At 69.6% G+C, this 112,519-nt stretch carries 101 protein-coding genes and 3 pseudogenes; 24 read left to right on the top strand and 80 right to left on the bottom strand.

The annotated features are described in order from the left end of the window. Positions 1-98: 98 nt before the first annotated feature. Positions 99-764, bottom strand: a complete 666-nt coding sequence (locus ACFZBU_RS42435) for a hypothetical protein (protein WP_391589138.1) — start codon at positions 762-764, stop codon at positions 99-101. Positions 765-1,489: 725 nt separating this feature from the next. On the opposite strand from ACFZBU_RS42435, the gene ACFZBU_RS42430 reads away from it, so the two are divergent. Together ACFZBU_RS42430 and ACFZBU_RS42425 are read left to right on the top strand one after the other, a co-directional pair. Continuing rightward, entirely contained in the window at positions 1,490-1,753 is a 264-nt protein-coding gene (locus ACFZBU_RS42430; protein ID WP_391589137.1) for a hypothetical protein, read from the top strand. Further along, complete coding sequence (locus ACFZBU_RS42425) at positions 1,750-2,115, top strand: hypothetical protein (protein WP_391589136.1); 366 nt, start codon at positions 1,750-1,752, stop codon at positions 2,113-2,115. Before ACFZBU_RS42430 ends, ACFZBU_RS42425 begins: the two co-directional genes overlap by 4 nt. Positions 2,116-2,471: 356 nt before the next feature. On the opposite strand, the gene ACFZBU_RS42420 is transcribed toward ACFZBU_RS42425, so the two are convergent. From ACFZBU_RS42420 to ACFZBU_RS42405, 4 genes are all read right to left on the bottom strand, one after another. Further along, positions 2,472-4,313 (bottom strand): hypothetical protein, encoded by a 1,842-nt coding sequence (locus ACFZBU_RS42420; protein WP_391589135.1) that lies wholly within the window; start codon positions 4,311-4,313, stop codon positions 2,472-2,474. Next, the gene (locus ACFZBU_RS42415; protein ID WP_391589134.1) at positions 4,306-4,767 is read right to left on the bottom strand and encodes an ABC-three component system middle component 2; all 462 of its coding nucleotides are present in this window, start codon (positions 4,765-4,767) and stop codon (positions 4,306-4,308) included. The genes ACFZBU_RS42420 and ACFZBU_RS42415 overlap by 8 nt, the downstream gene beginning before the upstream one ends. After that, positions 4,764-5,777: an ABC-three component system protein gene (locus tag ACFZBU_RS42410; protein ID WP_391589133.1), complete on the bottom strand. Its 1,014-nt coding sequence runs from the start codon at positions 5,775-5,777 to the stop codon at positions 4,764-4,766. The genes ACFZBU_RS42415 and ACFZBU_RS42410 overlap by 4 nt, the downstream gene beginning before the upstream one ends. A 609-nt stretch (positions 5,778-6,386) precedes the next feature. Beyond that, positions 6,387-7,400, bottom strand: coding sequence for an EcsC family protein (locus tag ACFZBU_RS42405; protein WP_391589132.1), 1,014 nt, complete (start codon positions 7,398-7,400; stop codon positions 6,387-6,389). A gap of 251 nt (positions 7,401-7,651) precedes the next feature. On the opposite strand from ACFZBU_RS42405, the gene ACFZBU_RS42400 reads away from it, so the two are divergent. Continuing rightward, positions 7,652-9,178: a GIY-YIG nuclease family protein gene (locus tag ACFZBU_RS42400; protein WP_391589131.1), complete on the top strand. Its 1,527-nt coding sequence runs from the start codon at positions 7,652-7,654 to the stop codon at positions 9,176-9,178. Positions 9,179-9,389: 211 nt separating this feature from the next. Here ACFZBU_RS42400 and ACFZBU_RS42395 read toward each other — a convergent pair whose 3' ends face one another. Then, positions 9,390-10,553, bottom strand: a complete 1,164-nt coding sequence (locus ACFZBU_RS42395; protein WP_391589130.1) for a hypothetical protein — start codon at positions 10,551-10,553, stop codon at positions 9,390-9,392. A gap of 53 nt (positions 10,554-10,606) precedes the next feature. On the opposite strand from ACFZBU_RS42395, the pseudogene ACFZBU_RS42390 reads away from it, so the two are divergent. From ACFZBU_RS42390 to ACFZBU_RS42380, 3 genes and pseudogenes are all read left to right on the top strand, one after another. Then, positions 10,607-11,545: pseudogene (locus ACFZBU_RS42390) on the top strand (asparagine synthase-related protein); the annotation flags it as partial. 142 nt (positions 11,546-11,687) lie between these two features. Then, positions 11,688-11,882, top strand: a complete 195-nt coding sequence (locus tag ACFZBU_RS42385; protein ID WP_391589141.1) for a hypothetical protein — start codon at positions 11,688-11,690, stop codon at positions 11,880-11,882. A gap of 513 nt (positions 11,883-12,395) precedes the next feature. After that, a complete protein-coding gene (locus ACFZBU_RS42380) occupies positions 12,396-12,872 on the top strand; it encodes a hypothetical protein (RefSeq protein ID WP_391589129.1) in 477 nt (158 codons plus the stop codon). Between the two features lie 131 nt (positions 12,873-13,003). Here the strand turns inward: ACFZBU_RS42380 and ACFZBU_RS42375 are convergent, their stop codons facing one another. The 7 genes from ACFZBU_RS42375 to ACFZBU_RS42345 all read right to left on the bottom strand — a co-directional run bounded on the left by ACFZBU_RS42375 (position 13,004) and on the right by ACFZBU_RS42345 (position 18,879). After that, entirely contained in the window at positions 13,004-13,465 is a 462-nt protein-coding gene (locus ACFZBU_RS42375; protein ID WP_391589128.1) for a hypothetical protein, read from the bottom strand. Positions 13,466-14,060: 595 nt separating this feature from the next. Beyond that, positions 14,061-14,729 carry a hypothetical protein gene (locus ACFZBU_RS42370; protein WP_391589127.1) on the bottom strand — a complete coding sequence of 223 codons (669 nt, stop codon included), beginning with the start codon at positions 14,727-14,729 and terminating at the stop codon, positions 14,061-14,063. Positions 14,730-14,973: 244 nt separating this feature from the next. Continuing rightward, complete coding sequence (locus ACFZBU_RS42365; RefSeq protein WP_391589126.1) at positions 14,974-15,651, bottom strand: hypothetical protein; 678 nt, start codon at positions 15,649-15,651, stop codon at positions 14,974-14,976. Between the two features lie 287 nt (positions 15,652-15,938). After that, positions 15,939-16,160: a hypothetical protein gene (locus tag ACFZBU_RS42360; protein ID WP_391589125.1), complete on the bottom strand. Its 222-nt coding sequence runs from the start codon at positions 16,158-16,160 to the stop codon at positions 15,939-15,941. A 102-nt stretch (positions 16,161-16,262) separates the two neighbouring features. Continuing rightward, positions 16,263-17,582: a hypothetical protein gene (locus ACFZBU_RS42355; protein WP_391589124.1), complete on the bottom strand. Its 1,320-nt coding sequence runs from the start codon at positions 17,580-17,582 to the stop codon at positions 16,263-16,265. Further along, entirely contained in the window at positions 17,579-18,373 is a 795-nt protein-coding gene (locus ACFZBU_RS42350) for a DUF317 domain-containing protein (RefSeq protein WP_391589123.1), read from the bottom strand. The genes ACFZBU_RS42355 and ACFZBU_RS42350 overlap by 4 nt, the downstream gene beginning before the upstream one ends. A gap of 242 nt (positions 18,374-18,615) precedes the next feature. Then, positions 18,616-18,879: a hypothetical protein gene (locus ACFZBU_RS42345; RefSeq protein ID WP_391589122.1), complete on the bottom strand. Its 264-nt coding sequence runs from the start codon at positions 18,877-18,879 to the stop codon at positions 18,616-18,618. Positions 18,880-19,062: 183 nt separating this feature from the next. On the opposite strand from ACFZBU_RS42345, the gene ACFZBU_RS42340 reads away from it, so the two are divergent. Continuing rightward, positions 19,063-19,635, top strand: coding sequence for a hypothetical protein (locus tag ACFZBU_RS42340; protein WP_391589121.1), 573 nt, complete (start codon positions 19,063-19,065; stop codon positions 19,633-19,635). Positions 19,636-19,835: 200 nt separating this feature from the next. On the opposite strand, the gene ACFZBU_RS42335 is transcribed toward ACFZBU_RS42340, so the two are convergent. The 10 genes from ACFZBU_RS42335 to ACFZBU_RS42290 form a co-directional block, all read right to left on the bottom strand. After that, on the bottom strand, positions 19,836-20,480 hold the full coding sequence (locus tag ACFZBU_RS42335) for a hypothetical protein (protein ID WP_391589120.1): 645 nt from the start codon (positions 20,478-20,480) through the stop codon (positions 19,836-19,838). A gap of 166 nt (positions 20,481-20,646) precedes the next feature. Further along, positions 20,647-21,003 (bottom strand): DUF3846 domain-containing protein, encoded by a 357-nt coding sequence (locus tag ACFZBU_RS42330; RefSeq protein ID WP_391589119.1) that lies wholly within the window; start codon positions 21,001-21,003, stop codon positions 20,647-20,649. Between the two features lie 181 nt (positions 21,004-21,184). Next, positions 21,185-22,216, bottom strand: coding sequence for a DUF932 domain-containing protein (locus ACFZBU_RS42325; RefSeq protein ID WP_391589118.1), 1,032 nt, complete (start codon positions 22,214-22,216; stop codon positions 21,185-21,187). A gap of 170 nt (positions 22,217-22,386) precedes the next feature. Then, positions 22,387-23,058, bottom strand: a complete 672-nt coding sequence (locus ACFZBU_RS42320; protein WP_391589117.1) for a hypothetical protein — start codon at positions 23,056-23,058, stop codon at positions 22,387-22,389. A 35-nt stretch (positions 23,059-23,093) separates the two neighbouring features. Beyond that, positions 23,094-23,849, bottom strand: a complete 756-nt coding sequence (locus tag ACFZBU_RS42315; RefSeq protein WP_391589116.1) for a hypothetical protein — start codon at positions 23,847-23,849, stop codon at positions 23,094-23,096. Positions 23,850-24,011: 162 nt separating this feature from the next. After that, positions 24,012-24,278 (bottom strand): hypothetical protein, encoded by a 267-nt coding sequence (locus ACFZBU_RS42310; RefSeq protein WP_391589115.1) that lies wholly within the window; start codon positions 24,276-24,278, stop codon positions 24,012-24,014. Between the two features lie 231 nt (positions 24,279-24,509). Then, positions 24,510-24,791 carry a hypothetical protein gene (locus ACFZBU_RS42305; RefSeq protein WP_391589114.1) on the bottom strand — a complete coding sequence of 94 codons (282 nt, stop codon included), beginning with the start codon at positions 24,789-24,791 and terminating at the stop codon, positions 24,510-24,512. Positions 24,792-25,289: 498 nt separating this feature from the next. Continuing rightward, the gene (locus ACFZBU_RS42300) at positions 25,290-25,970 is read right to left on the bottom strand and encodes a hypothetical protein (protein WP_391589113.1); all 681 of its coding nucleotides are present in this window, start codon (positions 25,968-25,970) and stop codon (positions 25,290-25,292) included. 106 nt (positions 25,971-26,076) lie between these two features. Then, positions 26,077-26,604, bottom strand: coding sequence for a hypothetical protein (locus ACFZBU_RS42295; RefSeq protein ID WP_391589112.1), 528 nt, complete (start codon positions 26,602-26,604; stop codon positions 26,077-26,079). A gap of 146 nt (positions 26,605-26,750) precedes the next feature. Then, positions 26,751-27,494 (bottom strand): hypothetical protein, encoded by a 744-nt coding sequence (locus ACFZBU_RS42290; protein ID WP_391589111.1) that lies wholly within the window; start codon positions 27,492-27,494, stop codon positions 26,751-26,753. Between the two features lie 253 nt (positions 27,495-27,747). Here ACFZBU_RS42290 and ACFZBU_RS42285 point away from each other — a divergent pair, with 253 nt between their 5' ends. Further along, complete coding sequence (locus ACFZBU_RS42285) at positions 27,748-28,269, top strand: hypothetical protein (protein ID WP_391589110.1); 522 nt, start codon at positions 27,748-27,750, stop codon at positions 28,267-28,269. Between the two features lie 146 nt (positions 28,270-28,415). Here ACFZBU_RS42285 and ACFZBU_RS42280 read toward each other — a convergent pair whose 3' ends face one another. The 23 genes from ACFZBU_RS42280 to ACFZBU_RS42170 form a co-directional block, all read right to left on the bottom strand. Continuing rightward, entirely contained in the window at positions 28,416-28,724 is a 309-nt protein-coding gene (locus ACFZBU_RS42280; protein ID WP_391589109.1) for a hypothetical protein, read from the bottom strand. A 469-nt stretch (positions 28,725-29,193) separates the two neighbouring features. Continuing rightward, on the bottom strand, positions 29,194-30,144 hold the full coding sequence (locus tag ACFZBU_RS42275) for a hypothetical protein (protein WP_391589108.1): 951 nt from the start codon (positions 30,142-30,144) through the stop codon (positions 29,194-29,196). 160 nt (positions 30,145-30,304) lie between these two features. Beyond that, positions 30,305-31,228, bottom strand: a complete 924-nt coding sequence (locus ACFZBU_RS42270) for a DUF317 domain-containing protein (RefSeq protein ID WP_391589107.1) — start codon at positions 31,226-31,228, stop codon at positions 30,305-30,307. A 101-nt stretch (positions 31,229-31,329) separates the two neighbouring features. Further along, positions 31,330-32,256 carry a DUF317 domain-containing protein gene (locus tag ACFZBU_RS42265; RefSeq protein WP_391589106.1) on the bottom strand — a complete coding sequence of 309 codons (927 nt, stop codon included), beginning with the start codon at positions 32,254-32,256 and terminating at the stop codon, positions 31,330-31,332. Between the two features lie 105 nt (positions 32,257-32,361). Further along, positions 32,362-33,012 carry a hypothetical protein gene (locus ACFZBU_RS42260; protein WP_391589105.1) on the bottom strand — a complete coding sequence of 217 codons (651 nt, stop codon included), beginning with the start codon at positions 33,010-33,012 and terminating at the stop codon, positions 32,362-32,364. A 76-nt stretch (positions 33,013-33,088) separates the two neighbouring features. Then, positions 33,089-33,469, bottom strand: a complete 381-nt coding sequence (locus tag ACFZBU_RS42255; RefSeq protein ID WP_391589104.1) for a hypothetical protein — start codon at positions 33,467-33,469, stop codon at positions 33,089-33,091. Positions 33,470-33,540: 71 nt separating this feature from the next. Beyond that, positions 33,541-34,203 (bottom strand): hypothetical protein, encoded by a 663-nt coding sequence (locus ACFZBU_RS42250; RefSeq protein ID WP_391589103.1) that lies wholly within the window; start codon positions 34,201-34,203, stop codon positions 33,541-33,543. A gap of 320 nt (positions 34,204-34,523) precedes the next feature. Then, entirely contained in the window at positions 34,524-35,258 is a 735-nt protein-coding gene (locus tag ACFZBU_RS42245; protein ID WP_391589102.1) for a hypothetical protein, read from the bottom strand. A gap of 151 nt (positions 35,259-35,409) precedes the next feature. Beyond that, entirely contained in the window at positions 35,410-38,082 is a 2,673-nt protein-coding gene (locus ACFZBU_RS42240; protein WP_391589101.1) for a hypothetical protein, read from the bottom strand. Positions 38,083-38,262: 180 nt separating this feature from the next. Then, positions 38,263-38,616: a hypothetical protein gene (locus ACFZBU_RS42235; RefSeq protein ID WP_391589100.1), complete on the bottom strand. Its 354-nt coding sequence runs from the start codon at positions 38,614-38,616 to the stop codon at positions 38,263-38,265. A 124-nt stretch (positions 38,617-38,740) separates the two neighbouring features. Beyond that, positions 38,741-39,157 (bottom strand): hypothetical protein, encoded by a 417-nt coding sequence (locus tag ACFZBU_RS42230; protein WP_391589099.1) that lies wholly within the window; start codon positions 39,155-39,157, stop codon positions 38,741-38,743. 841 nt (positions 39,158-39,998) lie between these two features. Continuing rightward, the gene (locus tag ACFZBU_RS42225) at positions 39,999-43,214 is read right to left on the bottom strand and encodes a BTAD domain-containing putative transcriptional regulator (RefSeq protein WP_391589098.1); all 3,216 of its coding nucleotides are present in this window, start codon (positions 43,212-43,214) and stop codon (positions 39,999-40,001) included. Further along, on the bottom strand, positions 43,211-43,699 hold the full coding sequence (locus ACFZBU_RS42220; protein ID WP_391589097.1) for a pilus assembly protein TadG-related protein: 489 nt from the start codon (positions 43,697-43,699) through the stop codon (positions 43,211-43,213). Before ACFZBU_RS42220 ends, ACFZBU_RS42225 begins: the two co-directional genes overlap by 4 nt. Beyond that, on the bottom strand, positions 43,696-44,187 hold the full coding sequence (locus ACFZBU_RS42215) for a TadE/TadG family type IV pilus assembly protein (RefSeq protein WP_391589096.1): 492 nt from the start codon (positions 44,185-44,187) through the stop codon (positions 43,696-43,698). The genes ACFZBU_RS42220 and ACFZBU_RS42215 overlap by 4 nt, the downstream gene beginning before the upstream one ends. Positions 44,188-44,190: 3 nt before the next feature. After that, on the bottom strand, positions 44,191-44,706 hold the full coding sequence (locus tag ACFZBU_RS42210) for a TadE/TadG family type IV pilus assembly protein (RefSeq protein ID WP_391589095.1): 516 nt from the start codon (positions 44,704-44,706) through the stop codon (positions 44,191-44,193). A gap of 6 nt (positions 44,707-44,712) precedes the next feature. Continuing rightward, positions 44,713-45,039 carry a hypothetical protein gene (locus ACFZBU_RS42205; protein WP_391589094.1) on the bottom strand — a complete coding sequence of 109 codons (327 nt, stop codon included), beginning with the start codon at positions 45,037-45,039 and terminating at the stop codon, positions 44,713-44,715. Positions 45,040-45,107: 68 nt separating this feature from the next. Next, positions 45,108-46,004 (bottom strand): type II secretion system F family protein, encoded by an 897-nt coding sequence (locus ACFZBU_RS42200; protein WP_391589093.1) that lies wholly within the window; start codon positions 46,002-46,004, stop codon positions 45,108-45,110. Beyond that, positions 46,001-46,915, bottom strand: a complete 915-nt coding sequence (locus ACFZBU_RS42195) for a type II secretion system F family protein (RefSeq protein ID WP_391589092.1) — start codon at positions 46,913-46,915, stop codon at positions 46,001-46,003. Before ACFZBU_RS42195 ends, ACFZBU_RS42200 begins: the two co-directional genes overlap by 4 nt. Continuing rightward, positions 46,912-48,291: a CpaF family protein gene (locus ACFZBU_RS42190; protein ID WP_391589091.1), complete on the bottom strand. Its 1,380-nt coding sequence runs from the start codon at positions 48,289-48,291 to the stop codon at positions 46,912-46,914. Before ACFZBU_RS42190 ends, ACFZBU_RS42195 begins: the two co-directional genes overlap by 4 nt. After that, positions 48,288-49,121 (bottom strand): hypothetical protein, encoded by an 834-nt coding sequence (locus ACFZBU_RS42185; RefSeq protein ID WP_391589090.1) that lies wholly within the window; start codon positions 49,119-49,121, stop codon positions 48,288-48,290. Before ACFZBU_RS42185 ends, ACFZBU_RS42190 begins: the two co-directional genes overlap by 4 nt. After that, the gene (locus ACFZBU_RS42180) at positions 49,121-49,867 is read right to left on the bottom strand and encodes an SAF domain-containing protein (RefSeq protein WP_391589089.1); all 747 of its coding nucleotides are present in this window, start codon (positions 49,865-49,867) and stop codon (positions 49,121-49,123) included. Before ACFZBU_RS42180 ends, ACFZBU_RS42185 begins: the two co-directional genes overlap by 1 nt. A 63-nt stretch (positions 49,868-49,930) precedes the next feature. Then, the gene (locus ACFZBU_RS42175) at positions 49,931-50,578 is read right to left on the bottom strand and encodes a hypothetical protein (RefSeq protein ID WP_391589088.1); all 648 of its coding nucleotides are present in this window, start codon (positions 50,576-50,578) and stop codon (positions 49,931-49,933) included. Between the two features lie 191 nt (positions 50,579-50,769). After that, positions 50,770-51,285, bottom strand: a complete 516-nt coding sequence (locus ACFZBU_RS42170) for a hypothetical protein (RefSeq protein ID WP_391589087.1) — start codon at positions 51,283-51,285, stop codon at positions 50,770-50,772. Positions 51,286-51,640: 355 nt separating this feature from the next. Between ACFZBU_RS42170 and ACFZBU_RS42165 the strand changes: the two genes are divergently transcribed. Further along, positions 51,641-52,411, top strand: a complete 771-nt coding sequence (locus ACFZBU_RS42165) for a helix-turn-helix domain-containing protein (protein WP_391589086.1) — start codon at positions 51,641-51,643, stop codon at positions 52,409-52,411. A 114-nt stretch (positions 52,412-52,525) separates the two neighbouring features. Here the strand turns inward: ACFZBU_RS42165 and ACFZBU_RS42160 are convergent, their stop codons facing one another. From ACFZBU_RS42160 to ACFZBU_RS42100, 13 genes are all read right to left on the bottom strand, one after another. Beyond that, positions 52,526-53,497, bottom strand: a complete 972-nt coding sequence (locus tag ACFZBU_RS42160) for a hypothetical protein (protein WP_391589085.1) — start codon at positions 53,495-53,497, stop codon at positions 52,526-52,528. Between the two features lie 86 nt (positions 53,498-53,583). Next, a complete protein-coding gene (locus tag ACFZBU_RS42155) occupies positions 53,584-54,555 on the bottom strand; it encodes a hypothetical protein (protein ID WP_391589084.1) in 972 nt (323 codons plus the stop codon). Positions 54,556-54,758: 203 nt separating this feature from the next. Continuing rightward, entirely contained in the window at positions 54,759-55,595 is an 837-nt protein-coding gene (locus ACFZBU_RS42150; protein WP_391589083.1) for a hypothetical protein, read from the bottom strand. Beyond that, the gene (locus tag ACFZBU_RS42145; protein WP_391589082.1) at positions 55,592-56,566 is read right to left on the bottom strand and encodes an NlpC/P60 family protein; all 975 of its coding nucleotides are present in this window, start codon (positions 56,564-56,566) and stop codon (positions 55,592-55,594) included. The genes ACFZBU_RS42150 and ACFZBU_RS42145 overlap by 4 nt, the downstream gene beginning before the upstream one ends. A gap of 4 nt (positions 56,567-56,570) precedes the next feature. Next, entirely contained in the window at positions 56,571-57,620 is a 1,050-nt protein-coding gene (locus ACFZBU_RS42140) for a replication-relaxation family protein (RefSeq protein WP_391589081.1), read from the bottom strand. A 33-nt stretch (positions 57,621-57,653) separates the two neighbouring features. Beyond that, positions 57,654-60,089 carry a type IV secretory system conjugative DNA transfer family protein gene (locus ACFZBU_RS42135; protein WP_391589080.1) on the bottom strand — a complete coding sequence of 812 codons (2,436 nt, stop codon included), beginning with the start codon at positions 60,087-60,089 and terminating at the stop codon, positions 57,654-57,656. Next, positions 60,086-62,086 carry a VirB4 family type IV secretion system protein gene (locus ACFZBU_RS42130; protein WP_391589079.1) on the bottom strand — a complete coding sequence of 667 codons (2,001 nt, stop codon included), beginning with the start codon at positions 62,084-62,086 and terminating at the stop codon, positions 60,086-60,088. Before ACFZBU_RS42130 ends, ACFZBU_RS42135 begins: the two co-directional genes overlap by 4 nt. Further along, positions 62,083-62,553: an XF1762 family protein gene (locus tag ACFZBU_RS42125; RefSeq protein ID WP_391589078.1), complete on the bottom strand. Its 471-nt coding sequence runs from the start codon at positions 62,551-62,553 to the stop codon at positions 62,083-62,085. The genes ACFZBU_RS42130 and ACFZBU_RS42125 overlap by 4 nt, the downstream gene beginning before the upstream one ends. A gap of 11 nt (positions 62,554-62,564) precedes the next feature. Next, positions 62,565-63,608, bottom strand: a complete 1,044-nt coding sequence (locus ACFZBU_RS42120; RefSeq protein WP_391589077.1) for a PrgI family protein — start codon at positions 63,606-63,608, stop codon at positions 62,565-62,567. A gap of 24 nt (positions 63,609-63,632) precedes the next feature. Beyond that, positions 63,633-65,789: a conjugal transfer protein TrbL family protein gene (locus tag ACFZBU_RS42115; RefSeq protein ID WP_391589076.1), complete on the bottom strand. Its 2,157-nt coding sequence runs from the start codon at positions 65,787-65,789 to the stop codon at positions 63,633-63,635. Positions 65,790-65,857: 68 nt separating this feature from the next. Next, on the bottom strand, positions 65,858-66,529 hold the full coding sequence (locus ACFZBU_RS42110) for a pilin (RefSeq protein WP_391589075.1): 672 nt from the start codon (positions 66,527-66,529) through the stop codon (positions 65,858-65,860). 83 nt (positions 66,530-66,612) lie between these two features. Continuing rightward, positions 66,613-67,401 carry a hypothetical protein gene (locus ACFZBU_RS42105; RefSeq protein ID WP_391589074.1) on the bottom strand — a complete coding sequence of 263 codons (789 nt, stop codon included), beginning with the start codon at positions 67,399-67,401 and terminating at the stop codon, positions 66,613-66,615. Between the two features lie 372 nt (positions 67,402-67,773). After that, positions 67,774-68,013 (bottom strand): hypothetical protein, encoded by a 240-nt coding sequence (locus ACFZBU_RS42100; RefSeq protein ID WP_391589073.1) that lies wholly within the window; start codon positions 68,011-68,013, stop codon positions 67,774-67,776. A 620-nt stretch (positions 68,014-68,633) separates the two neighbouring features. Between ACFZBU_RS42100 and ACFZBU_RS42095 the strand changes: the two are divergent. The 3 genes and pseudogenes from ACFZBU_RS42095 to ACFZBU_RS42085 form a co-directional block, all read left to right on the top strand. Continuing rightward, positions 68,634-69,320, top strand: a pseudogene (locus ACFZBU_RS42095) (site-specific integrase); the annotation flags it as partial. Positions 69,321-69,464: 144 nt separating this feature from the next. Then, the gene (locus tag ACFZBU_RS42090) at positions 69,465-69,809 is read left to right on the top strand and encodes a helix-turn-helix domain-containing protein (protein ID WP_391589139.1); all 345 of its coding nucleotides are present in this window, start codon (positions 69,465-69,467) and stop codon (positions 69,807-69,809) included. A 12-nt stretch (positions 69,810-69,821) separates the two neighbouring features. After that, positions 69,822-72,179 carry a hypothetical protein gene (locus ACFZBU_RS42085; RefSeq protein ID WP_391589072.1) on the top strand — a complete coding sequence of 786 codons (2,358 nt, stop codon included), beginning with the start codon at positions 69,822-69,824 and terminating at the stop codon, positions 72,177-72,179. Positions 72,180-72,228: 49 nt separating this feature from the next. Here ACFZBU_RS42085 and ACFZBU_RS42080 read toward each other — a convergent pair whose 3' ends face one another. The 3 genes from ACFZBU_RS42080 to ACFZBU_RS42070 all read right to left on the bottom strand — a co-directional run bounded on the left by ACFZBU_RS42080 (position 72,229) and on the right by ACFZBU_RS42070 (position 76,424). Next, on the bottom strand, positions 72,229-72,513 hold the full coding sequence (locus ACFZBU_RS42080) for a hypothetical protein (protein ID WP_391589071.1): 285 nt from the start codon (positions 72,511-72,513) through the stop codon (positions 72,229-72,231). A 442-nt stretch (positions 72,514-72,955) separates the two neighbouring features. Further along, positions 72,956-74,932 carry a hypothetical protein gene (locus tag ACFZBU_RS42075; RefSeq protein WP_391589070.1) on the bottom strand — a complete coding sequence of 659 codons (1,977 nt, stop codon included), beginning with the start codon at positions 74,930-74,932 and terminating at the stop codon, positions 72,956-72,958. Positions 74,933-75,545: 613 nt separating this feature from the next. Further along, positions 75,546-76,424 carry a hypothetical protein gene (locus ACFZBU_RS42070; RefSeq protein ID WP_391589069.1) on the bottom strand — a complete coding sequence of 293 codons (879 nt, stop codon included), beginning with the start codon at positions 76,422-76,424 and terminating at the stop codon, positions 75,546-75,548. Positions 76,425-77,631: 1,207 nt separating this feature from the next. On the opposite strand from ACFZBU_RS42070, the gene ACFZBU_RS42065 reads away from it, so the two are divergent. From ACFZBU_RS42065 to ACFZBU_RS42035, 7 genes and pseudogenes are all read left to right on the top strand, one after another. Further along, positions 77,632-78,399, top strand: coding sequence for a DNA cytosine methyltransferase (locus ACFZBU_RS42065; protein ID WP_391589068.1), 768 nt, complete (start codon positions 77,632-77,634; stop codon positions 78,397-78,399). After that, positions 78,365-79,588: a hypothetical protein gene (locus tag ACFZBU_RS42060; RefSeq protein WP_391589067.1), complete on the top strand. Its 1,224-nt coding sequence runs from the start codon at positions 78,365-78,367 to the stop codon at positions 79,586-79,588. The genes ACFZBU_RS42065 and ACFZBU_RS42060 overlap by 35 nt, the downstream gene beginning before the upstream one ends. After that, positions 79,581-80,048, top strand: a pseudogene (locus tag ACFZBU_RS42055) (DNA cytosine methyltransferase); the annotation flags it as partial. The gene ACFZBU_RS42060 and the pseudogene ACFZBU_RS42055, both read left to right, overlap by 8 nt. 300 nt (positions 80,049-80,348) lie before the next feature. After that, the gene (locus tag ACFZBU_RS42050) at positions 80,349-80,738 is read left to right on the top strand and encodes a hypothetical protein (protein ID WP_391589140.1); all 390 of its coding nucleotides are present in this window, start codon (positions 80,349-80,351) and stop codon (positions 80,736-80,738) included. Positions 80,739-80,796: 58 nt separating this feature from the next. Continuing rightward, a complete protein-coding gene (locus tag ACFZBU_RS42045) occupies positions 80,797-81,093 on the top strand; it encodes a helix-turn-helix domain-containing protein (protein ID WP_391589066.1) in 297 nt (98 codons plus the stop codon). A gap of 791 nt (positions 81,094-81,884) precedes the next feature. Next, complete coding sequence (locus ACFZBU_RS42040) at positions 81,885-82,931, top strand: tyrosine-type recombinase/integrase (RefSeq protein WP_391589065.1); 1,047 nt, start codon at positions 81,885-81,887, stop codon at positions 82,929-82,931. Further along, on the top strand, positions 82,928-85,222 hold the full coding sequence (locus tag ACFZBU_RS42035; protein ID WP_391589064.1) for a tyrosine-type recombinase/integrase: 2,295 nt from the start codon (positions 82,928-82,930) through the stop codon (positions 85,220-85,222). Before ACFZBU_RS42040 ends, ACFZBU_RS42035 begins: the two co-directional genes overlap by 4 nt. A 51-nt stretch (positions 85,223-85,273) precedes the next feature. On the opposite strand, the gene ACFZBU_RS42030 is transcribed toward ACFZBU_RS42035, so the two are convergent. After that, positions 85,274-85,873 carry a hypothetical protein gene (locus ACFZBU_RS42030; protein ID WP_391589063.1) on the bottom strand — a complete coding sequence of 200 codons (600 nt, stop codon included), beginning with the start codon at positions 85,871-85,873 and terminating at the stop codon, positions 85,274-85,276. Positions 85,874-86,103: 230 nt separating this feature from the next. Here ACFZBU_RS42030 and ACFZBU_RS42025 point away from each other — a divergent pair, with 230 nt between their 5' ends. Then, positions 86,104-86,409 carry a hypothetical protein gene (locus tag ACFZBU_RS42025; RefSeq protein WP_391589062.1) on the top strand — a complete coding sequence of 102 codons (306 nt, stop codon included), beginning with the start codon at positions 86,104-86,106 and terminating at the stop codon, positions 86,407-86,409. Positions 86,410-87,349: 940 nt separating this feature from the next. On the opposite strand, the gene ACFZBU_RS42020 is transcribed toward ACFZBU_RS42025, so the two are convergent. After that, on the bottom strand, positions 87,350-87,946 hold the full coding sequence (locus ACFZBU_RS42020) for a hypothetical protein (RefSeq protein WP_391589061.1): 597 nt from the start codon (positions 87,944-87,946) through the stop codon (positions 87,350-87,352). Between the two features lie 114 nt (positions 87,947-88,060). On the opposite strand from ACFZBU_RS42020, the gene ACFZBU_RS42015 reads away from it, so the two are divergent. Beyond that, positions 88,061-88,378, top strand: a complete 318-nt coding sequence (locus ACFZBU_RS42015) for a hypothetical protein (RefSeq protein WP_391589060.1) — start codon at positions 88,061-88,063, stop codon at positions 88,376-88,378. An 861-nt stretch (positions 88,379-89,239) separates the two neighbouring features. Here the strand turns inward: ACFZBU_RS42015 and ACFZBU_RS42010 are convergent. From ACFZBU_RS42010 to ACFZBU_RS42000, 3 genes are all read right to left on the bottom strand, one after another. Beyond that, the gene (locus tag ACFZBU_RS42010; RefSeq protein ID WP_391589059.1) at positions 89,240-90,010 is read right to left on the bottom strand and encodes a hypothetical protein; all 771 of its coding nucleotides are present in this window, start codon (positions 90,008-90,010) and stop codon (positions 89,240-89,242) included. Next, the gene (locus ACFZBU_RS42005; protein ID WP_391589058.1) at positions 90,007-90,948 is read right to left on the bottom strand and encodes a ParA family protein; all 942 of its coding nucleotides are present in this window, start codon (positions 90,946-90,948) and stop codon (positions 90,007-90,009) included. Before ACFZBU_RS42005 ends, ACFZBU_RS42010 begins: the two co-directional genes overlap by 4 nt. Positions 90,949-93,873: 2,925 nt before the next feature. Further along, positions 93,874-94,125: a hypothetical protein gene (locus ACFZBU_RS42000; protein WP_391589057.1), complete on the bottom strand. Its 252-nt coding sequence runs from the start codon at positions 94,123-94,125 to the stop codon at positions 93,874-93,876. A gap of 227 nt (positions 94,126-94,352) precedes the next feature. Between ACFZBU_RS42000 and ACFZBU_RS41995 the strand changes: the two genes are divergently transcribed. Beyond that, entirely contained in the window at positions 94,353-98,231 is a 3,879-nt protein-coding gene (locus ACFZBU_RS41995) for a hypothetical protein (RefSeq protein ID WP_391589056.1), read from the top strand. Further along, on the top strand, positions 98,228-99,265 hold the full coding sequence (locus ACFZBU_RS41990; RefSeq protein ID WP_391589055.1) for a hypothetical protein: 1,038 nt from the start codon (positions 98,228-98,230) through the stop codon (positions 99,263-99,265). The genes ACFZBU_RS41995 and ACFZBU_RS41990 overlap by 4 nt, the downstream gene beginning before the upstream one ends. An 835-nt stretch (positions 99,266-100,100) precedes the next feature. Here ACFZBU_RS41990 and ACFZBU_RS41985 read toward each other — a convergent pair. From ACFZBU_RS41985 to ACFZBU_RS41950, 8 genes are all read right to left on the bottom strand, one after another. After that, on the bottom strand, positions 100,101-100,382 hold the full coding sequence (locus tag ACFZBU_RS41985) for a hypothetical protein (protein ID WP_391589054.1): 282 nt from the start codon (positions 100,380-100,382) through the stop codon (positions 100,101-100,103). Between the two features lie 364 nt (positions 100,383-100,746). Beyond that, complete coding sequence (locus ACFZBU_RS41980) at positions 100,747-101,115, bottom strand: hypothetical protein (protein WP_391589053.1); 369 nt, start codon at positions 101,113-101,115, stop codon at positions 100,747-100,749. A 160-nt stretch (positions 101,116-101,275) separates the two neighbouring features. Continuing rightward, positions 101,276-101,881, bottom strand: coding sequence for a hypothetical protein (locus ACFZBU_RS41975; protein WP_391589052.1), 606 nt, complete (start codon positions 101,879-101,881; stop codon positions 101,276-101,278). A gap of 94 nt (positions 101,882-101,975) precedes the next feature. Further along, the gene (locus tag ACFZBU_RS41970) at positions 101,976-103,043 is read right to left on the bottom strand and encodes a hypothetical protein (RefSeq protein ID WP_391589051.1); all 1,068 of its coding nucleotides are present in this window, start codon (positions 103,041-103,043) and stop codon (positions 101,976-101,978) included. A gap of 272 nt (positions 103,044-103,315) precedes the next feature. Continuing rightward, positions 103,316-104,662 carry a DNA cytosine methyltransferase gene (locus tag ACFZBU_RS41965; protein ID WP_391589050.1) on the bottom strand — a complete coding sequence of 449 codons (1,347 nt, stop codon included), beginning with the start codon at positions 104,660-104,662 and terminating at the stop codon, positions 103,316-103,318. A 9-nt stretch (positions 104,663-104,671) separates the two neighbouring features. Next, on the bottom strand, positions 104,672-105,118 hold the full coding sequence (locus ACFZBU_RS41960) for a hypothetical protein (RefSeq protein WP_391589049.1): 447 nt from the start codon (positions 105,116-105,118) through the stop codon (positions 104,672-104,674). Positions 105,119-105,253: 135 nt separating this feature from the next. Continuing rightward, positions 105,254-105,637 carry a hypothetical protein gene (locus ACFZBU_RS41955; RefSeq protein ID WP_391589048.1) on the bottom strand — a complete coding sequence of 128 codons (384 nt, stop codon included), beginning with the start codon at positions 105,635-105,637 and terminating at the stop codon, positions 105,254-105,256. A gap of 379 nt (positions 105,638-106,016) precedes the next feature. Continuing rightward, positions 106,017-106,490, bottom strand: a complete 474-nt coding sequence (locus ACFZBU_RS41950; RefSeq protein ID WP_391589047.1) for a hypothetical protein — start codon at positions 106,488-106,490, stop codon at positions 106,017-106,019. A 199-nt stretch (positions 106,491-106,689) separates the two neighbouring features. Here ACFZBU_RS41950 and ACFZBU_RS41945 point away from each other — a divergent pair, with 199 nt between their 5' ends. Further along, positions 106,690-107,421, top strand: coding sequence for a hypothetical protein (locus tag ACFZBU_RS41945; RefSeq protein WP_391589046.1), 732 nt, complete (start codon positions 106,690-106,692; stop codon positions 107,419-107,421). Between the two features lie 78 nt (positions 107,422-107,499). Here ACFZBU_RS41945 and ACFZBU_RS41940 read toward each other — a convergent pair whose 3' ends face one another. The 5 genes from ACFZBU_RS41940 to dnaE form a co-directional block, all read right to left on the bottom strand. Then, positions 107,500-107,739, bottom strand: a complete 240-nt coding sequence (locus ACFZBU_RS41940; protein ID WP_391589045.1) for a hypothetical protein — start codon at positions 107,737-107,739, stop codon at positions 107,500-107,502. 329 nt (positions 107,740-108,068) lie between these two features. Beyond that, on the bottom strand, positions 108,069-108,476 hold the full coding sequence (locus ACFZBU_RS41935) for a DUF4326 domain-containing protein (protein ID WP_391589044.1): 408 nt from the start codon (positions 108,474-108,476) through the stop codon (positions 108,069-108,071). Between the two features lie 28 nt (positions 108,477-108,504). Further along, a complete protein-coding gene (locus tag ACFZBU_RS41930; RefSeq protein ID WP_391589043.1) occupies positions 108,505-109,389 on the bottom strand; it encodes a hypothetical protein in 885 nt (294 codons plus the stop codon). A gap of 87 nt (positions 109,390-109,476) precedes the next feature. Further along, positions 109,477-109,713, bottom strand: coding sequence for a hypothetical protein (locus tag ACFZBU_RS41925; RefSeq protein ID WP_391589042.1), 237 nt, complete (start codon positions 109,711-109,713; stop codon positions 109,477-109,479). Further along, on the bottom strand, positions 109,706-112,519 hold a 2,814-nt coding region (gene dnaE / locus ACFZBU_RS41920; RefSeq protein ID WP_391589041.1), incomplete at its 5' end, for a DNA polymerase III subunit alpha. The genes dnaE and ACFZBU_RS41925, both read right to left, overlap by 8 nt.

The following is a 112,519-nucleotide window of genomic DNA, read 5'->3' as shown; positions in this document are numbered from 1 at the left end:
GCGCGAATAGCCCCTGAAACGCCGAAATCCCACACGAACCAAAGGCTCGTGCAGGATCTCGTCAATTCAACTCAGGCCATTTCAAGAACGGCCCAGGCCTACTGTTGGTCGGGTTTGACTCTCTCCAGCTGTTCGTTGATCCGAGCCAACCATGCGCCATCGTCGCCTGGCTTCAGGGCTGCCAGCTCGGTGGCAACCTGCTTCAGCTCAGCGATCTTGGTGTCGTTCTCTGGATCGCCTTGACTGAGCCCATCGACCGCCTCGCGAAGGCGGTCTTCGAGGGGTCTGAGTTCTTCTTCCGGCCACCCACCCCCTCCGCCACCGAGCCGTCTGCGCAGACGTCCCAGCTTGCACCCCTCCTGCATCAGGCCCACCGCATCCGAGGGTGCAAGCAGCTTCTCTGGTGCGAGCTTGCCCGCCATGACGAACCGTGCCCGGTCGAGTTCGAGCAGCGAGTAGGTCATCACGAGCTGTTCCCACAAGTCCTTGTCCACCGTGTCTGCGAGACGAGAGCGATACTCCTGCCACGCCGAGGTTGGCAGGAAAGCATCTGCGGCTTCGATAGGAGGCCAATGTGTGCCTTTAGCGGTAGCAAAAAAGATCATCTGAGCCTGGAGCAGTTCGCCCGCCACCAGCTGCTTGGCTCGGTCGGCCTCGCGTTTCTCCCGTCTCATCTCCAAGTAGCTCTCGCCGCCCGTGGACGCGACCGCGCCCATGAACACCGCGCCCAGCGTGAAGCCCCACGTCGCCAATTCGGATCCCATGACAGTGATGCTATGGGTGGTTTGCGGTGGTCGTGGGTCGCGAACGGGGCATCGGGCAGGTCACGACTCTTCCTTGTTGATCTCCGGGAATTCCCCGCAATCGGGCCAGCTCATCGTCCGCGAACAGACATTGCCAAATCCGTAACCTCCACCACAGCCGCTTGTACGGCAACAGTCGACGCCCGGTAGGGCCAGCCGGGCGCGGTAGGCGGACCCGGTCGAGCACGGCTTCGGACAGCGGCGATCGAATGCCCAGAACAGGCGAACCTGCCCTCGGGACCGTCACCCCAGGACCAGAAATCACCCTGCCCGAGATAGAGCACGCCCTCGGACACCCGCAGTTGATGCAGCCGGTCCATGAACCCGACAGGCACCGCATCGATCGGCGGCGGCCCAGGGAACCGTTCCCGACGATTCGTCCACCACCGACACCGCCGGGCCCGGGATCGAATTCCGCGCTGTGCGGGCTCCGAGGCGCGCGGCCAGGGCTCGATGCTCTCGGCCGAGGAACGCGCGTTGATCACCGAACTCGTGGGTGGCTCACAGGAGCAGTCAATCCGGTTGCGCGCGGCGCAGACCGGCGCGGAGGTGGCTCTGCCGGGGCATCTCCCAGGTGACGATCTCCGGGCTTTGTGGCACGCCGTCTCAACGGGCCGGCCTCGCGTATGGCGTCGCGACAACCTCCTGCTAGTCACTGGTACCGGGATATAGCTATGGTGGTGGGCATGAGTAAGCAGACGAACATCCGGCTGGACGAGGCCGTCAAGGCCGCCGCCGAGGAGCGGGCCAAGCGCCGTGGCCTGAGCCTGCAAGGATATGTGGCCGATCTGATCGAGCAGGACGTGAACGAGTCACGCGCCGCGTTCATGGCCGGCGCCGCGACGTTCCTGGCGGCGTACGCCGACCGGTTCGAGGCGGAGTTCGGCGAGGACCGCTACCCGGGGCCCCCGGCGGAGTCGGCACGGACCGCGCCGCGGGACGCCGCGTGAACCTGCGAATCGACCTCGCCTGGATCCTGGCGGTCGCCCAGCAGATCCCCGGGGACCCCCAGTTCGTCGACTACGGCGTGCCCATCGCGGCCGACGCACGCCACCGCGCGGAGATCCTCGACCACGAGGTCTACCCCGAGCCCCACCACAAAGCCGCCGCGCTCCTGTGCGAACTCGCCAGAAACCCGAGCCTCGAGACGAGGAACCTGCTGTTCGCGGCCACCGTCACCGCGGCCTACCTCGCCGCCTGCGGCCTCCCTGTGAGCCCCGGCCTCGACACCGTCCTCCCCTTGGCCCAGGCCGCACGCGAAGGCCTCCCGGTGCGAGAAGTCGCCACCCAACTCAAAACCTGGACGAGTTGACCCACCCGCCACCCTCCGACGCACACCCACCCGGACGAAGACCGCCACCAGGCCGGATGACGGCATGCGGGTGTCCGGGAGAGCCTCGAGTTCGGGGTCGGGCCAGGGGCGGGTGTCGGCCCAGGTGGGGCGGTGGCGGCCGGTGGCGATGTCCTCGTACAGGTCGGTGATCGTGACGTCGGCCCCGAGGCTGCGGGTGCCGGCGGGCGTGGCCCCGGTCCAGCCCGGCGGATCGACGCGGCGAGACTGTGCGTCTCCGCGGCGTCGGTGAGTCACCGTACTTTCAGCGCGGTCGTTCCCGAGAAGGCGGACCAAGCCGCCAACCGGGAGGGGAAGGGCCTCGGAGGGCTCCCGTGTCAGTCGCCGTCAGTCGGCTTCGGGAAGAATCCGGACCTGCCCGACCCCGCCCCGGCGAATTGGTAGACGCGTGCCTGTGCGAGCACGTCGGCGGGCGGGTCGCCGTTTTCGATCACGACGGCCTGTCCCGGGAAATCGAGCATGTCGCGGTAGAAGTGGTCCACGACGTTCGAGGTCAGGTCGACGTCCTCGCCCACGGGTTCGGTGATGGGGTCCCGGAACGTCACGACCGGGGAGTCGAGGACGACGAAGCCGGGATGCGGCTTGGACTCGGCCAGGCAGTAGCGGGCCAGGGCGGTGGTGAACGCCGAATGCAGTACCGATCGGATTCCTTTGCCCCGCCCGGCTCGACGACGCCCTCCTGCGCGGACGTCCATGGCGTACTGGTCGTACTCCGGAAACTCCACGAAGGGGACCTTCCATGCCTCCAGGGTGCGGCGGAGCGCGTCGTCGAAGGTCGACAGGACGCGGTTGGGGACATGGTCGGCGGGGCGATGCGAGGACTCCGCGCCTTCTCCGTCCAACCGGGAACGCCGCTCCTCCAGTTCGTCGATCCGTTCGTGGAGGTCCAGGTTCCGCTCGATCGCCGAACGGGCCCGCAGTGTCTCCTCCATACGCTCGCGCAGTGGAGCCGACATCTGCTCCGCCGCCGCGATCTGTTCGTCGGCGCGGTGGGCGCCTTCCACGACGGACGCCCACCGGGCGTTGAGCTCATCGAACTGCGTGCGCAGGTCCGCGATCGTGGGGAGGAGGTCTGCGAGCAGAGCGCTCGTCTTCGCGCTCTCGCTCTGCACCGCCATGTGCAGCCGGGTGGTTTCGTGCTCTCGGTGTCCCGGGTCCTGGTGCTCCGGCTCGGCGCCGCAGAACACGCAGGTGCCCATCCGGAAGTAGCCCAGGATGCTTCCCGCCTCGGTGACCATGTCCAGGCGGGCGAGATCGGATCGGTACTGTGCCTCGAGAAGGACGAACCTGGAGACGAGATCGCCGACCTCGGCCAAGCGCGCTTCCAGCGTCGCGCGTTCCTCGGCCATGCGCATGCGTGTCATGACGGCGTCGAGGTGCCGGTCGGTCATCACGCGCAGCGTGGCGGAGTGTTCGTCGATGGACGCCTGCAGGCGCGCCTGGCGAGCGCGGAGTTCCCTGACGTTCTCCTGGGTGGTCAACTTGCCGTTCAAGTCGAGAATGATCTGGTCGAGGAGGGTGATCTTGCCTTTGTTGACCCGGCGTTGTCCTGCGTTCGGCCCGGTGGCGACGTCCGGGGCACCGTCGCCCGTGAGCAGGAGTCTCATGACCGAGGCCGCTGCGGTCTTGCCGCTGGAAGCGCTCGAGTGCAGGACCGGGGACAAGGATGCGACCATGCGCGTCTCGGGAACGACGGATAAGTGCACGAGATCGTTCAGGGCCAGTCCGCGGGTGCCACCAGCCTCGTTCTTGCGGATCTTCAGTCCTGCCAGGCCGAGTTCGCCGAGCAGGAATTGCGAGAGGCTGTTCCTGCTGCTTGCCGTGTGAATCGCCGTGACCTTGGCGTCGGCGGGTCGGGTCACCAGGGTTCTGAGATCTTGTCGGTGGACGTGGACGGTGTTCGTGTCGGGGGCGCGGAGCAGGGTCAGTGGGCTGCCGTCGGGCAGGCGCAGTCCCAGGAGGATCTGGCTGTAGCCCTCGGCTTCCGGCACCACCGGCGTGTGGGCGCCTCCGAGCATGTACTCGATGGACTCGGCGACGAACGACTTGCCGGTGTCGGAGGCGCCGTAGATCACCGTCAACGACGGATCGAACTCCACGCCCGCGGTCGGCTTGCCGGACCCGGCGTACGTGAGGTGGATCAGACGAAGGTCACCCATGAGCGGTCTCCGTCCGTGTCGGATCCGCGAACGAGGAGTTGACGATCTCGCGTGTGGCGACGCGTGCGTCCACCGTGGGGAAGTAGTGGTGGATCACCCACTCGGCGCGCTCGCGCAGGGACTCGACGTACGGCGCTTCGAGAACGTCGACGAATACCGGGCCCCGGTCGGTGGCCGCGTACATCAGCCCCTCGTTCCGGTCCTGGACACCCGCGAGACCGGCCCTGATCAGGACGAGGAGGGCCTGCTCCAGGACGGTTCGCTTCATGCCGATCTCTCCCCCTCTGGCCGGGAGGTCGGGATGCAGACTCGGCGGGCCGTCGAACTCGCCGCTGTGGAGCAGAACGTGGTCGAGCACGACGAGTTGGGCAAGGTCCAACGGTTCGGGGTGGCTCTCGGCCAGGAGGACCAGGGCGCGTACTCCGACCTCCAGCGGGCTGTTGAGCGGATTCACGTCTGTCCCTTCCGGCACCAGATCAGGCGATTCTCGTTCGCCAGGTGGTGGCATACCCCTTTGCGGGTGTTCGGCTGCACGAAAGGGGTCAGGATCGTCGGGGTCAACTGGACGCTCCCCGCGGCGGCAGTGACGGCTCCGTGTCGTTCCCAGCCGTCCGGGTAGGTGCGCTCCGCCACCTCCACCACGATGTCGTACACGTCCTCCATCAACTTCTCGAAGTAACCCGGCGTGGTCGCGTCGCGGGCGAACACGCGCAGTGCCTCGGCGGTGTAGAACGCCTCGCGTTGCCTCTTGAGGTGGGCGTCGGCCGCGGCGACCTCGCTCACGTGTTCCAGGTCGGTTATCGCGTCCGGGAATCGTTCGCGGTACACGTCGAGCAGATGCCGGACGTAGCGGGTCTCCACCTCGCCGTGCTCCTCGGGAGGAATCAGCGCCTCGGGGCCACGCGTGAGGGGGGCGTGCGGAAAACGGTCGGCCCAGTGGACGGTCGTGCTGTGCAGTTCGAGCATCTCGTCGAGGTCGACACACTCGAAGATGTCGAAGTCGGTGGACGCGGCCAACTCACGCACCGCCTCGCGCCCGTCCGCGGTGAGGTCCGTCACGAACTTCTCTTTGGCCGTGTCCCATTCCCGCAGGAACTTGTCCCGGCACTCGGTCGGCTTCGCGAACTGACGTGGCAGGCTGCGCGAGATGATGGGGGCCACGAACACGTACCGCTTCGGTACGGTGAAGTGACCGGCCGCCGCCGCCACAAACATCTTGCGCATCTCCGTGACCGCGGTGGACCAGGCGAGGGCGGCCGCGTACCGCTTGCACTGGTAGTTGTGCCACTCCCCCTCCAGCCTCTGCCGTGACAGATACCCGGCCACGTCGATCCCGTGGTCCCCGGCCCCGCCGTGCCGTTCGACCAGGACGTACTTGGTCTCGAGGGCCGGAACCCACTCCTTCACAAACTCCTCGAACGTGTCCGGGTCGAAGAACGGAACCATCTGCTTCGGCGACGGCATCGAGGCCATCCGCAGCGTAGGGGGCAGGACCGTCAACGACGGCCGGCCCGCGCCCCTCGCAAGCGCTTCCTGCTGATCCGACAAACCGTCCCCCCGGTCACTCGACGCAAGCAAGTGATACCACTCACCGTGGGCAGACGAAAGAAGCACAACCGTTCGGGACGACGTCGCCGGGGCAACGAGACCATCCGCTAAGAGGCAGGTTCACCGTGATCAGGACAAGGACCTCCGGCGGGAACTCCCCCGTCATCACCAACGCCACAGGGAATTCTCGACAGCGTTGCGGGGCTTTCTCAACCCCTGCGACACCGCAAGTCAGCCACTTTCACCACCCGAAGAGGCACCCACCACCACGCGGCACTTCCACCCACGAGCAACATTCTCAAACGGTGCCGCACCGCAGATCAGAACCCCACACCCCCAACCCACCACTGACACGGCTCAACCGACACCAATGTCGCCGAGCTCTGCAAGGAGCTCGGAATCTCCCGGCAGACCCTCTACTGGCACGTCTCACCGGGACGGCGAGGCACGATCTGACGGGGCGCGGGGTGCTCGCCCCCAAGTGGGGACTCGCAGAGGCTGCATCGTGGAACCGGCGGCCATCACTTACTTGGCGGCGGTCCGGGGGTCGTCGTCCCGGTCGGTCGCCAGTGCGGCCGGCAGCGGCAGCCCATACCTGTCGCACAGGAATCGGGTCTGGCAGTACCGCTGGGCGTCGGCGGCCACGCTGCCGAGGACCGCGGCATTCATGCCAGCACCGATGAGGACACCCACGAACGGCACGACCTTGGCGACGTTTTGAACTGGCACCCTGGAGCCGGCCGGGCCCAGGTGCTGCATCAACTTCTCAAGGGCGGCCAAGAGGCGGTGGTCCTGGCGGAGCTTTTCCGACCACCTTACGCGTCCCTTGACCGCGTCCGCGGCCCGTGTGGCCTTACGCAACGGCTCGATTTTGGCCGCCTGTGCCATGAAGGACCGGCGTACCAGGCGTTGGATGAAGATCTGCTCACCGGGGTCTTTGGCGTCGTAGCCGTAGGAGTACGCGATGCGCGCTGCGATCGACGCGCTCAGGACCTGGATGACGAGGATGTCCGCTGTCATCACGACGGGGATGCCGGCGACAGGGACCATGGCCAGCAGACCCATGACGCCACCTTCGAACGCTCCGACGGTCCGCCACTTGAGGGTGTTGGAGGTCAGCAGCCGGTCGCAGACCTTGAGGTCCTGCTGCCGTAGTTCGGTGAAACTGTCGAGATCGAAACCTTGCTTGCGGGCGAGCTTCTCGACGCTCTTCGGGTCGTTGAGCTCCTGGGCGCAGTCGTTGACCAGTTCGAGCAGCGCTGTCGCGGCTCCGAGCGCCGGTGACAAGGCCTTGTTGGCAACCGCGTCGCCTGTGCGGCGGATCGGTTCCATGACCGCCTCTGGCACAGCGTCCGCAACCCGGTTCACGGCGTTTCCCGCGACCTCACCGGTGCGACCGAGCGCGGCGCTCGCCCAGTTCGGCAGACCACGGCGGTTGTTGCGACACTGCCAGTACTCGTTGAGCGTGTCCCATACCTGCCCCTCGTACGCGTTCATCGGGGCTGCACCGTCGACGAGTGGGTCGGCGTACGCGCTCATTGAGGTTCTCCATCTCGACTGCGATCGCTGGGGCCACGATGCCCAAGCCGCAGCCCGGGCTGAAGGAAGGTATACGGCGTGGTGTGCGCCTTCGTCTCGGAGTTTTGGGAATCGCGATTCCACGGCGACGACTGGGGTGTTGGGCCGCCGCGAGGCGCCTGCAGATGAGGCAGGGCCGGTTGTCGGTGGTCACCCTTATGCTGCGCCCGCAGCGAGGGTGTAGACCCCGCCTATCGAGCGGGGGAGTTGCGATGGTGCGCACCGGCCGTCCGCGTAAGGATCCCCGGGAGCCAGCGGAGATCATGCGGGCGGCGGGGCTGGAACCCCTCGCCCCCTACCCGGGCAGCGGTCTCCCATGGCTGTGTCGGCATGTGGCGTGCGGGCGAGAGGTCACCCCGCGCCTGAGCAACGTCACCAAGGGGCAGCGCGGTTGCATCCACTGCTCGGGACGGGCCCGGATCGAACCCGAGGCGGCGGCCGCGGTGATGCGCGCGGCAGGTCTGGAACCGCTGGAGTCCTACCCGGGCAGCGACCGGCACTGGCGCTGCCGGCACGTGGCATGCGGACGCGAGGTCACCCCCACCTACGTCCGCATCAACTCCGGGGCGGGGGCGTGCCGATGGTGCGCGCCGAACGCACCGGTCGACCCGGACGCCGCAGCGGCCGACATGCGCGCCGCCGGCCTGGAACCCCTCGCCCCCTACCAGGGCGTGGACACCCCGTGGCCCGTTCGCTGCCTGACCTGCGGCACCTGCGGCACGCCCACGCTGGGCTCCATCCGCGGGGGGCAGGGCGGCTGTCGGCCCTGCGGCCGGCGCAAGGCCGACGCCGCTATGCGCAACGATGCCGAGGCGGCGTCCGCGGTGATGCGTGCGGCAGGCTTCGAACCGCTGGAGCCCTACCCGGGCACCGCGTTCGCGTGGAAGAGCCGTTGCACCCGGTGCGGCACCATCGTCTCCCCGCGGTTGGGCTCCCTCGCCGGCCGAAGCCGCCCGGGGTGCAAGCCGTGTGCCGACCGGGCCAACGGCATTGCGCAGCGGCACGACGAGGGCCTGGCCGTCGCCGAGATACGCGAGCACGGGTTCGAGCCCCAGGAGCCCTACCGCGGGGTGAAATACCCCTGGCGGTGCCTGTGCCGCAGCTGCGGGACGATCACCTCGCCGACCTTCGGATCGATCCTGGCCGGGCAGAGCGGATGCCGACGCTGCGCCGACCTGCGTGCGGCCGCCGCGCGGCGAGAGGACCCCGAGCGGGCCGCCGTCTCGATGCGCGAGTCCGGTCTGGAGCCCCTGGAGCCGTACACGACGTCCATGGCGCCCTGGCGGTGCCGTTGCATCACCTGCGGTCGCACGTCCACCCCCACCCTGGCCAAGGTCCGTAGCGGCCGCGGCTGCAAGTACTGTGCCCGCCACGGCTTCGACCGCGCCGCACCCGCCCGCGTCTACGTCGTCACCCACGACCGGCATCACGCCGTCAAGATCGGTGTCGCCGGCGCCCGCCGGCGCAACGACCGCATCGCCCAGCACGCCCGCTTCGGGTGGGCGCTGTTCTATGAGCGCTACGTGCCCACTGGTGACGACGCCTTGGCCGTGGAGCAGGCGATTCTGCGCCGGCTCCGCGCAGCGGGCCACGGCGTCTTCCTGACCGCCGTGCAGTTGCCCAACGGATGGACCGAGACGTTCGACGCCCAACGGGTCAGTGCCGCCGAACTGCGCGCCGCCATCCGGGAGGAACACCCGGCCGTCCCCTCTCCCACGGAGCCGCCGACACTGTTTTGACGCCCACCGTCCCGAAGCGGGCGCGCGGCGCTGGCGAACGCCGTGGGCGGCCCAGACCTCGCCCACGCCGCCACGGCCGAAGACGTCGAAGGGGTTGTAGCGCACAGTTGACCGCGCGCGCGGAGCCCGGGGGTTCCACGTGCGGCGGCCTCGGTTGGGTTCCGCAGTGGCGACGATGACCTCGCCGCCAACCGCAAGCTCATGACCTGGCTCAATCGCCCGGACCCGGCACGGGCATGGACGTAGTAGCGGAACCAGCCCCCGAAGGGGTGCCGGAAGGAGCGATCCCTGCCGGGTATTGACGAAACCGCCAGATTCGCAGAACGTGCTCCGGACGTTCCCAGTAGTCATCGGGGACCAGCTGGGCGAGCAGGGCCGGCTCGGGCTCCTCACGCAGCGCACGGATATCGCCTTCTTCCGTAGTGGTGGCCTCCAGGAACCGGAGGGTGTACAGCCTGCTGAGGGTGCCGAAGAAGGCGAATCCCTGCTCCTCGATCTGACGAGCGGCATCTTCGTCCGGAGCCTCTGGCGCAGAGATGTAGTCCAGCCTCGCCAATCGGCCCTGTTCATCAAATTGGGGCTCTTCGGTCTGCGGCCAGTCACCGTGCAACATCAGGAACCATGCCAACTTCTTTTCGTCGGGATCGGTGATGGTCCGCCCAGCGCTCAGCAGTTCGATCCCGCCGATGGTGAAAGCCCACGTCTCCTCACCGTCCGGTAGCCGTTCCACAACCCGCTCCCTGTCTCGGTCCGTGATCACCGAGAAAGTGAGGGGAGGTTCGATCGCGAGCATTCCATCCCCGAGCAGATACATCTCGTTGACCTTGATCGCGTCGACGAAGGACAGTCGCCGCTGACTCCCGGCGATGCTGAAGGCGGACGGGTCGACCAGCGTCCACATGCCCATACGACTCCAGAAGAGTGCGTAGAGCAGCCGTCCGCCCGTGGCTTGGGCGTAAGCCTGGGTCGAGGCCATGTCCTTCGCCCGTACTTTGGCCTCACGGTCGCTTCCGGTCGGAGCCACATTCTTGACCTCAACCAACAGATGGGTGCCATCGTTCAGGACGATGCGGAAATCCGGCGGCTGGAGCTCACCACCCCCGTCATCGAAGTAAAACAGCCCCGAATCCTCGGTCTTGATCAAACGAATAGCGCCGAGGGCCACCACCACAGCTTCAAATGCGTACTGCGTCTGCCAGCCTCGCAGCCTGGAGACGTTGTCCAGCGAAGAACGTAGAGCGTCGCTGATCGCCGTGGCGGTCTCTGTATGCCGATCACTGAGCAGCCTTTGACCATCGGGAGTCGGCAGCGCGAGTTCGATCAACGACATGACTTCGAGCCCCAGGTCGCCCTTCCGGCCTCGTCGCAGTGCCATGCGTATCCCCCTGTTGTCCGGCTTGCTGAGGGCACGGTGCTGCCGGGCCCTTGATGGATCTTGTTCATACACCCACCATGGGAGAGACGCTTGCGCTTTTCCATGAGGGTGAATGCCGACGGCGTCGCAGACGACCCGAGTCGGAGCGGGGACAGCGGGTTCCGGCTGTGACCGGCTGCTCTACGCCGCAGCCTCCGAGAAGGTGTAGGGGCGGTCCCGGAGCACGGGCCGGGGAATCGGCCGGGGCGGCGGGGTCGTCTCGGCTCCTCGCTGTGAGAGTCGCCGACGCGCACGCCACGTTCGGCCGGGAACACAACGCCGCGACGTCCGATGCGCTCATGGACGGCGTCGTCGGGGAGTCCACGACCGGCAGCTGCTCCGCAGGAACGGCAGACAACCCCGCGTCGAGCACACGCGTCGCCGCCCACGCCGCCACGACGACGAACACGTCGCGCGCTGGGCCGAACGCTGGGAGCGGCTCGCCACGATCGACCCCGACTGGAACCCCACCGGACGCGAAGACCCCACCCAACGGTGGTCCCTCGAATGGCAGCGCATACTCACGACGGTACGACTGCACACCGAGAACGGCGGCGCGACTGGCGGGCTGGGCACCGCCGTCGGTGCACGCGCGCCGCAGCCCGTACGAGGCGGTCGCGTTGGTGCCGCCGGGATCCGCGATCGAGACCGGTTGTGCAGGCGAACGCATCGTCAGGGTCTGGGCGTTCCCCGACGACGACGCCGACCTGCCGGACGCGGCACCTTCGTGCCGGGACGCGTTGGCGCGGGCGCTGGCGACCTGCGCGGCCGGCCGGCACCGGGTGGTCGCGACGGTGTCCGGCGGTATGGACTCCGGCGCGCTGGCGGTGCTCGGCCACCACCTGGGGGTGGTGGCGGCGACGTTGACGTGGGAGGCGGGGCGCGGCGGCGAGGACGCCCGGCACGCCCGCGCGGTCCTGGACCGTCTCGGCGGCATCCCGCACCTGTGGATCGACCAGGACGACGAGATGCCGGGCGCGTTTTCCGGCATGGGACGTCCGGTGCCCGGTGACGAGCCCGGGCTCGCGTTGCTGGCCCCCGACTCCCGGCAAGGCGGTGGTGGTCCGCCACCGCCCCTTCGGAATGATGGTCGACATGCCGAACGGCGAGGTCGGCCTGTTGGAACCGGAGTATGCGGAGCCGCTGTGGCGGGACACGGACGGCTGGTACCCGGCCGGGACCCGCGTTCGGGTCGTGGTCCTGGGCTACACCACACCCGGCGAGTTCCGACCCGCCCAACTGCGCCTGGCCTCCGATCCGAACATCGTCGACGCCGTCGGGAACCCGTGAACGCGCGCAGGGAAGGTGACGTCGACGGCAGTGGCCGTGGTCCCAGCGCAGACATCGGGTGCTGTTGCGGCGCTGCGGCGGCACGAGACGGGCACGGGGCCCGGACTTAACGCCAACCCGGGGGTCGCGGAGTGCTCCTGTGCCGGGCGGTGCGATGGGAACGCACGTTTCGCGGCGGGTGGGCGTTGCGGGTCGATTTGCCGCTGTGGACCGGCTACTCGGTGCCGGGGGGTACGAGGTCGGCCCCGCCCTGCACCTCCAGATCGCCCCAGCCCATGCCCTCGTCCCCATTTCCGGACAGGACTACCGCGGGCTCCCCCGCCCCTGACCGTGTCGACCTGCGGCTCGGCGGAGAGCCGAATCCATGATGGGCGAGCAACCGCCGTGACGCACAAGGGTGGAACTCCCACGACGCGGCGTGGTCACGGTCCGGAGAGCGTCCCTCACGGCGAAGCTGGGACCGTAAGCATCAGCAGCGAACACCCGGTGGGCGTGGAACAGGTCTACAGAGCCATGGTTGCGCTGGGAGCCGAACCTCTCTTCGAACCGGACGTACGACCGGAGGGTCCGCGGGACGAGGACCGCCGACGACTACTCGGTGCCCTGCTGGCCAAGGTGGAACTGGAGACCACCGCCGCGATGCGGCCGGCGAACGAACAGGACGAAGGCGAACTGCTGCAGGGTTGGATCGAGCAGGTGGGGCCGGACTCGGTCCTGTCCGCCAACGTGCTCATCAACCGGCTGCAACGCACCGGGGCGCAACTCCTGGGGCTCGACGAGGACGAGACTCTCCCGGGGCAAGCAGCGTCATCCATGGCCATGGCGGTCGCGGGGGACGTGTTCGGCGCCCACCTGTGCTTCCGCGAGGGTGACGTGGACGGCGTCCGGCTGGCCCTCGGCCGAGCTGAGGCTTCCATGATCGAGGTCCAGCAGAGCATGCACGACCTGCGTGTCGCCATCGGCGACGCGCAGGAGGAGCCGGACCGGTGAGAGAGCACGCAGTTCCGGAAGCGATTCGGCGCGACGAACGCGTCCGCCCTTCGCGTCACAGCCGACGGACGGACGTCGCTGTGGCGAGAGGGTCGGCTCGCGCCGTCCGTTCGGCTCGGTGTCCTGCCCGCTCACGCTCGCGTTCGTGACGGTGACGAGCGGCGGGGTCGCGGTGGGAGGCGGGTGTCGCTGGGGTAGGAGCCGGGGTTGTCGAGCCATGCCTGGATCTGCCGGAGTCCGACGCGGAGTTGGTCGTCGTCGGCCTGGGCGCGGTTGTCGGTGCCCATGGCGTGGTTCACGCGGATCTGCACGAAGGGCACGGCTTCGCCGGATTTGGCGCTGAGGGGCCCGACGCGGTCGGCGATCGCCCCGCGCAGTTGTGTGTCGTTGAGCGCTTCGATGTCGTCGACGGAAAGGGCGCGCAGGGAGGGGCCGGGAAAGGTGTGGTCGGCGAGCCAGCGTTCGATGTGGTCCAGGCCGATGGCCAGATGGGCGAGCGAGGCGTGGTCGCGTGTGCGGATGTCCATGGCGCGGTTGAGCGCGGTGTGCACCGCTCTCTCCACCACCACGCCCCGCGTGCAGCCGTTCGCCATCGGTTCCCCAGCCCTCGTCGGAAATCCCTCGCCGTACGATCCGCGAACGCCGCGACCGACCCGGGACGTTCCCGGAAGGGAATCCTCAATCGCGACGCGCAGCAGGTGATCACCGCATCACATCAAGATCAGCACCCTCAAGGCGACCCCAACCGCCACCCACGGGTTTTCCCAACGGAACCGACCATCCGTCCCAGATCCTGCAAAACCACAGCCCACAGGCCAGACAAAGCCGAGCAAGACAGCAAGATCCGGGACACGCAGCCAAGATCCAAAATCCCAGATCCTGCAAACCCAACGGTCAACACATGATCAATCGACAAGATCTTTCAAAACAGCCGGGACGGAGCACCCGAAAGTCGTGAGGAAAACCGGACAGGAAAACCCGACAGGAAACCGAGAGACGCCGCAGGAACCACCGCGCACGCGGGCGCCAGCTCGGCTCAACCGCTCCAGGCCACACCGATACAGCCGGGGCGGAGCACCCCGACGTCGGGTGGCGGCTGCAGGTCGATTCTCCCGGACCGGGCGGCCGCGGACGGGCGAGCCGAGTGGCTGCACGGCGGACACCGCGCCGAGCACCGGGCGTGACACATCAGGAATCGAGGGACGGGATCAGGTGGAAATCTGCCATGGCGGTGCCTGCGCGCGTCTCCTGGTGGCCGTCCGAGCGGGTGAGCACGTAGCGAGCTTTCCCGTCGACTGCGTACCAGGATGCGTCGACCCTCCAGACCCCCTGGGCGTTGCGCAGCCGTTCCCCCACGCACAGTCGTCTCGGAGGCTGCGTGAGTTCGGTCACCGGGTTCATGGCGCCGTGCTTCGGCGGGCGTCTGTGGGGGTGTACGCCGTCGGCCACCATGAACGTTGTGCTGACCACCCGGCCGCAGCCGTTGGACCGGTATGCGTCGGAGTGCCACTTGATCGTGTACCGGGCACCGTGGCGGTCGGTCTCGGTACGGCACCAGTACCTCTCGGTCAGCTCGCTGTCCCACTCGTCCCAGAACCTCTTGTGGCCGTATCTGAGCTCCAGGTCGGAGTCCTGGCCCTGCTCGAGAGTGAACAGGTGCCGCGCCTCGACGCGCACGTCCCGCTCGTCCTCGTGGATGTACTTCAGGCGCCAGCCCGCGTCGGGCTGCTCCTCGATCAGGCGTGCCAGGATGATCTCCGCGAGCGGAAGGCCCTCCCGGGTGAAGGTGCCGTCGCAACGCCCGTCGGCCGCAACGATCTCGAACGTGCCGGGGATACGTAGTCCGGTGAAGGTCACTGCCTTCCCTCCGATTCTTGGTGAGGGCGCGTCGGGAGCGATCCCGATTACGATCCGGCGAACGCAGGCGCGTGTGGTTCCCGTCCGGAGCGATGCCTCCCGGATGGATCCTGGATGGGCGACGCCGCGAAGATTGCACGAGCGCCTGGTCCTCGACATGACGCATGAGCAGCGGGGCGAAGTCGCGTCGGCCTCTTGGTCGCCTGCCCGCTCTCGCGGTACGTGGGGTCACGCGACCCTGTGTTCAGGTCCTGGGAGAGCGGTCCAGCAGGAAGAACAGACTGCTTATCTCGTCCGCTGGCCAGCGACGGGCGAACCGCCCGCTTTCGCAGACGGTGACGACCGTTCCGCTCGGGGTGTCCTCGACGGCGGTGACCTCGACGATCGACCAGAGGCCGCTGGCGGTGCCGTCGTACATAAGGCGGTCCCCGATACCGATCGGTGCCTGAACGGTTCCGCCGGTGTGTCGCTGGTACTCGACCAGTACGCGAGGGGTTCCCTCATGCGTGGTCAGTGCCCGCTCGGTCAGCATGTCGGTCAGGTGTTCCGTGATCAGGGGGTACAGCTCCCTGGTGGGGCGATCGGCCGGGGCTCGGGTTTCGAGCAGGGCCAGGCGGAGCGCTTCTTCATCCAGGCCGGGCGCGTATCCGTGACGGTCGGCGAGTGCGAGAATCGCCTCGGCGTGCTGCCGGGTGACGACGTAGAGGTGCCAGCATGCCGAGGGGCCGGCGGTGGTGACCTCCGTGCACGATGCGCAGGACAGAGGGGCGTCCGTGAGGCGTGCCGGGTCCAGTTGCTCGTACGGGTGCACGACCTTGTAGCGGCCTGCGCCGCAGGCCAGTTCGATCAAGAATCCCGTGTGGGCGTTGAGCAGTCCCTCGTGGACGGTGCCTTCGTGATCGGTGACGTTACGCCGGTCCATGTCGCCTCCTGCCGTATCGAACGAGAGCGGAGCGGGGACGGTGTTCCGAGAGACCAGAATAGCAATTTTCTTGTATTGAAACAATAGTTATTCGATTCTGGGTCGCATCGGTGGACGATGACCCGACGATGAGTGCAGCCGTGCCGCAGAGGGGCACCGAGGCCGCCGCGGGAACTGGCGGGGCCGCGCGAGTCCCGGGGAAGGCACGGCCGTTCCTGTCTGGCCTCGGGACTTCGCAGTCGTAGCGGACGTTCTCGCCGATCCAAGTCGTCCGCTGCGACAGGCATTTACTGTGGTCGGCACCGGTATTGGTCTGACGGACTTGTGTCCCTGTCGTGCTCGCGGACGACGTCCCAGTAGTCGTCGCTATCCACGTCGTCGACGGACTGGATCGTGTCGTGATCGGCGATCAGGTCGGCCACGATCGCCGGGATGTCGAACCCCTCGGTGTGGAGGCCGAGCGTGAGGGACACCTGGTATTCGAGGTACGCCTGTCTCGGGGAGTTCATCTCGCGGTCCTTTGCCGTCGAATCAGGAATGGATCGGAGCAGCGGCCCGGGGGCGCAGGGGTACCCGGATTCTCGGCTCCCCACGCCCTACGGGGTCGGTGCCTACGTTTGCGGCCCGGTCGCTTCGAGGTGTCGGCGACGGCGGTCACGTCGTCGCTGGTCGATTCCGTGCATGATCAGGGTCGCTTCGCGCAGCGCCCGGGATTCGGCGGGAAGTTGACGGGCCCAGGTGTCGGCCACGACGAGGAGGTCGAGGCCGGCGACGATGCCTCGTGTGTTGCGGTCCAGCGTGGCTGCGATCGCGCTGCGGACGTTGTCCCGACGGTTGCCGTGGCGTGAGGAGCTGGGCGCGGACGTGGTCGGCGGGTTGCGGCCGTCGGTGAGGGCTTGTGCCTCGGTTGTCAGGGCGCGTAGGCATTCCGCGGCCGGGGTGTCTGCCAGGTGTTGGATGGCGGCCATACCGAGCTTCTGGATGGCGGTTTTCTGGGCGGTGTGGGCGAGCAGCCAGGCGTAGGTCTCGGCCCTTGGGGGTTGTCCCGAGGCGGCGCACCAGCGGTCCCAAGCCGCGCTGTATCCCTCTGTGCGGCGGGCGTTGGTGTCGTGCCATGCCTGGAAGCGTTCGTCGGCGTTGCCGATCGAGCCGATCACCCGCTTGGCGAAGTCGGCGGCGGACAGGGTCGGGTCTGCTTGGGCCGCCTCGCGGTCCAGGGCTGTCTGGGCGCGGGCCACTGCGGGTGTGGTGACGTGTTCGGCCTCCGCGTCCAGGACGGCGTCCCGGGCGAGGTCGGTCTCCGTGTGTGCGGTGTTCGCGTGCCGGCTTGCCAGTTCGGCCAGTTGCCGCGCGGTGCGGGCGTTCGCCGCGTCCGGTCCTGGTGTGCGGGCGCGGGCGGCGGCGTCGCGGGCGCTTTCGGCCGCCTGGGCGGCGGTGTCGAGGTGCGCGCGGACGGTGGCCTTGGCGGCCGCTGCCCAGCGGGCCCGCGTCGGAGTCAGGCGCGCCAGGACCTCGGTGGCGCGCGCATGTGCCGCGGCGGCCTTGGTGGCGTGCTCGTCTGCCTGGGCCGCCCATGCGTTTGCGTCCAGGCCGCCGCTGGTGTCGCCGGCTGCCTCACGGGTGGGGTCCACCACGTGGGTGTTGGCCAGGGTGGCCGTGATCGCGGTGTGGTTGACGGTCCGACTCGTCGGAGCGTCGTCGGCCCAGGCTTGGGACGCGCGAGCGTCGAAGCGGTTTCGTGGTCCGCTCCACACCGCGCGCATGCGTGCCTGTGTCAGCGCGCCGTCGTGTGCGCGGCGTACGAGTGCCGACATGGTCAACGCCCACCAGCCGGCGCCCTCTTGGACCTCGATGTTCCAGTGTCGGGCGGTTGCCGTGTTCGCGAGACGGGTCAGTGCGGTCGGTGGGCTGTGGGGACGCGAAGTGCTCATCGGGACTCCCCCTGCTCGGGTGTCGGACGAGGGCCTTCGGGGTGGCTCCGCACACCGGGGCAGGTCAGGACGCGCATCACGGCGGCGATCACAGCGGCGGGGGCGGCGGCGGAGAAGCCGGCTTCCCACAGCCCCGGGTGGCCCGGGTAGGGAAGATGTCCCGCGCGGAGCAGCCAGGTGCTGCGGTTGTCGGGCACTTCGACGTCTCCGGGGAAGTGGTAGAGCTGGGCGGTGCGGTCGGGTGCTTGGGCGGTGGTGTCGTCGTTGTCGGCGTGGTGGAGCGTCCAGTCGGCTGCGCGGGCGATTGCCCAGACGGCATCGGGGTTCCCGGGGTCGGCGAGCCAGTCCGGCTCTTCGTGTCCCGGCGCGGCCAGTTCGGAGACTGCTGCGGCGACGAGTTCCGGTGGGACGTGGTCGCCGCGGCGGAAGTGCTCGGTGTCGTTGAACCAGATGCTCCAGGCTCTGTCGCCGTAGGGGTAGCCGTCGATCATCCAGATGCCCCGGATCGGGTGGACGCCGAAGGCGTCGAGGTCGGTCGGGGCGTTGGGGTGCGGGACCGTCGGGAGGGCCTGTGGCAGGTACCCGACCCACACGCGCCCGGTCGTCGAGCGCACGTGGATGTTGCCGTGCGTGTCCTGGGCCCAGTGCCATCCGGCCGGCGCCTGTACTCGGCGCAGCGCCTCGGCACCGCTCGTCCCGTCGGTCGCCCATCGGGTCGGGCGGATCAGGGTCTGCCCGGGTGGGACTGTCACGGTGGTGGCGGCCGGCCAGGGGTTCGGTTGGTTGGTCACGGTTCCTCCCTTGGGGTACGGGCGGCGGGAAGTTCGCCACAGGGTGCGGAAGCGGTGTGGGTGGGTGTGCTGGTCGAGGCGGCTGGGCCTCTCGTCGGCGTACGAGAGGCCCAGCCGTGCCGCGCGGACGGGGCGGGGGCCGGCCGCGCGGCCTACGCCCGAACCGGCCGGGTTGCGGCTGCGGTTCGGGGGGCCGGCACCCGCTTGGGGGGGGTGGGCGGGTGCCGGCGGTCGGTGTCCGCTCAGGCGTGGTCGGCGGCGATGGTGAAGGACTCGCGGCGGACGTGGCGGAGGGGCGGGCTGAGCGACTCGGCTACGGGGTGGAGCAGGTGGCGCGCCGGCGCCCCGATGAGGACGTCCATGAAGCAGCGCGCGCAGGTGCAGTGGCCGGCGTAGATGCGGGGGCCGTGGCACTCCTCGACGGAGCCGTGGTAGATGACGACCTGGCCGTCCTCGGGGAGGTCGTGGCCGGCGGCGGGAGCGGGGCGCGGTGCGTTGTCGGACATTGCGGGTTCCCTTTCGATGGAATTCCCGCCCTCGGGGCGGCGGTTCGATCGAGTGGATCGCGGCGGTGGAGTCCCCTTCGGGGGTTTTCCACTGACCCCAGGATACGAAATCTCTTGTATAAAAACAAGAGATTAGGGAGACTGGTTCGAGAGGAATCCACACCCGGGGAAGGGGCTTCCGCCGTGAGCGAGCAGCAGAGATTCACCGTCAACGACTTCGTCGTCCTGGCGTTCATCCACGACGGCACCCGCCAGGCGCCGTGGGCCGCCTCGTTCGCCGGGACGGTTCAGGCCGTTCTCGACGCGGAGGGGCCGGACAGGGGATACGCCGTCGTGTGGGCCGGCCAGGGCGTGAAGTACCTCCGCGGGGAGGAGCTCGTGCGCGCCCACCACAGCCAGTGGCCCTCGCAGCTCAGCCTGTACTGCCCGCTCTGCGGCTTCCAGACCTGGGCCGCGGTCCCCGGTTGGCCCCGGCACGGCTCCGACGCGGTCCTCACCCACGACGTCCACCACTGCGTCGGCCGTCCGAACACCCCCATCGTCATCGTCCCCACGACCCGTCAGATATGGGTGATCGACTACACCCACGACGGCCGTTCCCACCGCTCCCAGGTCAGCTACAGCCGCCGGGCGGTGCGCGACGAGCTCGCCAGGATCGAGCGGCTCGAGGGAGCCGTGGTGGTGCGGGTGCTCGAGACTCTCCCGGCCCGGGCCGAGCGCCTGATCGACCCGGAAGACTTCAGGGCGCAGCGCTGACGCCGGCGCCAGCCGATCCGCGCGGGCCCTCCCGAACCGAGGCGGGCTCCGGGGGTGGTCGGAGCCGGCACTCGCCCGCCGACGTCGCACGTCGGCGGGCGAGTGCGCTGGAGATTCCCGGTCGGTGTCGAGGCGTCGACGCGGTACCCGAATCGCTCGATCGCCCACGCCCGCGATTGCTCGTCGAGCCTGGCCGAGGATCAGGGTTTCGTTTCCCCGCAGAGGTCGGCCAGGAAAGCACGGGTGGAGAGCATCGCGCCGTAGCCGTCGGCCTGTTCCCGGGTTGCGCCGGTGGCCGGCAGGGGCCTGATCGTCAGCGGGCGCGCCCGGGACAGGTCGAGCGCCAGGCGCTCGGTGGTGGGGTCGAAGCCGACGCGGTACGAGTCGGGCGCGAGCCAGATCGTGTACCAGGATTCCGCGGGGGCCTTGGCACGGGGGCCGTGGGGATCCACGGGCGCCCAGGCCACGCAGTGGCATTCGGGGTCGCCGCAGGGTTCCCTGACCGAGGCCCGCGGGGTGGCGCGATGACGTGTGAGGACGCCGGCCAGCATTGGGCACCCTCGGGTCGAATAGTGCGCGCAGACCGGGTGCATGCCCGGCTCGGAGATCCACCCGTGGACGAAGTCGCGGGGGCGGGCGAGCACGACGACGCGATCATCGAAGGGACGCCAGCAGGTTTGGCACAGGCCGCGGGTGAGGGCTTCGTGAACGCGCTCGTGGTCGGTCATGCCGAGAATGGCGGTGCCGTCGCGGTGGCGGAGACTGATGGCGGGCACCACCAGGCCGGCCCTGGTCCTGGGCAGGCGGGCGAGTGCGACGGGCACGGGCGGGGGGCTGAATCCCATGTTCCTTGTCCTTTCGCGCTGTGGACCGGACGGCGGGAAGCCGTGGCCGCTCCCGGCACCGACGTGCGGCCCGGGAACGAGCTGGGGAACGCGGATGCCGAGGCGTGGGTGAGCTGGTCGATTCGTCCGGGCATGGCGATGTGGTTCTCCGGGCACCGGGTCGGATTCAGTCGGAGGCGATGTCGTCGAGGGAGACGAGCAGCGCCCGCAGGGCGTCTTGGCTCAGCGGCATCATGGCGCCTTCGTCGTCCGGCCCTCCGGTCACGACGACGGGGCCGCAGATGTTGTCCCCGGCGTACCCGTGGCGTGCGGCCAACAGCATCGCGGGGATGTTGACCCGGTCGGTGTGGTTGTACGGGTGGTCCTCGTCGAACCACATGTCCAAGCGGCTCGTGAGTGCCCGGCAGGCCACACGCTCGCATCGGATTACGGCACGGTAGACGGGGAGGCGGTCCTTTTTCCCCAGGGCCAGTTCGATGACGTCCCCATCCTCGGTGAGGAGCAGCGCGTTCGTCTCCGGCATGGCGATCTCCGTTCGATGGGCCGTCGTGGCACGGCACGGGTTCGTCGGTCCGGGGGTTCGTGCGGCGGGGCGGCGCGCACCGTGTCGCTGCATTGCTTCCTGTGTCGGAGCGCGCAGCGCGGTGATGGTGGGCCGCCCGGCGCCCGCCGGCGTGACGTGCCGGCGAGCGCGGGGCGCCTGCTCAGGCGGGCAGCAGGGATCGGTCCATGACGTTGCCGAGAACGGTGAGGGTGTCCGTGTGCAGGCTGTGGAGGCCTTCGCTGACGGCGCGGAGCATGTTGCGTTCGGGCCGGCTGGCACCGCGTACGGTCTTGTGGTGGTGCTCGTAGGTGTTGGTGGCTTGGGCGACGCCGAAGGCCGTGTTCCGCCACGGCGAGACGCGGGGGTCGCGGGACCACAGTTCGCGGAGGGTGTCCTGCTTGCGCTCGGCGTTCGTCCGGGCGCGTCCCTTCTCGGCGGGGATGGGCGCGTGGGCCTTGAGGAACTCGTTCCACTGGTAGTCGCTCACGTGGACCGCGCACAGCCGGGCGACCTCTTGGGAGAAGTCGTCGGCGGTCGCGTAGACGATGTCCAGCGCGGTACGGAGGCGGTCGATGACCGGGAACGCGTCGGGGTCGCCACGGTGCGGGAACTTGACCGTCTGCCCCGCCTCGTTCAGCGCCGTGGCCATGGTGTTGTCGCAGACGATCGCGGTCACGTGGCGCTTGTACGTGGAGGACAGGTCCCCGTTGAACGCCGTGGCCGCCATGAGGTTCGGGCGGAAGTCCACGCCCTCCTTGGTACCGATGGTCTCGGCCAGTTCCAGGGACACCCAGGCAACGGCTCCGTTGCGCAGCAGGCCGGCGGATCCGATGGCCAGGTCCGACGTGTCCAGGAGCCGGCCGACCCGGTTGATCAGCCACTCCTTGTAGGGGTGCGGCTGCCAGGACTCGCAGAAGATGCCGAGCGTGTGGCCAGTGTCGCTGCGCAGCATGGCCTTCTTGTGGGGGACGGCTTCGCGCTGGCCGGTGACGGGGTTGTCGACGTAGACGCGGCTGGGGACGGCCTCCCAGTCGAACAGGCGCCGGCAGACGTCGTCGACGGGGATGGCGCCGGGGTAGTGGTTGGGGGTGTCGCCCTGCCGGCTGGCCCGGTAGTGCCACGCGTTGCCGCGCTTGTCCGTGAAGCCGATCAGGGTGTTGCGGTTCAACCAGTCGAGAGTTTCCTTGGACACGGCGATTTCCCTTCTCTGGCGAACGAGGAAACGCTGTGGGTGAAGTGGTTCTCTCTCCCACTGGTTCAATAATAGAGCTTCTGTTACGTCGACGCAATAGATTATGGATTGACCATCAGGAGGTCTGCCGCCCGCGCCGAGGCGGGCGGCAGGCAGCGTTCACGAGCGGTTCAGGGGAACTCCGACCGGATCCAGGCGCGGAACTCGTCGTCACTCATCCCCTCGGCCAAGTAGGACAGTTGGCCCCTGACCTCGCCGTTGTTGACGTTGTCCGCCGCTGCGTCGTGCTCCGCCTCCACGGCCCCCTTGAGTTCCACGTAGCCGATACCTGCGGCGGCGGCGATCGCTTGCAGCCGTTGTATGCGCACCAGGTCGTCGACCAGGGCACGCGCGCGGGTTCCGGTGACGTCGTCGAGCAGCCTGGCGCGCACCCGGGGGTCCGGCTCGGCTGCGATCTCCACAACGGCGTCGGCTTCGACCACGGGCGTCCCGGAACGGTCGCACTTCCCGAACCACGCCGAGGCCGGGAGCCGAATGGCCAGCTCCCCGGGCTCCCCCCGCTCCTCCTCGGTCCGGGTGACACCGGCGAACACGCGGTCTCGTGCGGCCAGCGCGTCGAGCAGATCCCGCACCTCGGATGCCGACTTGCCGTAGGCCGTGAACTCCGCGCCGGACGAGACCTGTTCCCGCTCGGTGTCCTCCGCCGGGTCCGGACCGTGCCTCTCGGCCTCGGTGGTGAATCCCGCGTCGTGCAGGATTTCCGTCAGGGCAGCCGCGGTCCGCTCGTCCGCGGAGCATTCGATGATGCGCAGGTGGACGTAGTACTCGTCGTCGTCGTTCATGTCGATGCCTCTCCGATCGCTCTTGGTGGTGGGTCCTACGCGTCGCGCAGATCGCCGATCGCGTAGTTGAGCCGGCCGTCGCCGGCCATCGGCTTCACGGACATCCCGGTGACGCTCCCGAACCATTCGGCGGGCGTGCCGGCGGCTTCCGGGGCGTCGGCGTGGTCGGGGGCGCGGTTGAGCCACAGCCACAACCGGCCCGACAGGTAATGGAGTCGCCCCTCGGCGTCTTCGACGTAGAAGTCCGAATCGCCGCCGAACCCGAAGGCGTCCACGTAGTTCCACACGCAGACGACCCGGATCCCGAACGCCTCGTTCACCCGGCCCAGAACGGTGTTCACTCGGTCGGCGTCGTAGCCGTCGAACATGGATCCGCGGACGTCCGCCAACACTTCCGGTCCTGCCGTGTGTCCGAGGCAGCGACGGTCGTGTCGATCCCGCAGGCTGTGCACGACGGCTTTGAGAACGGTCTTTGCCCGGGCGTGGAAGACCCGCAAAAGCACTGCGGCGCGGAACCCGATCGTCGGGTGAAGGACGGTGCCGCCGACTTCGACTCGCAGCGGCACGGTGCCGTCCGGTCCGACGATCGAGGTGTCGACGGAGTCGAGGTGAATCGACAAGCACAGAGTGCCCGTGCGGGGATTGACGTAGGTGTACGTCATGGCGCCGGCCGTCACGGTGCACGGCAGGGTGCCGTCTTCGTCGGTCTGGGGGAGGAAGAGCACGCCGCGGTTGAATGCCTCACACTCCTCCGCGCTGGGAAACCGGTGTTGCGGTTGTTCGTTGCTCATGGCCTTTCCCTTCCGGTCGTTGGTGTCCGCCGGTTCCGTGTGCCTGCGGGATCATTCGACCGAGTCGCATCTGGGGGGAGTGCGATCCGGCCGAACGGTGGACGCTGTCCGAGTGGGCGTGGGCGTCCGTCTCGCGTCCCTACCGGGGGCGGCGCGGCTGGTCTACTCGGGGCGTGCCGCCGGGCGGTACTGGTCGATCAGGTCGCCGAGCCAGGTGGGCCAGGTGGCCGGGTCGGCGACGTCGGCGGGCGCTGCGTACAGGTCGCCGTCTGACGTCGCGAAGCGGATGGTGGTGAGTTCGCGGGCGTTGAACGTCAAGGTCACGAGAGTGACGGCGAGGGTCTCGCCGTCCGAGGTGGTGATCCCCGGGGCTCCCACGACCCGCAGCGCGATCTTGTGTTGCTCGCTCTCGATGTGCGTGGCGATCATGGCTTTCCTTGCCTGATTGATGGTGTGGGGTTGGCGTTCGGTGGTGGGGCCGGGACGTCGTGTCCGGCCGGGCCCCTCTCGGTGGATGCAGCTCGCGGAGTCATTCCTGGTGCAGGTCCGTGGCTTCGAGCGCGGACCTCTGTGGTGTCGAAGGCGCCGGCGTTCATCGGGATCACGATCGGTCGGATGCCGATCGTGATCCCGACGTGGGTGGTCGAGATGTTGGCGGGGTCAGTCGCGCAACGCGGCGTCCATGGCGGCGTACCAGTCGTCGTCGGAGTTGAAGATGCGTCGGCACGTGTCGGTGCACCTGAGCTGCCCAGGGCGCAGTTCGGGGTCGCCGAGGTCTTCGCGGAAGCCCTGCGCGGAACCGTGGGGGCAGACGCCGGCGTGCTTGAGTTCGGCCATGCGATCGCCAACGGCGGCCATGGCCGCCATCTCCAGGTCCACGCCACGCCGCTGCTCATGGATGGCTTCAAGTTCGTCGGCGGAGGTCTCGTCGGAGTAGATCAAGATGTGCCTCCCGGAGGGGAACCCTTGGATCTCCAGGATACTTAATCCCTTGTTTTTAGACAATAGATTTGACAGACTGGTCGGGCCCGAACCTTCGCTTGAGAGGGACTGCCATGCCGAACATCGAAGTCGAGTCCACACCGACCCCCGACTCGCCGGTACTCGACTGGCGCACAAGGAAGATCGTGGTCGGGGCCGTCGTTCTGTTCCCCCGCCGATGGGGCAAGGCCGGCCACTCGACCGAAATGGTCGAGGGCAGAGTGCTCGGGTTCAGCCCCACGGGCAACGTCCGCGTCCGGGTCCTGCGTACGTCCCGGCCCGCGCGTCACTGGCGCATCAAAAAAGTCTACGCCGCGCCCGTACACAGCATTTCCGTATCTCATAGCACGCACGTCGAGGGGCGAACCGTATCCGGTTCGCCCCTCGACGTCGCCTCCGGGCCGGCGTCGACACCCCCGGCCGGCGCAGCACCGAGGACCGGCCTCGAGGCGGCCGGGCTCAGGGCGTCGCGCGGGACCGGAGGCCCGGGGTGGTGAACAGCGCGGCCGGGCCGTTGCGCAAGGTGTCGGTGTACTCGAAGGTCTCGACCACGAGGGCGGTCATGCCCGCGGGCCCCCAGTGGCCGGCTTCCTCGAAGATCACGGCGGTCTGCGAGCCAGCGTCGTCCCAGGCGAACCGCTCCCACACGGCGAATCCCCGGTCTTGCACAGAGACTCGCATGGGCCCGTAGGTCAGGAGCAGAGTGGTCGGGTCGTCGTCTTCGTCGGGCCACAGCGCCACGGCACCCCCAGGGGCACGCGGCACGAGTTTCTCCGTCACGCGTGCGAGCGTCAGGGGCGGTGCCGCCTGGGGGGTGCGGTCGAGGTCATAGGTGCGGACCGCGGCGTGTGCAAGGCGCAGCAGGGCCGTGACGTCTCGGTCGTGGTCCGTGGCGGTGGCGAATCCGTCGACGAGGGCCGACAGGACGGGCGTTCCGTCGTCGCGGTGGAGGGTGAGTTCGGCCCCGCAGAGGGGGCGTTCGAACCGCGCCACCAGGCGCTCGCGCAGCTCGATGGGGCCGGTGTCGAGTTCCACGGTGCCGGCCGGGATCGTGACGGTGGGGCCTTGGGCGTCGAGGCCGACCGAGGCGGCGAAGGCGGCGGCCAATCGGCCGTTGGCAGCGGTCTTTTCGTCGATCATGTGTACTCCGTAGGTTGTTGGCCGGGCGACGGTCGCGTCTCTGCGGCGGAAGGGACCGCCGAGCGGGCGCCGATGCTGCCCGCGCGGCGGTCGGGGGTTGGCTCGGCTACGCGGTCGCCCGCAGCGCGCGGCTCGGCTTGGGGAGTCGACGCCGGCGCTCGCGACGAGCGTCCGTCAGCAGGTCCAGGACGCGCCGTCCCTTGGTCTCCGCCTGCGTCCTCAGCGCCGCCGGCAAATCGGCCGGGAGCAGCACAGTCTCGTCGCGCAGGTCGATGTGGAGATCGGCACGACGGACCATGGCGCCCATCCCCTGCCTGCGGACGAACAGGCGTGTCCGTGCCTCGACGCGATGGTCGAGGGGGTTGAGCGTCACGTACTCGTTGCGCCACGAGCACAGATCGATGCCGGGGCTGACGCGCACCTGCGCGGGAGCGGAGGCGCCGCCGGCCACCAGCCGGGTCAGGAGCGGTGAACTCGGTTCGCGTTCCGGGTGGGTCGGGTACCGGTGGAGCGGGTACCAACCGCGCCCGTAGACCACGCCGAGCTCGTCGATCACGTAGCGCCAGTCGCCGAGGTCCAGCTCTGTCCCGTACATGTCGAACTCGTCCTCGGGCGCGATGTAGGGGGTGTGCACGCATTCCTCCTCGGGATTCGGTGGTGGCCCTCGCCGCTGCTCCGGGCCGAGAGTTCGGCCCGGAGCAGCGGGCGGGGTGTTCCGGTTTCGCGAGCGGACGCCAGCGCGGCGGGGTTGGATCCGGCCTCGGCGCGACGTTCGGGCCGTCAGTTCCCGTCGGCCCGGTTCATGGCCCAGTGGATGTCCTGGAGCCGCTCGACCTCCTGTGGCCAACTGCCGTGGTACCCCTTCGGGTTGTCCTCCCCGTACGGCGTCGGGCGCAGCCGGCGGTTGTGTACGAGGCCGGTGATCCGCGCTCGGGCATCGAGTTCCCGGGACAGCCACAGCACGGCGGTGCGGATGTCGGACGCGTCGTGGCGCTCGTTCCAGGTCTCGGGTGCGCAGATCAGATCCGTGTGGTAGTTGCCGCCGTGGTCCGCCGGGCACCGCTGCGGGGTGAATCCGTAGCGGTCCTTGAACGTGTCCCAGTAGAGGGCGTGGAGCGCGAACGGGTGCCCCGGATACGGCTCGCGCACGACCGTGACGTCGGGGTTGCCCACGTGCCAGGTGAGGCGGTGCGGCTTGTCGTCCAGGTAGGCGAAGTGGTCGGGGTTGGGGGACGTCATCGTCCAGACCTCCTCCTTCGTCCACGGGCCGCCGTCGTGCGAGGGCATTTCCTTCGGCCCGATTCCGCACACGACACCGGTGAGCGTGCCGTCGCCGTTGTCGCGCAGCCATGAGCCGTTCGTCTGTTCGTCGAATCCCGGGCCGGGGTGCCACGGCGCGGGGGCGTCGGCGAACGTCTTGTCCGGGAAGGTGACCCGCGCGTGGATGCCGTGGGTGAACGGGTGGTCGTCGCGGCGGGTTTGGCCGATCGCGCGTATCAGGTGCCGGTCGAGGCTGCGCTTCATCGTGCCCTCCTGTGGTGCTGGGGAACCTTCGAAGAGTCTCCAGAATAACGTAATCTATTGTATTAAAACAAGGGATTTGCAATCCTGGATCGAGTGGATGCCGCTGACCGACACTCGGGGCCCGAGCAGGCCCTCGGACGCTGCGCCGAGCGATGCGCCGGCGGATCACCGCGCCGACCCCACTTCGCGAATGACTTTCCTCGATACAAGGGTTTCTGGGAAGCTCTCCCCTACGACGACGAGAGGACGCACGATGGAAACCCCGAACGCGCCGCGGGAAGTCGAACGCCTGACTTTCACCGAGATCGCCGAGCGCATCGCCGAGCGCGGATACACGCCGATCTCGAAACAGCGCGTCGCGCAGCTGGCGCACGACAGTCCTGACTGGCCGGTCCCGCAAGAGGAGTGGAAGAAGGTGGGCAAGGCCGTGCAGATCCCTTGGGACGAACGCCTCGATACCTACTTCGCCACGCGCGACACCAAATCCGGCCCCAGGGGCCCACGTTCGGGTTCGACGGGCCCGCGTGACCCGGACCGCGTACCCGACGCCGAGGTGGCCGAGGCCCTGGGCATCCCCATCGAGACCGTGCCGCGGTTGCACCCCCGCCCTCGCGCGAAGAAGTGGTACCGCGCCGACCTCGAGGAGGTCCGCCGGAATCCGCCGCCCTGGGTGGGCAACGCGGCCGCGGCCCGGGCCGAGGCCGAGCGACTCGATGCCCAGTCGCAACGCCGGCGCGCCGCTCTGCAGCGCTCCCAGGGAACACCCGACTCGTAAGGACTCGGCGCCGACCGCCGCGGAAGAAGTCGCGTCGCGGGCGAATCCGGGAACAGGACGGATGTGACAGGAACGTCGTCGCCAGTCGAGCGGCGCGGGCTCGCCTCCGGGCGGCCCGCGCCGGCTTGCCGTCCGAACGCGCGGGTTCAATCCGGCGCGGGATCCGACGGGACGCTCCGCCCGGTGCGGGTGAGTCGGTCCCAGGTTCCGGCAAGGCGTCGATAGGCCCCCTCCTGGGCGTGGGTCAGGACCACGACGGTCAGCGCCGGGCTTTCGGGCAGCGCCGCGGCGAGGGCGGCGGTGTCGGTGTCTCGCAGGGTGAGGATCGCGAGGACTCGGGCGAGGGCGTCCACCATGGCCGCCTCGGTGGTGTCCCATTGGGCTGCCGCAATCGCGAGTTCCTCGCGCACGTCCGGGTCGCCGGTGCCGTCCAGAGCGGCGCGCAGGTCCCGCAACGCGGTGTCGAGGACTGCGAATGTCGGCCTCGTCGAGAGGTACCGCGTACACGGGTTCGTGCTCGGAGCGCCCGTCCGGGCCCAGGATGCGATATCCCGTGTCCTCGACGTTCGGATACAGCACGCGGGCGGGGATGCACGCGAGGATCCTGTCGAAGGCGTCGGACGCGGCGCAGTCGCCGAACGGAGCGGGCAACGGCTCGTCCTGGTCGTCGTCCTCGGCGGGCTCGGGGTCCTGGCACAGGCCGTTCAGCAGGCGATCCTCGACGTGGCCCAGGAGCCGCGCGAGGGTTGCGTTCTCGGGGAGCAGGGTCGGGACGGTCATGGTCGTCTCCACGATGTCGATCGGTGTCACGCCGGGCGCGGCCGTACGCCGGGCGGTGGCCGTCGCGTCTCCCGGAGCCGGCCGCGTCACGGCCGGGGGTCGGGGTGGGATGTCGCGGCGGTGGGCCGCGACACCCCACCGTGGTCAGTCGAAGGTGGCGGTGAACACCTCGGCCATGAGGGACGCCCACCGCTCGGCGTCCCAGTGCTGCGGCGCGCCGTCCGGGACGCACACGGTGGTGTCCTCGTCCGTCTCCTCCTCGTCGTCGACTTCGTAGAGGACCCGGTAGACCACGAACTCCCCCCTCATCGCCGCAAGGCACTCACCGTCCTCGTCCGCCATCCTGGGGTAGCCGTCGCCCGGTTTGGGTTCCAACCGGTACGAGCCTTGCGGCCGTTCGCGCAGCAGCGTCGCGGCAAGCGGAAGGGCCTCGGCGGCGATGGCCTGCGGAGTGGCGTCGGTGGTGAACGTGGAGTAGGTGCGCAGCGCGGCGTACAGGACGTGAGCCGAGGCGAGGTCGTCGTGGGTGTCGGCGGTCAGGATGGTCACTCCTCTGCGCTGGAGGGTGATGCCGCCGTCGAGGTCCGCAGTAAGGATGTCGGGCAGGGTGATCGTTCCGGTGGGCAGGTGAATGGGGCCTGCCCGGAAGGTCACCCCGGGGCGGAAGACAGCGCCGATCGCGGTCAGGTGCGTGCCGAGGGTCGTCTTCGGGAACTGCACTCCCTCGTCTCGGAATGCCGCGCCGAGGGCTGTGACGGCGCGGTCGAGTTCCGCGAGTGCGTGGGCGTGGGCGTGCGTCGCCTCGTCGAGCGTGAGGCCGGCGCCGCGGTAGGGGCGCGGCGACTTGCTGCGTCCGGTGCTGATGTCGGTGATCGAGTTCCGCAGGACGTCGGCGTGAGCGCCGAGGGCGTGGACGAGTCCGTGGGCGGTGCGATCGGCGGCGCGGGCTGCGTCGCAGACCAGGTACACGAGTTGGGCTGTGGCGCCGGTGAGGTGGGCGTGGTGCTGGAACAGGTCCTTGGGGGTGGTTCCGAAGGCGTCGATGACGGCTTGTGTGCCGGGGGTGTCGGTTCGGGGGGTTTCGAGATCGGTCATCGCGTGGCTCCCGGTGGACGGGTGGTGGTCGTGGGGTCGATGCGTGGACGCGGAGCCGGTTGCCCGGTTCCGCGCCGTCAGGTCACTCGCGGGCGAGCGTGGGGGTTCCGTCCGGGCCCCTCGGGCCGAAACGCCTTCGGCCCGAGGGGAGTGCGCCGGGTCAGTCGCGTAGGGAGGCGTTGAAGGTTTCGGTGACGGCCTCGACGGCTCGGGTGGGCGACGTCGCCTCGGCGACGTCGCTGTACGGCCAGGTGTCGACGTCGATCCCGGCCATCTCGGTGTAGTCGACCTCGATCGTTTCGTCGCCTTCGATCACCACGAGGGGGTAGAGGTCGCAGTTGTCGTTCTCGACGCCGATGACCCTCCAGAGGCGGGTCGGGGCCTCGGGCTGGTCAGGGGCCTGGAGCATGGCCATGGCTTGGTGTGCGTCGACGGCCCAGACCTCGACGACCATGGGGGTGGATCCGTCGTGGGCGCTGGGGAGTTCGGGGCCGTCCGCGTCGCCCTCGACGGCGCCGATCGCCACCACGGTGCCATCCGGGCGACGCAGGGCGAACACGGTGTACTTGAGGTAGTAGGCGCGGGTGTCGCGACGGTCGACGCGCACCGGCCCTCGGTTGTCCTGCCGAAACGCGATCTCCCCGTGGCCGGGCTCGCGGCGCCAGGACCTGCCGACGTGGCCGGCGAACGCGGCCGGCAGGTCGACGGGGCGGGTCGGCAGGCCGTTCGCCTCCAGGTAGGTGCGCCGGCGGTCGACGCCGTTCGTGTATCCGTTGGCGAGCACGTCGAAGAAGTGGGCGACCAATTCACCGGCGGCCTGCGGGCCGAACTCCACCTTCCACAGCGCACGCCCCGGGTCGAGATCTGCGGTGATCCGCCACAGCACGCCTTCGTTGTCGGAACGGTCGCAGGTCGACAGGTACGTCACCGACACCCTGCCGTCGGGCGACGTGGCGACGAGTTCCTCGGCGGTGTCGGTGGTGATGGGCCAGCCGAGTATGCCGAGGAGGTTTTCGGGGGTCTGTTCGCCGGCGCCGGCCAGGTGGACCGGGACGGGGATGTGCGGGAGGCGTGGGCGGGTCATGGTGATCTCCAGGGTGAGAGGGGATGGGTTGCGCCGTTGCCGGGCCGAGGGGCCCGGCTCGATCGGTGGTCGCCGATCGAGCCGATGCCGCTTCGGGATGTTCAGTGGTCGCCCGCGTGGATGGCGTCGAACGCTTCCGTGGCGATCTGTACGGCGCGCGCGGGGCAGGTTGCGGTGACGACGTCGCAGTGCAGGTCGTAGGAGGCGTGGCCGTGGAGCCGGAGGTCCGTCGGCCCGATGCGGTGGGGCATGACGGCCTCGGCGCGGAATCCGCTGGCGGCGGAGTGGATTCCGACGACCCGCCATGGGCGCTCGGGTCCGGTGACCGGTTCGGTTCCGGCGACCAAGCGCAGGGCCTGCCGGGGGTCGCAGGCCCACGTGGGCGTGGCGAACGCGATCGTGTCGTCGTCGAATTCGCCGAGGTGGACGTCGGGCGTCTCGCCCTCGGTCGCGCTGAGCGCCCGTTTGGTGCCGTCGGCCTCGACCATCCCGAACACGGTGAAGCGGCGGTAGACAGCCGTGCCGGCCTCGGTGATCACGCGCGCCTGCGGGTGGTGGAACTGGTCGAGCGTGAGCCCGCTGTGGGGAAGGGCGTACGGGTCCGGCCCCGGGTCGATGGGGGCGGTCGGCAGGTCGTACTCCTCCAGGTATTCGAGGGGCCGGCCGATTCCCCGGCGCCACCTGTTCGCCACGGCGTCGACGACGTGGAGCACCAGTTCGGTGGGGACCATCCAGCTGAACGAGATCGTCCACAGCCGGCGTCCCGGGGCGAGATCGGAGGTGATCGTCCACAGCGTGTCGTCGTCGCCGTCGGGGTCGCCGTCCGGGAGGCAACGCAGGGTCAGGAGGCCGTCGGGGGACGTGCTGCGGAATCCCGTCGCCTCCGTCCCCTCGGGGTCCGTCCAGTCGGTAAGGAGGTTCCACACGCGGTCGTGCAGTTCCAAGCCCTGTCCGGCACGGCCGAGCGGTACCGGGATGGCGTCCGGGTCCTCGAAAGGGATGTCGTCGATCGGGTTGTGGTAGTTCACGGACGGTCCTCCTCGTCTCGGCCGGAACGGCCGACGTCGGTTGTGGGTCCGGTGTCCCGGGCCGGTCCCACCGACCCGGAACACCTGTCGTGCGTGCAGGGGGTGTCAGAAATCGGTGCCCAAGTCCCCGTTGGACAGGCGACGGGCCGTCTCGCCCGCCTTCTCGACGTCGGGCCAGTGCCCCTGCCCGACCGGCTCGCCGTGCAGCGTCGAAGTCCACGTCCAGCCCTCGCCGAAGGGGTTGGTGAGGATGAGCTCACCTCCTTCGGGCAGGCCCATGGCCTGCGGGTCGACGCGCGCGGCCCAGCAGTTCCCGCCGGTGGGGATCACCTCGGCGTCCAACCCCACGCCGCGCAGCGCCGTGACCATCACCTCGGCGAGTTCCTGCTCGGACCTCGGTTCCGCATCCGTGGGGTCGGGCTCGGATGGCGTCAGGAATTCGGCCATGGACACGGCGAGACGGCGCAGCAGTTCCGGGGGCGGGTTGTCGCCGACCTTGACGCGCGTGTCGCCGTCCACGCGGAGCATGTCGTCGGCGGCTTCGTAAACGAGTACGGTCCAGGTGGCCCACAGACCGTCGGGGGCCGGCGCGTGCTCGGCGATGCGTACGAAGATCTCGCCGTCCGCCATGCGCGCGGTCCCGTCGAGGGTGATCTCTACGGTTTCGAGGGAGAGTTCGATGCCGGCGTTGGTGAGGACGAGGTGGGGCCTGTTGACCTCGACGAACGCGGGTTCAATGGACGAGGTGGGGGTCATGGCGTGCCTCCGTTGACGTGCGCCGGAGTGGTCGGCGCGGGCGAATTCCGGGGATCGGTTCGGCCGTCCATGGCGGTCAGCGCCGACGCTCGGGTCGGGACGAGATCGCCTCGGTGAAGGGGAAGTTCTTGGGGTAGAGGGACGCGGCCACCCATGAGGCGAGGCGGCTGACGAAATCGGGTGACAGCTTTTCGGAGACCGGGAAGGGTGGGCATTCGTAGACCACTCGAAGGCGCGTATCGGTCTGGGCGATGCAGATGGTCCAGACGGCGACCATGTCGTCGCGGGTCTTGGGCGCGCTGCCCGTGTCCCGGTAGGACACTTCGATCCGCACGACGATCTCGCCGGGCTTCAGTCGACTGGCGTCGGTGATGGACTCGAAGGCGAACAGACACCCGTCGTCGGTCATGGTGATGTTCGTGATCCGGCGGAAGTCGACTCCATTGGATTCGGTCATGTGTGGCTCCGTGGTCGGGTGTTGCCGGGGAGTGGCCGGCTCCGAAGGGGTCGGAGCCGGCCCGGTCACGGTCAGCGGCGGCGGGGGTGTCCGTCCTCGGTGGTCGCGGTCAGCCAGTGGGCGATCTCGTCAACGAAGCGCGACCAGGCGGAGAGGCTGCCTCCGCAGTGGATCCAGGGAGCGTGGGCGTCCTCGTCCGTGGCGGTCATCCCGACCGCGCGCCACCTGCGGACGTCGGCGGGGGACTCCGGCAGGGATCCGGTCTCCGTGCCATCGGTGCCGACGTAGACCGTGCCGGAACCGTTCTCCACCCGCAGGAGACGTCCGACCCCCTCGTGTCGCTCCAGTCGGACGACGAAGCCGAGGTTCCGGAACGACCTGATGACCCGCGTGTACGGAGCGGTGGTCAGGGTGAGGCCCCAGCGTGCGCGGCGGTCCGAGAGCGCGATTCGTGTGGAGATGGAAAGGCGCGTCAGGTCGTCCGGCGAGCTCATCGTGGCTTCGCCGATGCCGAGGGCGTCGAACGTCCACCCGGCCGCTTCGAGGGTCTCGAACACCTCGTCCATGCGGTTCGGCCGCGTGACGTCGTCGACGGACGTGAAGGCGATCTCGTGCTGGCGATCCTCCCGGGTCCACTTCATGTCGACGTCGCCGAGCAGGATGACGAACTTCTCGGCCGCCGCATCGAGGTCATCGGAGAGACGGAAGGAGCGCGGGACGGTGCGAGCGGACATGGTGATCTCCCTTGATCGGGTCGCGATGCGGGGCACGGCGGCAGTGGCGGTGCGGCGCGGGAGGATTCGACGTCTCGGGACACGCGGTCGTGCGGGTTCGGCGTCGGACGGAGCCCCGCTCGGCGGGGTTCCGGTTCATGAAGCGTGGGGCGAAATCCCCTGGGAACCGGAGGATTTCCACTTACCCCAGGATATCGAATCTCTTGTTTTGACACAAGAGATTGAGTTGATGTCGGTCGGTACCCGTTCGGCCGCCACGCTCGCCGGTGGCCGCGGCAGCCGGCGCGGCGCGCCGCCGGCTGCCGCGTGTTCCGGACGGCCTATCGCAGGCTGCGGCTGCTCTTGCCGAGGTGGGGATGGAACGGCTTCGGTGGCGTATCACGCATGAGGTCCAGCGGATAGGAGGGCGGGTGGCTGTCACCCCTTTGCGGACCGTCCATCCACGAGACGCCCGCAGAGTCTCGGTGGCGAATCGTGATGACCCCCTCGCGTCCTGCCGCCGAGTAGAAGCGGGTATCTACGGTCAGGTTCGGGAACGGGGCGCGCCCCATGTCCTTGACCTCGACCCGCATCGGGTCGTGCCGGTGGCTCTGGCTCAGGAGGATCGTCGCCTGCTGTTCGGCGATGGCCCGTTCGGCCACCGGGCGCGTGGTCAGCACGATCGAGCGGCCGAAGCCGGTCGTCTCGTGGCGCACGTAGAAGCGGGGGAAGCGACGGTCCCAGTCGTCGACCGTGGTCGCGCACTCCAACCGACGGATGCCGTCCGGCGCTTCCCAGTGGTAGACGGTCGTGGCCCTGCTCTCCTCGACCCACCGGGCAATGAACGCGCGGACGTCGGCACGGTCGGTCGCCTCGTGGTACTCGGCCGAATCCTCGATCGTGGCGTGCGCCCCGTGAAGGACGCGCCACCGGTCCGTCCCCGGGGACGCGGGCTCGGTCACAGTGAATACGACCGGCCGCAACGCTCCGGTCGGGACGACGAGCCAGACTCCGATGCCGTGCGGGATCCAGTCGTCGTCGTTGTCGTCCGGCGGGATGGAAAGGTTCTCCGTCATGAGGAACGCTCCTGTGGAGTACACCGCGCGGACGCGGCGGATTCGGGCGAGGTGGGGTTTGGGGACCCGCGAAGAATGACCGGGGGTAGCGGTCCGGGACGCGGTCGGGAACGGTGAGGCTCCCGACCGCGCGACGCCGGATGCCGTGCCGCTAGAGGCTTGATCCGAGGAGTGCCGCGTGGATCTCGTAGGCGATGTCCTGCCGTGAGGGAATGCGGGGCAACTCCACCCGGACACGCCTGCCTTGTGCATCGGTCCTGGTGATGGGCCGGCCGTCGATGGCGATCCGCCACCAGCCGTGACGGTCGTCCCACGAGTGGAAGCGCCCGTTGTAGAACTGCCTCGTCACGCGCACCACGTGTTCCGCGTCGTCCGCACCCTGGATGCCGTACTCGACCCACCAGCCGTTTTCCGGCTGGAGCGTGGGGAGGAACCCGTATTCCTCGTACCGCGCTCCCAGGAGACGACGACCACGCGCGTGCAGGGCCCGCGCGATCTCCAGCGCCACTTGGTGCGTGCCGAGCATGTCTCCGGTCGCGCGCGGGAAGCCCGAGCACGCGCGCGTCATCGGGGGATGCACGATCACATCGGCGGACACCTGCCGTGCCGGCGTGTCCGAAGGGTCGTCATCGGCCGACGCATCCGCCGGAGCGTTCTCCGGGTTCGCGTCCTTTGACTCGACAACCGGCGTAACCGGGCTGTCCGGGCAGGCAACGAACGACCCGGCCGGCTGCCACTCCGGACCGTCATCCAAACCGTCCAACCACCAGACTCGCACGAGGGTTTCCCGCTCGTACAGCCCTTCGTTCGAGGACGTGACCAGCCCTTCAAGAACGACACCCACGCGTTCGTCACCGGTCACCGACCCTCCGGGGTCCTTGACGACCTTGTCCCCGACGGCAAAGACGTGCTCTTCGCGCTCCCGCGCCAGGTCGAGCGGGTCGACCACCCGGACGTCGTGGACGAAGCACAGGAAGCGACCCCAATCGCCATCCCACAGAACGGTCAGAATGTTTTCGTCGGCCCCGTTCCGATCGCAGGCAACGACCGTGCCGCGCTGGACGATGTTAGGGGACCCCATGCCCTCGGTCAGTCCGGGATAGTCGATGCGACGCTCAACGCGCGTGCCCTCCGTCGCCTGCGGAGCCTTCACCACGGGCGCGAACAACGCGTCGCCGTACACGCTCCAGTCGCCTGCGATGTGGTAGCCGGCGCCGGCCACGACGTCCCGCACGAAATCGGCCGGCACGTCCACCCCGGTCACGACGGACGAAGAGCGGTAGAGCGCGCCGTACAGGTCGGTTTCCCGCGTCACCGTGCCCTGCCCACACCCGCAGTCCATGGTCACGGAGCCCTTCTCGTCCCGCGCGTCGACCTTGACCCACGCCGCGGTGTGGTCGCAGTCCACCGGCGTGGGTCGCGTCGGGAAGGTCCAGTCACGGCCGGCCACGAAGTCGCGTACGACAGCCGCGCGCTCCGCGTGCGCGGCGGCAAGCGCATTGCCCTCACGCCACGTCGACGCGACTCCGACGAACGCACCGTCCACGTGCGTCACGGACCATTCGTCGCGCTTCCAGTCGGTTTCCACGTTGTAGTCATCCGGTGTACTGCCGGCACCGAGCACGGGAAGTCGACCCTGCGCGTGACGAACGGCGAGCGCCTCGCCGTCGATCATGTCTCCCGTGCGAGCGATCACGGCGCGTTCGCTACCCCATGAGCCGTTGCCCGCGTGGATCAAGAGCCGGTTGTCGGGAGCGCCCGAGAGCACCGAAACTTCGTAGGGGAACTCCTCCTGCGCGATGGTCACCGTGACCAAGATCGTGTGGCTGTCGCGGCGCATCGACGTCACGGTTGCGACGGTGCGCAGGTACTCCCACGCGGCAATCTCGCGCGTCGCGCCGGACACCTTGCGCGGGTCGTCCTCGCTCGGATCCCACGCCTGCCAGATACCGCCCCGGACCGACTCGACCCGGAACACCCGTGCACCCTTGGGGTAGACACCCATGACCGGACGCGCGTCCGTCTTCGGACGCTCGTACACGTCGAACGTGACGCGCTCCACACCGGTCCGAACGCCCTCGAACAGATACCGCTCGCGCGGGAACGACGGACACACGTGCGGATCACTGGCCGTCGGTTGCGCCGGAATCGGGCACTCGACCGTTTCCGGCTCCCCGTCCGGGAACTCAAGCCCCAGCTGTTCCGCGTCGTTCGCGTTGCCCTTACTGGTGACCTCGCATCCCTCGATGCGGTGCGAGTGCCTATTCATGGGGACCGTGTACAAGCGCGCGACCGGACGGCCGTTCTTGTGCTGGACCACAACGGCAGAGTCACGCCCGTACGCCTGGACGTCCTCGCACCAGACCTGACCGGTGTACCGGTCCCCCTCGTGGGTCCACTCCACGTGATCCCCCGGAGTGAACGGGGCAATCTCGTACAGCTTCTTGCTCGTGGGGATCCTGCGCCGCTTGGCGCCCCTGCGCGGCATGTTCACGTATCCGGGAAGCTTCACGGGCGTGCCCGCGACAACCGCCACGCGCGCCTTGCGCAGCATCTCGGCGTGTTCGGCCACCCAATCGGAGATCACGATCTCGGCGGAAGCACGGTCGGTCGCGGTTCGGAAATCGTCACAGGGCCGGATAACCGACCGACGGCCGAGCATGATCCGGAACCCGTGGTCATCGGACCCTTCGACCGTGAACACCGTTCGCGAACCCTGGATCCCCACGATCCAGCGCGGTTCGCCGCTGCCGGCCACCTCCCAAGTCTGCGTGTCCGGTTCGACGGTGCGCGTGTTCGACTCGATCATCGCGGTGTGTGCCATGATGAAACTCGCTCTCCCGCTGTCTGTAGCAGCGCTAGGGCAGAGGAGGCCGGCTTTAGCGGGCCGGCCCCTCCGAGGCACCGACGTTCACGCGTCGGTGCCTCACTGGCTTTGGAGCGCCGAGGACCGTGGTGCGGGCCCGGGAACACCACGGACCGCACCGACGGAACGACGCGACGCCTATCGGGTGTTGCCGGAGAAGTACTCGTGCACCAAGTGCCGCACCTGATGCAATCCGCCACTCTCGGGCCGGCTGTCGATCTCGCGCCGGATCATCCGTTGCAGGGTGTAGAGCGCACGGTCCCGCACCCGGTCCGGCTCGATCTCGAAGTACCCCAGCAGGCACAAGTAGCCGTAGGTCGTGGCCAATTCCCCAGGGGTCATCTCGCTCAGGATCCGCCGGGTGCGGTGCGTATTGTCCGCCCCGTGGTCCAGGCTCGTGAAGGTGAAGCGCTCGCACAGGGGAAGCAGGTGATCCAGCGCCGCTTGGGCGGTAGGCGTCATCGGCTTTTCGATCGTGATGGTCGCGGCCATGCGGGTTGCTCCTTTGCCGTCTGTAGCGACGTAGGGAAACCGGTGTTAGCGCACCGGCTGTTGAATGCGATCGAGCGGTGCCGGTCCGGCTCCGGAGTCGTCACGGAGCCGGACCGGCGCGCGGTCAGCGGCGCGTCGGGAACGGGTACACCCGTACCGGGCGCAGATCCCCGTACAGCGCGTGCAACAAGCTTTGATGCCCCGAAGTAGTGGGGGAGTACTTGACGTCCGGGATGATCACGCGGTCGCGATCCTCGTAGTCGCGCTCGGGCAGAACCCACGCGATCGGGGTCTGGTAGCTCATGACCGCGTAGAAGACTTCGTCTCGCTGCTTGCGGATCAGATCACACCATTCCTCGGGAAGCCGGCCCAACGTGTCCGGCATGCCGAGGATCGCGCGGAAGCTTCCGCCCGTCTTGAACGGTTCCCGTGCGGCAAGCGCCATGGATACACGCTCGCTGTAGGTCGAGAAGGTGGGGACGCGCTTGACGTCGGTGTCCACCGTCCGGATGCGCTTTCCGCGCGGAATCGCCAGAGTCATTGTCGACTCGCTCTCTCGCTGTCTGTAGCAGCGCTAGGGCCGAGAACCGGACGTTAGCGCGCCCGATTCTTCAGAAGGTTTCGGTGTTAGCGCACCGGCACCTTCAATACCGGCAAGTTCCACCGGCCATACCAATGCGGATCGGAATTCAAATCCCTTCCCGCCGTTCCTTCTTGGTATGTATCCATCCTACGAGAGAATTCCGGAATTGCACCCGTCGAATCCGATGGAATATCAGTGAATTCATCTTCGAATTTCAGGAAAACAGTGCCGTCCGGCGACGCATTGCAAACTGCAAGGCATATTTGATCATCGAAATGGTGAATGCATTTCCCGTCGTGCGCGCCATCGGCCGGCGGTAGACGCGCGCCGGCGGACCCTTCGACCCCGAGGACTCGGCCGATTGACCGAGTCCCACCAGCTTGACCCGGATCGATCATGACTCGCGATGATCACGCACGGAGGCGATCTTGAACCCAGTCGATCATGGTCGAAGTCGATCATGGGGGCGTGATCATGGAGTTCGGAAGCCAGGGGTGAGCCAGCAAGGGTGTCGAGTCTGTCCACAGGGCGAGGAACAACGGAAGCGGGAACCAATCGCAGAGATCGGCAGGTCCGGGTCAACGATGAGTCGGGATCGCGCGGGCGGGTGGATTGGGGTTGTTTCTTTGAAACCCCATACCAGTCTGCGCCATTTCAGGTGGCATAAAGCCCTTCTGACCTGTGCTTACGTACGCAAGGGGGGTTCCAATCTAAATCGGAACCCCGAATGGAACCCCGACTGGAACCCCGATTGGAACCCCGAATGGCACGGCAATGGCGCCGGGCGTCGGGATGCCTGCTACCCGGCCCGGCGCTCGCGCGCGTGCCGCTCCTCGGCTCCGTCCGCGGGTTCGCTCAGCAGGGCGAGGGTGGCGGGTTCGGGTTCGGCCTCGATGGCGGCGAGGGCCCGGCGCAGCGCGGTGAGGGTGCGGGTGGCGGCGTCGCGGCGTCCGGCGGCGAGTTGGAGTCGGATGGTGTGTTGGGCGAGTTCCTCGTTGGCGGGGTCGTCGATGAGGGCGTCGTGGAGGAGCCCGAGGGCTTGTTCGGTGTGGCCGTGGGCGGCGTGGTGCTCGGCCAGGCGAACTCTGGTGTCGATGGCTTGGTGGGCCAGGGCTTCGCGCGTTTCGTCGGCGAAGGGGTAAGTCGAGCCGTCCAGGTAGGGGCCGCCATACGCCTTCAAGGCGAGGCTGCGGAGCGCTGCTCGGGCTTGTGGATCGCTTTCGTGGGCGGCGTCGCGCAGGGCCGTGGTGAATTCCGCGAGATCGCTGGTAATTTCTCGGGGGTGCAATCGGTACCGGTCGCCGGAGCGGGTAAAGAATTGGGCGGATCTCGGGCCTGTTCTACCGAGCAGTCGGTGGGCGGATCGCCGGATGTTGGCCAGTTCCCGTTTGGTTTCTTCCGGGTCGGTCGGCAGGTTCAGGCTGTCGGATATCTCGTCGACGCGTACTCCGTTGGGGTGGGCGGCCAAGAGTGCGAGGAATTCGCGTACGCCCTCTTTCAGGGTGGGCCCCAGGGGTACGGGTATTCCGTTGGCGTCGAGGCCGAACGGGCCGAGTACGCGTAGGCGCAGCGCCGGGGCGGGGGTGCCGTGGGGTGTGGGGCGCGGGGGTGCGGTCGCCTGCGTCGCTGGTTGGTGCTCGTCAGCGGTGGGGGGTTCGTTGGGTTGCTCGAGGGGGCGGTCCGGAGTGGGGTCCCGGTGGTCGGGGTTCTCCGGGGTGGCGGGTTCGGTCGTGGTGTTCGCGGGTTGCTCGGTGGGGAAGGTGGGTTCGGCGTCGAGATCGGAGCTGTTGTGCGGATGCTCCGAATCGTCGCCGGTTTCGTCCGTGTCGGTTGCCGGGTCGGGCGTGGTCGGCGTGGGGCGGGTCGGTAGGGAGACGGGGACGCTGACCGAGGTGCGGCGGCCGGGGCCGAGGGTGGTGCGGGTCATCGCGGTGGGCAGGGCTGTGGGGCCGGGGGGTGGTGTGCGTCGGGTCGGTCGGCGGGCGGGGCCGCGGAGCGGTCCGACCTTGACGCGGCCGCGGGCGGTGTGGAGAAGTGCGATCAGGTCGGCGAGGTGGTCCGGGGCCAGGTGGAAGAAGCGGACGGGTGGGCCGACGGCGCGTTCGGATCGGGTGAGGGTGCCGTCGTCCTGGATGTGGCAGGTGGCGCCGGGCCAGGGGCCCAGGGTGAGGACGGCGACGCCTCCGTCGGTGCCGTGGGCGGCGACGGATCGCAGGCGTGGGAGTCGAGTCGGGTCGGCGGTCGTGAGCAGGATCAGGGTGGGTAGTGGTTCGGGTTCTTCGGGGCGGGTGTCGTCGGTCTCGTCGCGGTCGTGGTGGTGGCCGAGGACGTGGCGTTCGGCCTCGTCGAGGGCGTGGTCGAGGTCGTCGACGATCAGGAGGGGAGCGGAACGGGTCGCGGTGGCGGGGTCGTAGCCGGGGAGGAGGTCGGCGGCGTCGTCCGCGGTGAGGAGCAGGTGCACGGGGGCGGGTGCGGGTCGGGTGCGTTCGGCGGCGGTGAGGACGCTCATGGCTACGGCGCGGGCGACGCCGGTGGCGCCGGGTCCGGTGAGGCCGAGTCCTCCGCCGTTGGTGGCTTCCCACACGGTGATCTCGCGGCGGCCCTTGGCACCGATGTTGATGGTTCCGGGGGGTGCGGGTTCGGCGGGTGCCGGGCGGCGGCGGGGTGGCTCCTCGGTGAGGGCTGTGCTGTCGTGTGGGGTGCTGTGTTCCCTTGTGGGGGTTGGGCGTTCGCCTGCTGCGGTTCGGGTCCACAGGTGGGCGTGCTGCGCCGCGCGGACGATGCCGTCGAGGGGTGGTGGGCCCGGGTCGTCGATGCGGTGGCGGCGGCGTCGGTGGGCGCGGGCGAAGACGAGTGCGGCCGCGATGCCCGCGGCGAGGGTGACGCCGATGAATCCGGCCTCGCCCACGTCGATGCCGACCGGCCGGCCCGAGTCGGTGTCGTCGCGCTGGGGCGCCGCGGGGACGGTGGTGGGGGCGGCGTCGGTCGGCGGTGCCGTGGACGGTGGTGGTGCCGTGATGGGTGGCGGCTGCGGTGTGATTGCTTGGGGTGGTGGTGCGGGGATGGCGGGTTCGCCGGTGATGGGCGGCTGGGGGGTCTCGGGGGCTGCGGCCGGCGGTTCGGCGACCGGGGGCGGTGTTTGGGCGTTCGGCGGTGGAGCGGGAGTGGTGGGCTGTTCTGGGGTGGGTGGTTCGTCGGTCGTGGGCGGGGTCTGGGCCTCGGGAACGGTGGCGTCGGCGGGCAGGTGGAGGACCCAGTCGGGCTCGATGACGTCCGGGTCGGTCAGGCGTTCGCCGTCGGGTTGGGGCAGGGTCTTGCTGAGCTTGTAGATCTCGGGCCAGCGCAGCGGGTCGCCCAGGCGGTCGGCGGCGATGTCCCAGAGGGTATCGCCCTTGCGGACGGTGTGCGGTACCGGGGCTCCGGCGGGTGTCGCCCGTGCGGTGGTGGGGTGTTCGTCCTTCGAGGTCGCCGGGGGCGTGTGGCGGTCGGCGATCGTGGCGGCCTGCGCGATTCCGGGTGGGCGCTGGGTGTGCTGGGGTGTGGTGGGGGCCGCGACGGCGGTGCCGGTGCGCCACATCGCCAGGATGGTCAGCATCAGGCCGCCGACCAGGACGGCGGCGACCATGCGGTGGGCGGGCAGCTCGGCTAGGTGCGCGGCGTGCGCGGCCCGGGCTCCGGTGTCGGCGGCCAGAGCCGGCAACCGGCGGGCGTACCACCACAGTTCGCCGACGATGTTGAGAACGAACGCGCACCAGCAGATCCAGGCGATGAGGGCGAGGAGGCGGATGAGGGTGTCGTCCTCGAGCGGCTGGGAGAGGTTGTCCCAGGCTTGCCCCGGGGAGCCCCATCCGTCGTCGCGGCGCCAGGGGTTCGGGTTGCCCACGAAACGCACGAGCAACCACGGGATGCCCACCGTGACCAGGGCCAGGCCCGCGGTGCCGAACAGCAGGCGCAGACCGGCCGCGGCCGCGCGCAGGACGCGGTGGGGCCCGGTGGAGGGGTGGGTCGACATCATGGGGTCCCCCCGGAGCGGGAGTCGTTTTTGGTGAGGACGCCGCGCTGTGCCTCGGCGGAGGCCGTGGCGGTGACCGTGATCTCGGAGACCCCGGCCAGGGTGAGGATCTGGGTGCGCTGCCTATGGGTCACGTGGACCGTGACGCGGGCGCCGTTGACGCTCGCGGTGCCTTGGTATCCGGCGGCGGCGAGGGAGTTCAGGGCTGCCTGGCGGCCTCGTGACGGGTCCACGGCGGTGGGGCCCGGTCCGCGGGCGGCGGCCAGGTCGAGGGCCTGGGCGCCGGCGCGGGCGGCTTCCTGTGCGGCGTCGAGGGCGTCGGTTTTCGCCGCGAGCGCGAGCCCGCCGTCCAGGACGAGGCCGGCGCACAGCAGCAGGCCGGCGATCATCGCGGCGACGAACGCGGTGATGCGGCCCTCGTCACCGGCCGGGTCCGCTCGCCGCGCCCGGGCACGCAGGCGGGCGATCGCAGCTCGCTGGAGGGTCATCGCGCACTCCGCGAGGCGCCGGAGGTACCGCGGTGGGTGTCGACGGCGGAGGTGGCAGTGGCCGAGAGCGTGCGGCTGCCCGGCAGCCCGAACGCGGTCACGTCCGCGAGGTCCACGGCGCAGCGGACGGTGACGCGGGCGGTTCCGCCGGGGGCGAACGCGGTGACGTTCACGCTCACGCCGAGCTTGCTGCAGGAGAGCCCGGCGGAGGCGAGGGCGTTGCGCGCGGTGCTCTCGGCGCGGCTGCGGGCGGTGATGGGGTCCCGGGCCAGTGACGCGGCACGTGCGGCCTGGTGGGCGGCGTCCTTGACCTCGATCCGGTTGCCTGCCAGGCGTCCGGCGGCGACCACCAGGAGCAGGATCATGACCAGGATCGGTAGCAGGACGGTGAGTTCGGCGGTGATCGAGCCGGCGTCGGGTCTGGCGCGCACGAGCGCGATGCGGCGGCGCAGGGCATCCGCCGCGCGGTGGGCTCGGGTCGGGGGCATCGGTCATCGCCTCGTGTCGGAGGTTGCGGCTTCGCTGATGTCGGGCCGGAAGGTGTCGACGGGGCCGGAGACGACGGCTTTGACGCCGGGGTGCATGCCGGGGACGACCGAGACGGTGTTGCCCCTGATCACCACGCGTACCGTGGTGCCGTCGCGGGTCACCTGGACCGACGGGTTCTGGAGTGTGCGGCCGCCGATCGCGGCCAGGACCGCCTCGGCCTGCGCCTGCCCCCCGGCGGCGGTGCCGCCGTCCGCGCGGGCCTGGGCCAGGGCGCGGGAGGCGGCGGCCTGCGCGACGTGTTGGGCGTGCATGGCCAGCGCGAACTGCACGATCAGCAGCAGGATCAGCATCAACAGGGGTGTGATCACCGCGAGTTCGGCGCTCACTGCGCCCGAGTCGTCGCGGAGCCTGGCGCGCACGCGGCGGGCGCGCCCCGGAACAGGCCCCGGGCGGGTGGGGGCGGGGTCCGGGGCGTGGGCGGCCCGTCGAGGGGGTGGGCGGGTGATCGTGGTGGTCATGGCGCTCTAGAGGAAGGCCACGAGGGCGTGGGCGGCGGTCACCGCAGTGTGTGTGGCGGTGTGGGTTGCGGCGTCGACGGTGTCCAGCCCGAGGTTGATCGAGTTGACCTTCGTGATGATCTTGTTCCGGAGGATGACGAGGGCGGCGATGGCGGCGGCCACGAGTGCGGCGGTGACGATGAGCGTCTCGGTGGTGTAGCCGTTGTCCTCCGTGCGCAGCCGGCGCCACAACGCCCGCGCCGAAGCGCGGAAGTCTCGGCCGGGTTCGGGCGGTTCGGGGGTGGGGGTTTCGTCGTCGCCGGGGGTGGTGTTGGTCTCGTCCGGGGTACTCATCGGTGCCTTCCTTGTGTGCGTGGAGCTGTCGAGGTCGTGCCGTCGGGGATTGTGAGACTGCGGGTGGGTCACAGGCCGTTGGTCACCGCGGAGACGGCGGGGTAGCCGATGAACAGCAGGAAGCCCAGGAACAGGACCGCCAGCGGAAGGGTCATGCGTTCGGTGGCCGCGCTCGCGGCGCCTTGGGCGTCGGTGAGTTGCCGGGAGCGCATGGCGATGGCCTTCGACATCAACGACGCCCTGACCCTGGCGCCTTCGGAACCGGCCAGGGCGACGGTCGCGGCGAGTTCCTGGAGTTCGCGCACGTCCAACTGCTCGCCGAGTCGCGCCAGCGGCTCCCACGGGGCCGTTCGCGTGAGCGCCGCGGTCGACAGCGCGCCGCGCAGTTGATTGGCGGCCCAGCCGCGAGGCACGGACGCCGCATCGTGGAGCGCCTGGTCAACCCCCGCGCCACCCGCCAGGGAGACAACGGTCAGGTCCAGGAACACCGACAGGACGTGGCGCATCTCCGCGCGCCGGGCCCGCGCCTTGGCGCGCACGTCCGCGTCCGGAGCCAGGAACAGGGCAACGGCCAGGAGCAATGCCCCTCCCACCGGCATCACGATGCCGCCGTCGAGGGCTCCCCCGGCGGTGAGCAGGCCCAGGAACAAGGACGGGATGAGCAGCCCTGCGACGCCCGCGGCCGCCTTCTCCGCGAGATGGCGCTCCACGCTGCGACCCACCACGCCCAGGTCGCGGCGCAGCGTGGTGCTTGGCAGCCCCAGAGCGAGGAGGGCGGGGACCAGGACGCGTCCGGCGTGCGCGGACCAGCCCTCGCTCTCGGCGTCGGCGACGGGCGCGGGCGCAGCCGGGCGGTGCAATGCGGCGAGTGCCTCGGAGAGCGGCACGCGGGGCGGGAACGCCGCCTTGAGCGCGATGAGGACGCCGACGCCGGCAAGGGCACCGAGGAACATGGCCCAGATCACGAGGACATCGCCTCCCGCGACGCGGAGGAGGTTGTGGGGGTTGTGGTGGGGTTCTGCAGGAGGCGGGCGGGCGCGGGGATCGCGGCGATCCGCGCCATCCACGCGAACGCCGCCCCGAACAGGCCGCCGACGGCGGCGAGGACGAGTTGTCCCGCTCCGGTGTCGAACGGGTCAAGGTAGGTGCGGTTGAGCAGGACGAGCCCGCCGGCCATGGCCAGGGTGGTGCCGACGACGATCCGGACGCTGCTGTGGACGCGGGTGCGTTCGGCGTCGACTTTGAGGCGCATGACGACCTGCTCGCGGGCGGCCTCCGCCAGGGTGCCGAGCAGGGCGGCGAGTTGGCGGGCCTGGCGTTCGGCGGCCAGGATCAAAGCGGTGACGACGAGGTCGCAGGTGGGGTCGTCGACGTCGTCCGCGAACGCCCGCAGCGCGTCCGGCAGCCGCTCCCCCGCCTCGATCCGTGCCGCCAACGCGCGCACCGGAGTCTCCAGCGCGAGCGGCGGGGCGGTGGCGGTCGCCCGCAGGGCCTGCTCCAGGCCCGCGGCGGCGGAGAGGGTGTCGCGGAGCATCTCGGTCCACACCGCGACCGCCTCGATCCGCTCCGTCCGCTCCTTCGCGCCCCGGTCCGGGGTGACAATGCGGGGCACCAGCAGCACGGCGATGGTGGTGAGCAGTCCGCCGACGGGCCAGCCGCTGAGGACGCCGGCGACGAGGCCCGCGACCACGGCGGCGAGCACCAGCCGTTGATGGCGCAGGATCTCCCGTGCGGCGAGCAGCCAGCGTGGGGTGGGGGTGGGGTGGGTGTCGGCTTCCGGGCGCGTGGGGGTGCCGCGCCATCCAGCCGCGGCCAGGACGACGCCGCCGGCCGCCGCCATGCCGAGCAGTCCGCACAGCAGCACCGTTGCGTTCATCGGCGGCCTGCCCACCCGGGGCCGGGGTAGCCGGCGTTTCCGGGTTGCCAGCCGACGCGGGCCAGGCGCGCCGCGGTCTCCGCGCGTACCGGGGTCGCGGGGACGGCGCGCAGGTCGGGGCCGGGTCGGTAGATCTCGTTGGAGACGACCTGGGGGCCGTCGGCGCCGACGATCTCGCGGACGGAGGTGACGACGCGCCGATGGTCGGTGGACCAGCCGACGTGGACGACGAAATCCACGGCGGCCGCGACCAGGAGGTTCGTGGCCTCCATCGACAGGCGTTCGGGGGATTGCGCGGCGTAGGCGGCGAGTTTGACGAACACCTCGGCGGACGTCGAGGCGTGGATCGTGCTGAGGCTGCCGTCGTTGCCCTGGGACATCGCATTGCAGGCGGGCACGACCTCGGAGCCGCGGATCTCGCCCACGATCACCCGGTCGGGCGCCATCCGCAGACCCTTGCGGACGAGTTCGGCCTGGTCGACCTCACCCACGCCTTCGAGGTTGGCCTCGCGGGCCTGCATGGCGACCACGTCAGGGTGCGCCTTCTCGTCACGTTCCAGCCCCAGCTCGAAGGTGTCCTCGATCGTGATCAGCCTCTCGTCGGGCGGGATTTCCGACGCAAGCGCGCGCAGCACGGTGGTCTTGCCGGTGTTGGTGCCGCCCGCGACCAGGATGTTCATGCGCGCCCGCACCAAGGCGCCGAGCAGCTCCTTCAGCTCTCGATCGAAGACCCCCAACCCTTCGAGGGCGTCGAGCGTGACCTGCGCGAACCGGTGCCGGCGAATCGACAGCGACACCCGCGGCGTCAGGAACATGACCGCGAACAGACGGCTGCCGTCCGGGAGCTGCAGGTTCAGGCTCGGCTGGGTGCGGTCGATGCGACGTTCCTCCGCGCCCGAGCGGGCGGCGACGGTGCGCAGCAGTTCGACGAGTTCCTCGTCGCTGGACACGAACGGTTCGACGCGCTCCTTGCGGCCGCCGGCGTAGGTGACGAACACGTTGTCGTAGCCGTTGACGTTGATGTTCTCGATCTCGGGGTTCTGCAGCAGACGCTCCAGGCCGCCGAGGCCGAACAGGCCGTCCACGACCAGGCGGGTCACCCGGGCCTCAGCGAGCTCGTCGAGCGGGGCCCGCCCGGCCTGCAACTGCGCGGAGGTGTCGGTGGCCAGTTCGGAGGCGAGGAGCCTGCGGACGGTGTCCTCGCGCTCGGCGACGGTCTGCGGGGGCCGGCCGGCGTCCTCCAGACTCTGGGCGTACGCGGTCATGCGAGGGCCGATGCGTTCGCGCAGCGCGGCCGCGTAGGCCTGCTCGGCGCTGCCCGGCGTCTGCTCGTGGCCCACCCACGGCAGGTGGGCGGGGCCTTCGGGAGTGCTCATCGCTGTGTTCCCTTCTCGGCTCCGGTCGTGGGTACCGAGGGTGGTCGAGGGGCTCGGGCGGGGAGTTCGACGTGGCGGCGCACCTCGCGGATGAGGTCCTCCATCGCCGCGCCCAGGGTCCGGCGCCCGCGCCTGCGGCGCAGCGGCGTGCCGCGGCGGAGTGCGTCGACCGCGTCGGGGTCCCACGGCAGGTGTTGCACGCGGTCCAGGCCCAGGTTCCGGGCGATCTCCGCCATCGGGTACGGGCACGGGCCCACCACGGCCAGGCACATCCAGGAGGCGGTGGCCTTGAGTTCCTCGATCCCGGCGGCGACGTGCGCGAGCGCGTCCACGCCGCCGCGACACACCAGGACCAGCGCGTCGGCAGCGGCCGCCCACGACGACTCGACCGGGCCGAGCCGGCCGACGTCGACGACCAGGACGCCCGATGTCGCGGCCTCGTTGGAGGCGCGCACCGCGGCGAACCGGTCGCGGGCGAGGAGTTCGCTGCCGGCGCGTGACCGGGCGGCGCTCGCCGGGGCCGGCACCAGGAACGCGCCCACCTCCGTGAGGGGTTGGGCCCAGCGGGCGATCAGGTCGCCCGGGTCCGAGGCGTGGCGCACGGAAGCGGCCAGGTCCAGCAGACCGGGGGTGTCGGACAGGCCGCGCCACGCGGCCGCGTCGCCGCCCGAGGGGTCCGCCTCCAACAGCAGGCGGACCGGGCGTTCTCCGGTGCGGGGCATCTCCCCTGCTGCGTCCGTGGCTTCGGGCCATTGGGTGGCCATGGCCAGCGCCGTCGTCGTGGCCCCGGGGGCGCCCTTGACCGAGGCGACCACTACCATCCGGCGCATCACGGCGCCTCCGCCGTCGTCGCGGGCAGGAGCACCAGGCGTGGTTCGCGCATCGCGGTGACCACGCGTGACGCAGGGATCTCCACGAGCAGACTCACCGTGAAGTCCTGTGCGTTGGCGGCGGGGCCGCCGACGGTGACCACCGTGGCCACCACCCTCGGCGCCGGAGGGGCGGTCGCCAAGGTCGTGCCCGCGGCAGGGGCCGGTTGTGCCGCCTCGATCACGGCCACCCGCTGTCCTTCGCGCACCTGCGCGGGGGCGCCGCCGGGCTTGATCGACACCGACACCACGGCTTGCCCGGGAGGCGGGAACGCCTGGACGTCACCGAGGAACGACCGTTGCAGCAGCGCGCCGGCCTCCAACGGCACCAGGGCAACGCGGCCGACGACCTGCGCCCGATCACCGTCGCGGAACAACCCCAGGCCGCCGTCCTCGGCCACCTGCACCCGACGCAGGTCCGCGTCCGCGATCACCTGCCCGGCCGGGACCGGGCGGGACAGCGCGAGGACGCTGTGCCGGTCGCCCAGGCGCTGAGCCATCAACGCGAACGCCAGGCCGGCGACGACGACCAGCGCGATGCCGCCCCACAGCCGGCCGTGCCGCCGGCGGCGTTCGCCCGCCGCGGGCGGGGGCTTCTTTGTCGCGCCGCGCCGTGCCTCGCCCGAGGGCGTCCGGGCGGTGGAACCCCGTGCGTGGCCGCCGTTGAGGACCGTGCGTGCGGCCGAATCGGGCATGGGGGTACCCACGACTCGCCTCCCATCAAATGTCCGGTGGAACTCTCGAGTTGACGTCGCGTCAGGGAATAGGGGTCAGGAGCGGTAGTTCACGACGACGGCCTGGACCTCGGCGACCCGTGTGGTGGCCTGTGCGGTGGTCTGCATGCCCGGTACGACGCCGGTCTGGCCGGCGCCCGCCCAGGTCACCGTCCACGAGACCGTGGCCGCCACCGGGTACGCCGCGCCCGGTTGCGACGCCGACGAGCGCTTGTAGGTGTGTCCGCAGTCCGGAGACGCGGACTCCGGGGCGAACCGGCTGGAGTACGGCGTGCCGGGGCCGGCGCACTCGACGGTGGATCCGTCGCCCATGGTCCACGTCACCCGCTGCGGGGTCGCGGTCGCGGTGACCGAGACTCCCGGGACCGCGGCTGTTGCCGATACCGGTGCCCACGCGGCGGGAGCGATCCACAGCCAGGTCGGCACGTTCACGATCTGTTCGTTCGCCGGGCTGGTGCCGATCACCGGCGAGGGCAGACGCAGTTGCGACACGGCCACCTGCGCAACCTCCTGGGGCGAGGGCGGGGCGGGCGGCGCTCCGGCGGGCGGCGCGAGACCGGGACCCCGACCCACCCGGCTGGGCGCGGTCTGACCGGGCAGGAACACATCGACCTGGCCGTCGAGGATCTTTTGGAGCCAGGTCTGTTCCGGCGTCGTGGTTCCAGGATTCCTGCCTGCGCCCACGGGGGTCGTGTTCTGTGTGCCGCCAGGGCCGCTCGTCCCCGGATTGTTGCCGGCGTTGATGGTGCACTCTTTTTCGCCGCATGTGACTCCGCCGCTTCCGGAACCGTCGCCCCATCCACCGGCGTGCGCGGTCCCTGCGGAGAGAGAAGCCAGGAGCGCCAGTCCGACGCCGGTTAAGGCGGTTCGCGTCGTCAACACGTTCCCGTCCCTTCGACCGTAATCTTGCTGACCCTCCAACCGATGGAAGACTTCGTCACCACTGCCTCGGTTCGGTGGTGTCCGCCCGGCACGTTGTCCTCGAGTTGCCCGTCCGACGCGCGGTACTTCAGCCATCGGGAGTCGTCGAGGCAGTCTGCGATCGTGACCTTGTCGTCGGACACCTGTGTTGTGTGCGGGGCCAGCTTCGGCTCTCCCTTGACGACGAGGCCCTTTTGGGAATTGGTCAGTATGGTGCCCACGAAGTAGGCCAGGCCTTCGTACGAGGCGTACTTCCGCAGTTCCTGAGACTGGTGGTCAGACGTGGCCGCAGCCTTGACCGCTGCACTCCACAGGCCTCGGTAGGTCGCGAGGGCCTCCTCCTGCGCGGCCGACGCCGCAGGCGTGGTGCTCGTTGTCGAAGGCGGCAGCGTGTTCTTCCCGGTGGAGGAGTCGTTCGAGTTGCATCCGATCAGTGCGACCGCCAGTACGGCCAGCCCGATGGCCGTCATCGTGCCCCGCATATCCCGTCCCTTTCCTCCGCCGACACGACGCACGAGGCGGTTCCGGTGATCATGCGGTCACGCCAGCGGATCACACATAGTCCCTGACCTGCAGAGAAAACGGTAGGTCGTCCCAAGTGATGCCGTTTGATTGCCATCGTGAGCATGCCTCCCTGATCTTGCCTATTTGATCTTCACTCTGTGACGTACCAATTCCCACCTGCATAAACAGACTCGACGGAAGTAATCGGAAAGTGACAGGATGTGACGCGAGTATTGAACACAGGCGTTTGAGCCGGAGGAAAACACAAGTCGATTTTCGGTCGCCGCGGCATGGGGTCGTGGCCGCGTGGGGGGATGATCGTTGGACGTCGACGAAATACGTCGCGAGGACCTGAACCACCTGCTCGTCACCTGCCGGGCCCGCATCGACCCGGGCGCCGTGCACCTGGGGCACCGCGGTCCGGGCCTGCGACAGAATGACGTCGCGGCGTTGGCCGGGGTGAGTGCCCGCTGGTACGCCGCCCTGGAACGCGGTGACCACGGCGCTCCCAGTCCCACCATGCTGTGCCGCGTCGCCGCCGCCCTGGACATGACCGAGGCCGAACACGAACGTCTGTCCCTGCTCGCGGCGGCCTGCATCCAGGGTCCGCGCCGGCCCGATCCCGTTCCCACCGAGCTCTATCGCAGCCTCGTGCGAAGCCTGGACCCCGGGCGGGCGGCGCTGTTCGACCACGCGCTGAACCTGGTCGACGCGACCTCCGGCTTCCGAGCGTGGCTGGGGGCCTCGACGGAGGGTCCCTGGGCCAACGCCCTGTTGTGGACGTTCGGTCCGGTCGCGGCGCAGCGGTTCGCCGACATCGAGCGGTTGCGGGACACGGCGGTGGCCGTGGCGCGGGACCTGTGGGTTCGGCGGCCGTTCGACCCGGAGGTGGCGGCCGTGGTGAAGGCGTTGCTGGCGCTGCCGGGCATCGCCCGGTACTGGCACAGCCAGGATGTCGCCCTGCTCGCGCGGGCCGGGGCCTTCGAGGTCGCGGCCGACAGTGGTGGATCTCACGACGTGTACGCGACCACGACCCAATTGGCCGCAGGATGGCGCTTGTTCGTGATGTACGAGCCCACGGTAGCCGGCTGACGCCCCGGCGCGCCAGAGGGTGACGGCATGAAGTGACCCCGTGCGCGGGGGAGGTGCGCACGGGGTCACGGGTGGCCGGCCGCGTGGGCGGGGCGCGGCGGCCGAGGGGGATGGTCAGGCGGGACTCGGACGGTAGGGCCGGATCGGGGACTCGTACGAGAGCCTGTGCTCAATCTCGTCCGGGTCGGGAAGGCCGACGCGCACACCGGAGCGCAGCACCACGCAGTAGCGCTCGTTCTCGGTGATGTGGTCCAGTTCGCGGATGTCGTCGGGGAGTTCGTCGAACAGTGCGCCGCGCCGCGCGAACGAGGTGATCGCCATGCGGAAGGTCGGGAAGTCGGGCAGGTGCCGGCCCCAGCCGGCGCGGGTGCGCGCGCTGAGTCGGGAGACGTCGAGGTCGTTGAAGAGTTCGTGCAGGACGGTGCCGCGCGCGTCGAGGACGTACATCGGGTAGGTGTCCTCGTAGTTGTACATGTGGTCGCCCCAGATGCCGACCGTCATGTAGGCGGCGTCGGGTATCAGTTCGGTGATGGTGTCGGCGATCAGGCGGGCGAGGTCATTGTGCGCGGTGCGCAGGATCTCGTATTGCGCGTCCGAGGGGTCGGTCGCGAAGGCATTCGCGGAGCCCTTGGCGGGGACTCGTTCGCCGCCGACCTGCTCGACCGCAGCGTCCGAGAGGGGCAGGCACTCGTGCCTGTCGTCGCCGATGCGAATCACGGGGAAGAGTGCCCCCATGCGTCGCAGGTGGTCGAGGACACGCTCGTGCGAGACGCGTCGGGTGAGATCGAACTCTCCCCAGTAGTCCCGGAGCCGGGGTGCCGTCAGCGGCGGGATCCAGCCGTCCAGCAGCCGCAGCACCGACTCGCCGAACGCGTCGATGACGCACAGGCGCGGGTCGCGGACGGGGTCGGGCCGGCTGTGGCTCGGCAGGCGGTTGTAGTTCACGGTCAGGGCGTGGGCGGTGGGGCCGGCGAGGTCGACGAGGGCCTCGGCGTACATCGTTCCCAGTTCGCGCCGGAGGGCGGCGGTGTGATCCTCGTGTCGCGCGACGAGGGCGCCGAACGTGTTGCCGATGAGGGTGGTCATCTTTCCTCCCTGAGGTGGGACAACGACGGTTCGGGGCGTTCGTCCGGTGGCGCCCGCCGTGGTTCCCGGGCGCCACCGGACGGACGTCAGCCGAGGGCGGGCGGGTAGGGCTGGAGCCTGCGGTACCGGGTACCGGCGCTGCGGCGGCCGTGGAAGTGCGCCGCGAGCGCGTGAGGGGTCAGCCGCAGGCAGTACATGTAGTCCGCGCCCCGGGGGGCCTGCGGCAGGCGGTGCTCCGCTCGGGGGAGTTCGTCGAACAGGAAGCCCCGGCCGTGGAGTTGTCGGATCGTCTCGACGAAGTCCTCGTATCCGGGCGGTCGGCCCCACGCGGCGCGCAGGTGCTCCGGCAAGGGACCGGGGGTGGGGTCGTTGGGCATGTCCATGTCCTGCACGAGGCGTCCGTCGGCGCCCAGCATGTACGCGAGGTCGATGTCCGCCCGGTCCTCGCCGAGGCGGTGTTCGAGGCTGAAGACGAGGTAGTGCGCTGCGGGGTGGATCGCGCGCAGGGTATCCGCCAGCAAGCGGGCGAGAGCGTCCGCCGCGACCTGGAACCGGGCTTCCTCGGCGGCGAATCCGTCGGGCGCGAGGTGTCGGGCGTACGGGTCCGCCCAACGCACGCGGCGTCCGCCGGCCTCCTTCACGGCCTCCTCGCTCAGCGGTAGCCATTCCCGGCCGGCGAGTCCGGCGTAGCGGGGCAGGAGAGCGCCCTCCCTGCGCAGGGCGTCGATGACGGCGAGGTGCGCGTCGGGGTCCTCCGGGGACAGGGGTCGCCAGAGTTCGAACAGGTCGGGGTCGGTGACGCGGGGCAGGTGACGGTGGGCGATCCGCAGGACGACGTTGTGGCCCCGGTCCAGAACCAGCGGTCGGGCGGGGTCACCGGGCGCCTCGAACACGGGCAGCACGTCTTCGGTCGGCAGGAGGAGGGCGTGGGCGTCGGCCCGCATGCGCGTCAGGGTCAGGGCGAGGAGGTCGGCGAGCCGTGCGGCGTTGTTCTCGCGATGGTCGCGCTGGGCGGTGTCGTACGCGCCGATCGAGATGGGTTCGACGGTCGTGATCACGGTGTCTCCGGTGGGGTCGGTGGTGCGCCTCCGCGAATCCGTTCGCCAACGACATTACATAGTCTATTACGTTGACGCAATGGACTTTGGATGATTGACGTCCGCGGGTTCGGTAACGCCTTCGGTACCGCCGCAGGTCGGCGCCCGGGTAACGAAAGCGGTACCCGACACGGCCCGCGGCGCCGATCCGGGTATCGCTTTCGTTACCCGTGCAGGTCACCCCCGTCGGATCCCGCTTCGTCCGGCACGTCGCGAAGCCAAGCGGCCAGATGCACGGCCGTGTCCTGCCTGATGCGCAGTTGCCGGCGCAACAGCCGTACGGAGGCGGGCTTCTCGTTGAGCGCGCGGCTGCGTTGGTCCACGCGCCAGGCCGCCGAGTACAGCTGCTCCGGGTATCCGCCCCCGGTCGCCCCGACCACGTCCGGTGCCTCGTCGGACGTCTGCGGTGCGCCGGCTGGCTCGTCGGCCTGCGGTTCGACCGCCCACGTGGACGTCGCCAGGCGAGGTTCAGCGGTCGCTGCAGGGACCGGGCGGGAGGGCAACGGCGTTGGTCCTGCCGCCCGGTGGGCGATCAGCGCGTTGATGCGGCGGCGATAGGCGGCAACGGCTTCCGCAAGGATCATCACCAGGATCGGCGGGATGGAGTGCAGGATGATCCCGGCGACGTCCGGATCGCGGGGGACGCCGACGCGGCCGTCGGGCCACCAGGACGTCCACGTGTTCATGGCCAGGGTGCTCACCCCGGTGTACCAGCGCAGCACCACGCCCCAGGCCGGCGGCCGGGCGCGGTGGACCGCGAGTTTCGCGTCGGTGAGCAGCCCGGCGCCCAGGCCCAGCGCGACCATCGGGTCGAGTAGCCAGGCGATCTGCGTCTGCACGCCGTGGGCGGTCGCGAAACTCGTCACGTTGGTGGCCGTGAACACCAGCGCCAGGACCGCGACAGTTACCAGCGCCGCGGTGAGTTGGCGCATCAGGGCGCGGAGTTCCGCGATCTCCGCGTCGATGTCCCACCCCGGGGCGAGCGGTCGGGTGACGCTCATGGCCGGCTCGCGGTCGGTCGGGTGGCGCCGATGTAGTCGTTTCCGGGGTAACGGATGGGCCCCACGCGTACCGGGACTCCCGGGCGTGGTGCCTCGATCATCGTATCCGCGCTGATCGCGAGTCCGACGTGGTGCACGTTGCTGGGGGTGCCGTAGAAAACGAGGTCTCCGGGCTGGATCGGGGTTCCGGCGGGCAGGCGCGGCATGGAGTAGTACTGGTCCTGGGCGACGCGTTCGAGCTTGATGCCGGCACTGGCGTAGGCGGCCTTGGTCAGCCCGGAGCAGTCGTAGCCGCCCTCGGCCGGGCCGTCGCCGCCCCACACGTAGGGGGTGCCGATGGTGGTCCGGGCGAAGGCGATGGCCTTCGCGGCCGCTTCGGTCGGGGCTCCGATGGTCGCGGTCGCGGGTTCGACGGCGGTGTACGCGTCCGCCTGTTCCAGGACTTGGTTCACGTACCACGTCGCGTGGTTGTACGCGAAGATCGCCTTCCTCAGGTCGCGGCCGTCGCGGGCGCCTTCGGCGCAGAGCATGCGGGCGGCGGCCGGGATGGCGTCGGCGGGGTCGTACACGTTCGGGGTGCCGCCGGGTTTGGTGCCCGGCGGGTTGTAGGTGTTCCACGTGTCGGCGATGAACTGCATGGGGCCCATGGCCCCGCTCCCGTTCGCGCCGGACTTGACGCCGGGCAGGGGGCTGCGGCCGTGGTCGGTCTCGACCTTGCCGATCGCGGCGAGCACGGTCCAGGACAGGCCGGGGCAGGTCGCGGCGGCCTGCTGGTACAGCGCCAGATAGCCGGGCGGGATGTCCGCCTTCGCGCGTTCGCTCGCGTTCGCCAGGTTCGAGGCCGCGTTCACGGTGTCCGATGCCGCGCTTCCGATCGCCTGGACGATGGCCGTGATCAGGCCCCCGGCGATCACGACCAGCGCGAGGAACGCCGCACCACAGCCGGCGCCGACCTTTCCGAGGACGCCCATCTCGTCACCCCACCTCTCCGTGGGGAGCCGGGTCCGTGATGGGGCCGACCACGGGTGGGGGCAGGGGTGGCGTCGGCGGCCAGGGCAACGCGCCGTGGGTCTGGGGGTCGGCGGCGTCGGGGGTCCACGTGCCGGGGGCAACGGGTGCGGGGCCCGCCTGGGGAAAGGTGCGACGCAGTCCCAGCAGGGTGGTGCGTTCCGCGCACGTTCCGATCGGCAGCCAGATGTCGGCCAGGGGCGAATCCGTGTCGTGGGCGGTGGAGTTCGTGGTGGCCACCGGCACACCCAGTGCGGTGGCGGTGGGTCCCAGCAAGGTGCGCAGGGCCTTTTCCCGGCCGGGGGTCGAGGCGTGGACGAGGACGAGGGTGGAGGTGGGCGGGTGGGTGGAGGCGGCGAGGGCGGCGTAGCCGGCGAGCTTTGCGTCGACGCGTTCGGGGCGCATGCTGCCGGTGTCGTGCTCGACGAAGAACGCGACGGTGCGACGGCGGCCGCCGTCGGTGGGCGTGTGGGTGATGTGGGCGTAGGCGTCGGGGTGGATGTGGTCCGCCCAGAGCGCCTTGCAGACGTGTTCGCCGGCCCACAGGGTCATGCGGTTTTCGGGTCGGTGGTAGTGGTCGGCGGCCAGGCGGACCATGAACTCGTTGCGCCCGACGTCGTGGGCCAGCCACGGCGAATGGGCGATGCGGGAGGTGGCGTCCGGCCGCCAGCGCAACGTGCGGACGTCGACGGCGCGTGCGGCGGCCAGGATAGCGGCGCCGGCCGGACCCACGGTGTAGTGGTACGGGGCACTGCCGGTGGTAAGGAAGGGCCGGAACGCGTCAAGGACACCGAGAAGGTGAAGCGTGGACAGACGCCGTGAGGTCGCGCGGTGGCCCCGTGCGGTCAGGGTGATGATCTGATTCGTGGTGAGCACGTCGTGGTCGTGCAGGAGGCGGACGAGCCAGCGGTCGAGTGCGGTCAACCGGTAGGTCAGAGCGGCGACGTCCGCGTTGCGGGGGGTCATCTGCGGGCGGGGTCGGCGTAGGGCGGTACGGACGCTGTAGTGGGTGGGCATGTCGGGCACCTCCGGGCGGGATCGTGAGTCGCGTCAGGGCCGGTGCGGGCCGGTCGGGGCCTTGCCGCCGACGCGGTCGTGGGCCGCGGTACGCAGCGCGTCGGCGCGTCCGGGGATCGCCGGGCGCAGCGGTGTGGTGGTGAGGGTGAAGGCCGGGGCGGGTGCTCCTTCGACCAGGACGCGTGCGGCGACCTGGTAGGCGCCGAGGTTGGCGAGGTCGTGGGCGACCAGGAGGGGTTTGGTGTGTTGCTCCAGGACCTTGGCGTCCTCGGGGGAGGCTTGGAAGTACAGCTTGGTACGGGCGTTCGCGCTGATGCCCTGGCTCAGGTCGTCGGGGAGCTGGGCGAGGTGCTGGTGGGCGAGGACCATGCCCAGTCGGTAGCCGCGGGCCTCGGCGAGCATCTCCTCGAGGCCGTACGGGAGCGTGAGGAAATTGTGTGCCTCGTCGATGTACAGGGCGGCGTCGACGCGGTCGGCCTCGGCTTGGCGGGAGCGGCGGGTGGCTCCCTGCCACACCTTCGCGACGACGAACGAGCCGATCAGGCGCATGGTTTCCTCGCCCAACGCGCCTTTGGGGACGCGGACGAGGCAGATGCCGCCGTCGAGGACGGAGCCGAGTTCGAACGTGCTCGGGCCGCCCGCGACGGTGGCGCGTACGAACGGCCGCAGAAGGAACGCCCTCAGCTTGTTCATCAGCGGGGCGATGACGGTGGCGCGGGCGGGATCGCTCATCTCCGCGTAGCCACGCCAGAACCCGGCGATGACCGGGTCCTTGACGGTGGGAACCACGCGGGCCCGGTAGGAGGCGTCGCCGAGCAGGGACGGGACGTCGGCGAGGCTCACGACTTTGCCGGTGACGCGGGAGTAGCGCATCAGGGTCAGGCAGGCGACACGCATGATGTCGTCGGTGCGCGGGCCCCAGGCCGAGGAGAAGATCTTGCGGCAGATCCCGGTGACGTTGTCGACGACGACGTCGATGTCGTCGCCCTCGAGGATGTTGAGGCTGGGCGGGGTGTGGGGGTCGTCGGGGTCCAGAATCACCACGCGGTTCGCGGCGCTTTCGGGCATGCGATCGAGGACGTCGGTGACGAGGTCTCCTTTGGGGTCGATGACGACGACGCCGCGGCGGGCGTGGACGTCGTCGAGGATCAGGTTGGCGAGGAGCGTGGATTTCCCGGAGCCGGTGGCGCCGACCACGTGCAGGTGTTGGCGGCCTTCGCGCACGTGCACGCCCACCGCGCGGGAGCGTCGCGCGTCGGACACGCCCAGGGGTTTGACGTCGGTGCCCGGGCCGGGAGCGGGGATGCGGGCGGGTGGGACGACGGAGCGGGCTCCGGCGCGGGTGAGGCCGGGGGCGTCGGCGTCCAGGGGGACGTGGGCCAGGGCGGCGAGTTCGGGAACCGACAACAGGCTCCCCCGCCCGTCGAAGCGGCGCGGAGCGATCGTGGTGCTCGGGTTGCGCAGCCGGGTCCGGACGAGCCAGTTCTGGCCGGCCAGGATCGAGAACGCCGTCGCCAGCGCGTGCACCCGGCCGCGCAGTCGGTCCTGCGTGGCCGGGTGTTCCTTCTCCGGGACGTCCCCATCGGGGGCGATGTCGGTGGCGGCGTAGCGAATGCTGACCGCCCACTGCGGTCCGGTCAGTTTCGTGACGCTGTGCCGGGTCTCCGCGCCGTGTGCCGGGTCGGCCTTCACCGCCGCTCCCCTGGCTTGGCGGTGGGTGAGCAGTCCCGCGACGGCGGCGGCGCGGCCGCCGGTGCCGTGGCCGGCCTTGAGGTTGCGGGCCGCGGCGCGGGCGCGGCGCAGGCGGGCGCCGGTGGCGGGGCGGGCGAGGATCTGAACCAGGGCGTGCTGTTCGCCGGTGAGGTCGCTCGCGGCCTGGAGCAGTCCGCGCAGCGGGTCGGCGTCGTGCTTGGTCTGCAGGGGCAGGACCTCGGGGCGGGCCAGGCGCATCGCGCCGGCGGTGACGAGGTGTCCGGGGGTGAGCGCCGAGCCGGCGTCTTCGAGTTCGGTGAGGGCGCCGGGCCAGGCGGCCTGGATGGCCTGGCGGATTAGGGTGAAGGGGACTGGGCCGGGCAGCCACATGCGAACGGTCAACCCGCCCGCGGTCCAGTCGTATTCGAAGCCCAGGTGCGGTTGGCCCTCGAGGAGGCGACGCCACCACGGCAGCGCCAGGCCCGACAACTGGGCCCACAGCGCCGCGCCGCTCGCGGGCTCGACCTTCGGGGGCGCCTGGATGGTGACGCACCGGGCGCCCAGGGCCCAGTGTTCGCGCTGGCGCCGGCGCAGCCGGTTGCGGCCGGTGGTCGCCAGAACGGTGAGGATCACCAGGACGGGAACGGTGATCGGTGCCCAGGTGGTCATCAGGGCCGTGGCCGCGCGGGACAGGGTTTCCCAGGTGCCGGAGGGGTCGGTCAGGAAGCGGCCCAGCGGGCTGTCGGCGGTTCCGGAAGCGTGTCCCCCCGCGTTCATCGGGGCGTCCCCGCGCGCGGGGTTTCGACAGGGGCCGGTTCCTCGTCGTCGTGGGAGGTCGGGCCGTCGTCCGCTTCTCCGTCGGTATAGGTATCGGGTTCGCCGTAGGGGTCCAACAGGTCGTCGGCGTCGTCGAGGACGTCCTGGTCGCCGTACTCGTTCGTCTCGAGGTCGTAGTCGCCGTAGGTGTGGTCGGCGATCTCCGCCGGGTCGGTGGTGACCAGGGTGTGTTCGGCGTCCGAGGCCAGGGCGGCGAAGCTGACGCGGTTCGCGCCGGCGAGCAGGAGGCCTTCGCCGCGTTCGGCGGAGAGTAGGAAGTCCCGCTCCCCGCCGGAGAGGTCGAAGGCGTGGGCGATGACCTCGGCGGCTTGGGGTGCTTGGCGCAGGAGGATCTGGGTGGTGGCGTTGGAGACGACCGCGCGGCCCAGTTCGGTGCCCAGGACGTCCTCGGCGTCCTGGGAGACCACCGCGAGGCCGGCCCAGTATTTGCGGGCGGCCTTGGCCATGCGGAACAGGAAGCGTCCGCCTTCGCCGTCGCGCATCAGCAGCCACGCCTCGTCGACCACGACCAGGCGCCGCCGGCGGTCGTCGGGATCAGTGACCCGACGCCACAGGGCGTCCAGCGTCAAGAGCATGCCGATCGACTTGAGTTCCTCCGGCAACGAGCGCAGGTTGAACACGATCAGGTGCCCATCGGGGCGGGTGGTGGTGGGGCCGTCGAACAGGCCGCGGTGGGTGCCGGTGGTGTACGGGGCCAGGCGCGCAGCCAACTCGAACGCGGTCTCGGAGCCCTCGTCGGCCAGGACCGTCTGCAGATCGAACAGCAGCGGCGCCGGACGCGACCAGGTGCGCGGATCGGAGGTGATGCCGGCGTTGCGGTAGGTGGCCAGGATCGCGCCGTCCAGCACCGCGCGTTCCGTAGGCGACGGCGGTCCACCGAACAGGAGGGCGAGCAGCGTGTGCACGAACAGCGCCCGCCGGGTGAGCACGTCGTCCATCGGCGCGGGCGCGTCTTTGCGCCGTGAGCGTGGCAGGACGGGTAGGTCGAACGGGTTCAACCGCACGCCCTGCGCGCCGGGTTCGATGATCGTGCCGCCGACGGCCTCGGCCAGACGCACGTACTCGCCCTCCGGGTCGATGACCGCCGCCTCGACCCCGTCGTACATGGAGCGCAGCAACTCCAGTTTCGTCAGGTAGGACTTGCCGCCGCCGGAGCGGCCCAGCGTCACCGAGTTGTGGTTGTCCTGGGTCCACCTGTCCCACATGACCAGGCCGGAGCTCATGGTGTTGACGCCGTAGAGGACGCCGGAGGTGGGGGCGGAGGCCTCGGCCGGGTCGAGCGTGGGCAGGTCCGGGGAGGCGAACGGGAATGCCGCGGACAGAGCGGCGGTGTCCATGGTGCGGCGCACTCCGAGCAGGTCGACGCCCAGCGGCAGGGTGGAGATCCAGCCCTGCAGCGCCCGGAACGTGGCGGGGACGGTACGCAACAGGAGGGATTCGGCGATGGCGCGGACCGCGCCCAACTCGTCGCCCAGGGTGGGTTCGTCGTCGGCGTGGACGGTCAGGTACAGCGCGACCCGGAAGAGCTTTCCCTCGCCGCGGGCGACGCGGTAGGCGAGGTCGGCGGCGTCGGCCGCGGCGGCCTCGGTCTCCGGGTCGTCCAGGCGGCCCTTGTCGGCGTCCTGGCGGCGGGTGGACTCCAGGCGGGCGCGCTGCTTGCGCAGGCGTTGGGTGGCGATGTTGCTGGGGACGGGCTCGATGTGCAGGGCCACGTCCAGGCGCCCGGGGTAGGCCAGGAGAGGCTCGAGCCAACCCGGCCCTACCTCGGCCGGGTAGCCGGTGACCACCAGCGTCGAGGAGAGGTGCCCGCTGACGCCGAGCATGCGCGGGCGCACCACGATCGCGTCCGGAAGCAGCTCGCGCGGAGTCGAGATCCCGTCGGCCGGTCGGGCAGCGGCCCGGCGGCTTCGCGTGGGCAAACGGATCGGAAGTTTCACGGTCTCTCCCCGTGGGTGTCGTGACGGTGGTGGCACGCGGCGGGCTCCCACAGGTGCCGGGCGACGTGCTCGTTGCCGGTGACCGCTCGTGGGCGCGAGGGTGTGTTCCACCCCCCGCGCGGCGGGCGGGTGGCGATCACGCGCCAACCGGCGCCGCGCAGGCTCGCGCCGCACTCGTCGACGCGGGTGTACGTGATAAGGCGGCGGTAGCCGAGGGCGCTCGCGGCCCGCCAGGCCGCGCCGTAGAGCATCGAGCAGGCGTTCCTCGAGCCGTCGGTCGCCACCCGCGTGATCTCGAGCGTGTACTTGTCCGCGTTGTAGTGCCGGGCGACCGGTCTGCCGACGATCGCGACGCCGTGAAGCGTGTCGTTCTCGTCGGCGACCCCGATGGCGAACTTGTAGCCCGGCGGCGGGCGATAGTGGCGATGCAGTTGCGCGACGAGGGCCCTGGCATCGGACCAGGACACGGGGACAAGCGTCATTCCCATCGGGTCGGCCTCGCCTTCCTCCGCGGCCGCGCGCCTGACTCCTCGTCCTCGTCGGGGTCGAACGGGATCGACGTGTCGCCCGTGGTCGCCCCGACGACGGTCGTACCGGAGGGGCTGTGCAGCCCGGCGGTCGACGCGTAGTCGGGGTCCGCGGCGGAGGCGATCACTTCGCGGGCACGCGCCCCGCCCAGGCCGCTGACGCCCACCCCCGCCGCGCCCAGGGCGCGGGCGGCCTCCATCACGCGTTGGTCGGCACGCCCGTTCGGGCGACCGGCCTCCCGCTGGACCAGGAGTACCTGGCGCACCAGGAGGTCGCGGTCGGCGGCCAGGTCCTCGACGAAGTCCGCATGCGCCAGGGCGGATTCCTCCAGTGCGGGATGCGGGAGGCCGGGCGCGCGTTCGCGCATCCGGTACAGGTAGGGGTCCAGGTCCATGCGCTTGGCGCGGACGACGATCTGGGTGGGGCCGGTGAGCGCGTTGAGAAAGCGGCCGAACCCGCCCAGCAGGGCCTGTTGTTCGGTGTTCGTGCGCAGGGCGAGGTTGACGGTGGAGCAGGCGGCGATCACCGCGTGGCCGTCGTCGCCCAGATCGACCACACCGCTCTCGGCGACCTCACGCACCGGGGTGCTCAGCGGCGCGGGTTGCGGTGCGGCCTGCCTGGCCCAGTCGGGTTGCAGCCAGTCCGGGACCGTGTCCTCGCGCGGGTCGTCGGGGTCGTGTGGAGGTGCCAGGCGCTTGGGCGCGCGCACGTGGCGCAGGCCTGCCCGCAACCACGCATCGAGGCTGACCCCGTCGCGTTGGCCCAGGACGACCGCGACCAGGAGCAGCGCTGTCGGTGCGACGAGCGCGACGTAGACCAGGGGTGCGAGCCAGGCGCGGGTGGCGAGGTGGCCGCCCCACAGTGCGGCGGTCGCCACGGCGAAGATCACGATCTGGCGGGCGGTCAAGGGGCCGAGGAGTTTGTCGTCCTTTTCGATGTCGGCGGGGATGCGGACGGTCTCGTATTCGTCGTCGTCCGGTGATGTTCGCGTCATGGGCGGTCTCCGCAGGGGTGGTCGTCACGGGTTGGGCTCGTCGAAGGGCAGGCGGGGGCTGATGCGGTTCGGGGGTCGGCGGCGCGGGGGTTCCGGGCTGCGTCGGGCCGCCCTCCGATTCCGGAGGCGGGCGTCGAGTTCGTCCGCGTCTGGTCGTTGCCGTGCGGTGCGAGGCGGGGTCCGATCCGCGTCGTCTCGGGGAGGTGGTTGCGGTGGTGTGCGTGTCGGTTCCCGCCGGGCGGGGCGGTTCGGGGAGGCGGGCGGGGTCGGGGGCGGTGTGTTCGGTCGGGGCGGCCGCGCGGGAGGTGGGGCTCGGTGGGGTCGGGGCGGTGTGGCCGGGCGAGGAGCCTCGGCGAGGCTTTCGGGACGAGTCGGCGGATTCCCGGGGCCTGCCGGTCGGCGGTGATGTCCGTTCGGGAGCCGATGGCGTCCCCCGGGCGGGCCGGTGGGGTTCGGCTCGGCTCCGGAGGTACCGGGGCGACGGTGACGTCCGTTCGCAAGGCTGTGCCGCCCGCCGGGCCGGGTTGCGGGGTTCGGCTCGGCACCGGGGACACCCGGCCGGCGGTGACGTCCGTTCGGGAGCCGATGGCGTCCGCCCGGCGGGCCGGTGGGGTTCGGCTCGGCACCGGAGGTGCCCGGTTGACGGTGGCGTCCTTGTCCGTGGTCCTGGACTCCCCACGGCCAGTACGGGGACGGGCCCTGCGCCTCCGCCGGATGCGCGGGATCACGCGGACCGCCCGGCCCCGGTCGCCCGCCGCCGGGTCCTGCGCCCCGGGGGCCGCCCGGTCCGCCGGGACGCGGGCCGGGCCCGCCGCCCGGGCGCCGGCGCGGTCCGCCCGTACCGGGGCCGCGACCGCCGCCGCGCCGGGCCAGATGCCGGCCCAGACGCCCGCCCAACCGGCCACCCAGGCCGCCGCGGCCGCCGCGCCCGAACCGGGGCGAGAGCCGGCCCAGCACGTACGCGGACGCGACGGTCCTGACGAGGCGTCCGAGGAACCCCGAACCCGGGCGCGGACCGGTGATGGGCGTCCCGGCGAAGACCGATTTCCCGACCCATCCGGGGATCTTGAGGAGGATCCAGAACAGGGCGATGCCGGTGAGCATCGCGGGCAGGCCGTCGCCGGAGGGCACCCCGAAGATCGTCGTGTTGTTCTTGGCGTACATCACGCGCAGTCCGAAGATCAGCGACATCGACTGGGCGACCTGCATGAGGAGTGTGCCGACGAAGGCTCGCCACCAGACGCGGGCCATGCCCTCGGTCATCGGGGTCGCGTGGCCGGCGAGTGCGATCGGGGCGACCACCGCCAGCAGCATCACCAGCATGATCCGGATGACGAACCCCAGCAGGAGGCCGACCAGCAGAACCATGGCAACCAGCGCCATCACGATCAGATACAAGGCGTTCGCCGGGTTGAACAGCGGCGAGATCAGTTGCTGGGCCAGGCCCGCGCCGTCGATGCCCTCCCCCAGGACGGCCTGGGACAGGGCGTTGGACAGCTCGATCATCCGGCTCATCACCTCCATGGAGGTGGCGGCCGCGATCAGGCCCACGACCATGCGCGGGGCGATGTCCTTGAGGGCGTACCGGGTCTGGACGGTCTCGTGGGTCATCACCAGCACGCCGCCGACGAGGATGAGCAGCCCGTACAGCGATCCGGCCAGTACCAGGTTGCGCGACCACAGGTCGTGAACGGGCCCGTTGGACGCCACGTCGGGGGTGTGCAGAAGTGTCTTGCCGAGAAGGTTCAGGAGCGGCTGCGCGGCTTGGGCGACCAGCTTGCCCAGGACGCTCCCGATCGCGTCCCACAACATGCCGGGGATGTCGATGGGGTTGCCGATGCCGGGAAGGTCCCAGTCGCGGGGGTCCCACCACTGGGCGGGCGTGAGCGGGCCGGTTCCCGGCCCCCCTCCCGGTGGGGTGCCGGTGGCGGGCGCGCCTGACGGCGCGGTCGTCCCTCCGGGCGGGGTCGTGGTCGGGGACCCGGACGGGGGTGTGCCGGGCGGGGTCGACGGCGGTGATGTCGTCGGGGGCGCGGTGGGGGTCGCGGGCGGGGTGGGGGTCGGTTCCCGGGGCAGGGTCACGCCCGAGGGGCGGGTCGAAGTCGGTTCGGCGGACGTCGGGTTCGCCGCGACCAGGAGCGCCGCGCCCACCGTGAGGAGCATCGCGGCAAGCGTCAGCATCGCGGCCCACCACCGGGCTCCTTCCCGCTCTCCGGATGTATCGCCCTGGGTGGGGCCGCCCGCGACCATCACGCGAGAACGGGACGCGAGGAGCCCATCGCTACCACCGACGTGGGTGTGGGTTCGGGCTTGGGCGCCTCGGGGCCGGTGGTCGGGCCGGGGCCGCCGACGATGCCCTGCAGCACGGCGAGGATCACCGGCGCCAAAACGGCCAGGCAGAAACCGATGGCAGCCGCTTTGAACGCCGTCTTCGCCTTCTCCACCTCGCCGGGATCGCCACCGGCCATCAGGTAGCGCACACCACCGATGGTCAGGAACAGGATGGCGAGCGCGGTAAGGATCCCCATGAGCCAGTTCCTGGTGTTGTTGATCACCGTGGGGATGTTGTTCACCGCGAACGCGGCCTCCGGCCCGAACACCACGAGCAGGATGGCGATGAACACCACGATCGCGGCGAATTCCCGTGTGGCGAAGGGGTGCCAGAGTGCGGGCCTGCGGTGGCGTCCCGGCTCACGCCGGCGGACCACACGCGCGAGTGCCGACCGCAGGCCGGACGGCAGCGCGAGCACACGAACGGACGGGCGGTTCAATGTTTCCTCCGGAAGGGTTCGGCCCGGCTTCGCGCGAAAGGCGCGCCGGCGGGTCGTGCGGCGGGGGCATGCTCGACGAGGCACAGGGCGGTCGCGTCTGGTGGTCTCGAGGCCTGGCGGTGGGTCGGACGTGAGGATGCGGATGCTCACGGCGCCCGGCGCCCGGCGCCCCGATGCGACACCCCCGGTATTGATGGAGTCGTCGCGGTCCCCCACGGACAGGTGACGCGGATTCAGATGAGGTCCGCCCGGATCGCCTGTGCCAGGCGCTGCTCCGCGGCGGAGCGCCGGCGGTACGCGGCGCGGATCCGGGACTGGGAACCGTCGACGATCCTGCTGACCGGGATCTTGTCGATGCGGCTGGTCGCGATGAGTTCGGCGTCGGCGTCGTTGATCACGCGTGCGGCGATAGCCCGTTCCAGGAGACCGGTGTCCCACGAGGTGGGTGTGGAGGCTTCCTCGATGCGGGCGAGGGTCGCGGGGTCGACCGGGACGATGTTGCGGCGGTGCTGTTTGGCTTGGCGCAGGAGGTGGTAGGCGGCGAGGTCTGCGGCGCGGCGCATGCAGTGGAACGCGGCGGGGTCGCTCGGGTCGACCAGCCGCAGCTCCCGCACGAAGGCCCAGAGCATCTCCTGCTCCAGGTCGGCGAGTTCGACCAGACCGCCCCAGCGGCGGCGCGCCTTCACCCGGCGCAGGCTCGGCACCGCGAGGGCGGCGGCGGCCACCAGCCAGGCGTGGCCGCGGGGGGCCTGGGCGCGGCGCAGGATCTCCGGCCACACCCGGCGGGCGAGCTGGGAGTTCGGTCCGGCGGCGCGCAGCGCGGCGCGGACGTGGTCCAGGGGGATGCCGCGCGAGCGGTCGGTGGTGGCGATGGCGGGGTGGACGAGTCGGGACGGCAGGGCCAGCGGGCGCGGCCCGCGGCACAGCTCTCGGAACGTGCGCTCGAGCAGTACGAACGGCGACGGCGTCCTGGTCGGGTTGGCGGACAGCACACGGGTGGCGATGGCGGAGAACGGCTGCACGGGAAACTCCCCACGAGTCGGCTGCGATGCCGACATTCGTTCAGGAGGCCGTGCAACCTCCGTGCCACCTGCGTGCCACCTTCGTGCATCCTCGGCGCATATCGGGCGGATGCACGCGCGATGCATGGGCGTCGTCTCCGCGGACGGCTCCGCATCCGGGCGACCGGCGCGTCGCGGTCGCCCGAGGCGGCCCCTCGCGTGTCCGACATGCTCGGCCCGGCGCGGCGGCGGCCGTGACGGAGGAGTGAAGTCCCGGTGGCACGGGGTGTGTCGAAGGTGCATCGAGGGTGTATACGCCCGGGTCGACCTACGTGTTTACCCGAGGTGAGGTGGGGTTCGTCGCGCCGGGACACGTCGGGGCAGGGTTCGGCCTCAGATCGCCGGGGCGTCGGGGTCGTCGAACTCGTGTGTCCATGTGGGGCGCTGGGCCAGCTGGTGCAGCAGCTTGAACGCGGCGGTCGCATCCCCCAGGGCCCGGTGATCGCCGCCGAGGGCGAGCCACGACGTGGTGCCCATCCAGATCGCGCGGCGCTTCATCAGGCATCCCCAGGATTCCGGCCGCCTCAGGTACCCGGGGTTCAGGCCCGAGGCCTTGCTGTGCTGTCCGATCATCCGACGATCGAATTCTTCGTTGTACGCCAACGTTGTACGTGTTTGCGCGAGTTCCAGCAGTCGTGGCAGGACCCGGTCCCAGGTGGGGGCGCCGGCCACCATGGCGTCCGTGATGCCGTGCAGGCAAGTGGAGATCCGGCGGGTTCCCCAACCGTATCCGTGCGGTCGTAGCCGCTGTTCGCGCTGGTCGGAGCCTCACGGATGTCATCCACTCGATCGTGTGAGATTCGGACGATTGCTCGCGGATTCCAGGAGTTCGACCCGTAACTTGCTCTCTCGTGGCGGATTCCGGAAGTCGTCGCTTCTCGCTGATCACGAGTGAGAGTGCCACGACCACGAAGGAGGAGCCCGGGGAGACCGGGCTGGCCGACGTACGCACGCTTCAGCGCACGGCGTTCGAGGGCTCGTCGGCGGCGGACGAGGAGGCGTTGTTCCAGGACACGATCGCCGAGTATTGCTGGGCCCGGGACGTGGCGGGTCTGGCCCCGAAGACGTTGCAGGCCCTCGTCGCCCCCGTCGTGGAGATCTGTACGTTCCACGACGTCGTGCCATGGCGGCTGACCCCGCGAGAGTTGGACCGGTACTTCGCCGGGCCGGGAAAAGCACGGCGTCACTCGACGATGCGGTCGAAGCTGACGCGCATCGACGGCTACTTCGCCTTTCTGGAACAGCGCTACGCCGGGGAGATCCTGCGGCGTTTCGGCGCCGCAGTGCAGTCGCCGGTCGACGCGTTCAACCGGCCCCGCCACCGTGGCGACTTCGGGCTGCGGATCCCGCCGTCGGCCCGGGCCACGAAGGAGTTCTTCGCCGCTTGGCGCCAGGCGCTGCCGACGTTGCGCAAGTACCCGGTGGCGGCCCGGAACTACGTAATGGCCAAGCTGACCTTCCTCTCGGGGGTGCGGGCCGCGGAGTTGTGCGGGGTGCGGATGGGCGACGTGCATTGGGAGAACGGCCAGTGGGGGCGGTTCCTGGTGCACGGCAAGGGCGCCCGCGGTTCCGGGCCGCGTGAGCGGGAGGCGTTCATGTTCCGGGAGGGTCGCGAGCTCCTGTGGTGGTATGTCGAGGAGATCCGGGGCGAGTTCCGCGACGACGCCGCGGATCCGCACGCGCCGCTGTTTCCCTCCGAGCGGCTGCCGACGGCGGTCGCCGCGCTGAACATGCCGATCGCGCCGGCGGTGGTGCCCGACACCTTCCGCCGGGCGTTGAAGCTCGCTTCGCGCGAGTTCCTCCGGGGCCCGGTCACCGAACTCTTCCCGCATCTGTTGCGTCACGCGTGCGCCGCCCACAACTACGAGGCGGGCATGCCGTTGTGGGATGTGCAGGTGTTGTTGGGCCATGTCTGGGCGTCCACCACGGTCGGATATCTCGGGAGCGTCAAGGGGCGATCCCGAGCGGCAGAGCCTGGAATCCTCCCGGCGAGCGGTTCGCCGGCTGACCTTGGAGTCGTGAGCGTGAAATGGAATCTGCGCTGGGTCGCCGCCCGGCGCGACATCTGGCGCCCCACGCAGTTGCAGGCCGCCTTCCGCGAGGTGGGGTTCGAGCCGTCGCTGAGCAAGGTCGCGGCCCTGTGGTCGGGCAAACCGATCACCGTGCGCCTGGACGATCTGGACATGATCTGCACCGCGCTGGAGTGCACCGTCGCGGATCTCATGGAGGCCGAACCCGTCGCAACGGCCACCGATCGCGGGGAATCGGAACGGCGAGTGGTCGGCGGCGGGTCCGATCCGTCGGGACCGGCCCGCCCGATTCCCCGGCCGGGCGGTGGTACTGGTCGCCGCTCTATGCCCCCGAACTGAAGGGGGACGGCGATGACCGGGCGAAAGCGCCCCTTGGTGGGTTCGTGCGGGCACTGCGCGAGTTGGGGCGTCGTGACGCGGACCGGGCTGTGCCCGGGATGCGCACGTGCACACTCGACGGCGGACCGGGGCATCAACGGCAAGCGGCACGACCGGTGCCGCCGCTGCGGCCATCCGCAACCCGTCGCCCGGGACGGCACCTGCCGCGCGTGCCTGCTCGCGGTCCGCCTCGGCCAGGACAAGGCGTGGATGTGGGCCGAGGTGCGGCGCGAGTACCTGCCGCCGGGCCGCCCGTTGCAGCTCGCGCTGGGCCCGGAAGGGTTGCGGCTGCCCGACGCGTCGCCCCTGCGCAGACACGACCGGCCGATGGTCGTCTTGAAGATCCCCCCGTGGGTGCGGCAGGTGTGCCCGAGCCCGGTACGGGACGATCCCCGCGTGTGTCCGCCGCAGATGCCCGGACAGCTCGCGTTGTTCCCCACGCCACCGCGACGGTTCACCGCGCACGACGCCGTCCGCATCCACGACCGTGACATCCCCGACCTGGACACGGTGTTCACCGAACTCGCCAGGATCGCCGCCGAGCGGGGTGTCACGGGCGCGACGTGGTCCCCGACCATGCGGTCCATGGCCCGACTCGCGCTCGCCGCACGCGAGCCCGGAGAGCGGACGGTGCGCCGCGAAGTCCTCCCGCAGTTGCCCCAGATGCATCCCACCATCGGCGTCGCCCTGGAGAGGACGGGCCTGCTCGCCCCGCGACGGATGCGCCTCGTGGCGCCGGGGAGCTCACGGCACGGAAGCTGCGAGCACTGCCTGAGCTGGGCGAACGACCGCGTCAGAATCTGCGCGCGGTGTTGGCACTGGGCCCACATCCATCCCCGGGTCGGCGCGTGCGACCGCTGCCGGCGCCCTCTGCCGTTGGCCGACGGGCTGTGCCGGTTCTGCACCCTGGTCCTCGCCGAAACCGAAGTCGACGTGTCCGGCATCGCGTTGGACGGCGGTGACCAACTGTGGTTCGGACGCGAGGCCACCTCCTACCTGCGCACGATCGACGCCCGCTATCCCGGTACCCGACGCAAGGGCCGCTTCGAATCCAGACGACGTCTGGCGCGGGCCGCCGCACAGGCCGCGCGCCCGATCTCCGCGCACCTGGTCGACCCCGGCCAGACGCAACTGTTCCCGACTCCGCCGCGGAACTGGGCCCGCCTGGACGAGGCCGTACTTCCTGCACCGACCCCCGAAGCCGGCGCGGTCATCGACGACTTCGCGAACTACATCCGCGAACGCGGCTGGACCGCTTCCCGGGTCGGCGGAAGCATCCGCACCCTGCGGCTCCTGGTGTGCCACCTCGGCGTCGACGCGCCGATCCACGAACGCGACGTCAACGCCGTCGCCCGTGTCAGTCCGAGCCACCAGGGTCCCCGCGTCGTCGACTACCTGCGGCGGCGCTGCCTGTTGGCCCCCGAACCCCACGTCGACCCGCACCTGGCCGCAGCACGCGCCGTCGCCGACGAGCTGCCGAAATCCTTCGGCGACGCGGTGCACACCTGGATCGACGCCCTGACCGGGCAAGGCCACCGGCCCGGAACACCACGCGCTCCCCGGACCGTCCGACGCAACGTCGGCGTCGTCGCCCCCCTACTGCGCGAATGGCACGACAACGGCATCGCCAACCCGCGCGAAGTCACCACCACGCACATCGAGCAGGCCCTCGACGTCATCCGCGACGCCCGCGCCCGCACCGTCCACGTGGGATTGCGTTCGCTCTTTCGCGCCCTTAGACGCGAACGCGCCGTCTTCCGCGACCCCACCCGCACCGTCACCCTGCACCGAGCCCGTCGCCTGCCCGTCCCCCTGCCCACGGATCGACTCCGGGGACTGCTGGACCAGGTCCCCGCAGCACGCGACCGGCTCGTCGTCGCCCTCGTCGCCATCCACGCGCTGTGGCCCGGCGAGGTCGCCCGACTTCGTCTCGACGACCTGGAGCGAGCCCGGGGCCGTCTGCGCGTGCGACGCCCCGGCCGACCCGACCACGTCGTCTACCTCGACGAACTGACCACGGCACTCGCAGGCGCCTGGATCGCCCACCGCTACGAACGCTGGCCCCAGTGCGCCAACCCCCATCTGATCGTCAGCAACCGCAGCGCCGTCGACGACCTGCACCCCGCGGTCGGCCGCGACGTCGTCCGCACACCGTTCCGTGCCGTCGGGGTCACGGCGGAGAGCCTGAGACAGGACCGCATCCTCGACGAAGCCCGACACACCGCCGACCCGATCGGCCTCATGAGAGTCTTCGGCCTGTCGGACGACACCGCCCTGCGCTACGTCGCAGCCGCGCACCCCGACAAACGCCCCGACCCGATCACGGCGTGAACCACGCCGAGTGCCGCGCGCCCGTCAAGGTCCTTGCCCACGGGCGATGTCAATGGGTCGGATCGGGCCCGTTCATACGGTCGCGGTACCGACCGCGCAGGTATTGCAGCGGGTGCTCGACGTCGGGATGCCCGTCGTGCGCGGCCAGGGCCTCGGCCGCATGGACGGCGACGTCGGCGACGACCGGGAGGTCCTCGCCGCTCGTACTCTCCGCGAGCGCGATGCGGTCCAGCAGCGCGGCCGTGAGCAACGCAAGGTCGCGGCCCGACGCGTACTCGAGAGAAGCCAACTGGTCGGCGATACGCGGCGCGCCCGCATAGGGATTCTCGGTCACGGCTCCAGAGTGCCCGATCGACCCGACAGGGCCGGCCGGTTCCCACCAACCCGCGACGGCGAACGGGGCGACCTCGACACCCCGCGCCCGCCGCGGATGATCGCGACCGACCACGCCTCGTACCCGGCCTTGGCCTCCCGCCGGGGGAAGCATTGGGCGATGCCCGGTAGCGAGGACGGCCGGGCGGTTGACTCCCGCCCGGCCCCGGACCGCTCAAGCCCTCGACTTTCAGCGGATCCGGCCCCGCCGACACATGTGCACATTCGTGTACGGCCCGGCGGATTGCCCCGGCCGTGGTCGCCAATCGATGTCACTCGTCGGACTGACCGACCTGCGGATCGTCCGCCGACTCGTGTCGGATGCGGGCGGCGTGGTCGACCTGTTGCCGAAGGACCGACGACGGGCGGGTCTTGTTCCGAACGGCCCGGTCTTCGGGTCGCGGTCAGCGGCGGTAGTAGATCCTCAGCCTGTCCTGGAAGTAGGCTGCGGCCGGTCCGGTACCCGCGGGGCCCGCAGCGGGCAGCTTGGCCGGCACACGCCAATAGGTTTCTCCGTAGGCGGTCCGCCTCCACCAGAGATCCTGGCCTCCGGGGCCCCGGTAGACGCAGGCCACGTACTCGTTGTTGACGACGGCCAGGGCGGGAACGGCACTGACGCCCGAGTCCAACCGGCCGCTGGACATCCTCCATGCGAACGTGCCGATGTTCATCGTGGCCCAGTTCAGGTCGTTGGCCTGGTTGCGAAACACGCAGTACAGCGTGTTTCTGAGGACGGCGAAGGCGAAGTCGCGGCCGCCGGAGGTGCCGCCCAACGGACCCATCTGCTTCCACTCCCCGTTGCCGAAGTCGGCCACGGCGTGCATGGTGTCGGGGTCGTCGTGAGATGGATAGCCGCAGTACAGGATGCCGTTGAACGTGGTCAGGGCTGGGGCCCCCTTGCTGATGCCGGCCCGCGCGAAGGCGAGTTCCCGGCTGCTCCATGTCGAGCCGTCGGTGCTGACGAGCAGGAGGCGACCGCCCGTCGTGACGCCGACCCCGTACATCCGATCGTTGTAGCGCACCAGGGTGGACAGGGGCGTGACACTGCCGGCCCCCACCGTGCCGTACGGATTCCACGTGGCTCCGCTCAGGGTCCGGTCGATCAGGAACGCGTCCACGTTGCGGTGGACGAGGCGGAGAACGGAGCCGTCCACCCCCACCGAGGGGTGTTCCTGGGCGAGCCGGGAACCGGGAACGACGATCTCCCCGCTCCACCCCTCGGCAGCCGACCACGTCCTGGTGTACAGGTTCCGGTCCTCGCCCGGCACGAGCCGTGTCCGGGCGCGCAGGCGGTAGTGGCCCTCGGAGCTGGCGAAGTCCCAGGTGAGGGTCTCCCCGATGGCGTCCGGCGCCTCGTCCGCCCGCTGCGCGGCGAGGTGGCGCACGGCTTTGGAGGAGATGGCGATGCTCCGCTCGCCGACCAGGTCGTCGTCGTTGGTCAGCCAGCCCAGCAGCCAGGTGATCAGCGCGGCGACGACCGCGATCACGGCCGCTTCCTGGCTCTCGCCGTGCTCCGTGATGCTCCGCGCCGCCGACGCGCAGTTCTGGGCGATCTTCCACATCTGCCGCTGTAGTTCCTCGAAGATCGCCCCGTTGTCCTCCTCCCAGCATTCGATGTTCAACGTCAGGGCGTCCTGCATGAGTCCGCGGAACATACTGGCGTCGGCGGGGAAGTCCCGCGATTGGCCGGTCGCCAGACTGCGGAAGACCGGCGACCGGTAGTCGTCCTCGTAGCGGAGGTCGCTGCCCGCGCCGCTCACCCAGTAGATCTCGTCGTCGCCGCCCCACTGGTCGTTGGTGTCGCGCACGCACTCCAGCCGCAGCGGCTGGAACTCCAGTGAGATCATGCTCGCGACGGAATCCTCGGCGACGGCTGGACCGGTGAGCACCGTCACCGCGCTGCCGCCGTACTCGACCATCGCCGCGATCGCCTCCGCCGTGTCGACACTCCCGCCGTCCGGGAGGTCCGCGACGTCGACGATGGAGACGTTCGGCTGGGCGAGGATCTCCGCCGCCAGGCGGGGCAGGTCCGCGGCGAGGTCGTCGAGCGTGTACGGGGTCTCGACGTCCAACCCGGTCACGGCGTCCGGGAACAGCGCGGCGGCCGTGGACGCCGAGGCCGCGCCCCAGGCGTTTCCGCCTGCGGCGATCTCGTCGTCGGTGATAAACACGCGCAGCACCTCGACGAGGCTCTGCTCCAGGTCCGACAGGGGCAGCCCCCTCTCCTGCCGGGCGGCGGCGTGCAACGTCACCCCGGCCAGGATGTTGCGCGGCCGGTTCATCCGCATCCGGTCCGCCGCGCGCGACACGGCCGGTTCGTCGCCCAACCGCGCACGCAGTCGAGCCAGACGCTCCTCGGGGGTGGAGGCGAGTTGCACCATGGGACACTCCTCGGTTCGGTGGCCCGGTCGTCGACCACGCCCCGAGCAACCTACGAAGTGGGTGACGCGCCGTCCGTCGAACGTCACCAAATGGCCGGTTCCCGCCCCGACTCGGCCGGGAACCGGAGCAGGCGCGCACAACTCCCGCGCACGGCCACGACCTTCACGAAGAACGCCGCCTGTGTCGACGTCCAGGGCTTCCGGTAGTACCCGCCGAAGTCGACGGATGTGTCACGAGCCGCAAAGGGTTGGTCGGCGAGCCGGTCAGTGAGGATCTTGTAGCCCTCGACGTCGTCCGCGATGCGGCGCTGCCGACATCTCAGAAGACCTCTCGCGGTGCTGGCGCACCGCACGGGCCCTGCCTATTCCCCAGGGCTCGACGGCCCGGCACTTTCAAGGGATCACCGTGCGGTGTGCTCACACCACGAGGTCAACGAGCGCGACCATGCGATGGTCACATCTGTGGACCGCCCGGCATCCTCGGACATACCGGCAGCGTACGACTCAACGAACCCGCAAATCCGGGATATGAAGGCACTGAGGTCGCAGGCGTCGGTGAACAGTTCGAAGCGCAAAGACCCCGGAACCCAAAGCACACCGGGCGTCCCTGCCCTCAAACCGCTACGGGTTGACTCCCGTCGCCCTCCGGGAATCCCGGAACCTGTCGGATTCGGGTTGCGGCGCGGGGGATCGGGGTTTCGGGGTCCACGAGGGTGTTCAGCAACGGGGCGCCGGAGTTGGCGTCCAGTACGGCGATCTCCACGATGCGGGCGGAGGTGTGCAGTCCCGTGGTCTCGGTGTCGATCACGATGGCGCGACCGGGCCGGAGCATCTCCTGTGCCCAGTGCATCGTCTGTCCGAGGGGGCCCAGGACAACGAGGCGGTGGGCGAGGACCGCGCGCACCAGCCGGTCGGGCAGCAACGCGATCACGTCGGCCCGGTGCGGGCCGTGCTCGGTGGGTGCCCAGTCGACGGTCCAGCAGTCGCCCTTGTAGCTGTGGCGTGCCCAGGCGTCGACACCGTCGGCGCGCAGTCGGGTCACCAGGGCGCGGACCAGGTTCGTCCGCTCCCCCACGGGTCCGGCGAGGGTCCGCCAGGGTGAGGGGCTGCTGCGGGCGAGGCCCCTGACCGAGTCCCAGTGCAGGTCGGTCCTCGCCGCGACGCGGTCCAGGTCCTCGACGGCGAACGCCGGGGTGGCGTCGTGGTGTTCGTTCGTCGCACTCAGCAGCCCGGCCTCGACCAGACAATCGAGTTCGCGTCGACGGACCTTGAGGTATCCGGCGGCGAGTTTCGGGCCGAGCGTTCGAGGGGTGGAGGCGGGTCCGGCGATCAGCGCGGAACGGGCGTTCTCGGTGTCGCGTGCGATGGCGGAGCCACCGAGGCTTCGGTCGCGTTCGGGTTCCGGGGCCCGGTCGGCGGAGCGCGCCTTGGGCACCCCGGGCCGGTTCGCCTCGGACGCGGTGGTTGTCCGCGTCGTCTCGTTGTCGTGCACGTCGCCTCCACGCATATGCGAACGAGGCTGCCGGCGGCCACCGACACGGACCCCGCTCTGCGGGTGTCACCCCGCCGGGATGGCCAACGTGCACCATCGGCCACCGACACGGGCCGCTTTCCCGAAATCCGTGTCGGGTTCGAAGGGATCGTCGCCGCCACCCGATGTGGCGGGGCTCGGATCGTGCGTTATCCGTGATGCGTCGTCATGCGTGCACCGTCGCGAGTTCAAGGAGTTCATCGCCGGTCGGTCTGCGTGGACGCAGAGGACGCCCTGAACCTCACTGCCGCGCTTCGGTAGGGGGTGCATACATGCAGGTCATCTCTCCTGTATGCCACTTCCGTGCCACTTCCGTGCCACCTCCGTGCACCCTCGGAATGGAGCACGCGTTCGGCCTCGCGAACCCGTCATGGAGGACGTCGCCCACCTCACCACCGACGTGTTGCCGCCCAGGGGCGTGGTGTCGCGTGGAGGACTCCTCAGCCGGCGCTGCGATTTGCCACGACGCGACGGCTTCACCGACATGGACGCCCGCCCGCGCCCGGTATGGCGAGGACGCGGGCCGTCGGCCGGGTTGCGCAGCTCGACAAGACGACAGCCGGCGACCGCGGGGGGCGGCCCAACCGACGCACATGGCGCCCGGCCGCGACATGACGAGCCGGGTCTGCGGCGGAGTGCGTCGGCACTTGAACACGTGCGGCTCCGTGACGACGGCGCCGCGAACGCGCACCCCACACTGCCGGTCGGATCGACGCCTCTTTGCATCCGACGCCTCGACGGCATCCGTCACAGCCGCGATCACGCCGCGGAGGAGGTTGCATATGTGCAGCTCAAGGCCCATGTGTGCAACCTCCGTGCACCCGCCGGGCACCCCCGACGGGACGGCCTCGGCACGCGGTGCGAACCCGCCATGTCACGACGGCCTCCGCTCGCCCATCGCGCGTCGCACCCCCGAATGGGCCTCCGCCCGAACCGCCCACCCGGGTCGTCCAACCCGCCCACGCCGGACGCCGATTCGGCCTCGCCGGCGCCTTCAGTCACGCCGTGCCACGGACACGCCGCCGGCACCGCCGACACGACGGGATCCCGGCATCGACCCCGACACAGCCGCCGGCCCACGCACCCGACACCGCCACGCGCAGCACGGCCTCACCACGCGCGGAGAACCCGCGTGTCGTAAACACCGCACTACGGCTCCATTACCGATGTGAGCACCCGACAGGCCAGACCGTCCCACCGAACCGTTCTTCACCCGCCCCGGTATCCCCACCCCGGCTGCGGCGACATCGCCGAGGAAAAGCCTGCCCCTTGGCGGATCGGGAGCCTGTGCTCGGGCATCGGCGCCCTCGACCTGGCCGTCGCGGATGCCCTCGGCGCGACCGTCGCGTGGCACTGCCAGTACGACACCACCGACCGCGGACAACACGCGGCCCGAGTCCTCGCCCGGCACTGGCCGGACATCCCGAACCACGCCGACATCCGCACCGTCGACTGGACCCGCGTGGAGCCGGTCGACGTGGTCACTGCGGGCTTCCCGTGTCAGAGCGTGTCCGCCGCCGGCCCGCGAACCGGCCTCGCCGCCGGCGCCGCCTCCGGTCTGTGGGTCCACGTGGCCCGTGCCCTCGATGCTCTCCGACCCCGACTCCGCATGGTGGTGATCGAAAACGTCCCCGGACTCCGCTGGACACACGCCGACGATCCGATGGGATCCCGCCCGGCGCGTGTGGAAAACACCGATCGGGCCTCCACACCACGGGCGTTGGGTGCCGTACTCGGCGACCTGGCCGACCTCGGGTTCGATGCGGAGTGGACAAGCCTGGCCGCGTCCGCGGTCGGCGCCCCGCACCGCCGCGACCGGGTGTTCATCCTCGCCTGGCCCCGCGACCGACCACCCGACGAACCCCACCCTCCCCGGCGAACCACGGCCGGACCGAGCGTTGTTGCCCACCCCGACCGCCTCCCCCTACGGCCGTAACCGGTCCCTCTCCCCCGGCGCACGAAACCGACCCTCGCTGCCCGCGCTCGCCCGCGCACACCCCGACCTCGGGACCCCCGACGGCCCGTACGGCGAGGCGATGCTCCTGTGGGGCGCCGTCCTGGGCCGGCCCGCACCCCCGGCGACGGACCGGGACAACCGCCTGGACCCGGCCTTCGTCGAATGGCTGATGGGACTGCCCCCGGGATGGGTCGACGGCCTGCCACGCCGGGCCCGGCTGCGCGTGCTCGGCAACGGCGTCGTCCCCCGCCAAGCCACCACCGCCCTGGGGCTCCTGCTCACCCGCGCCCGAACACGCCCCACCCCCAACCGGCCCGACCACCCGGACCACGAACACCCGCCCCCCCGCACGATCACCCCGACCACCGACGGATCGGAACACCACATGAGCACAGGCCGACCCCGACTACTGACGCAGAACTCGCGCATGCGCGCCCAAGGCCACTGGAACTGGACGCTCCCCGCCTGGGCCGGCCGCCTCCCGGACGGCCGCACCTACAACACGTGCCCATCCGCAGGCGTGTGCGCACAACTGTGCTACGCCCGCGCCGGGATGTACCGGGTCCCCGCCGTCCTGGCCGCCCACGAACGGAACCTCGCCTTCGTCCTCGACGATCCCGGCGGATTCGAAACCGCCATGACCCGCGAACTCGCGCTCCCCCGCTTCGTGGACGCGCACGTCCGCGTCCACGACGCCGGCGACTTCTTCGACAGGCGCTACCTGAGCATGTGGCTGCGCATCATGCGCGCCACCCCCGACACGCACTTCTACGCCTACACGAAGGAAATCGAACTCTTCAACGAGCTCGTCGTGCCGAATCCCCCGCCGAACTTCGACTGGGTGTTCTCCAAGGGCGGCATCCACGACGAAATGATCACGAAGAACACCCCGCACGCCGACGTCTTCCCGGACGAACAGGCCCTGCACGAGGCCGGATACACGCCGTTGAACGGCTCGGACCTGGTCGCGGTCTCCGGCGTGGTCCGCGTCGGACTCGAAGCCTCCCGCATCCCCCACCTGCGGAAGATCCAGGGCCGCGAGTCGTTCGGGTCGTTGCAGCGCGCGGCCCAGGACCGCGCCCACCGGCGCCGCGCCCGCACGCAGACCGCGATGCGGGAAACCCCCGGCGGCGGCCCGCGCCCCGGAAGGCGGCCGGACGATGCCTGACACCGCGACCCCCCGCCACGATCTCCAGCGGCTACGGATCGGCAGCCTGTGCACCGGGTTCGGCGGGCTCGACCACGCCGTCGTCGACGCCGTCGGCGGCGACGTGGTCTGGGTCGCCGACAACGACGCCGACGTGCGCCGTCTCCTGGCGCACCGTCACCCGCACGTGCCCAACCTCGGCGACATCCGCACGGTCGACTGGGGTCGCATCGCCGCGACGCACCCCGTCGACGTGATCGTCGCGGGCTTCCCGTGCCAGTCGATCTCCCTCATCGGCCCCGGAGGAGGCATCGCCGATGGAACCCGCAGCGGACTCTGGTTCGCCGTCATGGACGCCGTTCGCAGACTGGGACCCGAACTCGTCGTCGTGGAGAACGTCTCCGCACTCCGCCGGCGCGGCCTCGATATCGTCCTCGGGGACCTGGCCCGCGCACGGTATGACACGCAATGGACGAGCGTCCGCGCCGACGAGATCGGCGCGCCCCACCGCCGCGAAAGAGTCTTCCTCGCCGCCTGGCCGACAAGGCCTGCCCACACCCCTGGCCCGCGACGGCAAGGGCCGAGGCAACGTGCTCGGCCTGCCGGCCATCATCCACAAGCTCGCCACCGCGCCGGAATCCACCTCGGCCGTGAACACCCCCGCGACCCACGGATCACCCGATGCGCGCACGCACACGCCCACCCCACGGCGTCCACTCCTGCCGACACCAATGGCCAGCGAAGGTGCAAAAGGCAGCCCGCGTCAACGCGGCGGCCTCGCGTGCGCGTTGCCCCCCTCACTACCCGCCGCCCCACGCATGCCACGCCCACGACAGCGGCCGACCACGACTGGGGACGCTACGAAACCGCCATCCGCCACTGGGAACACACCCTCGGCCGACCCGCACCCGCACCCACCCGCCTCGGACCGCGCGGCACCCCCCAACTGACCCCCGAATTCGTCGAGTGGTGCATGGGCGTCGACGACGGCTGGGTCACCGACGTGCCCGACATCGGCCGCGTCGCCCAGATCCGCATCCTCGGCAACGGCGTCGTCCACCAACAGGCCCGCCTCGCCCTCCACCGGCTCGCCGACGAGATCGACCGCTCCGGCGTGCACAACCTCCTGACCCCGACCGCCTCCGCGAACACACCCCACCCACAGAGGTGACCGCGGAGACGGGAGGTCACCCCACCCCGGCTCCCCAAACCGAAAGGCAAGCACCCGCATGGACCTCACGAACAACTACCCCTGGCCCGACAACGACGACGACACGGACATCGAAGCCGCGTTCCTCGACGACCCGCAGGACACCGTCGACCCCATCGACCAGTTCCTGATCGAGCCGGTCCTGTTCACCCTCGACGAGGCCGCCCGGCTCCTGCGCGTGCGCAAGGGCTGGCTGGACCGCATGGCCCGCACCGGCAAGGCCGAATACACCGAGGTCGACCGAGGCCGCCGCTACTCCCGCGACAACCTCAACGCCATCGTCCTGGCCCACCTGAGGCCCGCCGACAACACCTGACCACCAGCGGCCCCGCGGCGATCCCCCGCCGCGGGGCCCACCCAAGGTCGACACCGACCTCGTTCCCCCGCCCCCGATCGACAGGACCTACGTGCCCCAACCCACACGGCATCCGAACCCCGGGCGCCCGCACTCCCCCGCCGCGCCCGAGGCCACACGCCAACCGGACGCCCGCGTGCTGAGCCTGGGCGCCGGACGTCAGTCAACCGCGCTGCTGATCCTCTCCGCCGAGGGCGTCATCCCGCGCTACGACTACGCGATCTTCGCCGACACCGGCTGGGAACCCAAGCGGGTGTACCAGCACCTCGACGACCTCGAACGCAAGATCGCCCGGCCGGCGCACATACCGATCCAACGCGTCAACGTCGGCCACATCCGCAACGACGCCCTCGACCCCACCAAACGCTACGCCGCCATGCCCCTGCACATCCTCAACCCCGACGGCACGGCCGGAATGATCCGCCGGCAATGCTCGGAGGAGTACAAACTCAAGCCGATCAAAGCGAAGGTACGACTCAACCTCGGCGCACCGCTCACCTCCAACGGGCGGGCCGGACGGGTCCCCCGAGGACGCTGGGTCGAGCAGTCCATCGGCATCAGCACCGACGAGTTCACCCGCGCGAAACCGTCCGGGGTCCTCTACGCCGTCAACGTCTTCCCGCTGCTCGACCTGGACATGAGCGCCGACGACTGCGTCTCCTACCTCGGCGAACGCGGCTGGCAGACAACACCCCGCAGCGCGTGCATCGGCTGCCTTATGTGGAATCCGGCTCGCCCTATCTTGTGGGGGTATGAGCAAGATTCCTTGGGGCAAGTACCCCACGCTCGCCGAGCATGGTCACGGTCGTCGATGGCTGGAGTTCCTGTCCAACATCGGTCGTGCACCGAACACCGTCGATGCCTACGGCCGTGCGGTCAACGACCACCTTCGGTTCTGCGCGTCGGCGAACGTCGATCCACTGGACGCCCGAGCCGACACCGTGGCCGCATGGATCGGGGAGATGCGGAGGCGTCCGAACTCCAGATCACCCAAGGTGGTCCACCTCACCTCGGGAGCGGGCCTGGCGAACGCGACCATCCAGCAACGGCTGGTAGCCGTACATTCCTTCTACGAGTTCCTGGTCGAAGACGAACTACGTGTGCGCAACCCGGTACGCCGAGGGCAGTCCGGGCGACGGACCGGTAGGCCACGCAGGGGTCTGGTGGCGAGGGTCGAGCAGGCGCCGTGGATCCCCAATGAGGAGGCGTGGCAGCGCATCCTGGTGGCCGCCGGCACCGAGCCGTTGCGCAATCGCCTGATGGTCGGGCTGGCCTACGACGGCGCGCTACGCCGCGAGGAACTCGTGCAGCTCGACGTCGAGGACTTCGACCCCGCGTACTCCTTGATCCGTCTCCGAGCGCTGACCACCAAGTCGAAGCGATCCCGCGAGGTCGTCTACGGCGTGGCGACGGCGAAGCTCTTCGCCGCATACCTGGGCGAACGACGTTCGCGCTTCGGCCGGATCACCGGCGCCTTGTTGCGTTCCGAGTCCAACCGCAACTCCGGTCACCCCCTTGGGCTTTCGAGCTGGTCGAAGATCGTCGAACGACTCGGCACCAAAGCCCAAACCCCGCAACTTTCCACGCACACCTTCCGGCACCTGCGGCTCACCGACCTGGCCCGGGCCGACTGGACCATCGATCAGATCGCCCGCTACGCGGGACACCGGGATCTCGCCACCACCATGCGCTACATCCACCTGAGCGGACGCGAGCTGGCCGCACGGTTCCAGCGCGCCAATACCGCCATCCAAACCGAACGCGAGCGCCTGCTCGCCGCCCTCATGGAGAGTCGATGAACGCCCAACCCACGCCACTGGCGGCAGTCGCACCCACGGACGGCCACGCGATCGCCGCCGCCACACGAAACCTGGACACCGCGCTGACCGCGGGCGAGTCGACGGCGTTGAATCATCTCGCCGAGGTGACACACCCCAAGTTCTCCGCGACCTGGGCGGACGGCCTCACCCGCTTGATCGACCCACTTGACCGGGTCAGCTCGGAGTGGCCGACCAAAAGCGCACGCGGGGCACGCAACCTCGTGCTCCGCGAGGTCCATCGCCGCGACACCACATACTGGGCCTGGCCGTCGGAAGTCTGGGTCGCGCTCGCCCAAACTGCCGGGGCGTACAGATTTCACGTGGTCGCCTTGGGTCACCTCTTCGGCGGACATCGTCGCCTGCACGACGAAGCTGGTGTCGTCCGCCTCGGCCGACTCGCCGACCTCGTCTTCGGCACCGAGGCCGTCACGCCGGCGCTCCGCGAGATCGAGGACACGCTCAACGCCTGGCAGACCTCGCCCCATCTCCTCGAATGGCAGGTCACCAACGCTGCCATCGACGCGCTCCTGAGCAACGGCAGTCCCCATCTCGGATCGCTCACCGACGGCCTGCTGCGAACACTCGTCGACGAGTACCGCCTCAGTGGCCGACAGAGCCGCCGTCGCGGACTCTTCAAGATCTCGCGGGTGCTCGCCGACAAGGGCATCATTCCCGCCCCGCTCCACACCAACGAAGACAAGGCCGGGCCGCAGGACGGCCCACTCTCCACGGTCCCGCCCGCCTGGGCGGAGTGGGCGCTGCGTTGGCGGCGGCTGGTGACGCACGAGCCCGGAACCATCCGCTCGATGTTTTCCGTCGTCCTCATCGCCGGACGATGGGCCGCCGAGAAGCATCCCGACGCGATCACCCCGGATCTGTGGACCCGGGACATGGCGGCCGAATACATCGCGGACACCATGCAGGCCACCGTCGGTCAGTGGGCGGGCCACAACCGCAACCGCACCCGATTCGGGCAGCCGATCAGCGCGTCCGGGCGCGCCAACCGCATCGACAGCATCCGCAGCTTCTTCTGCGACCTGATCGAGTGGGAGTGGATCAAGCCCCGCTTCGACCCGCGCCGTGTCCTCAGCATGCCGTTGTCACTGCGCGCGCAGATGGGGCCGAACCCGCGGATCATCGACGACGCCACCTGGGCCAAGCTGATGGCCGCCGGACTCACCCTGAACAGCGAGGACCTCAAGCCCTACGGCTCTCCAAGGGCACGCGACGCGGGTTGGACCGCAACCTATTACCCGATCGAGATGGTCAGGGCCATGGTCGGCGTCTGGCTCTTCGCGGGCTGCCGCGTCGACGAGATCCGCCGCTTGGACCTGGACTGCATCACCTGGGACGAGAGCGTCGACGACACCACCGGCGAACCGTTCACGGTCTGCCTGTTGCACGTTCCCCAGAACAAGACGTCCCGCCCCTTCAACAAACCCGTCGACCCCGTGGTCGGTCAGCTCGTCGACGCGTGGAAACTCGTCCGCCCGCCACAGCCCGACATCGCCGACCGCAAGACCGGCCTCAAACGGCAACACCTGTTCTGTCATCGCGGCCAACTCGTCGGCAAGGACTACCTGAACCACGACATCATCCCCGCCCTCTGCGCGAAGGCCGGAGTACCGCAGACCGACTCGCGCGGCGCCCTGACCAGCCACCGCGCACGCGCAACCATCGCGACCCAACTCCTCAACGCCGGCGAGCCGTTGACGTTGGCCGACCTTCAACAATGGCTCGGTCACAAGCATCCGGCCAGCACTCGGCACTATGCGGAAATTCTCCAACGGACGTTGACGGCCGCCTACAAGAAGGCCGACTACTTCACCCGCAACCTGCGCACGATCCAGGTCCTGGTCGACCGTGAAAGCATCCTCACCGGAGCCGCAGCCGGAGGTGAACAGCCATGGAAGTACTACGACCTCGGCGACGGATATTGCAGCTATGACTTCTTCGCCAAGTGCCCGCATCGACTCGCCTGCGCACGCTGCCCGTTCTACGTTCCCAAGGAATCGAGCGAGGGTCGGCTCATGGCCGTCAAAGACGGCATCGACCGGATGCTCGAACAACTCACCCTCACCGAGGACGAGCGAGAAGCTCTGGAAGGCGATCGTGAAGCAGTCGTCGCACTCGCCGGGCGCCTTGCCGACGTCCCCACACCGGCCGGCCCGACACCGCAAGAACTCGGCACCGCCGGCAGCTTCATCCCACTGACCCAACTCGTGGAGACGATTACGCCGCGCGGGCATCAATCAGGCGACCACCCGTAGTCCGCCACGAGACAATCCACCCCCCGTCCGGGGCCGTCGCACGCGTGGTGATCACAGGTAATCGCGCCAGAACGGCACCGTGGCTCGGGGGCTCCAATCCCCGGAGCGTTCGGGCCGCGGTTCTTCGAACTCCTGGCTGACGTAGTCGACCAGGTCCGTTCCGTAGTAGATGACGTCCCAGCCTCGCATCGACAGGACCGGGTGGCCGAAAGTGCCGCGTCCCGCCGGCAGGAACCGGTGGGCGTAGACCGGGGCCATCCTGGGCACCTCGGCCAGGCTCAGCCGCGCCCTCGCCACGGCTGCCTCGGGCGTGTCCGGCCGGTCGCCCCAACCCTCTCGCCAATGCCCGTGCCGGATATCCCCGAGCAGGCAGTCCAGCGGCCAGTCGAGGTGCGCGCGAAGTTCGTCGGGATCGCCGTTCCGCCAATCGGGCCAGGGCTTCTCCCAGGTCTGGCCCTCCTCGGTGGGCTGTCTCACCGGCAACCCTGTCGCGAGAAAAGCGCGATGGTCGTCGGCGAACTCGAATCCGAATTCACCCTCGATCCGGGCGAACTCGGCGTCGGTCAGCCCTTCTTCGATCTCGCAGCAGTCCAGCCTTGCCAGGCGCCGCGCGGCCTCTCTTCCCAACCGGGAACCCTCATCACCAATCACGTCCGCACGGTAGCGCGAGCGCCTGATCGCGACGTCGTCGACCAGCCTGAGGCAGTTGACCGTCTCGGTTCCAGTCCACCCACCTCGGCGACCTACTCACCCCCAGGACGCGGCTCGTCTAACCCATCGAAAGCGCATCCCAGTCCCTCATCGACCTCAACTGGAAGGTCACGGTCCTGTCTCGATTCTCAATAACATGCCCATTCCACGGAAACGCCTACTGGCGCGACATGCGCGACAACCACCCGCAGGAGTGGGCGGACGCCGTGGCCTTCGATCGGGCCATCCGCAACGGCAACGCCCGCGGTAACGCCAAGGGCCGGCAACTCCGCGGGCAGGCCTACCTCCACCGGTCCCTCATGCCCCTGGACGAAGCGCCACTCGACGGGCCCGCCCCGCACCGCCCCCGCCGCCGCCGCGCCACTCCCCCTCCCGAGATCCCGGACGAAGAACTCGAGGAGGGCGACCCGGACGGCTGCTCGCCCTGGAGTTGTCGCTCCGGTTCCCCCGTCCAACACGTTCAGAGCCTGAACTGACGCTGCGCCCGGTGGCGGAGGCAACCCGCTTCCGCCACTGGTCCCGGCTTCGAAACCCTTCGGCGCGATGCCCCGGCCGCCGGCCAACCCCGCGGCTCTCCCAATGCATCGCTGCTCCCATCGCTCCCCCGCCACGCCCGTGGTCGAACTCCGGGCGTGCGCTGCGCTGCGCAAGGAGACCATGGATCACTAGCCCGCACCCATTCCCCCGCCGAACGGCATCGCCTCTCGACCCGCCCCGTCGGCCGCCACGCCCTAATCGCGTTCACGCTGCGCGACCTGGTGCACGAACGCGGGGGCACAACCGCGGTGTTCGTCGCGCTCGGGATCGGCACGATCCTCTCGTTGAGCCTCGCGGATCCCCACTTCGCGGTGGCCGCGCTGCCTCGTTCACGGTCTCCGAGGTCGCCGACACGGCGGTCTACGCGTCGTTGCGGTCCCGCAGCCGTCTCGTTGCGATCGGCACGCCAAACTGGTGGGCGCGGTCGTCGACAGCGTCCTATTCCTGAGCATCGCGTTCGGCGGCCTGGCCCTGCTCCCCGGCGGGAAGCCCACGCTGACCACCGAGACGGTCACCGAAGCCGTCGAAGGCCTTCTGGCCCAGGCCGCCCAAAGACGGAACTGCCGCCACCGTCACCGCTCTCGCGAACCAGCTCGGCGTCCAACGCCAGACTTTCTACCGCGACTTCGGGCCCGCCGTCACCGACTTCCTCTCCCAAGACGCCACACGACACACCCGCCAACCACTGCCGCCCAAAGATTCGACCAGCGACCGCGAAACCATCGCCCGACTCCGCAGGGGGAAGGACGAACTCACCCGCCACCTGCACATCTAAGAAGACCACATCCGCCGTCTGACCATCGAGAACATGAAGCTGACCGCAGAGGTCGAACGACTCACAACAGTGCCCCGGCTGAGCACGTTCCGCGCGTCTCAAGATCAGTAACGCGCGGCCACCTGGATGTCGGCAGCGATCTTCTCAAGGTCCACCAACAGGAACTCGAAGCGGCGCTGACGCTTCACCCATGCCCCTGCACTGCCGATGCGCTGGCCGCCTGTCTCGCGAAGGGCGGCCGCCTTGCTCTTCGGGCTCTCATGCGCGGCGAAGTTGCGCAGGGCGACCAGGCGGTTGATCGCCGTCCGATGCTTCGGATCCTTCACAACCTGGTGGAGGTAGTGGGACGACCCCACAAGCTCCTTGATCAGCTTGCAGAGACCGCTCTGACCACCCTTGAAGTCGAAGTATCCGCCCCCGGTGACCAGATATTCGCAGACCTCGTCATTGAGATGCCGCGGGAAGTTGACCCCGGTCGTCGCGCTGATGGTGGACGTGTCGTTGTTGATCGCCGTCACTAGGCAGTCCAGCATCAGCTTCTCGAAGGCCACGGCTGTCTTGACGAGTGCAGCTTCATACACCCAGGTCATCGCCTGATCTGTGAGCTTCGCGGTCTCAGCCTCACAGACGAAGTCCCAGATGCGCTGCGAAGCATCCAAGAAGTTCTGAGCTGCGAGCTTTCCACTCTTCTTCTTCGGCACACCTGGACGTTAGCCAAGGTTAAGGCCCCCCGCAGCGGAATTGATCTCCCAGCCTGCGGCCAACGGACAGCTCCTGCCCGGGTCGTCGTCGAGACGGCCTGCCGGATCGGGTTCGTGCCGAAGGACGCCACGCAACTGGCGCAGGAGTTCGACTTCACCGCGTGGCGCGTCCACCCGCGGTTGCGCCGGGCGTTCGCGGCGGCCTTCACGGAACGCACCAGGCCCGGCGGGCCGGTACGCACCGCCGCATCCGCCTACAAGACGTTCCGCACCTTGCGCAGTTTCGCGGACTACCTGGGCGATCTGACGACACCGCCCCGACGGCTGCGCGGCACCCGCCGCGGCACCCGACTCGCGCTGCGCACCCTAACCATCACGCTGCCCCGCGTCACGGCGCCGACGTGGTCGCCTTCGAGGCCACCGCCTCCATGAAGGCGAGCCTGCTGGTCGAAGTACGGCGATTGTGGAACCACCGCGACCGGCTGCCCGGGCCACTGCGGCTTCCCGCCGCCGAACCGTGGCAGGGAGAGGACCTCCCGCCCTGCTCGGTGGCCACGCCCGGAGGCCACGGGAGAACCGCCCTCCGCCAGCCCCTCGGCCGCCGCCTGCGGCGACAGCCCCCGCTGCCGATTCCATATCCCGTGCACCACGACCAACGCCACACGCCGCCTCCGCCATCGCGCGCCCCGACCGGGCAACACCCCCACCAAGGGCCGAGAGCGGAACATGCGGTTTGGTGCACTTGCCGGTACCGCCTATACGCAGCTCGGGTGCGGAAGGTGTCGACAACTGCCACTTGGCTTAGGTGGCGACTTTTGCAGGCAACAACACCCGACCTGCGAGAGAACGATGGCGTGGTCATACTCGAGCCGTCATCAACCCGGTTGTGGTCCCTCACATCGGAGCGAGTCGAACTGCATGACTTACGCCCTGGCGTGGCGTACGTGCCTGCTCTCGACCGCTCGGCGAGCATGAGACGCAACTCGATGCTCGGGTCGGAAGCAAAGCCTGCCCACACGCCCCGTCGAGCCGACCAGCCTTACGTGTTCATGTCCCGCAGGGATCACCAGGTGTGGGAACGACTGGTCGGCTCCGCGTAGGGACTGCGCCGATGCCATGTCTCCGGGTCTCTCAAGCCGTTTCCTGGGATCCCCGCGTGGGTCCTTTCGCGCATAGTCACCGCTGTGTGTGGTTGCGGAGCCGCGTCACCATGCACGCGAAGCGGCCTCACCATTTCCGGGAAGTGGTGAGGCCGTTGTTCATTGCGTCAACGCCTGACGCACGTTCCGGAACCTATTCGGGCCGGGCCTCATCGGTAGGCGCGGTCTTGCGTCGACGACGATCGCCGGCGAATTGCTTGCGTTCGAGAGGCGGGAGGAACGTGTCGAGCGCCGTGTTCAGGAGTTCCGAGCGGGACACGTCAGTGTCGAGATGCTCGCCGAGGGCTCCGACCATGATGTCGACTATCCCTCGGTTTCCGACTGCCATCTTTGCTTGCCACGGGATGTTCGATGCTTCAGCGGCACGAGTCGGATCGTCGTACGCCTCGAAGAGTCCGTCCAGTTTGGGCGCACGTGCGTCCAGGACGCGGCCGGGAAGTTCCTGAAAGGTGGCCGTCACGGCGTCCAGGAGTACACGGCCGTTGTCGTAGTCACGCAGTCCGAGTTCGACCTGCTTGCGACGCTGATAGGCCTGAATGCGCTTCAGGAGCACGTCGTTGACGTAGACCGTCACAGGAGCCCGACGCGATGTGGCACCGCTTGTCCGCCGCCTACGAGCGGCTTCGACGGCGTCGAGTACATCGGCGATCTGCTCTTCCCGAGTCAGAATGGGGGTCGAAAGTTCAACCGAAAGTGCCGGATAGTCGCTGTCGCGCAGACGACTTTGCCGGGCAGATGGCGGCTCTTCGCTCTGGCTTGACTGCTGTGGAACGGGCGTAGGTAGCGGTGCCGGAGCGGGCGCAGGGGGCGGGGGCGGTGGCGTCGCGTTGCCCTTCGCCGCCTTCTTGAACCTCTCTCCGACACCGGTTGTAACGCCGCCGCTGTAGCTTTCCGTGTCGGTCACGCGGCCTCCTCCTCGCGTACCGCTTCTGCCAGAACGGCCAGCTCACCGAAGATGTCTCGGTAGTCACCGGCCAGACGTACCACCGGTGAGTCCTCGCTTTCGGCACCTGGACGGCGGCGCTTGCGCAGCTCGTCCTCCAGCTCGAAAGTCACCTTTCCGAGTTCCCTTGCATCGACCGGTGTCGACGGTACGTGACACACCTTCGCCTTGAGAGTGGGCACAACGCCACCCAGGACGCGGTCGATTCGTGCTCTCGCCTCACGCTCCATCTTGGGCGCAACACGGGGGAGGTCGAACAGGACCACGCTCAGCAGCGTCAGGCTGGGGTTCATCTCCACCGCCACGCTGTATCGGTCGGCTACTTCCGCGAGTCCATCGATGCTTGCACTGTCCGGCTTCGTCGGCACGACCACGAAGTGCGCGGCAGGATATGCGAGGCTCTGCAGAACCAAGTTCTCAGGCGGGCTGTCGATCACGATGCGCGCGTAGTGCTGCGCGATGGGGAGAATCGCGCAAACGAGCCGAAGGTTCGCGCGGGGTCCTTCCTGGCTGATCAGGCCGGGCATCAGCGACTCGACTCGTAGGAGGTGACTCCCTCCTTGCACCAGATCCAGTCCGGGACGGACGTCCCGGAGAGGCTCCAAGGGCTCACCGTCGACGATCGCTCGGTACAGGTTCCAGCCGTCATCGTCGCGTGACGTGCCCTTTGTGCCGAAGTCTTGGCGTGAGTTTCCCTGCTTGTTCAAGTCGATGTGGAGCGTGCGCAATGGCTCCACGCCTTCCTCGGCGGCCTGACGGACGCAGGTAGCAGCGCTGTGAAAGGACTGGTGTGCCGAGAGTGTGGACTTGCCCGTCCCGCCCTTCCCGTGCGCCCAGACGTAGGTGTCGAAGGGCAGATATTTCCAGTACTCGGCAGGCAGGGTGCTGGGTGTGTACATAGGGGTGGTCGGTCCCACTGGTGTTCGTCCGCCTCTCTGTTCTTCTATACGCGGGCTCGCATCAAGATCGCTGGCCGCATTGAATCAGAATCGAGGATGCCCATGCGGCTGCATTCGGTACCGCTGGCGGCACGACACCTGGTTCCACATGCGGACATGCATGCACGCCTACAACTGCACTGACCTGCAAGAACACCGGTACATGAACATGGTTTCCACCAGCCTCGCAAGTCTTCGGACGAGTCGAGCAAGCGAGGCGCCTTCCGGCGTGTCGCAATGCGATTTCCGAAAGATCAAAAGAAGCCGCTGACCAGCGCATGAAAAGCCCGAAAAGTCGGACGTTCTCGGCTCCGAAAACCGCCCCTGACCTGCATGAATCCCGCCTAAGGGTCCAGCGCGCCAAGGTTGGACCGATCGCCCCGGCGGGCGGTGCCAGGCCCTCCCAGGGGCCTTCAGAGGCTTCGAGCGGCCCGACTCGGGCGATGTCGACCCGCGAAGATTCTGTGACGTCGTACAAAATCCGACTATCTCTATCTAAAGCCTCAATCACGTTGATGCCATCTGATGGATGGAAACAGGCTGTTAGTCCAATATGAGCACTGCTCTGTTGCGGTAGGGGGTAGGGCTGCGCGGACCGTCGGCTACAACGCAAAAAGGCCCTCCCCGTTCGGGGAGGGCCGTGGTGAGGACGCGGTCGTGCAGGCAGGCGTGAAGACCAGGGTGCACCTCGGGGTGGGTCCCTACGGAGTGCGCATTTCGCCGCGCAAACGCTTGACTTCCGTTTCGGCCCGGTCGGCCCGCCAACGATGGTGTTCGAGCGCGGCGCACGCCTGCTCGTAGGCCCATCGGGTCGGTGCGGGCTCCTCGGGGTCGCAGGGCGCTTCGGCTCCGTCAAGGTCGCCGCCGGTATTCCCTGGGCTGCGGCCCGGCCGACGAGTAGCCGCACTTGGTCCAGACAGCCGTCCGCACGCCGGACCCGGGCCGAAAGATCGGGAACGTCCTGTCGGGCCTGGACGATGAATGCGATGTTCACGACGACTTGCGCCTCGTTCCGCGCGGTCTCCGGGTCCGCGGGTTCCGCGCCGTCGACGGTCGCGATGGCCGTCGTGTAGGTGATGTCGCCGGGGCCGTTGATTTGGAGACCTGCGACGATGATCGCGTGGCCCTCCACGTGTGCCCACGGCGGCGGTGTGGCTGCCACGTGGCGGGCGTCGATCTCGTCGAGTTCGGATGGTTGTTCCGTGTGGACCACTGCGGACTCCCTGGATGGTGGGGCACTGCGACCCGGCCCGGTTCGGTCGGCGTTCAGGTGGAGGGCGCCGGTCGGAGGCCGACCGGCGCGACGGAGGGCTGCATGTGCGGCTTGGATCGTCGAGCGAACAGGTGCTCTGGCACGTTCCGTTCGCTAGACGGGCACGGGAACGCCGTTGGGGGTGCTGGGGGAGTGAGTGGGCATCACCTCGAGGCCGGCCCGGAGGCGGTCTGCGGTCCTCCCCCAGCGCATCGCGATCAAAGGCGACCCGGGGTCACCATTGTTCTCGCGTGCGGCTGCGGCCGCATCGAGAGCGTCTGCGAGCTCGTGGACGGATCGCGCGTTCGGTACGTCTATCATGATACGAATCATGATCTTCTTCCTGTGACGGTCGATAATTCCGGAATCGGTCTCTCACAAATCACTCACTCGTGCCGACCTCCGGCGTTCGTCCGAGGAGTCGCTGCGAGCCTGCCCTCGAGGGCAGGCTCCGCGTGACGGCCCGTGCGCGATTCCCTCGGTCAGTCGGGGCTTCTGGGGGAGGGGCGGAACGTCGGCAGTCCCAACCGGACGCTCTCCCGCGCACGTCGGTCCCTGCCCGAGCGGCAACACGGGACAACCGTCCGCAGAACCGGTGGGCTCCGCGGTGTCTCAGGTTGCGGGCCCCCACGGTCGCCAGCGCCTCCCGAAGCCAGGTCCTCGCGTCGCCACCGGCGCGCGGGACAGGAGCCCCCAGGCGGATCAGCATGGCCTCGACGTACTCGTGCCCCTGCTCCTGACGACGCACTTTCTGGGCCGCCCGGTCGTTCAGCACCACGCCGTTCGGAAGCAGCTTCATCGTCCGCGGTTTGGCCCGGCCCATGTAGACCGCGTTCGTGGCTTGGTAGATCGTCCCCTCGTGCCCGACGGCCACGAGGCTCCCGCGGAGACGTCCCTGCACGGTACGGGGTCGGCGAAGGAGACGACTCCACGCACACCGCGACCGAGCAGCGGGCGAGGAACCAACTCTCGGCGTTCGCCGGGCAGTCGTCCGTGAGGACGAACCGTGAGCATTCCAGCGATTCGACGTACGGTTCGAGGCCAGGCAGGGGCCGCGTCAAGACGGCCTCCGCGACCGGAATCCCGAACACCGCGACTCCGCACAGTCGGTGTTCCCCGGCGTCGGTGTCGTACAGGCCGAAGCGGAGGCGCGCGGTCCCATTTATCTGCATCTGTCAAGTGGATTCGCAGGTAATTGGCCATGCAGTGTTGAAGGCATATCAGACACGGTCTGCTGACCGCAGCATCGACTACGATCGGCTCCGCGACAAGGTGCGCTAGAAGGAGGGCTGTGAGTTGACCCGACGGCCGCGTTCGAGGACTCGCAGTCGGTGCGGGCAACGGCGAACATCCGCCCGCCGGCGTCCGGCTGGGACAACCCCCACAAGGTGGACGCCCGCAAGCGGCACTTGGTGGTGGACTGTCTCGGCTTGGTCCTGGCCGTCCCGCGACGCGGCGCCGGTTTCACCGTCCACGTCGCCCTATCCAACGTCCTTGCCGTTGGCGATGCCGACTGGCGCCACCCCGCTGCCGACGGCGTACGCGCGGTTGCCTACGACGGAGGTGAGGGCGAACACGCCTCGTGTGTTCAGGCCCCCTACAGAAGTCGTCCGCCCGTATCGACGGGATATTGATCAGAAACTCATGGGGTTCTCGTCCAGGACGTAGCGGACGTGCGGGCCGCCGAGGTAGCCGCAGACGATGTGTGGCTGGCGTTGGCGTCTGCGGAAGAACCGGCGGGTCTCGGCGGCGAGCTCGTCCTGGTCGCGGGCCCGGTGTTGTCTGGGCAGGCTGTGCTTGAGGTCGGCGTTGACCAGCTCGTCGGGGTTCAGCTCGGGTGAGTACGGGGCTCGTCCGTGCGTTCGCGCCGGGATCCGGCCACGCATGTGCAGCGAGCCGCAAGGCAGTTGCCCCCTGCGACTTCCGGGCCGGTCAGTGCCCCTCGGCTGCTGCCAGCCCGCGACGCCGGACCGAATGCCGTAACGAACCATCCACCACGCTTTGCCCCAGCATGTATGCCGATACGCCTTCCTGTGCTGGTAAGCGGCAACTAGCCTGAAGGCAGATCGCGCCGAACACTGGGGGGCTGATGGAAGTTTCTTCCAGTACACCCATGTTCATCGGACGTGCCTGGCTCGCCGAAGCGGTGCGGCGCTGGGCCGCTTCCGACGTGCGCTACCTCTTTCTGACAGGGCAGCCGGGAACCGGGAAGTCGGCGGCCGTCGACCATCTGTGGGGTGGCGAACCGATACCCGGGCTGGCCAGCGGGGCTGTCTACCAGTGCCGCGCGAACTACCGGCGAACCTGCGATCCCGTACGGTTCGCGGAAGCACTCGCCGAGCAGTTCAGCCGTACGCTGCCCGGATTCGCCGATGCCCTCATGCAGGTCAGTACGGAGCTGTCCGGGCGGTCGGGCGAGGTGCACATCGAGGGCTCCGCCTCAGCGACGACGGTCCACCCGGAGGGATCGGTCATCGGAGTGCGCGTCTCGATCTCGAACGTCTCCGCCGACGAGGCTTTCGACCGGCTGGTTGCCCGGCCGTTGGAGCGCGTCACGCTCCACACGAAACCGATCGTGGTGATCGACGCCCTCGACGAGGCCCTGACCTACCGCGGCCACCGTACGATCGCGGAGCTCGTCCTCGAAGCAGGTGCGGACCTGCCGCTGCGCTTCGTCATCACCTCTCGGCATGACGCTCGCATCATCGCGACGATGGAGGTCCTTGAGGGGGTGTCGTCACTGGACCTGGTGGGCGACGCCCCCGACGCCGACGCGGATCTGGTGGAGTTCGCTCTCCACCGGCTCAGGGACCTCGTCGGGGACGCCGGGGAACGGGCGGAGCTGGCCCGGAAGCTGGCCGCCAACGGGGCGGGCAACTATCTGTACGTCCACCACCTCACCGCGGAGTTGACAGCAGGTACGCGCGACCTGGCAGAGCTCGACGACCTCGCCCTCCTGCCCCGCGGGCTCGAAGACCTCTACCAGCAGTTCCTCCGCAGGGAGATCCGACCGCTCGCCAATGCCGCCGCGGAGGACCGCTGGCGCGAGCAGTTCAGGCCCGCTCTGTCGCTGCTGACGTCGGCTCAGGAGGGCGGCTTCTCCGTCGGACAGCTCGCCGAGATCCTCGGCAGCACGGAGCAGAGCGTCATGGACGTCGTCCGAGTCCTCGGACAGTATCTGGTCGGCCGGCCCCGCGGTCCGTGGACCCTCTACCACCGTTCGTTCGCCGACTTCCTCCTGCACGGTCCCGACCCCCATCTCGATGCGGCCGAGGGCCACCAGCGCATCGTCGACTACGGCTTCGAGCAGTGGGCCGGCCACTGGGAGGCCTGCGACGACGCCTACTACCTGCGGCATCTCCCCGATCACGTGATGACGGCACTGGAGTACCCGAACCTGACGCGTGCACAGACCAGAACGCTGCGCGACCGGCTCTACGCACTCGCCACCTCAAAGGAATACCTCGCTGCGCAGAGCGTTTCCGCCCCAGCGCGCGAACCGCACCTGGCGACCATCGGGCTGGCCCTGGATTCGTCGCTGGGCTCTCGCGAGTACGAGCGGGTGGTCCTCCTGGCGCTGGCGCTGGTGGACGCCCAGTCCGCCGCCGACTCGCTCACCCCGGTGCAGGCCGCGCTCGACTGGGGTGTCGAAGCCGGGGTCGCCAAGGCCAGAACGTACCCGGAAGAGATTTCCCTGCTCTGGCATCTGCTGATCATGGCCGCGCTCGGGCTGCAGGGCCGCAGAGAAGCACTTGCGGTGCCGAACATCGTGAAGCGCTCCGGGTTCGACACTGTCAACCAGGAGTGGTCGTCGGCCGCCGCGGCGCTCGTGGCCCCGTTCGTGCCCGTCCTGGGCTCCGACGATCGCCTCGGAGCGGTGCTGCGGATCGCCGACGACGCCATGCTCGGCTATCTGGCGATGTTCCTCCTGGAAGGCGTCGCCCCGGACTGGTCGATCGTCCCCGCGCTCCTGGTCGAGGAGGGCGTCGTACGAGCGCGGGCGATCACGGAGATCCTGTCCCGTGCCGCGTTGGCCGAGGAGAACACCGAGGAACTGCCCGCCCTCGGCGACCTGGTCATGGAGGACTACGCCCGCCGACAGGGACAGATAAACCGCATGCTGGGGCGGGACGGCGAGGAAGCAGCCCCGCTCAAGACGTATCTCCTCACCCCGGACGTTCCCGACTCCGTACTCGTGGCGCAGGCCGTACGCGGCGAATTCCAGGAGGCTTGCCGGGAGTTGACCGATTCCGATGGCATCTACCACCACCTCACCGGCGCGGACGCGGTCCTCCTGGGAATGATCGTCGATGCGGTCCTGCACGGCGGGGAGGCTGCCGACAGGGCGCGCGACGCCGGCGAGGAGGCGCTCCGGCAGCAGCCCGGACACGTGTGGAGCATCCTCCACTACACGACCTATCTGCGCGGTCTCGGAGATCCCCGGGCTGCGGAGCTCCTCGACCGGATCGTCGGGCTCTCGCACACCAACGACGATGACGACTGGTACTGGGAAATGTACCGGGGCCACATCGACCCGTTCCACGGTCGGTGCGACGTCGGCCTCAAGTTCGCCGTGATCCGGGAACTCTGTGCGGCCGGGAGAACGGTGGCAGCACGAGCCGAGGCCGAATACCTCCGCGAGGGAAATCCCGCAGAATTCATCCGCGCCCTGTCCTACGTGCGGAACGCGGGGCCCGACGAGGACACGGCACAGGAAGCTCTGGAGTCGGCGCGGCACGCAGCCGCCGCGACCCCGGACAACCTGCACAGCCAGGCGATGCTGGTCCTGGCCGACGGTGACCTCGCGAGGCTGATCGACACCATGGCCAAATCGCTGGTACGGGTCGACAGTGCGCCCTTGCGGGGCATCACCGCGTGGTCCTCGCTGGCCTGGGCAGCCCGTCTGAGAGGCGACCAGGAGCGAGCCGCGGCGCTAGGGCGCCTGGCTTGTGAGCAGTTCGTCCGGCTGCCCGAGGAGTACCGCCTACCGCGGACGAGGGACCGCATCGTCCGCAACCTCCTCCGTGCCCGCCAGTCCGGTGCCGCGGCCACCGTCCTCAACACCCCCACGACACATCGGGGTTCACGGGTCCTTCTCCCCCTGGACGACGTTGAACACGACTTGATCATGAGTGGGGAGGTCGAGGAGCTGAAGTTGCTGCGCAGCGCGGTGGGTCGTATCCCCGACCCGGCCGATGGCGAGTCCCTCCAGTCCCAGGCCCGGCTGATGAGCTTCCTGCGGGCCAACGGCGACTTCGAGGCTCTCGCCGGCCTCCGATCCGCCACGCGCACGCGGCTCGAAGACGCCATGGAACGGATGACTCAGGAGATCGGGCGGGAACAGCATCAGTACTTCGACAGCGACAGCGACGAGACCGAGGCCGCCCGGCTGGCCCTGCTCGCCGCGGACCTTGGCGAGCCCGAAAAGGCAGAAACCGCCGTGAGCCTCATGAACTCCTGGGCGTACAAGGCCGAGATGCGCAGTGATGGCTGGGACGCCTTCCGGGGGCACTTCCCGCGCAGCGACGAGACGCGGCAGGACTCCGACAACCGCTACAGCCGACGGTCGCACGTGGCCGCGCATCTGGCCGAGGCGTACCACCGCAGCGGCGACCCCGCGCGGGCCTCGGCCACCTTCAGCGAGGCCCGCAAGCTCGCGACGGTGGTCAGGACGGCATCGTCGCGCTCACTCGCGTTCTCCCGACTGACCGAGTTCGCGGCCCGATGCGGCTGGTACGCCGAGTTGCGGGCGATCTGGCCCGAGGCCACCCGGGCACGTGACAGTTGGCTGGGTGCCGCACCCGAGATGCTCGTGGTCACCATCCAGCAGGGCGGCGCACCGGCGGCCGACGCCAGAGAAGCCTTCGACGTCATTCTGCGAACGAGCAGCCTCACCAACCTGGACCATCTGGACCTGCTGAGTCTGGTGGCGGTGCTGAGCCCGGAGTCCGACGTCGAAGCCCGGCTGCTCGCCGCCTTCCCCGCGCGATGACCCCGGCGGAGGCCGAGGCCATCACCGGTCTCCAGCACGTCGCCGGCGCGCAGGGCATCCAACTGCCCCGGGCCGTCACCACGCTTCTCGGTACGTCCCTGTTGTGGTCCGGCGGCACCCCGACGCACAACTCGCTCACGCCCGGCTACCCGCCGGTGGAGTACTCGTTCTCCACCTGGCAGCCCGAGGAGTTCCGCATGGCCGCGCAGCTGTTCGCGACCGTCTCCGCGCCGGAACGCCTGGTCAGGACAGTCGACTTGACCTGTGACCTGGCCGACCGCAGCCCTTGGGCCGGTTCCCTGCGACGAGTTGCCTGCGCCCCTCTCCCCTCTGGCCCGAAGCGATTCGGCGCCTTCTTCGGGATGACCGCCGCTGTGGAGGGCCTCACCGGTCTGGAGACCTACCTGGAGGCGGTGGAGGAAAATGAGCTGCTGACACCACTGCTGCCTGGCCCGTTGCGCCAGGCATTAAAGCCGTCGCTCGGGCCGGCGTTCACGGGAATCGGAATCCGCCGTGGCACGGTGAGACGGCGCGCGTACCTGGCCGTCACGCGCGACCTGGAGACGCCCACACTCCTCCGGGCCCTGGGCGCATGCGGACCGTCCGGCCACCTCACGGACGTACTCAGGTCACTTGGTGACGTGACGAAAGGGCGTCGCGTCCTTCCCGCCCGCACGGTCATGGTGACCTCGGCAGATGATGACAGCACTTGGAGCGTGGAACTCCACGCCAAGTCCTACGGTTGGGACCTTGGCTCACTCCCAGGCCGACTCCCTCGTCTGCGGAACGCGGCGTTTCGCCGGTGGACGTCAGCCATCGGTGGCCGCCGCGCCCTCGCCACGGTGATCAGCATCCGCTTCAGCCAGGAGTACGGCCCTGGGATCGCGGTGTACGCGGTACCCGCGTGGGCCCGTCAGCCCACATCGCCGGCGTCGAGGCCGATGGCCTGCCCGCCCTCCTCCACCGAGTCGCTGCGCACCCTCCCGGTGGCGGATCCGGACGTGATGTGGCGCGCCCGCAACCCCGCCACGTAGCCACGGACCTCCTTCACCACGGCTTCGCCGGTGAGGTCGACCCCGTCGGCGCCCCGGTTCTCACCCCGGAACACGATCGGCTGCCCGTAGACGGTTTCCAGAGTCCGGCGTAGTGCGTCGACGAGCTCGACGACCTGGCGGTCGTTCGGATCGACCGCGTCGACCCCCTGGCCGTACTCGCTGAGATCCCGACGGAGTTCCCGCAATTCGGGTTCGAGTTCGTCGGCCCGTTCGAGATCCACGCTCAGCACTCCGGCCGGCGTCTCGAACAGTTCCGACGGGAGCTCGGCGGTCGCCGCCCGCCGCTCCCTGCGCTGCTTCAGCACTTCTCCGGCCTGACCGTAGAGGAACTTGACCCCCTCGCTGAGCGCCAGTGCTCCGATGGCCGCCAGAGTGATCGGATCCACCATGTTCGTTGTCCCTGCCTTGAGGGTGAGTACGACGTGTACCGACTGCCCGGCGGTCGCCTGGAGATCGGCGGCATCGAGGCCGGGCAGATTCCCGGCCTACGACGGTTTGGTGCTGGTGCTGACGCCCCAACGCGTGCAGGCCGTCATCCATGAGTACAACAGATCGGTCCCTTTGCACTCTGCCGGTTCGGGTCCGGTGACCGAAAGGCAGACCCTCAAGGCCGTAAACCGGCCACCGTGAGGGGACGTGTGGGTCGACACCGTCGCAGACGTCTGCCGGCTGGCGGCGCGCGTGTCTTGAGGATGGACAGCCCGAGGGCACTTCGCCAGAGGCGGGACGCCCTGCGCCGCCTCGGCATCGAGGAGGCGGAGCAGCTCGTCGACGCGGACTCCGCGCTCCTCGACTGGCAGGGCCTGCCGCACGACTACGGGTGGGGCGCCGGGGTGTCGCGGAATCGTTCCGGCCCGCCTTCGCCGCGGGCCCGCGATGGCAGCGGCTCCTCCACCAGCCAGTGCAGGAACCGCGCGAGCTGCCACACGGTGATCTGGGCCCATTCCAGGCGGTGGAAGGTGCAGTACGACAGGTACAGCGCCGCTCGCCCGGCGTAGGTCCTCTCCGTGTTGTAGGCCCGGCCGGCGTCTCGCAGACCTGCGAGGAACAGCGAGCCTTCGTGGTGGAGGGCGTAGTCGTCAGTTCCGACGATCACCCACCCTGTCTTGTTCTGGGTCAGCGTCGCCCGCTCTGCGCGGAACGACCTGACAAACGTGCCTGTGATGCCAAACACCCCTTGGATACTGATGATCCGGCCAGTTCAGCATGCATGTGGCTGACGTGGCTGTTGGAAAGATCACGGTGAAAATAGACGGAAAGGAGCCGGAGTAGTGGTGCTCCAGCACGAAGGACTTGGCAGGCTTCTCGGCGAGGTCCTCGGGCATCGAAACCGCCCTCGCTGAGGTGGCACCACGCGTGCCGCCTGGCGCGCGACCGCTGACACCACTCCGACGCGGTCGGGATCTCGGCCAGGCCGGCGAAAGGCAGGACGTCTTGGACGGCGTTCATCACCGCCGGCTTCACCGCAAGGCTCCTTGGAGCGGGCGGCATCGTTGCAGTTGGTCGGTCGTCGTGGCGTCACGCTCCCACGCGGCCTCGAGAATGATCCGTTCGGCCCTCGCCGCGCTGTACTGGGAGATGAGGTAGGGCACTTGCCGGTCGAGGCCCGCATTGTCGATGTCCGCTGCGGCATGTCCAGCTGCGTCGTAGAGGGCGTCTGCGGCGTCGTCGTCGACGGCGCCGGATGCGTTGCAGGCGTAGCGACCGGCGGCGTCGTGTACGGCCTCGTCCAGGTCGACGGCGTCGACGCCGAGGTTTCGGGCGAGGAGGAGCAGGTGGTGGATGTCCTGGGCCTCGCGTGGGTCTGTGTCGGTTTCGATGTCGAGCATGAGGAGTCTCCCGCGACCGCGGTGGCCGTTCTCGTTTCGGTGGGTGTGCTCGGAGCCGGGTGGGCATCGACGTGGCCGCGATGCGATCGGCGTACCCGACGTGTGGTCGGCCGGGCGTCTGCCGGGTCTCGGAGCGGTGTGGCCTTTCGGGGTGCCTTGTTCACGGTGATTCGCTGTCCCGTGATCGGGGTCCTTGCCACGGGGTGTCGTAGAACCTGCGGGTGTGGCCGAGGTTGCGGAGTCCGTTGTCATGGCTGTCGGTGAGACGGCGCAGCAGGGAACGATGGTTGATCGGGATATTGCCGATTTCGTGGTCGATGCGGAGTTGGCGCAGGTTGCGGTCGTGTGCCTCGGTGGCTCGGCGGGCCTGGGCGATGGTGGCGTGCTGGCGGCTCCACAGGATCAGGAGTTCGCGGTCGTTGGTGGCGGTGGGTGCGGTGCGCAGGTTTTCGTGAGCGGCGATGACGGCGGCGAGGGCCGAGGCGAAGGTGGCTCCGCTCGCGAGAGTGGCCGCGACCAGGGGGGTCAGCGGCGTGGCTTTGTCTGTCGGCCGTGTCCGCAAGGCTTCGGCTGCTGCGGGCCGCACGAGTTGGAGTATGACGATGCAGCCGGCGAGGACGACGCCGATGAGGTCCCGGGCGCGGGCCGTGGGGGTGGCGTCGGGGTCGAAGGAAATCGCGGGCAGGGCGAGCGCGATGCCTGCGACGACGAGGGTGGGGTTCGGACCGGCGAGGAAGCGGAGAGCGTGCCGGATGCTGGGTGTCATGGGTCTTCTCCGGGTCTGCCCCGGTTTTCTCGCGGCGGGGCGGTCGGGGCGGGTCGGCGAGCCCCTGGGGTCCGGGGCTCGCCGACGCGTTCGGTCATGCGTTGAGGAGCAGGTCGCGGTAGAGGCTCAGGAGGCTTTCGGCGAGTGCGGGGTGGATTTTCTCGATCCACAGGCAGGTGTTGGTGACGCCGATGGACACGTGGACGTTGGCGCTGCGGCTCTCGCCTTCGGGGCGCAGGTCGTACTCGCCTTGGTAGTTGGCGGGTATCCATCCGGCCAGGTCGATCAGGTACGGGACGGCCTGAATGCTGGCGGGGTGCGGGGCGGAGGGGGTGAGGCTGGGGAGTATGGCGATGAATTGGCGGGCGATGTCGGGGAGGAACGTCGTGTCGGGCGGGGTGTCGGAGTGGCGGGCGTAGTAGGGGGCGTCGGTGTGGACGATGCCGCGTGCGGGGTCGAAGATGTCCTCGCCGACGGCGGCGCGGACGTGGGCGACGTAGTGCTCCAGCAGCGCGGTCATCACGTGGGTGGGTGCGCCGGACACCGCGAGGTCCAGCACGGTCCCTGAGTGGAGGCGTGTTTGCACCGAGGGGTAGGCGGTGTCGCGCAGGTAGCCGTTCCAGTACTCGAACATGCGCACGGAGTGCTTGACGCCGGCTTCGGTCAGGAGTCGTCGATACCGTTCGATTCGCTGTCGGTTGTGGACGCGTTCGATGTCTTCGAGGCACTGTCGGCCGAGTTCGTTGCTGATCGCGTCGGTGTCGATGAGGGGGCGCAGGACCTTGCGCCAGACCTGGGCCGCGATCTTCTCGATGGGGCGGCTCATCGCGGCTGTCGTGTAGTAGCTCGGGAACTCGCCGACGAATCCCCCCGTCCACGAGGAGATGCGGGCGCGACCGTCGTAGGCGCGCAGGAGCAGTCGGATGCATGTCCGGTCGTTCGGGTTCTCGTTGGGGGTTCCGTCGTGGGCGCCGTCGCCGATGAGGCGCCCGTAGGCGGGCTCGTCGCGCAGGAGGTGCCACTCGCGGCCGAGAATCACGTCTCCCGCGTCGAGGCGGCGCTGGTAGTCCGGGTGTTCGGTGATCGTGGGCCATTGCCGGCCGAGCTCGGTTGCGAGGTTCTCGGCGAATGCGAGGGGGACTTCACGCCTGTCGGTCGTCATGCGCTTCTCCCGGTTCGTGGGGTGGGCATGGGTGAGGCGGCGGTGTGGCACGGCGCAGGAGGCCGATCGCGTCAATCACATAGTCTATTACATCATCGTAATAGTTAATCTGAATGTACACGTCGTCTCGGTGCGGGGCAACGGTCCCGGCGAAATCCTTCTCGACTCCTCGCCGCAGGGTGTGCCGCTCGGCGCCGGCTCGAACGCCGGGCGGCACGAAGGCGGGCCGCGCGGATCCGGGCGGCCCGAACCGGCGCGGTCCGCAGCGGAGGTCAGGCAGTCAGGGCCAGATCGCCGCGCGGGATGGTCGAACCCGTGACGGCCTCGACCAGGGCACAAATCAGGATTTCCGCGACCGGCGGCGTCACCGCATTGCCGTACTGGCGAACCTTCTCGGCGTGGGTCCCCAGGACGATGTAGTCGGGCCGGAAGGCCATGCCTGCGCCGACCTCGTGGGAGAGCAGCATGCGATAGCGGACGTCGTCCAGGCCCGTGTCCGCGGGGTTGCAGCTGGCCCAGCCGAATCGGTCACGGGTACTCAACGTGCCGCTCGGGCGGAAGATGGGGCGGGCAACACCGGTGGAGTAGTACGGGACCAGCAGATCCAGCCTGCTCCGATCCGGCGTGTGGGCGCTGTCGGCGGCCCGCCGGTGGGCATCGACGGGGGCGGACGCGAGTCCCGGCCCGTGCCCGGGGACTTCGAAGAGCCCGGGCGGAACGGCGACCCCTCCGGTGGCGTAGCGGTCGCGGCCGGCTCGGATGCGGTCGAGGGTATTGGCAACGAGCGGGTCCTCGCGCTCGGCCAGGCGAGAGCCGGGAACCGTCCAGTCGATGATCGCCGCCGCGGGTCGAGTGGCCGGTTCGACGACGTTCCCGCGGCATCCGATCCTTGGGCAGCGGTAGAGGTATTGATTGCGGGCTCCGTAGCAGCCCATGTCCACACCGGGCTTCTTGAACACCTGCAGGGCGTCGACCTCGGTGCCGCAACGGTCGCACCAGGCGCGCGGTCGCAGCCATTTGTCCCAGTCGGGATCCCGGCCGAGCGAGTCGTGCCAGTACGCGACGTAGAGACGATCGCGAGACTGGGGCGCGCGGGGCGAGTGTCGGGGCGTGGCGTGCATGGAGTTGAGGGCGATGACGCGGATGCGGTAGCCGAGCCTGCGGATCTCGCCGAGCCATCGGTTCCACTCGTCCCACTTGCGGCACTGGATGACGTTCTCCACGACGCCGGCGAGGACGGGCCTGCCCTTGTCGCTCATCGCCCGCAGGTAGCGGGGCACTTCCTCCATCAGGGCCCGGCTGCGTATCGCCTTCTCGTCCGGGGCGTTCTGGTCGAACAGGGTGAGGGTGCTCTTGTCGAAGTCCCGGCGTCGGCCGCGGGCGTCGGTCCAGTAGGGGCAGGCGGGGGAGGCCCAGTACAGATCGACGCGGGGAAGTCTCGTGATGTCGAAGGTGGTGACGTCGTCGAGGATGTGGTCCACCCGTGGGAAGTTGGCGCTGTGGCTCTCGACCGCGCGCAGGAAGTGGTTCATCGCGAGGACGGGTTCGACGCCGGGCACCTGGGCGGCGCCCTCGGTGTCGCCGCCGACGCCCGCGAACTGGCTGAAGTACGTGAGCACGGCTTGTCCCTAGCGGTCGGCCGGGCGGCACCGGCGGGTGGGTTCGGAGGTGTCCGTACTGTGCGGGGCGGTTCGCGTTGTCCCGGATCGGCGTGTCGCGCGGGGTCCTTTCGGCGATTCCGTGGCTGCGGCGATGCCGTCGGGCCGAGTCGGCCGTTCGGTGAGGTGCGAGGAGCCTTCGGGCGGATCGCCGAAATGCGCGGCTGCGGCGCACTCCGCGACCTCGGTGATCCGGGCGAGCGCCACCGCCCTCGCCCCCTCCGGGCGGCCGGCTGCTCGGAAGAGGGTGGGCGCCGGGAGCGTGGGCGGTACCCGCAGGATGTCGAGCTCGCGCCGGGTCGAGACGTCGGGCAGGGCGAACACCAACCTCTTGCCCGGGCGCTCGTCGCCGATGGGGGCGTCGGCGGCCGGCGGGTCGGTCGGGACGTCGAATCCCGTCAAAGGCGTCAGGGCCATCGAACTGTGATTGGAGGTTGTTGCAGGCTCGTTCGGGTGTCGGTGGATCGGCGGCATGGTCTCTCCGGACGGGTGGGTTCGGGCGTTGGGGGGTTCGTCGGTGTGCTCTCGTCGGTGATGCTGCGGAGGCGGGTGTCAACGGCTGCGCGTCGGCGCCACGATGGATGCCCATGCGCGGTGATATTTCTGGGCCCAGGGGCGGCACGCGGCGCGCGCGTGAACCACCGCGCTGTCGTCGGGCAGGTCGGGTCGCCAGAGATTGGGGCCGGGGAAACGCGTGTACCGCATCCGGTCGGTGATCGGCTGGCCGCATCCGAGACAGTCGCCGGGGGCCATCCGCAGGAGGTCCTCGAGGCGTGCGGTCTCGGCGTCGATCTCGGACTCGCGTGTTTCGTGGGCACAGGGCGGTAGTTCCGCACAGCGGCGGCAGACCGCGTAGTGCTCGGGCATCACCTGCCACACGTGGCCCGGGGACGCGAGAACGCGCTCGAAAGTCTCGGTTCCGTGGTCGCGGACCACGTCCAGGACCAGCGGGCGGCGTGTTCGGGTATCCCGGTCGAGGCGACTTCGGTGACAGTGGGCCTGCAGGCGGAGCCACCGAGTGTGCTCAAGTGGTCTCCGGGCCAGGACGCGCCACGCGGCGCGATTCCAGACGATGACGGCGTGGGGCGCCAGGGCCGACGTGGGGACCGATTCGAGGTGTTCCTCGCGCGGTCGCCAGGTGGTCGGGGGGCGGCTGGGCATTGCTCTCCTGTAGTACGTGCCGGGACGGCGGCGGCCCGACCGTTTGCGTTCACCGGTCGGGCCGGGCGGAGTTCTCCCGTGCGGGCGGGCGGCGTGCCGATCGCCGGCCCTCGCCGGCAAGTCGGCGAGTCGTGGCGGCGGTCGGGTGGGTCGGTCAGGAGTCCTCGGGGCGGCCTTGACGGGAGTCGCAGGCCCGGTCGTCCGTCAGCAGCGCGGCAAGCGCCGACTCGAACGGCTCGATGCGGCTGTCGTCCAGTGAGATTTCCTGTATGCAACCGCAGGGCCGCAGTCGGACGAGCGTGGGCCTGTCGTTGTGTTCGGCGGAGTCGCGAACGTGGATCATCCAGAGACCTTCGCCCAGATAGGCAACGGCGATGGGGTACCGGTCCCCGACTGCGGGATAACCGCTCCAGGTGTCGGTGTCGGCCAATTCCGCGTCGGTACCCAGCAGTTTCCTGGCGTACGCGACAGCATCCTGGACGGCTTGGTCGCGCTGCTTGCGTACCGCAGCGGCGAACCGCCGTGCGTCTTCGTTCCTCTTCACCTGCGCCTGGGCGCGGGCCCGGGCGAGCGTTCGACTGGCGAGTGTCCTCTCCTGCCGTGGGGTTTCGACGATAGTGGACGTCACGTCGTAGGTCCTCTCTCTGTTGAGTCGACTCGTTGGGTAAAGGCCTTCGGAGGCGCGGAGTTGCCCCCCGGGGCATGGACGGCTCGGCCGGTGCGGGCGCGGCCCGAACGGGATCGCGCCCACGGGCGTCCTCCCGAAACCATTACGCCTTCGTAATAGATAATTGAAAGACCGACCGGTGTCTGCGAAGCTCTCCAGCATGACTTCGAACAAAGCCGCTGCGGCGGGCGAGCCCGAGTGGGTGCCGCCAGCCGACATCGCCCGCAGGGCTGTCGATGGCGGGTTCATCCGCAGCATGAACGTCGAGCGCCTGTACTACCTCGCGCGTACCGACCCGGACTGGCCGGTACCGGAGGGGGAGTGGAGAGAGGCCGGCACGGTGAAGTTGATCCCGTGGGACGACCGGCTCCGCGCCTACTTCGAGCGGCGGCGCGAACCGGAGTGGCTGACGATGACCGCGATCGCCGAGCGGGTGGTCGAGGCGGGTTATGCCACGACCATGAGCCGGCCGCGGGTGAGTGTCATCGCGCGTACCGATCCGAACTGGCCGGTACCGGAGGAGGAGTGGAGGGGCGTCGGCAGGGCCAAGCTGATCCCATGGGACGACCGGCTTCAAAGGTTCTGGTCGACCCGGGAGGCCGGGGACGGCCCCAAGGGGTGGAGCCGGCCCCTGCGCGCCCCTGTCGCGCCGAAGGCGGAGGTGGAGACCGTCCCGGACGCCGCCGTGGCCGAAGCATTCGGGCTACCCGTCGACCTGGTGCCGGACTTGAAGCCGCGGCGCGGGAAGAGCTGGCGTCGGGACGACGTCGACAAGATCCTCCGTGCCCGACCGGCTTGGCTCGGCGACGAGGCGGAGGCGCGGGCCGAGATCGCCCGGCGCGTCAGGACTCGTGCACGTCGGCGGCGGGTCGACCGAGACACGGACGGCTGACCGAGGCAGCGAAGGTAACAATCGGGACATGATCCGTGACGTTCCAACCGGTCGCCGGCGCCGCCGCGGCGAAGGTTGTCAGCGCATCCAGACGTTGCCGACGTACGTTCCGGCGGTGTCGTTGCCGCGCCGCGTCCACAGGCCGCCCGAGCGGTGCTGGGTGCCGGGGTCTTTCGGTCGGCCCCATGCGTGCATGAGGCGGGCCGCCTCGCGCTTCGCGGCGGCGTCGTCAGGGGCGTCGAACCAGTCCTTGTCGACGACGCGTTCGCGGTCGGTGTCGAGGTCGGTCGCGATGTAGTCGAGGCGGTAGGTGCCCATGGGGCTACTCCTCATGGTCGGGGTCGGGTTGCTCGTGTGCCCGCAGTCCCGAGCGGACCGCCCGGGCCTGGTCGAGACTGCGCTCGCGCGGCGCTGCTGACCGCGCCGGCCTGCGGAACGCGGGACGCGGAGGGCCTGTGCACGGTCCCCGGCCCAAGTCCGGACGGCGCGCGTGGGTCCGGTCGAGACCGCGATGGCAGACCGGGTCACGCGCGAACAGGGAAGGCGCAGTGAGAGGGGGGAAGTTCAGGCGTCGGCCGTGTACGGACGGGGCGCTACGCAACGGGCCGGGGTGCGGGGCTCGACACCTGATTCCAGGGTCGATCACCTCACGGATGGCCGGGTCCGGCCGGGGAAGTCGTGGAATCGTCGGGTTCATTCGCGATGCGCAGCAGTACGTCCACGTGGCAGGGCACAGGTTCGCCCTTGTCGTCCACGAGGGGACACCAGCACGCGAGGGGATGCCCACGCAGTCGCGTCCGCGCCGCGGCGACCAACTCGGGATTTCGCGCGAGGTCCTTCTCGTACTGTTCGACTGCCTGTTGGCGGTCCAGGCCGATCGTTCGGAACGGGTTGCCCCAGACGGAACCGCGTCCGACGTAGATCGCCCCTGGTGGCATCCGCCAGCCCTTGGTGCGCCGGCGCTGGACTCGTTCCGGATATCGCGGGGGCGGGCGGGTGTCGTGTTGGCCGGCCTCGGCGGGGCCGAGGGCCCGGATGAGTTCGGAGTGGTGCATCGGACTGCTGTCGTGACACTTTGACGGCTCATTCGTCCTGGTCCAGGTCTGCGTCGCAGGCATCGCACAGCATGAGGCGTTGAGGATCGGCGACGTCGGGAACGAGGTCGCCGTCGTGGGGCCGGACGTCGTGTGTGGTGCCGCAGACATAGCAGCGGGGTGGCGTTGTCTCGATGATGTGCAGGAGGTTGCGCAGGTAGTCCGGGGTGAGGTCGAGGGTGCCGGCTATCGCTTCGAAGCTTTCGTTCAGCCCCCGAAGGTGGCGCACCTCGTCTGCGACGTACCTGCGTCGCGTTCGCGCCTTCGGCGCGGGGCCGTGGTCCGGTGACGCGGTGGGATCGTCGATGCGTTGGTCGTCCCAGGCCAACGGTGGTGCCCATGCCTTGAGTTCGGCGAACCGGGCGGCCATCGGTTCCCGGCCGGGGCTCATCTGCAGGGTGTCGTACAGGACGCGGACGCGGGCGGCGTCGCCGGCGCGAACGTTCTCGGCGGTGAACAGGGTCGCGACCCGTGCCCTGTCCATGTTGAGGCGTCGGGCGAGGTCGTCCATCGGATGTGCCATGGCAGTGAGGGCTTGGAGGCGGCGACGGGTGCCGGTGGCGTCCACCTGTGCACACGGGTCGATGTCGGGTCGGGCGGGTATTGCCAGGATTCGGTCGGCGAGGTGGGTGGCCAGGGGTGAGCGTCGGCCTGCTGCGATGTTCTCGACCGTCCGGGTGCACAGGTTCGCGCGTTCGGCGATGTCGTCGGCGGTCATGCCGGCTGCTTCCAGGCGGGCCAGGTGCGCGATGGTCTGCGCGGGGTCCACGTCGGGCCGGTGAGGGTAGGGGGGAGGGGGCGCGAGGGTGTTGCGTCGCGGCGCGCCGGGGGTGGGGCGTTTCCGGGTCCGGGGGTGGTGGCTGTTGGTCGTCATCGGGGTGGGTCCTCCTCACGGAGTGCTTCGGGGGAGTGTCTGCGCGGAACCGTCGTCGTCCCGACCGGGGACGTTCGGGGCCGCGGGTCAGAGGTTCCAGGCGAGCGCGTCGTCGAGGGGCTCGATCCGAGCCTGGAGTGCGCGGGGGGCCGCCCTGGCGGTGAGTTCGTGGTGGGTGTTGGTGTCGCCGTCCGACGAGACGGCGAGGTGTACGGGTCGGGTACCCGGGTGTGCGGCGCGTGCGCGTCCGAGGTCCCGGATGCGTCGGAGGGTGACGTTCGTGTCCCGCAGGGCGAGTCGGCCCCGGGTGTCGGGGTCAGCCACTCCATGCGGTCGCGCCGACGAGCGGTTTGATCTCGGCGGCGAGCGATCCCGTGGGATCGACCCTTGGGGCCAGCTCATAGCGGGTGGTTCCTCGCTCGGAGGGCACCGCGAGATGGACGGGGCAGGTTCCGGGGTGAGCTGCCAGGATCCGTTTGATCGACTCGACCAGTTGCGGGGTGATGTTCGCGTCCGGGATGGTCAGCAGCACGGGAGTGGTGTCGAGGCTCAGGAGGACCAGGTCGGACCCGAAGATGCCGAGGGCACCGTCGCGTTCCTGGATTCGGCCCCTGATGCTGACCGCAAGGTCTTCTTTCAGGGCGTGTGCGACGAGCGTGTAGGCGTGGGCGAAGAACCGCACCTCGATCTCGCCGTCGTGGTCGGCGAGGTTGATCATCGCCCACGGCGCGCCGCTCTTGTTGACCTTGTGCTCGACGGCGGTGATCAGGCCGGCGAGCCGGACGGTGCCCCCGGTGCGGTCGGAGGCCTTGAGTTCGGTGATCGAGGTGTCGCGGTGTCGGGACAGGATGTGCTCGGCGCCGTCGAGCGGGTGCGCGGAGACGTACAGGCCGAGCATCTCGCGCTCGGTGGCCAGCTTGAGGTTGCGCGGCCATTCCTGGTCGGTGAGCGTGAAGTCGAGCCCGACGGCCGGCTGTCCGGCGGCATCGGCACCGCCGCCGAACAGGTCGAACTGGCCACTCGCTTCGTGCTTCTTGAGGCCTGTGACCACTTCGACCGCGTGCGCGTGTACCTCGACCAGGGCCCGGCGGGTATATCCCAACGCGTCGAACGCTCCGGCCTTGATCAGTGACTCCACGGCGCGTTTGTTGCACGCGGGCAGGCCGATCTTGGTCAGGAAGTCGGCGAAGGAGTTGAACTTCCCCTTGCTGGTGCGCGCTTCGACGATGTCGTTGATGACGTTGTCGCCCACGTTGCGGATCGCCCGCAGGCCGAATCGCACGTCGAAGCCGACGGCGGTGAAGTCGGCCACGGACTCGTTGACGTCCGGTGAGAGCACCCGGATGCCGGCCGACCTGGCGTCCGCCAGGTAGAGGCCCATCTTGTCCTTGTCCTCGACGGAAGTGAGGAGGGCGGCGGTGTACTCGGCGGGGTAGTTCGCCTTGAGATAGGCGGTCCAGTAGGAGATCAAGCCGTAGGCGGCGGCGTGCGACTTGTTGAAGGCGTAGTCGGCGAAGGGCAGCATGATGTCCCACACCGTCTGGATCGCCTGGTCGGAGTAACCGTTGGCGCGGCACCCTTGGCGGAAGTCGGCGAAGGAGGCTCGCAGGACGTCCTTCTTCTTCTTGCCCATCGCGCGACGCAGCAGGTCGGCTTGGCCGAGGCTGTAGCCGGCGAGTTTCCGGGCGACCGCCATGATCTGTTCCTGGTACACGATCAGGCCGTGGGTCTCGGCGAGGATCGGGTCCAGGGCCGAGGCCATCTCGGGGTGGATGGGCGTGATTTCCTGCCGGCCGGTCTTGCGGAGCGCGTAGTCGGTATGGGCACCGGCCGCGATGGGGCCCGGTCGGTAGAGGGCTCCGGCCGCGATGATGTCCGCGAAAGCGGTGGGCTTCATCAGGCGCAGGAGGGAGCGCATCGGGCCGGCGTCGAGCTGGAAGACGCCGAGGGTGTCTCCTCGGGCGAGGAGTTCGTAGGTGGTCCGGTCGTCGAGCGGAATGCCGGCGCGGTCGAGGTCGATGCCGCGATTCGCCTTGATGATCGAGAACGCGTGGTCGATGATGCCCAGGTTCCGGATGCCCAGGAAGTCCATCTTGACCAGGCCCATCGATTCACACGACGGGTAGTCGAAGCCGGTGATGATCACGCCGTCCTTGTCCCGCCGGTGCAGCGGGATCAGGTCGATCAGCGGGGTCGAGGACAGGATCACCGCGGCGGCGTGCACGCCGGTGCCGCGGGTCAGGCCCTCGATGCCGCGTGCGGTGTCGATCACCATCTTCACTTCGGGGTCGGACTCGTACAGCGCGCGGATCTCGCCGGCCTCGGTGTAGCGCGGGTGGCCCTTGTCGAACATCCCGACCAGGGGCATGGATTCGCCCGCGACGTCCGCCGGATATGCCTTGGTGATGCGGTCGCCGGTGGCGAACGGCAGGCCCAGGATCCGGCTGGAGTCCTTGATCGCGGCCTTGGCCTTGATCGTGCCGAACGTGTTGACGTACGCGGTGTATGCCTGGCCGTACTTGTCCACGACATAGCGCATCATCTCGTCGCGCCGCCGGTCGTCGAAGTCCAGGTCGACGTCCGGCGGGTTGACCCGCTCGGGGTTGAGGAAACGCTCGAACAGCAGGTCGTATTCGAGCGGGCACAGGTCCGTGATGCCGAGGATGTAGGCGACGATCGAGCCCGCCGCCGAGCCCCGGCCCGGGCCGACCGCGATGCCGTTCGCGCGCGCGTGCCGACAGATGTCGGCGACCACGAGGAAGTAGGCGTCGAAGCCCATGGGCGTGATCACGCCCATCTCCAACTCGATCCGCTCCAGCACCTCCCGGCTCGGCCGGTCACCGTACCGGCGGGGCAACCCCTCGGCGATCGTCTTGCGCAGGTACGTCGCCTGCGTCTCGCCCTCCGGGACGTCGAACTGCGGCATCCGGTCGACATGCGCGAACACCTCGCCGTAGTCGCCGATGCGGTCGGCGATCAACAGCGTGTTGTCGCACGACTCGGGCACCTCGGCGAACAGCCGGCGCATCTCGTCGGAGGTCTTGATGTAGTAGCCGGTGCCCGCGAACTTGAACCGGTTCGGGTCGGCCTTGTTCTTGCCCACGCCCACGCACAGCAGCGAGTCGTGCGC

The sequence above is a fragment of the Embleya sp. NPDC008237 genome, assembly GCF_042956465.1.
Classification (GTDB): domain Bacteria; phylum Actinomycetota; class Actinomycetes; order Streptomycetales; family Streptomycetaceae; genus Embleya.
Note: the sequence above shows the minus strand (reverse complement) of the source record. Positions and strands in the feature narration are given on the sequence as shown.

Coding starts and splice junctions, on each gene's coding strand:
- ACFZBU_RS42435 (WP_391589138.1), bottom strand. CDS start 764: ATGGGATCCGAATTGGCGACGTGGGGCTTCACGCTGGGCGCGGTGTTC.
- ACFZBU_RS42430 (WP_391589137.1), top strand. CDS start 1,490: ATGAGTAAGCAGACGAACATCCGGCTGGACGAGGCCGTCAAGGCCGCC.
- ACFZBU_RS42420 (WP_391589135.1), bottom strand. CDS start 4,313: ATGGGTGACCTTCGTCTGATCCACCTCACGTACGCCGGGTCCGGCAAG.
- ACFZBU_RS42410 (WP_391589133.1), bottom strand. CDS start 5,777: ATGCCGTCGCCGAAGCAGATGGTTCCGTTCTTCGACCCGGACACGTTC.
- ACFZBU_RS42405 (WP_391589132.1), bottom strand. CDS start 7,400: ATGAGCGCGTACGCCGACCCACTCGTCGACGGTGCAGCCCCGATGAAC.
- ACFZBU_RS42400 (WP_391589131.1), top strand. CDS start 7,652: ATGGTGCGCACCGGCCGTCCGCGTAAGGATCCCCGGGAGCCAGCGGAG.
- ACFZBU_RS42395 (WP_391589130.1), bottom strand. CDS start 10,553: ATGGCACTGCGACGAGGCCGGAAGGGCGACCTGGGGCTCGAAGTCATG.
- ACFZBU_RS42385 (WP_391589141.1), top strand. CDS start 11,688: ATGCCGAACGGCGAGGTCGGCCTGTTGGAACCGGAGTATGCGGAGCCG.
- ACFZBU_RS42380 (WP_391589129.1), top strand. CDS start 12,396: ATGGTTGCGCTGGGAGCCGAACCTCTCTTCGAACCGGACGTACGACCG.
- ACFZBU_RS42375 (WP_391589128.1), bottom strand. CDS start 13,465: ATGGCGAACGGCTGCACGCGGGGCGTGGTGGTGGAGAGAGCGGTGCAC.
- ACFZBU_RS42365 (WP_391589126.1), bottom strand. CDS start 15,651: ATGGACCGGCGTAACGTCACCGATCACGAAGGCACCGTCCACGAGGGA.
- ACFZBU_RS42360 (WP_391589125.1), bottom strand. CDS start 16,160: ATGAACTCCCCGAGACAGGCGTACCTCGAATACCAGGTGTCCCTCACG.
- ACFZBU_RS42355 (WP_391589124.1), bottom strand. CDS start 17,582: ATGAGCACTTCGCGTCCCCACAGCCCACCGACCGCACTGACCCGTCTC.
- ACFZBU_RS42345 (WP_391589122.1), bottom strand. CDS start 18,879: ATGTCCGACAACGCACCGCGCCCCGCTCCCGCCGCCGGCCACGACCTC.
- ACFZBU_RS42335 (WP_391589120.1), bottom strand. CDS start 20,480: ATGGGATTCAGCCCCCCGCCCGTGCCCGTCGCACTCGCCCGCCTGCCC.
- ACFZBU_RS42330 (WP_391589119.1), bottom strand. CDS start 21,003: ATGCCGGAGACGAACGCGCTGCTCCTCACCGAGGATGGGGACGTCATC.
- ACFZBU_RS42320 (WP_391589117.1), bottom strand. CDS start 23,058: ATGAACGACGACGACGAGTACTACGTCCACCTGCGCATCATCGAATGC.
- ACFZBU_RS42315 (WP_391589116.1), bottom strand. CDS start 23,849: ATGAGCAACGAACAACCGCAACACCGGTTTCCCAGCGCGGAGGAGTGT.
- ACFZBU_RS42310 (WP_391589115.1), bottom strand. CDS start 24,278: ATGATCGCCACGCACATCGAGAGCGAGCAACACAAGATCGCGCTGCGG.
- ACFZBU_RS42300 (WP_391589113.1), bottom strand. CDS start 25,970: ATGATCGACGAAAAGACCGCTGCCAACGGCCGATTGGCCGCCGCCTTC.
- ACFZBU_RS42290 (WP_391589111.1), bottom strand. CDS start 27,494: ATGAAGCGCAGCCTCGACCGGCACCTGATACGCGCGATCGGCCAAACC.
- ACFZBU_RS42285 (WP_391589110.1), top strand. CDS start 27,748: ATGGAAACCCCGAACGCGCCGCGGGAAGTCGAACGCCTGACTTTCACC.
- ACFZBU_RS42275 (WP_391589108.1), bottom strand. CDS start 30,144: ATGACCGATCTCGAAACCCCCCGAACCGACACCCCCGGCACACAAGCC.
- ACFZBU_RS42270 (WP_391589107.1), bottom strand. CDS start 31,228: ATGACCCGCCCACGCCTCCCGCACATCCCCGTCCCGGTCCACCTGGCC.
- ACFZBU_RS42260 (WP_391589105.1), bottom strand. CDS start 33,012: ATGACCCCCACCTCGTCCATTGAACCCGCGTTCGTCGAGGTCAACAGG.
- ACFZBU_RS42255 (WP_391589104.1), bottom strand. CDS start 33,469: ATGACCGAATCCAATGGAGTCGACTTCCGCCGGATCACGAACATCACC.
- ACFZBU_RS42250 (WP_391589103.1), bottom strand. CDS start 34,203: ATGTCCGCTCGCACCGTCCCGCGCTCCTTCCGTCTCTCCGATGACCTC.
- ACFZBU_RS42245 (WP_391589102.1), bottom strand. CDS start 35,258: ATGACGGAGAACCTTTCCATCCCGCCGGACGACAACGACGACGACTGG.
- ACFZBU_RS42240 (WP_391589101.1), bottom strand. CDS start 38,082: ATGGCACACACCGCGATGATCGAGTCGAACACGCGCACCGTCGAACCG.
- ACFZBU_RS42235 (WP_391589100.1), bottom strand. CDS start 38,616: ATGGCCGCGACCATCACGATCGAAAAGCCGATGACGCCTACCGCCCAA.
- ACFZBU_RS42230 (WP_391589099.1), bottom strand. CDS start 39,157: ATGACTCTGGCGATTCCGCGCGGAAAGCGCATCCGGACGGTGGACACC.
- ACFZBU_RS42225 (WP_391589098.1), bottom strand. CDS start 43,214: ATGATGTCGACCCACCCCTCCACCGGGCCCCACCGCGTCCTGCGCGCG.
- ACFZBU_RS42220 (WP_391589097.1), bottom strand. CDS start 43,699: ATGACCCTCCAGCGAGCTGCGATCGCCCGCCTGCGTGCCCGGGCGCGG.
- ACFZBU_RS42215 (WP_391589096.1), bottom strand. CDS start 44,187: ATGCCCCCGACCCGAGCCCACCGCGCGGCGGATGCCCTGCGCCGCCGC.
- ACFZBU_RS42210 (WP_391589095.1), bottom strand. CDS start 44,706: ATGACCACCACGATCACCCGCCCACCCCCTCGACGGGCCGCCCACGCC.
- ACFZBU_RS42205 (WP_391589094.1), bottom strand. CDS start 45,039: ATGAGTACCCCGGACGAGACCAACACCACCCCCGGCGACGACGAAACC.
- ACFZBU_RS42195 (WP_391589092.1), bottom strand. CDS start 46,915: ATGAACGCAACGGTGCTGCTGTGCGGACTGCTCGGCATGGCGGCGGCC.
- ACFZBU_RS42190 (WP_391589091.1), bottom strand. CDS start 48,291: ATGAGCACTCCCGAAGGCCCCGCCCACCTGCCGTGGGTGGGCCACGAG.
- ACFZBU_RS42185 (WP_391589090.1), bottom strand. CDS start 49,121: ATGCGCCGGATGGTAGTGGTCGCCTCGGTCAAGGGCGCCCCCGGGGCC.
- ACFZBU_RS42170 (WP_391589087.1), bottom strand. CDS start 51,285: ATGACGGCCATCGGGCTGGCCGTACTGGCGGTCGCACTGATCGGATGC.
- ACFZBU_RS42160 (WP_391589085.1), bottom strand. CDS start 53,497: ATGACCACCCTCATCGGCAACACGTTCGGCGCCCTCGTCGCGCGACAC.
- ACFZBU_RS42150 (WP_391589083.1), bottom strand. CDS start 55,595: ATGAGCGTCACCCGACCGCTCGCCCCGGGGTGGGACATCGACGCGGAG.
- ACFZBU_RS42145 (WP_391589082.1), bottom strand. CDS start 56,566: ATGGGCGTCCTCGGAAAGGTCGGCGCCGGCTGTGGTGCGGCGTTCCTC.
- ACFZBU_RS42140 (WP_391589081.1), bottom strand. CDS start 57,620: ATGCCCACCCACTACAGCGTCCGTACCGCCCTACGCCGACCCCGCCCG.
- ACFZBU_RS42135 (WP_391589080.1), bottom strand. CDS start 60,089: ATGAACGCGGGGGGACACGCTTCCGGAACCGCCGACAGCCCGCTGGGC.
- ACFZBU_RS42120 (WP_391589077.1), bottom strand. CDS start 63,608: ATGACGCGAACATCACCGGACGACGACGAATACGAGACCGTCCGCATC.
- ACFZBU_RS42115 (WP_391589076.1), bottom strand. CDS start 65,789: ATGCTGACGCTTGCCGCGATGCTCCTCACGGTGGGCGCGGCGCTCCTG.
- ACFZBU_RS42100 (WP_391589073.1), bottom strand. CDS start 68,013: ATGATCGGACAGCACAGCAAGGCCTCGGGCCTGAACCCCGGGTACCTG.
- ACFZBU_RS42085 (WP_391589072.1), top strand. CDS start 69,822: ATGACCGGGCGAAAGCGCCCCTTGGTGGGTTCGTGCGGGCACTGCGCG.
- ACFZBU_RS42075 (WP_391589070.1), bottom strand. CDS start 74,932: ATGGTGCAACTCGCCTCCACCCCCGAGGAGCGTCTGGCTCGACTGCGT.
- ACFZBU_RS42045 (WP_391589066.1), top strand. CDS start 80,797: ATGGACCTCACGAACAACTACCCCTGGCCCGACAACGACGACGACACG.
- ACFZBU_RS42040 (WP_391589065.1), top strand. CDS start 81,885: ATGAGCAAGATTCCTTGGGGCAAGTACCCCACGCTCGCCGAGCATGGT.
- ACFZBU_RS42035 (WP_391589064.1), top strand. CDS start 82,928: ATGAACGCCCAACCCACGCCACTGGCGGCAGTCGCACCCACGGACGGC.
- ACFZBU_RS42025 (WP_391589062.1), top strand. CDS start 86,104: ATGCGCGACAACCACCCGCAGGAGTGGGCGGACGCCGTGGCCTTCGAT.
- ACFZBU_RS42005 (WP_391589058.1), bottom strand. CDS start 90,948: ATGTACACACCCAGCACCCTGCCTGCCGAGTACTGGAAATATCTGCCC.
- ACFZBU_RS42000 (WP_391589057.1), bottom strand. CDS start 94,125: ATGCGTGGCCGGATCCCGGCGCGAACGCACGGACGAGCCCCGTACTCA.
- ACFZBU_RS41995 (WP_391589056.1), top strand. CDS start 94,353: ATGTTCATCGGACGTGCCTGGCTCGCCGAAGCGGTGCGGCGCTGGGCC.
- ACFZBU_RS41990 (WP_391589055.1), top strand. CDS start 98,228: ATGACCCCGGCGGAGGCCGAGGCCATCACCGGTCTCCAGCACGTCGCC.
- ACFZBU_RS41980 (WP_391589053.1), bottom strand. CDS start 101,115: ATGCTCGACATCGAAACCGACACAGACCCACGCGAGGCCCAGGACATC.
- ACFZBU_RS41975 (WP_391589052.1), bottom strand. CDS start 101,881: ATGACACCCAGCATCCGGCACGCTCTCCGCTTCCTCGCCGGTCCGAAC.
- ACFZBU_RS41970 (WP_391589051.1), bottom strand. CDS start 103,043: ATGACGACCGACAGGCGTGAAGTCCCCCTCGCATTCGCCGAGAACCTC.
- ACFZBU_RS41960 (WP_391589049.1), bottom strand. CDS start 105,118: ATGGCCCTGACGCCTTTGACGGGATTCGACGTCCCGACCGACCCGCCG.
- ACFZBU_RS41945 (WP_391589046.1), top strand. CDS start 106,690: ATGACTTCGAACAAAGCCGCTGCGGCGGGCGAGCCCGAGTGGGTGCCG.
- ACFZBU_RS41940 (WP_391589045.1), bottom strand. CDS start 107,739: ATGGGCACCTACCGCCTCGACTACATCGCGACCGACCTCGACACCGAC.
- ACFZBU_RS41935 (WP_391589044.1), bottom strand. CDS start 108,476: ATGCACCACTCCGAACTCATCCGGGCCCTCGGCCCCGCCGAGGCCGGC.
- ACFZBU_RS41930 (WP_391589043.1), bottom strand. CDS start 109,389: ATGACGACCAACAGCCACCACCCCCGGACCCGGAAACGCCCCACCCCC.